Below are 112,558 nucleotides of genomic sequence, written 5' to 3' on the forward strand. Positions count from 1 at the left end.
TATCGACAAAATAATTTGTATCTCGCAGAGCGCGTCTGTAAACCTATATCCTTAATAACCTTTTACTTTATCTTGTAACTGACGTGCAAATGCGATCGCCTCTGTTGGCGTTGACACTTTCCCTTCAGCTTGTGCTACGGCAATTTCTGTTAAAAGATGCCCGATGATTGGCGAAGCTGGAATATCTAATGCTACAATTAACTCCTTTCCGCTCATTAGTGGAGTGGGATGAGCTACCAGATCGTCAGGGTTAAGGTAGCGGTCGATTAAAAGTGCCAAGACTTGGCAGCGACTTGCTTTGCTTTCCAAACTTGTAGCAACTGCTGTGTGTAATAGCTTGTAACTAGACATCACCTCTACCAAATTATCAAGTGCTACAGCTAGCACTGCCATAGTGGGAAACACAATATCTGCGTTACGGAACAAAAAGTATTGTTGTCGTAAGGACATATTGACTACTTGAAGTTGCGGTAACAATTTCAGAGCAGTGGTTACGCCCCGAATTTCGGCACGACTATAAGTTAGTTCCTGTAGCTCTATTTCTGCTAATTCGGGATTTGGGTTGACTAGACTTGCAAGTTTGGCAATACCTAACCACGTGGTTTTGACACTATCGCGGACATATTCTTGCAGTTGTGCGCCTAATTGTTGCCAATTTTCTGTGAGTAAGGTGGCTGCATTATCAACTGCGGCTAGTTTGTTCAAGTTTTCACGAGTAGCATTTTTGAAGAAAGGGGCAAGCAAACCATCTTCCCAAGCACTTGTAATCCAAGGAGTACCCTGAGAATTTGCCAGTAAATAGCCGATTTCTACCCGAAATCGTTCGGCTGCAACTTTGCTCAGATGTGATGCCAAAGAACGAATTGCGGTTCTGGTAGCTGGCTCAATAGTAAAACCTAGTTGGGCGGCTTGGCGATAACCTCGCATTAACCGCAAAGGGTCATCTTCTAAGTTTGGGGCTGATATCATTCGCAAAATGCCCTGTTGTAAGTCTACATAACCTTGCAGAGGATCGATAATTTCTTGGGTATGGGGATTATAAGCGATCGCATTTACTGTAAAATCGCGTCTGTGCAAATCAACCTCTACACTATCTCCTTCTTGTTGGGCAAAGTCAGCAGTGGCGTGGGGAAAAACCACACGGGCAATTTGTCGTTCTGCATCAAGTAAGACAAAACCAGCTTTGTAATGACGAGCGATCGCTCTTGCTACCTTTACCGCCTTAGATGGTATAACAAAATCTAGATCCAGATATTCACGAGTTCTGCCAAGGAGCGCATCTCGCACAGCACCACCTACCATGTAAGCGGGTTGTGGCAAGAATTCCAAACTAAAAGGCCAATTTTCGGGAGCTAGGGTAGAGGGAATTGATTCATGCATTGTAATAAAAATCAACCCAGCAACTCATGAATAACGGTTGGGCTTAAGCTAGATTAACAATAAAGGCCCCTGGAGTTGGTTCTATTATGTGTATTTGTGTGAACTGCCACTATGTAGACAGCTGTGTTACCTATCATGCCGTAGAAGGGCAGCACCAACAGCCTCACTTGACTGAAACACCAAATTTTGATCCGAATGAACCTTCTATCAATGTCAACATTCGGACTAAAGATGATGTGATTGAGATGGAATGGGATGTTGTTGGTTGTCTCAGTTTTAAACGGGAAACAGGTAAATGGTCGAAATTGCGTCCTGGTGAATTAGTACCAACTTGATAGAAAATGATTGGTATATCTTAAGGGTGACTACTACACTAAACACCAGTAGTCGTAGATATTTTTGTAAGTAACTATAAGGACAACTTTACCCGCATTTCTCACCTGGAGAAATGTGGGTAAAAATGTTTGTACTCTCCTTTACCTTCTTATACCCCAATACGGTTCAGTTAACAATAATTGTAGGTTGGATTAAACGAAGTAAAACCCAACAAATGCCCGAAAATGTTGGGTTTCGTTCCTCAACCCAACCTACACATTTTTATTTTTTGGGCTTAACTAAACCGTATTGTCTTATACCCAACCTAAAACTGGCGAGCATTAGCCATTCATGAGTTAATCTTGGCTTAATCTTTACTTAAAAATAGCTTAATTACTAGGTACAAATAATAGTAAAGTAAAAAAAATACAATATCTCTCAATAAATATTTCCCCTAGTAGGAATACTAATATGCTCAAGAGAAATCTCGTTGTGTTCTTGTTAGCGTCATTTTTTGCTGCCCCTGCCGCAAAAGCAGAGGTTAAGCTGATCGCAATTGGGAGCTTAAGTGGTAACATTAAAGACCTCTCCAGCCAAACATCTGCTCCCCTCGAAAACGGTGTTTGGGGAAATCTCCTTGGTGGTATTGGATCGGGACTAGCTTATGCTGGCTGTAACACTTTTATTGCTATCCCAGATCGAGGACCAAATGCCGTGTCATACAACAGCGCTGTCAGTGACACAGCATCCTATATCAACCGCTTCCAAACTATCAAAGTGAAACTTTCACCAAGCAATCTTGGTTCAGCGTTACCTTTCAAACTTACCCCTTACTTAGTTGATACGACTCTGCTATTTAGCAATGAGCCTCTTTACTACGGAAATGGTGCGGGATTAGGGTTAGGTAGTGGTGTCCCAGCCTTGAATACCAAGAATAAAAACTATTTCACTGGACGCTCAGACAACTTCAACCCCACCCAAATCTCGACATATCCCAACAATGCCCGTTTCGATCCTGAAGGGGTACGTGTATCCAATAATGGAAAGGATATATTTATTTCGGATGAATATGGCCCTTATGTATATCAATTTAACCGCAATACAGGTAAGCGGATTAGGGTTTTTAACCTACCTAGCAAGTTTGCAGTCAGCAAATCAAGTCCCGTTGGTGATACAGAGATTAGTGACAACACCTCTGGTAGGGTTGCGAACAAAGGCATGGAAGGACTTGCAATTACTCCCAACGGTAAGACCCTAATTGGTATTTTGCAAAGTCCACTACTCCAAGACGGTGGTACTAATGGTGCTTATACCAGAATCGTCAAAATTGACATAGAAACAGGTTTTATCAAAGAATATGCCTATGAGTTAGATAATATTGGCACCTCGGCTAAACCGAAATATCCCACCGTCAGCGAGATTTTAGCCATCAACGATCGCGAATTCCTAGTAGACGAACGAGATGGCAAGGGTTTGGGCGACGGCTCTCAGGCTGCTTTCAAGAAGATATACCATATCGATCTGACAAATGCTCAAGAAGTAAGCAATATCACTGGGGAAAGCAATCTGGCCGGTAAGGCAGTTAGCAAGACCCTGTTCCTTGATGTAGTAGCTACGCTTACTCAAAATGGGATCAAAGCAGAAGACATCCCTGCCAAGCTTGAAGGTTTGGCTTTCGGATCGGATGTGGTTATCAACCACGTGGTAAAGCATACGCTTTTCATCAGCAACGATAATGACTTTATTGGTACGATAAAGTCGGACACTTACCATCCAACAGGTATCGATAATCCCAACAAGTTATTCGTCTTCGCACTTGACACTACTGACATTCCTGGCTTCGTACCCCAGAATATCAAAGGGGATAATGAATATCCTACCCTAATAGATCGAGGGGTAAGATAAATATCCGGCGTTCTTGAAAATAGAACATAGCTTGATTAGGCTTTCCTCATTCCTATGCTCTGCATGGGAAATCAAGCTTTTTTCGACTTGTATACAGCACCATAGTAACTCTTGTAGGTAAGGGTGTTTGGGTTAAGTATTTTTCTTATAATGTATATAGCACAGTAAAAAGAATTGAGCCTATTCAATTAATAACCGCTATGTTGTTATATGCTTGAATAAATAAATCTCGTAAACTCTATAAAAAGAGATATTTTAAGTAACTTTGACAACAGAACTAGAACACCTTACAACAAATAAATACACATTAGCACTACACACCACCACTCCCGAACTGGGTTTGGCAATTAGTAATTTTGCTGATGAGACTCGCTCTCAAGTTTGGAATTTAGGGCGTGATTTATCTAGCCTAATACATCAATATTTAATTGACTTCATCAAACCGCAAACTTGGGCAGATTTGTCATTTATCGCAGTTGCAAAAGGCCCCGGCGGTTTTACAGGAACTCGGATTGGCGTTGTCACTGCTCGGACTTTAGGGCAACAATTAGATATCCCTATATTTGCGATTTCAACTTTGGCTGCGGTAGCTTGGTCAGAAGTAAGCAAAAGTCAAAATCCAAAAACTATTGCTGTAGAAATGCCAGCCCAACGAGGTCAAATTTTTGCTGCTATTTATCAGTTTGAACCAGAGACTTCTAAACTAAAAGTGTGTTTGCCAGATAGAGTATTCACACCCGAAGCATGGCAGGAAACTTTAACGAATTGGAACACTAATTATCAGTTGGTTCAAGCCCAATCTGGGCTAGCAGCGACGGTGACGAGCATTTTGGAACTAGCTAATCTCGATTGGCAAGAAGGTAAGTATCCTAATTGGTCAGAGGCTTTGCCATATTATGGGCAGCATCCAGTAGAAGTTTAACTGATTGATATGCGTCAAAATAAAAATTCAAACTAAAATTGGTTATCCCATACCCGTACATCCTGTAAAACTTTAACAATTTGTTGAAAAGTTTCTTCACCTAGATTTTTACAAGAAATTGCTGAATTATACCAAATTAAATTGACTGGACGTTCTATATCTGTAGTGAGAATATCCCAAAGGGCATCAAGATTATTTCCATAATATTCTCCAAAGTCAAGTAATTGAGCAATCTGACGATGAAAGTCATATTCAGTAAAAATTGATTCACCAGCAAGTTTAATTTCTATGATTATCCTCCTTAAATCTTATTTCCATCTTCCAATCGGATAAGCAGTTAAGCACAAAAAATAAAAATGTGTAGGTTGGGAAGCCACAGTGCATAAATCCAAAATCAAAACAGCCACAGCCAAACTGGAAGAGTAACCAACAATAATATAGTCCCAGCAGCTAAGGCAGTAACTGCCAGATCGCGATCGAGATTGAATGTCTCAGCAATTACCAGTGTGGCGAAAGCTGGAGGCATGGCCATTTGTAGCACGATTATTTTTGCTATGGGGTCAGTTAATCCAAACAGTGGTATAATACTACCCAATATTAAGGGAACTAGCAGCATTTTGATTCCCAAGCTCATCCCTACTTGTGGTAAGCTACGCCAAGATTTGAGTAGCGCTAGTCGCATTCCAATTAACACCAGAGATAAAGCTACACTACTCCAAGCAAGTTTCTCTAGCCAGAATTCCATTACTGTAGGTATTGTCACTTGTCGAAACAGCAAGCCAAATCCAAAACCCCACAGGGCAGGATTAATTAAGACAGACTTGGCAATCTGCCAATGGTTGCGGACACCGCCACCAAAACGCGCTGCTAGTAATACACCAAAGGCATAAGTTCCAGGGAATGAACCAAGTAAATCGTAAAATAACGCCCAAGCAAAGTATTCTTTGCCTACCATTGCTAAGGTAATGGGAAAGCCAAGATAACCTGTATTACCCAACATTGCTGCTAATATCAAGCTAGTCTGAGTTGGTGGTTGGAGGACAGTATTTTTAAAATAGGCTTGTCCTTTAATGGCTAACCAAGCTAAAGATGCTCCTAGTAAAATGGCGAGATAAGCAATAGCAGGTGCAATCCAAATCTGACCTGACAAGCTAGATTGGCGCAAAAACGATACTATGCTTATGGGTACTCCCACCCAAAAAAGAAACTGTCCTAAATGTGTAGGAACTGTCACAGGTAGTTTACGTCCCAGAATAAAACCTCCTAGGACTAATCCTCCCAGCTTGACGTATAGTTCTAAAAGGTTTGTCAAGATTGCGCCTAAGAACCACAGATGTAAAATGCTACCTGTTACGTCTACTTTTGTCCAGTGCAAAATCTGTTATAGCTATCCCACAAAAACAGGAGTTTACCTTTGAATAAGGCTGGGTTTTCTGGAAAACCGCGAAACTCATCGAATGACCTTGGTGATGATATTCCAGTGGCTGTACGCGATACCCCTGTTGCAGCACCGAAAATGTGGTTGCAACCCCAAATTTTGATGATTGGCGGAGTGGCGGGATTTATCCTGCTGGCTTTAATTAGCGGTTTTTTGTTTTTTCTCACCGCACCCAAAAAAACCGCCGATTCTCAACCTTTACCAGCTACTTCTGCTCCTCCAACTCCAGCACCATCTAATAATTCTAGCGATACTGTATTAGGGCATTTCCCCTACCCAGAAGCGCCTCAGTCAGAACTAGTAACCATCTCCGCAAATAGGGGCATTAGAATGCGAAAATCTGCTGCCCAAAAATTTGAGGAGATGGTAGCAGCAGCGCGGAGTGCGGGTGTAACTATAGTGCCAATTTCTGGCTTCCGCTCAGTTAAAGACCAAGAGCAGTTGTTTTTTGCTGTCGGTGCCCAACGAAATCAAACGCCAGCAGAACGAGCCGCCCTCAGCGCTCCTCCTGGTCATAGTGAACATCACACAGGTTATGCTGTGGATGTTGGAGACGGAAGAGTACCAGCAACTAATCTCCAAACTAACTTTGACAATACCAAGGCTTATCAGTGGCTGCAAGCAAATGCAGCGCGTTTCAGCTTTGAAATGTCATTTCCTAAAGATAATATTCAAGGTGTGAGTTATGAGCCTTGGCACTGGCGTTTTGTCGGCGATCGCGATAGCTTGGAAATGTTCTACAAAGCCAGAAATTTGAAACCCGCTAAGATATCGCCATAGGATTGGTCATTGGTCATTAGTCATTGGTCATTTGTATCAATAACTTACTTTGATTTTCGTGCGGCAATTCAAGAAAACCACCATGTTTTCGTATGGGTGGGATAAGTTACCAAAATCCAAAATTCGCAGAGTTAGGAGACAGGAGTAGTATGGGCGATTTGCACACTTCTGGGAATGCGTAGGCGCAGCCCGCCGTAGGCATCGCCTCTCACCTTATCTTCTCACCTCTAACCCTGTACTTATATCAGCATTATTTTCTAAAAAGTCGTTATGTTCAAGAATTTCATAGAGATTAATATCTTTCTCTAGTAGGCAAGCATGTCCGCAATTGGGCAGCACCACAATCTTCTTATTGGGTAAGATGTTTGCTATCCGCTTGACTTCAGTTACAGAAGGCAAAAGGCGATCGCTTCCACCGGCAATCAGTAAAACAGGTTGAGTTAAGCGACTCAATTGTTTCTCATCAATTTCAAACTCTCGCAGTAAAGACAACCGCCAAAGAACGGTTTCTACTGGTACAGAACGCATAGTTTTTAGCAGTTCATGGCGATCGCTCCGAGAAATGCGGGGCAAAGATGCGAGAAACGGCAACAACCCCAGTGCGCCAATATCATACAATCCTGATGGCACTAAGTAAGTTAGTTGAGATGCCCAACTCAACCAAGTCCGAAGATGAAAAGACGAAGCTGGATTAATTAAGATAATTCGCTTAAATAAATGCGGCGCTTGAATAGCTACTTTCATTGCCAAGCAACCACCAAAAGACTCACCACACAGGTAAACTGGTCTCTGAGAGCTTTTTTCTAATTCAGCGTCAATCAAGTCCAATACACTCTTAGTCAGCACATCCCAAGTGTTCAGGTCTTTACGGGGGAGCGCCAAAGAACGGACATCAAAGCCAGTTTCTAATCCAGCAGTTTGCGATCGCAACAGTTGCCCTGTTCCATCCATTCCTGGCAAATATACCAATAGTGGATACTCTGGTTGTACTCGTTCAGGAGTCAGGAAACAGGGGTTTAGCTCAACTTCAGAGATAATCATTGGTCATTGGTCATTTGTCATTGGTCATTAGTCAATGGTATAAAACTTTTGGGCTGCTGATTGTTCCGACAATCCCAAATCCCAAATTGAATGGCTCTAATAGCAACCCTGACGCAGTAAATTGCTAATTTCACCATGACAGTGTTCTGTCAGTTCAGCCACAACAGTTCTGGCTTGTTTACCGTGATATTTTTTTTGATCTTGGGGTGTAATCCAATAAGGGCGACCGATTAACACCGCAACCCGACGATAAATTACCAGAGGATGCCAGCCAGCTTGATTAAATAAAGGTTCTGAAGGGTCAAATACACTCAAAAGCCTTAAAGGAAAACCATTGGTGTTTACCTCTTCTAAGGATGCGATCGCGATCGGCAAAATTGCTAAATCTTGCACATCAGCTCGCAATGCTAAATGGGCAAATCCCCGTTGAAACTCACCCATCTGGTTTGGTTGAGTGAATTTCACCATTGGTGCAGTCCCTTCTGGAAAGACTCCTACCATCTGCTTAGACTGCAATAGCAACTGCGACTGCGAAAAAAAGCTTTGTTGGCGGTTTTGAGTTTTCTCTAAAGGAAAACACCCCAATTGCTCGGTGACAATCTCCCGCATTACTGGTACTTGTCCCATGTAGTGGTGGCAAGCAAAGCGAATCGGACTCGATAACGCTGCTATTAGAATCGGTGCATCCATGAAGCTGCGGTGATTGCTGACGACCAAAACGCTAGCATCCTGGGGAATACGATCCTCATAATAGCGAAACATTTGGGTTGAGAGTGCCGCCACCAAAGCGCGAGAAATCTCTAGGGGGCTATTTCGACTCATACCTGATCAATATATTTTTCCGGTAAATATGGGAGTTTGTCTTAACTTGATTTTTACATTTCTTTACTACTGCCATGACCGTCTTAAGATAGAAATATCTAATTCCCAAAACCAGCTAGATTTTCTGCATCCTAAATTATGTATTCTCGATCACAATAATATCTAATAGAAACTATTTAAAAAAATTATGATTAGTTAGTTTCCATCTTTTAGTCAGAGATTCGCTTAATTGATTCATCTTACAAAACAATTCTTGACATGAGAAATTTGCTACTATTAGGGTGTTCTTGGAAAAAATGGAAATATTATTGTATAATCACGTGGTTTTGCCGATAAAAGCTAAGATGTAAAACATTTTAATAAGTTGATTTTTATTTTGTATGAATCTAGTGAAAAAAGAATTGACATTTGCACTGACAACACCGCTATATTATGTAAACGATGTCCCCCATATAGGCAGTGCTTATACGACAATTGCGGCCGATGTAATAGCGCGATTTTATCGGCTACTAGGGCATGAAGTATTACTAATTACAGGTACAGATGAACATGGGCAAAAAATTCAGCGATCGGCAGAAAGTTTAGGCAAAGCACCACAAGAGTTTTGCGATGAAATTGTCCCTAGCTTTGTGAGTTTGTGGCAGTTACTAGACATTCAATACGATCGCTTTAGTCGAACAACTGCGCCTCGTCATGAAGCGATCGTCAAAGAGTTTTTTGAGCGAGTCTGGAAATCTGGTGATATCTATCAAGGACAACAAAAAGGTTGGTATTGCGTATCCTGCGAAGAATTCAAAGAAGAACGGGATTTGCTAGAAGGACATCGTTGCGCGATTCATACTAACAAAGAAGTGGAGTGGCGAGACGAGCAAAACTACTTTTTTCGCTTATCCAAATATCAAACTAAGTTGACAGAATTTTATGAATCTAAACCCGATTTTATTCAACCAGAAAGTCGGCGAAATGAAGTCCTCAGTTTTGTCAATCAAGGACTGCAAGACTTTTCGATTTCGCGGGTAAATCTAGATTGGGGTTTTCCTGTACCAGTCGATCCTAGACACACCCTTTATGTTTGGTTTGACGCGCTACTGGGTTATGTCACAGCATTACTCGAACCCGATGCAGAACCAACTTTAGAAAATGCTTTAGAAACGTGGTGGCCAATCAACCTGCACCTAATTGGTAAAGATATTTTGCGCTTCCATGCAGTTTATTGGCCGGCAATGTTGTTGTCGGCTGGCTTACCTTTGCCAGAAAGAGTATTTGGGCATGGCTTTTTGACTAAAGATGGTCAAAAGATGGGCAAAAGTCTGGGTAACACCCTTGATCCTGTTGCGTTAGTTCAGCGCTATGGTAGTGATGCCGTTCGTTATTACTTCCTTAAGGAAATCGAATTTGGCAAGGATGGAGATTTTAATGAAGTTAGGTTCATTAATGTTCTGAATGCAGATTTGGCAAATGATTTAGGTAATTTGCTCAATCGCACCTTGAGCATGGTGAAAAAATACTGCGTTGACAATAATGTTCCATCAATCGGCAATGAAGGAATTCCTGACGAAAATCCTTTGAAAACAATTGGTTTACGTCTAGGGGAACAGGTGAAACAAGCATACAAGGAACTAGCATTCAGTCAAGCCTGCGGGGCTATCCTTTCCCTGGCACAAGCCAGCAATAAGTTTATTGATGAACAAGCTCCTTGGACATTATATAAACAGGGACAACAGGAGTCCGTGGAAAAAGTTCTCTACGCAGTTCTAGAATCAGTTAGACTAGCAGCTTATCTGCTATCCCCAATTATTCCGAACATCAGTAGTGATATTTATCAGCAACTGGGCTTTGAAATAGACTTTAACGAGCAAATACAAAGTTCAGTTACCGCTCCTTTTGCCACCCATGCGACGTGGGGGATACTATCTAGTAAACAACAGTTGGGTACATTCCAACCAGTTTTTAAGCGAATAGAACCCCCAAAAAACGATTAGTCCTTATCAAACTCTGATTTTGTTCAATTTCTTATTCTCTCAAAAAATTTATCGGGGCTTAATTTATATTAACCCCGGAACATTATCATAAGCCTCTGTGACTAGCATCTAAAAGTTCGTAATTTGTATCAAAAATAACAGGGATAAAAATCGAGGTATCACAATGATGTTGAATAATTTTGAAACCGATTCAATATTTACGCCAGAACAAGTTTTGGAGAATCGGGGCAGGGTGGCCATATTTATTGATGGCTCAAATCTATTCTACGCTGCATTGCAACTAGGGATTGAAATCGATTACACGAAGCTGCTGTGTCGATTAACAGGAGGTTCTAGACTCCTGCGGTCTTTTTTCTACACTGGTGTAGACCGGACAAACGAGAAGCAACAGGGATTTTTGCTGTGGATGCGTCGCAATGGCTATCGAGTCATTGCTAAGGATTTAGTCCAGCTACCAGACGGCTCTAAAAAAGCTAACCTGGATGTAGAAATAGCTGTAGACATGATGGCGCTAGTAGATTCTTATGATACCGCAGTTTTAGTTAGCGGCGATGGGGATTTAGCTTATGCGGTCAATTCAGTCAGCTATCGTGGCGTGCGGGTAGAAGTGGTAAGTTTGCGTTCGATGACCAGTGACAGCTTAATTAATGTAAGCGATCGCTACATCGATTTAGAAGCCATCAAAGAAGACATTCAAAAAACCCCTCGCCAAAGCTATCCATACCGACCGTTATCTGGTATCGGTTTTTTGGAAGACCCAAGAACTAGTGATGGACACCTCGAAATTCAAGAATAATGACGTATCAATTTCATAAAAGAGGGAGACAGGGGAAGAGAAAAATTCAAAATTACTTCCCCACTCCCTCCTTCCTTTTTTTACCTTTGATTTTTTTATTGATATTTGGTTTAGTAAGTTGTGGGGGGAAAGCCCCTCCAGCTTCTCAAGAAAATCCTGCGGCTTCATCAAACCAAGATAGTAATTTGACATTCTTTGATGTCACTCTAGAACAGGCAGATGAAGTAGGACGACCAATTTGGAAAGTCAGGGCTAAAACCGCAAAATACACCAAAGAAAAACAAATTGGTCAAGCCGAAAGCCCTTATGGTGAACTATATCAAGATGGTAAAGTAGTTTACCAAATCAAGGCAGATGTTGCAGATATTGAACAAGATGGGAAGCAGTTGTTTCTTAAAGGTAAGATATTTGCCACAGACCCTAAGAATGGTGTTGTATTGCAAGGTAATGAATTAGAATGGCGACCCAAAGAAGATTTGTTGATTGTTCGCAACCAGATTAACGGTACTCACAAACAACTACAAGCTGTAGCGCAAGAAGCGCGAGTTAAAACCCGCGAACAGCGGATGGAATTTTCTGGAAGAGTAGTAGCAAATTCTGCCGATCCCCAATTACAAGTAAGAACCGAGCATTTAATCTGGAATATTAAAGAACAAAAACTGATTGGCGATCGCCCCATCCAAATTGATCGTTACAAAAATAATAAAATTAGCGATCGCGGTAAGGGGAATTCTGCCGAAGTCAACTTAAAAACAAAAATTGCCAATATTCAACAGAATGCTCAATTAGATTTGTTAGACCCACCGGTGCAAATAGCTAGTAACTCTATGACCTGGAACATGAACGCAGAAACTGTTATTACAAATACCCCTGTGCGGATGTTTCATCGGGCCGAAAACCTTACCGTGACCGCCAATAAAGGTGAAATGAAAATACCGCAAAAAACGGTTTATTTAACAGGTAACGTCAATGCCATTGGTCAGCGTCGCCAGTCTTTGCGGTCTAATACATTAACTTGGTATTTAGACAATAAGTTAGTTGAGGCTCAAGGAAATGTGGTTTATCGGCAAGTTGACCCACCGTTAAATTTTACGGGTGAAACAGCCGTTGGGAATCTGCAAACAGAAAATATTGTTGTCAAAGGTGGCAGTTCTAGCGGTAGGGTAGTAACAGAAATTATTCCCCAAGAAAAAGTCAATCGCCAGTAGATTAACTACCCCAACCTATATCACTCCATCAGTTGGCAAGTATGGGCGTAAACTAATTAACGATTAACTATTCCCTCTAGGCTAGGATCTTAACTAATACGAGTCTTTTGATAACCCATGAATGGATCAAACCGATTAGGCAAGGAATCCTTGCCAACATCCCAGCAAGCAGAACATTCCCAGCATAATGACACAGACCACGACCATATAGATCATACTCATGGGACTGGAGAGGTGGCTCATCCTCACGTCCATAGCGAAGAGTCTTTACGGCGAATTGTCAATCGATTATCGCGGATAGAAGGACATGTTCGTGGTATTAAGACAATGGTGCAGCAAAATAGTCCTTGTCCTGATGTTTTACTACAAATTGCCGCAGTGCGAGGCGCATTGGATAAGGTAGCGCGAATTGTTTTGGATGAGCATTTAACTGAATGTATTGCTAGAGCTGCACAAGAGGGTAATATTGATGTTGAAATTAAACAGTTAAAAGCTGCTTTAGATCGATTTTTACCTTAGAAATGAGAAAAATAAAAAATTAACTGGTATGACAATACATTTTGTAGAGATGCAATATTTGGTGTATTGACTCAGGCAAGGGTTCTTTATGCAAAATTTAACACAAGTATTTCATAGTCATAAATGAGAGTCTAGGAGTTCCAAAGCAGTTGTCAGGGGGTATAATGTACCCTCTAAAGTTTATTAGGACGTGGATATTTTGGCATTTGGATTTTATACATATTTCCAAAAATGACTTTCAAAAAGTATAAATTAAACTATTCTTTAAATGTAAATACTAATAAACCTCTAATTATTTTTTTTCATGGCTTCATGGGAAATATTAATGAATTTGATGAGGCTATAAAATTTTTAGCAGAAGATTTTTCTTATCTTATCCTTGACTTACCAGGACATGGTAAAACCGAAGTTTTAAGAAGTGATGAATACTATAAAATGGAACATATTGCTCAAGCAATAGTCAATTTATTAGATGAATTAAAAATAAATAAATGCCACTTAATTGGTTATTCGATGGGCGGTAGGTTAGCTTTATACCTAACTCTAAATTTCCCAGAACGTTTTATTAAAGTTGTATTAGAATCAGCTTCTCCAGGTTTAGCAACGGGAGCAGAACGATTAGAACGAGTTAAGCATGATGCTCAAATAGCTAGAAAAATCAGCAGAAGTATTATTAAAACTGATTTTGCTGCTTTTGTCTCAAATTGGTATAATCAACCAATTTTTGGTTATATAAAAAATCATCCAGAATCCGATCGCATGATAGAAAGTCGCTTGCAGAATAACCCGCAGGAATTAGAGAAATCATTGCGCTTCATGGGGACTGGATGCCAACCTTCTTTATGGGAAAAGCTACAAGATAATAAAATTCATATACTCTTACTAGCTGGGGAATATGATGAAAAATTTATATTTATTAATACAGAAATGGCTAAAATATGTGAATTTGCACAGTTAAGAATAATTAGAAATGCTGGACATAATATTCATTTTGAAAATACCTTGGCATTTGTAGAAAATATCAAAAGCTTTTTGTCCGTAGCAAGTTAAAATTAGTATAACCTCACTGCTTATTTATTGGCTTGCTGGAAGGAGTTGGAGATGGTGTTAATTTCGGGGCTGTTCGTTGATTCGCTGCGGTTAATTCCTCTTTCAACATTTTCTGATAAACTTTAGGCAAAGAGCTACTAACAGAATTAGTTTCTAGACCATATCCTAGACTTGTCCAAGTCGGAGAGAGTCGCCGCAAAACATCATTTAACTTTCCCTGACGCAACAGTTGAGAAAGATCGGTTCCCCAAACTTTAGAATCACTTAACCAACGGTAAACCACTATATCTTGATACTCTGCTTCAAAACTATAAGCAGTCCAAAACATCATCTGCATTGGCTTTGGGTGATAACGCGGGGCTAAACGATACCAAGTAATGTTGATAATTTGATATCTCCCAGCAGCTGTAGAACAATTACCTGTGTTGGGGCCTGTGACAATTGTGACGCATATTTCAGGATGTCGGCTAAGGTCGTTAACTTGCTGTCCACCATACAATAGCGAATAGGGACGGTTCCCACTGGCTTCACTCGCCGAGATGGTTCGCATTAAAGCACGGATATAGGGGTCGCCCTGTTTCATCACCAAAGGCGGCTGTTTATCTGCAAAGATGGGATCGGAAGGCGATCGCAAGTCTCCAATATACCATTGCAATAAATACACAAAGCCAAGAAGCGCAGCTATTGGCCCAATAAGTTTTTCAACACCTTTGAATTCAAAGCCTTTCAGAGTCCGACTCCTTCAAATTCGCTTTCTTTGCTAACAAAAATCATCGACGAACTCATTCCAGTAAAGTTCACACCTGATTGTTAGTTATATGGTATCCGTTATTCCTGAGTGCTGTAAATCAGAACTATATCAACTCATGCCCTATAAGTATGGAGCAGAAGATGCAATTATAATACGGATAGATGAAGAAAAAGTTGAACTGTAAAAATAGATATATCAAATGTTCTTTAGGATTTGACGATTCCATAACGATTACATTACGTGGATTATATGTCTGAACTCACAGATGAACTCGATTATATTTGGGGTTGGTTACAATCAACGAGTCTCGAATTTGTTGATTGCTACAATCATGGCTTAACTCGTCAACAAGTTGATGAAATTGTCAAAGTCTTGCCATTCAAATTATCTTATGAAATTTATGAACTTTATCAATGGCGAAATGGAATAGCTGACCTTGGTTTTAACAATTATTATCCACTGGTTGAATTCTTATTTCCAGATCAATTATTTAGTAATTCGCCCACTTCATTCTGTACTTTACAAGACTCGATTTCAAATTATTATGATTTATGGCAACTTGAACAATCAATTATGATAAATAAGCCGTATGATAGTTATAAAGGATGGGATCAAAAATGGTTTCCTATTGCCTCATTCGAAAACAAAAGAATTCTATATGTAGTTGGCGATCTCGATCCATCTCCAATTTATATTGTCGATTATATTTTTCTTGATAATCCATTAAGAGTTTATAAAAGTCTCATAAGTATGATATCTGTAATTGCAGAATGTTGTGAGTTGGGTTTATATCAAATTATTCAAGATGAATACGGTGAAGAAGATATGATAATACGGATAGATGAAGACAAACTTGAACTTGAAAAAGAGATATATCGAAAATATAACTCATAGTTATAAGTACCCTGAAATAACTGAGATATTTATTCTTTTATTTATAACTTTGACGATTATATAAATATTTTTTCACTTTTGGCAAAAAACTCATCCAATAAAATCATCATCCTCAAAATCATATTAGTTGTTATTGACGATCGGGCTAAAACTTAAGGCGATCGCTTTTTGTTGATGAAGGAGAAAGAGCTACACCTACCTATGTTATAATTAGATAGTTAATTTTCCCAGCCATTAGTTATGACAACAGAAATATTAAAATCTGTTGAACCTACCCTTTACGAGGAAGATTATTATTTATGGGTAGAAACAACACTTAAACAATTAGAAAATAAAGATATTGAAAATATTGATTGGCAACATTTATCAGAAGAAATTGAAGCTTTGGGAAATGAACAAAGACGAAAAGTAGAAAGTTACTTAAAACAATTACTAATTCATCTTTTACTTTATCGTTATTGGGAAATGCAAAAAGAAGATTGTCAACGAGGCTGGCAAATAGAAATAACTAATTTCCGTGATGAGCTAGAATTTTCTTTTCGTTCCAAAACACTTTATAACTATTCTCTTAACTGCTTAGGTGCAGTTTATATTAAAGCCAGAAGACAAGCAATTCAAAAAACAGGTTTAACGCCTGACATTTTCCCAGAACAATGCCCTTTTACTCCCGAAGATATTTTCAATAGTGAGTACTTCCCAGAATAAAAGTGATTTTGTATCGCTTTTTGTGAAAATGAAGGTAATAAAAGAGCGATCGCTCGTCTATCATGAATCAGTGTAGAGGTAAAGCGCATTGCGCTTTACCCTTTTGGATGTAAGATGGAGCGATCGCTCCAGAAAGTGAAATCAAGGGCGTTCAATTTAAATAAAGCAAGCTACTCGACAAAGTGCGCTCGTTTTGAGGAATAAAAGCCTCTAGGATATCAGCACTGTTGAAATAGCTCCTTAAAGCTTTTTGAGGCTGCTTCAGGTTTAGCAACAATTTCGACAATTTTATTACGTGCATCTGCATCTAACAGTGCCTCAACAGCAACCTGGGCGACTTTCTGCCTGGGGATGCTACCGTCAAAGAGTGTATCGGCACTCTGCATCACGATCGCATTGAGGTTATCTTCATTCTTCAACCCACCAGGCCGCACAATCGTATAAGTAAGACCACTTTTCTGGATATACTCTTCAGCTTGCTTTTTCCACACCAAAATCAGCCAAAACAAGTTCAGTGGATGGAATAACTGCGAAGTACACAAAGAAGAAACAAAAATAAGATGCTCAATCCCCTTTGCTTTGGCAGCATCTACTAAATTTTTAGTGCCTTCAAAATCTACTTTATAGGGGCCAGTGGGGTCAAAACTAGGTTTTGCACCAGTTGCAACCAACAAAACTGTGCTGTCTCCCAACGCAGCATTTAAACTTTCTGGTTGTAACACATCGCCTACAACCAATTCGGCTTCAGGAGACAGAATACCCCTAGCTTTGTCTATATCACGCACCAAAGCCCGGACGGGAATATTCCGCGCTATCAACTCTTGCACAATCCGGCGACCTGTTTCACCCGTTGCCCCTGCTACAAATGCTTTCATAAGAAATGCTATCCTAGGAAACTATTGTGTGCTTGTTCAGTTCTTTATTTTAGTAATTCTATGGAGTTAATGGCAGATTAATGAGGTTTTGGTCAAAATGGGATATTGATGCAAAATGACCCAGGCACGTGGGGAACTATTAGTATAGACGAACGCCAAAATATACAGTAATGCATTTATGCTTTCAAGACAAGGCGAATATAAATCCTGGGAAATAACAGAAGCAGTTTTACCTGTAGCGTCCAGCCAAGAAGAGGCTAAGGATACATTAACAGACGTAAATGTAGCGACGCTCACAAAATTTTACGGTCGTTATCAAGATTTTATGGAAATGCCTGCCTCCGCAGAGAAGGTTGCTGAGTATCTTAATGCCCACGCTTCATGGTTTTCTCGTTGCGCTCAACCCATGAAAGTGCAATTACTTGGGGAAAATGGCTATGCTTTAGTAATTGGTCGTTTTGGTGCTTTTGGTTATGAAGTAGAACCGAAAATTGGTTTGGAATTATTGCCCCCAGATGAGGGTATTTACCGAATCCGTACAATCCCCATTCCTGATTACCAAGCGCCTGGTTATGACGTAGACTATCGGGCATCTCTACAGCTAATAGAAAACAATGCTTGCATTAGCGGCGAGGTTACCAGAGTTGAATGGGAATTAGATTTAGTAGTTGATTTGCACTTTCCCCGGTTTATTCAGCGATTACCCAAATCTATAATTCAATCTACAGGCGATCGCTTACTTAACCAAATCGTCCGTCAAGTCTCCCGCCGCTTAACTCGCAAAGTTCAGGAAGATTTTCATAAATCTTTAGAAATCCCCTTTCCTGTTATTTCTAAGCAAAAGCGGTGATTCAAGAGTCAAAAGTCAAAAAAACTCTGGACTTTTGACTCTTGGCTAATACTTATGCTTGAGTCAGAAGTCTTTGAACAATTTGCACACCAGTTACAGCCTGCCAAGCAAAAAGCCCCAAAAGGGTGAAATTTATCAAAATGTGAGTTGCACGCGCCCAATTTGCCCCTTTTTGCATATAAGGCGACAAAGCAGCAGAAAATGCAATTAGACACGTCATACCCAGCCCTGCTAGCAGGTGAGATCCGACAAATAACTTTTGATTATTGATGTAGGTGACAGCCATAGCAGCGATCGCACCTGTCACCATCAAAGCTAGGAGTATAGACCCCATTTGGTAGTGTCTGACGTTATATCTACCTTTAATCAGTTGTTTCTTTTCTTCTCCCTGAGCATTTCTGGTATGCTGTACTTGCAGCCCCAAGTAGCCAGCATAAATTGAAAGCGCTAATAGCGCCCACATCAGCACCGGATGAATAAAGTTCAGCCAATATTTAATTGATGGGGTAAGTTCCAGACTCATCGTGTTCTCGCCTAATTATTAAATCTTCATAAAAATTAGCATAACTCTAGTTTCTGTGCTTAAAGTTGCACAAAGTAAAAGAGATTAAGGGATGAGGAGAGAAGACAAGAGTGAAGCCTCCTTTAGCTTAAATTTGCATCCAGTCAATAGATAGAATGCTTGCCAAGACTACATTTATAAATTTTTAATTTTTAATTTTTAATTTTTAATTGCATAACCCTCTTGCCAAAGTGGATAAACAATCTCAGACTGAGTTTTGAGGGTAGACGAACAAAACCCCTGTGTGGGATATCATTCATGACTGAAAACAACGATACTTTGCTGCTAAAAGCCGCTAAAAGTGGCGATATCAAGGGGCTGTGTGCGCTACTGGCTGATGGTGCGAGGGTAGACGCGTGCGATCGCCAAGGTACGACGGCGTTAATGTTTGCTGCCAATTTAGGCTACACCGAAATTGTGCGATCGCTGCTGGATGCCGGGGCAAATATCAACTTGAAGAGAAAGCTCTATGGTTTGACGGCTTTGATGTTGGCGGCTAGTGGCAAACAACTTGACATTGTGCAGCTTTTACTATATAAAGATGCTGATGTGAATGCCACTAATGAAGATGGCAGCACAGCTTTAATGGCAGCAGTCCTCAAAGGTCATATTAATGTAGTACGAGTCTTATTGGCTGCTGGTGCAAAGGTGAATATCGCAGATAAAGATGATGATACGGCGTTGAAACTTGCCATTAAGCAGGAAAACATCCAAGTTTTACAAGCAATTCTCCAAACTGGTGTTGATGTCAATATCCCAGATCGAGAAGGTGAGACACTCTTAACATTAGCGGTAGACTTGGGGCATTTGGAGGTTGTGGAAGCACTGCTAGCAGCAGGGGCTGATGTGAATATGAAAAACGCTGACGGTGGAACTGCATTATCGGCAGCAGCAGCAAGTGGACATAGTGCGATCGCAACAGCTTTACTCAAGCGAGATGCTGAAATTAATCTCCAAGACCAAGATGGTGAAACTGCCCTACATCTCGCCGTTGTGGAAGGCTACATTGATATCGTGCAAGTATTACTTAATAGGGGTGCAGATGCCCAAATTAATAACCACCTGGGTGATACACCACTGCTGGTAGCAGCATTGCAGGGACATAGCAAAATTGTCGAGGCACTCCTGCGTTCTGGGGGAGATATTAATGGTAAAAATCTTGGCGAAGTACCTTTGACGTTAGCTGCATCACAAGGACATACCCAAACAGTCAAAGTGTTGCTAGATTATGGCGCTGATGTCAACACTGCGGGGGATGATGGCAAAACCGCTTTGATTAAAGCAATCGAACGCAAGCACATAGAGATCGTACATTTGCTGCTGGCAAAGGGGGCAGATGTGAATTTTCAAGATTCAGCGAAGGCAACATCATTGATGTGGTCTGCCTCATCAGGTTATAGCGAAATTGTACAGTTATTACTTCAAGCTGGGGCAGATGTGAATTTGAAAAATCGGGGTGGTTATACTGCTTTGATGATTGCAGAATTTAATGGTTATAAAGATATAGTACAGAGTCTGCAAAAAGCTGGGGCACAAGAATAGCCATTTTAATTCTGAATTTTTCAACTAAAATCTTTTCAGAAATATCTTGACAAATCATAAAATGAAAGTTGTTAAATCAAATACAAAGGAAGTTTAAAACAACTAAGTTTAGACCTGAGAAACAAAGAAAGCAAAACTCCGTCGTAGCTGTTGTGAACTTACTACGCCGGAGAAAAGAAAAATTAAAACGTCAAAAGGGAGCAGGCTAAATGCTTGCGTGACAAGGATATAAAGAAAGCAAAAATGAAGAAGTAAATTTACCTTTTACTTTTTACCCTGTACATTTTACCTTTTACCTGCTCTCCCCCTTGACGTTTCCTACTGTGCTAGATGTGCAAAATATATAGTTTTTGCTTGAACGGAAATGTATTATAAGGATCATTTTTTATGTATTATCCGAAAGGCTAAATACAAATGAATCCTGAAAAAAGGTTAATGTGCGACTATTTGGGCGATCGCTACGGAAATTCCCAGGAAAAATAAATTAAAAATTAAATTTAGTGCGGTGAATCTCCAGTTACCGAACCACTCTTAGGTTTGAATTTAAGCACAATCTATAAAATTTGGAGAACAACTAGTGTCATATCATCAGTGTTTTGCCTATCATCACCAATGAATTGCTGAACTTGGTCAAATAAGTAATCTACAATCTCCTCTGGTCCATTGCAGTACTTGCAAGCCGTATTGAAGCCAGCGACAAAGTTATCTTCATCGAAGCGATCGCCACCAGCTGCCGCCGCATCGGTCAAACCATCTGTATAGTAAATAATTGTATCCCCAGGCTCTAACTGTACCTGAGCATCTTCATATTGGCTGTTAGCATCCAAACCGATTAACATTCCTAGAGTATCTAAACGGCTAACAGTTTTTGTGGCTGCGTGCCACCACAAGGGAGGATTGTGTGCCGCATTGCTATAAGACAAAATTCGACTATAGGGATTATATTCTGAGTAAAATAGCGTTACAAAGCGGTGGGAATTTTCCAAATCCGCATACATAACTCTATTTAAGTTTTGCAGAATTTTTGCTGGGGAATTCCCATGTAGCACTTCTCCCCGTAGCATTCCCCGCATCATCGTCATAATCAGCCCAGCAGGGACACCTTTGCCCATGACATCTCCAATCACCAAACCCCAGCGACTAGTTTCTATATCGCCTTTAGTCTTGAGCCGAATCTTATTCTGATTGGTAGCAATAAAGTCGTAATAGTCTCCGCCGACGCGATTTGCAGGTTTACAACGTGCCGCTAGCACTGCACCAGGGATTGTGGGGCATTGACGTGGTAAAAGTCGCCGTTGAATTTCTGCGCCAATTTCTAGTTCTTGGTCTAGGCGTTCTTTTTTTCTTAGTTCTACAGCTAGTTCATCGTTTTCGATCGCTACTGCTGTTTGGTCTGCAACTAATCTAACTAACTTTTGCCTAGTTTCTGTCCAACTATATTCTGGATCGCGGCTCAATACATAGAGCCATCCTCGTTCTGTATGCTTCACCAGAATCGCCGTACCAAAGATTTGTACATCTGGCCCCAAATAGCGATGCATTTGGTCATCTAAAATTCCTGTCGCATTGGCTAGAGGAGCAGTATTCGGCAAAAGCGTGATTTGACTGCTGGCTATTTCTAGCGCTTTGCGGATATTTTTGCGCTGGCCACTATCTTGCCAATGTAACTGTTCTAACCTGACTTGACCATTAGGTTTGTAGAGAAACAGGGCGCTGCCGTCTGCATCTGTCACTCTTGTTGCCATTAGTGGGATCAGTTCCAAAAACTGATTCAAATTATTGAAACTTCTCAGGGCAAATCCTAAAGAACTGAGCAAATCTTGAATTTTGTTCTGTTCCCGGTGCAACCTTGCCACGAGTTCTTTGAGTGCTACGACTGGTGTGACATCTGTCGCAGCACTATTGTTGTCAGTGGGTTGAGAGGGCAGTTGAGACACAGGCACAGGTATTATTGCACTTTATATTGGCAGATTTTAGATTACTTATAAACCTTTTGGCTTTGGCATTGCTAAACCATATTTAGACAAGACTTGCCACTTTAGCAAGAGTATAAAGACGTAACAGGCAACTTTTATCGGTATTTTATCTGCTTATTGTATTTTTGAGGGAATATTAGTCATTTAAAATCATGTCTTTTTAGTTAAAACTCAACCCGTAAAAATTACTAGTTACAGTAATAGTTCAGAAAAACTTTCATTTTTTCATAACTTAATTCCCAAAGCATATCTCTAAAGTTATAAGAATACTTTATTCAAAGAATAATTTATAACACTTTCAGAGTAACTGTTGGGTGTAAGCAACGAAAAAACTAGAAGTCTCTTCAGTGAAAATCTTTATAAGCGCTCAAATCAAGCTTGGTTTGATAAATAACAGACTTATATTAATTCCCAAAGCTGAGAATATGTAAATAAGTCTTGAAATTGCCATAGCCAATATAAGTTAACTGCGGAGGGAAACCATCCCGTAGTGCTGGACTCACCCGCGCTGGCTCCCCAACGCACTGTTCACCGCTCAGACTGCTGTCCAATCCCCCAATAGTTGTGTTTGTGGGAGCTAGCATCTCGCGTGCCCTTTAAACGGCTACAAAATTTAAGTTTACGGGCTTTTGTATTTAGCAACGAAATGTCTGTGTTGTTATATACAAAAGCCCTTCGGGGGGTGAAAAAAGGCATTAGCTTGAGATTTTAGCAAAAGTCACCCATTTATTGTGACAAACTTGTGATTTTACGACTTGAACTATTTCTAGTTAGTTCAAGTGATAATACCAGATTGGTTATCCCTAAGTTTATGATTTTGTCAAGAAAAATTTTTAACTCCAAATTTTTCAATTAGCCACTCAAGAGAGCTTCGACAAATTCATAGCTTGAGAAGGGGCGCAGGTCTTCAATTCCTTCGCCAGCACCAATAAAGCGAATGGGTAAACCTAGCTGTTGTACAACGGCAAGGGCAACGCCGCCTTTAGCAGTGCCATCTAGCTTGGTTAAGACAACGCCACTCAGTTGGGCAGCTTGGGAGAAAACTTCGGCTTGCCGTAGTCCATTTTGACCTAAAGTTGCATCTAAAACCAATAAGGATTCTACTTTGGCATTTGGGGCTTTTTTGTCGATAATGCGCCGAATTTTACCGAGTTCATCCATTAAATTTTTCTTGTTTTGCAGTCGTCCAGCTGTATCTACCAGAAGTAATTCTGTTTGCCGCGATTGGGCAGCTGCGATCGCATCAAACACAACCGCTGCCGGATCTGTATTTTTCCCAGGATTGGCAATTACTTCTACACCACTTCTACTACCCCAAACCTTCACCTGTTCGACGGCTGCGGCGCGGAAGGTGTCTGCTGCGCCAATCAAGCATTTATAGCCAGATTTTTGTCCCATGTGAGCAATTTTGCCGATGGTAGTGGTTTTACCGGCACCATTCACCCCAGTAATTAACCAAATGTTTAAGGTTTCTTTTTCTGGGGTAAAGCTAGTTTTGTGGGATGCAATGCTTGGTGCATCCAGCATATCCCGGAGAATTTTTTTCAGATAAGCGATCGCTTCTTCCGGTGCAGTAACTTCTTCTCGAAGTTTTGTTTGTAGGGCATTGATAATAAAATCTGTCGCCTCTACACCGACATCAGCTTGCAGGAGTAATGCCTCAATTTCCGTTACAGCAGCTTGGTTAAGGGGCCCTTGACCAACGATCGCTTTCAGTTGGTTGAGAATACTCCGGCGAGTTTTGTCTAACCCTTGCCGGAGCTTTTTCAGCCAGGTAATTTCTTCAATAGAAACGTCTTCTGGATTTCTACCTTGAGCTGCTAAGACTTTTGCCGACCAGACAAATCCATCATCAAATACCAGTCCGGGAATTTCCTCTGTTATTTCTGAGGTTGCAGCGATTGGCTGTACTATCTCCGATTCTGGAACTTCAATGGCGGTGGCTATTAGTTGATCCAGTTTTGCTTGCCGTTCTGCTGCCGCCCGTTCTAAAAAGGATAAATTAGCTGGTGCTGTTGGCTGTGTTGCTTCTGGTACAAGGGTTTGTTCAACTTCATTTGCCGTTATTTCTGGGCTTTCAACATCTGTTTCTTCAGCAATTGTATTTACAGAGGAATCTTCTCTACTTTCTTCTTCAGTAGCTACTTCGATTACTTCTAGCTGTGATGTTTCTAGGATTGTACTGACAGATTCCTCAGTTGCTTCTGATTCAGTGATTTCCGCAATTACCGTTTCTACAGTTTCAGGTTCTGCTGAGGTATTTGCTGTATCAGGTGGGGTTTCGACTACCTCAGCCTGTTGTTTTTGCTGAATATTTTTGTAAGCAGCTTTAGCAAAAGCCAACAAATCTGGTGCAGTTTCAGCAGTTGAGGTTTCAGCTGGCTCTGGTTGGGTTTCTTGTGCAGGAATTTCTTCCTGTTTTTTATCAGAAGGAGTATCAGAGGAATCGTTATGTTGACGACGGAACCAATTAAAAACCATTGCAGCAGTATTAGTTATATGAGTTATAAGTTATAAGTTATGAGTTTAATTTAACTTTGCACTTTTTCTTGGGGTGAAAGCTTCCCGGTTATCCTCACCTTTGATCGCCACTTTAACTTTAAACAGAATCAGCTTCCTTTGGTTCAGCGCACCGTCTCCTCTTCTCCCAAAGAAAAAGGCTAGAGCTAGGAGAGAAGTTCCGCGACAAGAAAGCCGCAGAAGCGACTACAGACTTTTCTCCATGGCAATATAGGAATTACGAATTACGTTAGTGCAGCGGTAGCGAGTCTGCGTTCGCTTTTAGCGTCTCGTAGAGAGCGTCATTACGAATTACGAATTCAGGTATGGTACTATGCTGTTTTTTTCTGCTCAGTGACTCGGCGCAAAACACCGTTAATAAATCGATGACCGTCGTCTCCACTGTAGCGTTTGGCTAGCTCCACAGCTTCGTTAATGGCGATACTATCTGGAACTCCTAAGAACTTCATTTCTGCCACAGCGATTTGCAGGATATCGCGGTCAATTTGGGCGAGGCGAGTTACTTGCCAATCTACTAAAGCAGTAGAAATAAGTTCATCTATAATATGTCGATTTTCGTTGACGGTAATCACAAGCTCTTTAGCATAATTACGGACTCCCTTATCTTGATTAGCCAGTTGAATCAATTCGGGGAAATCAACTGCTGTACCCAATTGATTGATTGCTGTCTGGGTACAGGCGATCGCTTCTTGAAGCATTGCTCTAGCAGAATTGAGATCGGAGGCCCGAGTTTGGCTACTCAAGATGCGATCGTTACTGCGTTGCAGTTCACCTGCGGCATTATCGAGGGTATCTTGCACTTCTGAGGTCAGGGTGCGTACTGCTCCTAGCACCAATTTGGATACTAGTTGATCGTCTGGTAATGCATCTAATTTCTTTGGGTTGACTGGCAATTGGCTAAGGCTTAAAAGTGCCAATTCACGAGCAATTTGCTGGGGTTTACGAGGTTGCATAAAAGTGAGGGGTGATTGTGCGAGAAATGATTAACTAGGCCGGGCAAACTTACAAGTCTATCAATTTTGGCACAGTCAAACAATAACATTACGCATTTGCTTGTGACTTTGCCAGATTGAATTTAAGTTTCTTCAACGGAAATAACCTGCCGCTTGATTTCGTCGTGTTTCACCTCCAGATTAGACTCTTTGGGTAAAACCAAAGGCGTATTGGGGGCGACAATGCCACCTGATACAACTATTTTAAAAGCGTCTTCAATGGATATGGAGAGGTTCACTACCTCATCTTCAGGAACGACTGCGTACCATCCGGTAGTTGGATTTGGGGTGGTGGGGATAAAAACACTGAGGACGGGGCGGGACATCTGGGCTTGGATATCACTGCTGATTGCACCAGTGACAAAGGCGATCGCCCAAATTCCTCGGCGGGGATACTCTACCAAAATTACCCGACGAAATTTGCCATTAGAATCTTTTAGTATTGTTTCTAAAAGCTGTTTAAGAGTTTTGTATACCTGTCCGGCTAAAGGAATTGCCTGTAATAATCGCTCGCCAAAATCTAACAACCACCGTCCAGCAATATTGCGAGCCATCAATCCCATCAATAAAATACATAGTAGTGGCACAGCTAATCCTACTAATAAATTCAGTAAATTTACTAGAATTGGATTTAACCCATCAAAGGGATTCAGTTGTTTGGGAATTTGGGTGAGGAAGTTGATTACCCAACTAGCAATGGTAATTGTCAGCCAGATAGTAGTTGCTAGGGGAATTACTACCAACAAACCAGCAATCAGGTCGTTTTTTAAGTCCTGTTTTAGGCGATCGACTACCAAGCCCCGATTCTCCTGTTTTAAGCTAGAGGAACTTTTGTTATTGGTATCCATACCAGCAAATTTGTCAAATAGCAAAGACCTTACTTGCAGCAGAAGTTGCTTCAAGTAACTATCCAAAATACTAGCAGCCTGACTGCTACGGCAAAAACACGTACTTTTTGCTGGAAATCAGCTATTTTCCTACAAGCATACACATAGATATCAACCAATCCGATGGCAGCTGGTTATTCTCAGAGGATGTTACTTTTCCTTATAAGACTTGTAAATGATTGTTGCAAGTCATGAGGTATTACTAATCTATCGCGCTCAATCAAAAGCTGCTCATGATTGTGAAAGTACCACCAGGTCAACTGAGGGGGTTATTTTATTCGGTCAGTCACTTACTTTTGATTGGGAGTGACTTTTATGAAAATGGTCTGTTAAAAATCTTAATTTATTATGGTGGTTTTTTTAAATGTAAAGCACCTTAGGGTAGTACAACTAGATGTGCTACCCCATTTCGGAAAAAGTCCGATTTTGCGATCGCCTACCCACCCGATCCCTGCTTGTGAATTTTACTGACAAAACTTCCAATTTAAGTTGTTTATACTACGTTAACTACGTATTTTCAGAATCCGCACTCTGTAATTGTTGTGTACTTTCTTGTGCAAGAATTACTGTTGTGCCTAAATTAGGTTGTGGTAAATACTTCATTTCCCAGACTTTGAGCAAAATCAGGTATTCGTAGAATGCCTGCAATGTACACCAAGCAAGTCCAGCGTGTCCATCTAAACAGCCGCCTAAAATAAAATACATATATAAAAAGCGTAGCAACGGTCTAGCAGGTAAACGCAAAGATAAATCTTTTAGAGCGCGGCGTTTTTCGACTTCCGATTTGCCAAAGAATAAATCTTGCCAGTTGACGTTTCCCTGTTCTAGCTGATACAGGGTTTCTTGAGCTTCATCTGTAGAATAACGGTTATGTTTGTCAATCCAACGGCTCAAACCTTTGCTACAAGTGTAGTGGGGGTATGTTTCCTTTAAAAAGCTAGTTGCACCCTCACAAACTTCCCGTTCAGTATGACCGTAGTCTGTAAACCACACTTTACCGTGGCGGAAGAGGCGCATTTGGTAACGGGGATACTGTGTGCTGTACCGAATCCAACGATTCATGAACATGACACGTTCAGCCACGTAGTAACCAATATAGTCTGGATGCTGACTTGCCTTTTCGCATTCCGCGAATAGTTCTGGTGTCATCCGCTCATCAGCTTCGAGAATGTAAACCCATTCGTGCTTCGGGGGGATAGACTCTAACATCCAGGTGCGCTGGCGGCCGTGGCTTTCAAAAGCGTGTTGGACGACGCGGATGGGATAGCGGTCGGCGATTTCCACAGTGCGATCGCTACTGCATGAATCCACAACAATGATGTCATCCGATAGCATAGCCGATTCAATACAAGCAGCAATATCTAATTCTTCGTTATATGTCAGTATGTAAATTGAAAACATTACCCAAGTTTTATAGCGATTTTACTCAGTGATAATTGCATTTTTATTTTTATTAGCTACTAGGAGCATGGCAGTATAAGCCGTCAATAATTTTTGAATCCGTCCTACTGCCATGCTAATAGTGAATTAGCGGGCGGTAGCTCTGGGTTTACCACCTTGTACAGCACCCCTACCTCTTAAGCCTGTCCAGCCGATGATAATGTAACCAATAGATAACAGCAAACTGCTAATCCCAATCCGTAGCCCAGACTTCCAAGCAGTATCTTTAGCTTGTTGCAGTGCTTCGTCTCTGCGCTGGCGAACCTGGCTCAGTTGTTGAGTTCGCAGCGTCTGAATATCTGTTTGTTGTTCAATAGCTTTGTCAAGCGCTTGGGGATCTGTTTTAGCCTTCTTCAGTAACTCTTTGATATTTGCGGGAATTTGAGAGCTTTCCAGTGCTTGCTTATATTTTTGATCGTCCTTAAGGATTTCACTAAACTGAGTTTTGGTTTGGTTTCGCAGTTGCTCTAGTTGAGCTTTTCCTTGATCGGTATTCAGTTGTGCTTGCAATTGCGATAACCGAGTATTGAGTTGGGTTTCTGCCTGATCTGCTTCTTGGGTAATGCGGTTAAGTGTTTGAGTCTTAGCTTGATTGACGTTATTGAGGTGCAGGGGAAAAATCAGCAAGAACATCAACCCTAAAATACTTGAGAGGATTGCGGCGGTAAATCTTAAATCGATCCCTTGGGGGCGATCGCTTCCTGCATCAGCGCTTTCTATCCAGTAAGCAGCATATAGCAGCCCCAGTCCTACCAGAGGAACAATTCCCCGATCGACTAGCGCTGTTGCCAAGTTGATTTGCCATACCCGATCTGTAGGTTGAAAGGGTAACAATAGAATCAAAAAGTCCACAAAAAAGGACAACAGGCAGATTATTCCTACTACCTTAACTGTGAGGGCAGTACTCACGGAAGTAAAACGGTTAACCATAGTTTTTCAAACTGGCGGTGAATATGAGTGATTTGCATATTTCAAGTTACTTGAATATTGTGCCCATGACCGTGACTTTTGTGTAGAAACACAAAGCAGATTCAATACTGGTAAAGGCTATCTGCCTCTTGGTTTTCAACTAGGCCACAGTAACATTTGTGATGTACAGTGTCTTCAGGAAATTCCTGGTGTTTTAAGATACTAACCTAATGTAGAGATGTGGAATACGACTCATTGAATATGTAACATCTTGCAGCAATCGCTTGGAAGTCTCAGCTATACAGACAAAACCTACCTACGCGGGTTTCAAAATCTTAATTTTCCATTAGTCCACGCAAGTCTCTTAGTTTGTAAGAGCGGGGAGTGTCAATATCTCCCTCATCTTTACATTTCTTCCATAAAGACTTGTTCCCAAATCGGCAGATCCTCCGGTCGGTCAATATCAGCTAAAGGTGACAAGCTAGTATGTGATAATTTAAGTCTCTGGGCAATTTCCACGGTTTTCTGGAATACTTGAGCAGTTCCCCACTCGATGTTAGCGAATAACTCCGGGATGGGTTGGCACAAACCAATTAGGTAATATCCACCGTCGATCGCAGGGCCCAGTACAAGATCAAAGTTGTGTAACTTCTCAAAGGCTGTTGTTATAATCTGGGCATTCACTCCAGGACAATCTGTACCGATGATAATCACTTTTTCTGCACCCGATTGAAAAGCATCGAAAAGCGATCGCGCCATCCGCGAACCTAGATCCCCTTCACCTTGAGACTGATAAACCAAATCCAACCCCAGCCAGTCTTGCATAAGTTGCGAATTGCCACCCGCAAACCGTACTTCCACAGATATGACAATTTTCTTTTGTAATTCTTGAACTTGAAATATTGTATGTTCAGTCATTTCCCGTTGAAGATTGGCAGCACCAAGATTTCCCAAAGCAGGTATCAATCGAGTTTTTGTCTTACCTGGTTCTGGATAGCGAGTAAAAATAATCAGGTGCTGTTTCGGTTTTACTGGTAAGTTCAGCACAAAATACCTTGTTTGATTCAACTAAAAATATCTTAATAGCAATAATCGCCCTCGTTGTTGGTTGTAGCGTGTTCTTTTGCTATTCGCATTGCTCCTAAAATAGTCGAAATATAGACGCAGCGTTTAGCCTTACCAGCATACTTGCTAGAAATGGTTATACTTCGAGGTAGCGAAATAATATTACCTCTGTAATCAAATTTAATTTGCCTAACGCCATTTGAAATTTGTAAGGTCGTTTCCGCATCTAAACGCACATTTGAATCTAAGTTATTCCAGTTAGCGCCAGATGGATTTACTGTAGCAGGATGAACTGCCCATTGAACTATGCTGTTTTGCTCACGAAAGCTAGCTTGCCAAGTCAATTTTTCCTTGGTGGCTTGGCTTTGGGCTTGGCGCATAGCAAGGTAAACTTGGTTTTGGGCAGTGTTGAGGCGGCGAGTCTCCACAAAAGCTAGCCAGTTGGGTATTCCTAGCGTAGCTAATATACCAATTAATAAAACAACCACTAAAATTTCTGGTAGAGTAAAACCACTATTTGAGTGCTTATTAAAAACATTTTTTGCATTAACTATAAACGGTAAATGCACCCTTATATTCATTTTTTTCTAGTCTTGTTTCAGTAATCTAACTGTTGATCAATATTTGAGTTTCTTGACTTTTTACTTCGCGTTGCTTAGTAAAGCTGTAAAGTAAGGTGGGCACTATCAGAATTATGATGATTTTCAATAACAGCTTGGAGGTAAAATTTATATTTTTAAGTCTTGAAGGATCGTTAATAAAATAATTCCATAAAAATCTGGCGGATGCTAAACCTCTTTGTCGATTAAATGGCTTCTGTAAAGCTTTGCAGGTCAGGTATTTGTATAAATTAGCTAGGCTTATATTCCAACTATTCTTAAGTGTAGAAGGTTTTTGTTTATAGGCTTTCTTAAGCACTTGCAAGCAGGATTTTTCCTGTCTGATAAAATTTGAAGAAACTGAATTACTACTTATACGATATAAGATTTGTACAGATGGTACACAGATAAAATCAAACTTAGAAGCTAATCGTAGCCACATATCCCAATCCTGAGCTGCACTTAAAGATTCGTCAAAGCCACCTAATGTAATTAAAGACTTTCTACAAATCAAGGGATTGGAACCATTCTCTAGAAAATTATTTAGTAACAAATTTTCATAAGCATTTCCATTAACATTGACGCGTTTGCCTGAAAGGATAAATTCACCATTTTTATCAATATAATCAGTCCAACTGTAAGCTATTTTTGCTGTAAGGTTTTCTTGCAGAGCCTTTAATTGAGACTGAAGTTTGTCGCGTGTCCACAGATCATCTGCATCCAAGAAACTAACAAATTCTCCAACGGCACGGTGTAGACCTCTGTTACGGCTAACGTTTCCGCCAGCGTTGGGATAGGAAAAGACTTGTATTCGTGAGTCTGAGATTTGTGTGATAACTTCTAAAGTTGAATCTTGGGAACCATCATTAATTACAATTAGTTCTAGGTTAGTAAAAGTTTGATGTAGAACAGATTGAATTGTGTAGCTAATAGTTTTTTCACTATTATAAGTAGGTATGATTACAGATACTTTGGGTAATTTTGGAGTAAAATCAATCATTAGTAACAGGCTACTTTAATTTTTTAGTCCTCTGCCTAAATTACATTTTAAGTAGTAAATAGGACTCATCATACTAGCCAAGTAAAACTCAATCTCAAAAAGAGCAATTAGATTAGTTTTAAATTGCCCCCTATATTGAATAAGGTGTTGTAATACTCGACGTAAATTCCCTAAAATAGTTTTCACAAAAACTATTGGTTTTTGCCAATTTTTCGTATTTATCAAACGCAGATGAAAAATACACAATCCACAGCCACGTGCCAGAGTTAGTAGATAATCTCTTTCCAGTCGCCAATGTGGTATTTGATGATAAGTATGCATGGTAGGGTTATACCAAATTTGCCAGCCTGCATAATGTATATAAAGCAATGGTTCATAGTCATCTCCCTGCACCAAAATACCAGGTAACTTTCCGCTTAAAGTCGGGCGTTGTGGTACATTCTCACACCATACTTGTTTCCTGACAATAAGCGCCGCTCCGGGAGGAAGTCTTAAATTCTCCGCATCAAATAAATGTGGATTTGAGCCATGTTCTCTGATAGCTAAAAAAGCTTGAATTCGTTCAAAATTTTCTGGTGGCTTTACTTCAAAATCTCCATGAATCTGTCCACCCCAAGCACCTGCTTGAGGATGCTCTAATCCAAAAGTATATGCTTGAGCTAACCAATCAGGAGCAGGTAAGTTATCATCATCTAAAAACGCCATTAGCTCACCTCTTGCTTCACGGACTGCCCGCAGTCGTGCAAAAGCAGCTCCTTGTTCGGTTTCTAAAAAATATCTTAAATGACAGTTGCCATTATATATTTTTTGGTAATTCTGGATTATTTCAGATGTGTTATCCGAACTATTATTATCCACAATAATAATTTCCCAGTGAAGTTTTTCTACTCCTATCTGGGTTAATAGCTTATCTAAAACTTTAGGTAAACGGGTTGCTCCGTTATATGCAGGGATAGCTACGCTAATATCTAAACTTTCAACCTCTAATTTGCTCATTATACCTATTTTTTGATAATTTATTTTTTAAAGTATCCGTTTTTCCAAAGATAAAAAGGGCTAATCAAACTACTTAGGAAAAGCTCCATTTCACAAGCAAGTACCAAATCATGTTTTAGCTTAGTTCGATATCTGAGTAAATGCAAAGCAATTTTACGCAGGTCATTTATCATGTAAGATAAAAGAGCAATTGGTCTATATATCTGTTTTATACTAACCATTCTAGTTACATAACGGCTAAGTCCAATACCTCTAAAGAAGGGAATTAAATAATCTTTTTGTAACCGAGAAATTGGAATTTTATGAGAAATTTCCATTTCTGGGTTATACCAAATTTCCCATCCTGATTTTTGGATATAAGACAGCATTTCTAAGTCTTCACTAGAAAGCATATTGCCTTTAACTCTCCCAGTTAAAATAGATTTTTCTGGGACACTTTCTAACCATGCTTGTTTACGGACAATAAGACCGGCAGAAGGAGGTAGTAATTTTTTTGACGCTTCATATAATAGTGGTAAATTACCTCGCTCTGTAATTGCCAAAAATGGAGCGATTCGCTGAAAGTTTTCTGGTGGTTCTACTTCCCAGTCAGGGTGAATTTGGCTAGCATAAGCTCCCGCTTTGGGATACTTTTCGCCAAAAGTATAAGCTGCGGATACCCAAGTTGATATTGGGTAATTGTCATCATCTAGAAAACCTATGAATCTACCTTTAGCTTCTGCGACTGCTTTCTTTCGAGCATAAGCTGCGCCTTGTTTTGCTTCAAAGCAATATTTTAAAGGGTAAGGACATTGCCAATTTTTTTGATAGGCTTGAACAAGTTTAGCTGTATTATCAGTGCTGTTATTGTCTACAACTATAATTTCCCAAGATAAATTTTCTGTGTGAAGTTGCTTTTGTAGTCGCTCTAGTAATTCCGGCAGACGACTTTCACCGTTGTAAGTTGGGATAGCTACAGTAAAGTCAAGGCAATTGTTCATTGCTCTAAAATTATATTTCTAAGTGTGATGTGATGCTCTTTATAGTATGCTCAAGTAATCAAAATACGACAAAATATTACAAATTCTTCCTAGTGGTTAATAATCAGTCAAATATGTAAAATCGGGTAGACTGCAACTTATCTATCAATTTTGCTATCAATTTTGCTGTTTTATATACCGTATTTTTAGGTATCTTTTTTATTTTAATGCTACAAGTGAATATTTAATTGCAGTCACCATCTTTTTTCTTAAAAGTTGCACCCAAGAGAGTATCAACAATGAGGCATCGTTTTAAGCTATTAGAGGATGATACAGAACTTCCAGCGGAAGCCAGCACAATTTTTAACCCTGGTGCATCTGTTAAACCTGTAGCGATTGTGCCAAAGTTGGCATTTGGTAGAGTACCGAGATAGTCAAAGGTAATAGTGTGTGGTTGAGTAGTAGAAGCGTATGGTGTAGACTTAGTATCGGATATTGCTGAATTAGTTGTAATTTTGTTTGGAGTAGCAATGTTAGTACTCAACACCACTGAGCCTGCTGGAATTTGTAAATCTCCGCCCAAACTTTGCCAGCTATTGTCACTTAAGGAAATACCAGAGGAACTGCTGGGATAAACTGCAACTTTTAGTACATTAGTGCTATCAGTTGTAAAACTGACACTATAGCTAAGTTTGGTCTTTTTAGCTGTTTGCTGTGCTTGCTGTATGGAGGCTAAAACAGCATCTTGAGCTTTATTCAAGCGTTGTCGGTTCACAAAGGAAAACCAGCTGGGAACTGCGATCGCAGATAAAATTCCAATTATTAGCACCACTACAAGCAATTCTATTAAAGTAAAACCAGCATCATGTTGAGGATCAAATCGCTGCTTGGTGTCTTGATTACACATCCTAGTATGGAATAACTTGAAAGTTAAGTTGCCCATCATAACCTCACCATTAATTGTGCCGTCTATTGTCAAGTTCATCTAGTAAATAAATATCCACGTCCTTGCACGCGGACGCTTGCTGTTGGAAAGTAGGTTTGGTTACTTGAAGAGTAATCGAAATTGGTATTTTGCAACCTAGCCAGGGCATTACCTCGTAAAAACACCTGTGCTGTTGTGTTGGCAACATCAACGCAAGCATAAAAGCCCATAAAACTACCCTTGCTAAGTATTCCAGTGGGGCACTGAGGATATGATGGATCTGTTGTACTTGTTGGAATAGAGGTTTGATCAATAAAATCGACTAGTACTACAACAGGTGTTTTTGTTGCATCATAAACTGAACTGGCTGTTTTCCATGAATTCATTTGCTGATTTATACCTACGGCACCTGGTAGATTCAGGTTAAAACGCTGAAAACCTGGATCGGGGCAGTGGTTGGTGTCAATATATGAATCATTAGGATAGTCAGTAGTATTACAATTAGGACTACCACTAGTAGCAAGAATTCCATCACTAATTTCAAATCTGGCAATACGAGCCGCTTTTGACCAAGTGGTATTAGTACTGCTGGTACTATCTTTGATTAAATAGTAGGCAACTAATGAGTAAACAAAAGTATCATCTTTACTTGTTGTAGTGCTAGAAGGTGTAATAACACTTGAGATAAACTTGCGTTTCCAAAACACTAAAACGGGTTTACAAGTAACAGTAGTACTAGAAGAATCACAAAAACCAGCTTTTTTAACAGGGGGTATTTGGTCTTGAATTCCTGAGCTTGTTGCGGTAGTGTTTGAATTTCTAGTCAGTGCAGTTCCATCATATATATAGACAGCTTGTTGTAAATCACGGCCAATGTAATCAATTGCTGACTGGATTTCTTGTTCAGAATTTGCCTTTGCTTGCTCCTTCTGATCTGTACTGAGAATATTAATCATAAATCCTAGCAGTGGTGTAAGCACTAGGAATGCCAGCAATAAGGCTATCAAAAGTTCTATCAGGGTAAAACCATTAGCTTGCTGAACAAACTTAGAGTGTTTCAGCTGAATGCTGAGAAGAAATCTGAGCAAATTCTTCATAACCACAGTCTACCCCTTAGTCATATAAATGCATCTAGCGAATGATCGTGTGAAATTATGCTATGTGTTGACGATGTTAACCATTGCAGTTGTTGAATTATCATCTTATTAAAAAGTTATATCTTTCAACCTCACTACATAGAAGTTAATTACAAGTGGTGTTACTAGTAGTGCTGCCAGTAATAGCAAGACGTTGGCATAGAGCATTGAAGCTAGTGCTTCTAGAGGCGATCTCAGTTGTCATTTCTACTAGTGGGGATTGACGATCGCCTAAAGTACCCGTGAAAGTTCTTTGTGTTTTTTTGTCACTACCGTTGCTAGCCTTAGCATTAGTAAAGTCAATATCTGACCGATAAACTCGAATTCCCAAACGGTAGCCATCTTTTGGTAGACCAGTTGTTGTATCTGTTGGGGTGCTTCCTGCTACTACGATTTTTACAGCTTGAATGTAAAATAAGTTGGTCATACCTGTTGGGGGAGTAGTACAGTCTGGGTTAGCAATAGCTAGGTTGTTATTTCCATCTTTTCTCACACAATATAACGATGTTGATGATGTAGGAGCTGGCATACTTGTGGAGCCTGTGTTGAGTAAGTTGTCACTTAAATACCTGGGTGTTGCAACGGCTGATTGAGTCAGTGTAATAGTGGTAGCAGGGGTTGTCACTGCTCCAGATTTAACACCATCAATGAAACTTCTGGCAGCTTGGGTGGCTTGTTCTACACGTTTTGATTGGACGCGGGTTGCTGTTGCAATCACGATAGTAGGTGCGATCGCTGCCAGTAAAATAGCAACTATGAGTATTGCTACCAGCGACTCAATAATCGTGAAACCAGCCTCATCAGATAGGTAACTTACTTGCTGTTGTTTGCGCTTAATCATAGTTGCTAACGAGTTTCTGACATTTTTATGATGGGCAAGTAGAACTAGGACGTTGATCCAGATCGACGGCATTAGTATTATCTGAGGCTTTTTTGGCACACAACAACATTTGCACCCATACGTCATCTCGACCAACTTCTCGGAAGTATTCGTTGGGTTTGTCATCTGGCGTTATCGCTAATTTTTGCGAAAATGCGTCTGGTGATTGCGATAGCAAGGCGACATCATAACCCCACTGCCGTTTAGGAGCCAGATAAAAAGGTATCTGACCATTACCATTGGCAATTGGATATACTGCACTAGATGAGCTAGTCAAGAATGCTACAAATGGTGCAGTAGCATAGGCACTACGAGTTCTTTGGATAAAGGAGCCACTGATCCTAGCTGCAATAGCATTGCTAACGTCTCCAGTTGGGTTCCAATTTTCTAAGAAGCGGACAAAGTTGTGTAAACCACCATTATCTTCTGTAGTGCGAGCTGGCGTGTCTCCCCCTGCTGCGGCTACGTTGAAAGTAGTAGCTGATGCTTGTTGCATCCAATTACTACCTTGCGTATTGCCAGGGCCTATTCTACTGGTTGATGTTGGTGATACAGTTTCATCAGTGCCGAAAGCCACTTGAATTTGTAAAACTGGCGATAAAGTTGGTTGATCGGTTGTGCCTGAGCCTACAGTAACTCTTGGCGGCTGATTATCGTCATTAGTACCAGATGTTAGGAACCATAGGGCATTATCTATGGAATCTGGTCTATTGCTAGAACCAAAACTACTCAATGGAACTTGAGTTATTGCATTAGTCCTGATACCTATAATGGTTGCTTTATTACTAGAATCAAGTGCTAGCTCTCCATTTGAATAAGTTGTCGCAGACGATCCTCTTGTTACAGGACGTGCAGATGTACCACGAAGAAAAGCAACACGTCGAGGATAGCCAAGATATTTAGAATCAGTCGGTAATTTTGCTGTTGTGCCTGCCTTATGGGTAGCAAGAGAAAAAGTTCCAGTAGCATCAGAGGCTTTTAGATTACCATCACCTGGTAGTGCTATCCACCAATCAGTACCTGGATCGCAGGCTGAAACAGGTAGTTTCGGACATACTTCCATTAAATACTCTGGAGCATTTTTCCTTCGTTGGATGGGTGTAATAAAGTTATTGAGGTAAGAACTATTTTTACTAGCAAGGGGTAAACCATTATTAGAACCAGTGCTAGTGTCATACCAAGCAGCATTGATGACATTGCTGTTGTTGGTAGTAATTACTGCATTACTGCTGTTCAGAAAAACAAATCCATTGATCTTAGAGTTGGTTATTGAAGTGTTATCCCCCAGGTTATTATTCAGGTCATAGTCTCCATCACTGCGGTAGCCAAACTGAAAGTTATTAGAAAGAAGTGTGACTGCATCTGACAACACGCTGGCAGGTCGCCATGCGTCCCCAGTGGTACAGTTTGGTAATCTAGGGTCATTCTTACGACAAGCAAAGTTAGGATTACGGGTTGATGCAGTGCGAGAGTAAAAATTGCTCCAATCACTAGCTAGAGCTGTTGTAAACTCTTCTTGGGTATGTATATTAAAGTCGCCTCTAATATAGACGGGCAAATTAGAAGCTAGAATTAAACCTTTTTCTCCATCTCTGTAATTACTTGTACGCCAGATTGGGTTGCCATTGATTAACATGATGGCGTTAGGACGGCGAGTTGGATCGAGTTTGAAGTCTACAGGGCTACTTGATTTTTGAGTATCTTTTTTGTTCTGTATTTGTGTAGCTGTATCTGTTGCCGTAATACCAGAAGCAGTACTCAAATCTAAAAGTGCATCATCACGAGTAGCGTAAATAATACCGCTATTGGGAATTAAATATTCCTGTGGTGTTGCTGTGCCATAAGCTGTTACGCGCAACTTACTAATATCTAATACAGTGGTGCGAATTTCTAGAGGTTGGCGGGTTTCTTTGGCAAGTTCATAGTCTGTAGATGGGTTTGGTAAAGTTCCAGTGCCATCTCCATTTACACCATCGCCGTTAGTGAATGTTTCTAAACCAGGATTTGATGCTGATATATCTTTATGAATTGCTTTAATCTGCCTTGCATCTAAAAAGGCAGTTTCATAAATTGCGCCGTGAGGAATAACAGTGTTACTAGGACTGAGAGTACCATCTAATATCTGGATAGCACAAATGGCACTATCGATGGCAGACTGTTCTGAAAGTGTCCGAGAGGAAGCTACTTTTCCCAAAGAATTCTTTAGAACTTCATTCACCATCCGCCCATTCAGATACTTTAAATTAATTTGGTAATTTAGCAAATACTGATAGTCTGATACAGTCTTGGTTGGAGCTGGATAAACGATGCCATTGTTGGATAAACCATTTGCAGCTTTGTCATAGATAAAACCTGTCGCTGAAGGAAGACTATTGAGGTTATGAGCGGTAGTAGTATTAGTTGGGTCGTAGTAACTACTTATACAAGCGATTGGTGTAGGGCTTGTCTGGGTGTAGCCACTAGCTTGGTAGTGATAAACTGCTGTAGCCCGCATCCGTAAATATGGTTGACTTGAGACTTGAATTGTTGAATAGTCAAAGCCGCCTGCTATGTCTCTAGCATCAACGCTTGTGCCAACAGTAGCTGTTTCCGAAGGTACTGGCATCATATCTGACCAGATTTGGGTTGCAGCTGCGCTAAAGTTTGCTTGGGAACTACTAACAGTCAAATTACTAGGCAAATAAATCCCTGCACCAGTCACTACCCTTAAACCACCTACAGAATCTTGGGGAGTACTTGGTATGGTAGCAGCAGATGCTTCCCAGTCTCCATCTCGGTCAACAGTCCCTAAATCAGCTAATTGCTGTACACGACTACGGCGAGTGCGATTTGCAGTTGAAGGGTCGTCCCAGTTAATACCTGTGATACTTTGGCTATCTGTACTATCTGAACCAATAAATGTTGTCCCGTTCCACCACAATGCAGGTAGGTTATTACCTAGCAAAATGCGATCGCCAAGATACTGCTCTTTACCTACTTGTTGCTGTTTAGTTGGCTCTGTAGCACTAGGTAATAGCTTAGAACTATCAGAAGTATTAGCTTTGAGTGTTAAATTGGCATAATTAGTTCTAGTTTTACCATCAGTGGGATCAAAAGGATAAACCCAAGTGTCTGGTGGACGCAGTGAATCACCACTTCCTTGTAGCACTGTAGTATCGATATAAGTCCCTACTGCATTTCCACCGAAGGCAATTTCAGCATAAGGTACACGGCGTGTACGTTTTTTAAAATAAAGTCTTAGCTGGTTATTACGGATACTAGCTTGTAGGTCTGTGGATGCGGTAGACGTTGTTAGATTTAATACTTTTAATTGCTGTGTAATGCCATCTATGACTTCTTGTGGATCGGTAGATGAAGCGTTAAGAGTCTGCCCTCTCACCAAAAGATTAATGCGCTGTACATAAGCTAAACTATTGTACGCAAGCCTATTCGCTGTTCCAGTGACTGATTTGTTATCTTTAACGTTAACGCCAGAAGAAGTCTCAGGATCAGCTCCTAAACCTCGGAATAAATGCACCACAGTAGTATTGTTTGCATCATCAGTGTCACTGGTGAAAAGACCTGCGCCTAAATTTCCACCAACAACAATTTTGGCGTTTTCATCATCGTAAAAACAGGAATTTTTACTACTGACCTGATAAAGTGTAACCGTATTACCATTACTACCAGTGAGGAAGTTACTATTAGTTAATATCCGTCCATTTAGGTTAAATGTAGGGCCTGGGGTAAGTTCTACATCATCGTCATAAACCACCGCATTGTTAACTAGCGGTAGTTGAACGCGGTCTTGTTGATACTCTAAACCTGAAAAACCTTTATTACCGGTGAAAGTTTCGTAGTTTGTATCAGCAGGTTGGCTAGTGATGGGAACGTTAGCAGTGTAAACAAAAAAGCTTTTCTTCAGCTTACCAGCAATATTAAACCAGCCCGTACTCCCCACCAACGTAGCACTGGTTCCTAAAGTATCTTGACAACCGTTGCTAATACTACCAGAGGTCATGGGTGGAGTTCTTGCCTCTAGAGGATTTCTAGCACGACTATATGAGCCACTGGTTATAGGCGGATTTCGGAAATAAATTCCATAAAGAGTATAGGTGTCAAATTTCCCATTGTTATTTGTATCAATGGGGAACATCCATGCAGTTGGCAGTGCAGTTTCACTGCCATAATTTACATTTAGTTGAGTTTCGTCGCCAAAGCTATATTCATTCAAATAAGTTCTTAAAGTAGTCTCTAAAGCTGTATCTGAGGGTGTGGCTCGTGGTAGTCGGCGGTCATCAAATAGCTTATCTAGTTTTGCTCTAGCTCTGTCAAGGGCTGGTGATGCGGCATTTAGCACAGCCTCATTCACCCTGACATTACTAGCATTTTTGGAGCGTTCAAAAGATCGAAACAAAATTGCAGTTGTTAACAAGACAACTACTAAAATTACCATTGCCACTGTCGGCAATAAAAAACCAGCATTCTCCGCTCTGCGCCTTCTTTGATTGCCAAAAAAAGTTCTTAGGAGCCAAATAAGTTGTTTGTTAATCGTAGATAAGAACTGCTTGCTAATTTGTATTAATATTTTTTGAATTGCCTTGACTAGCTGAATTTCTCGATACATAGCTGCTTCCCTGTCAAGTTATTTGTAGCGGGCTTACTTTTTGTTATACGTTTTTAACTATGCCTATAAAGTGTTTTTATAGGCATAAGCTAAGGTCGTATTTATTTAATTAGTGCATCTTTTTAAACTAATTTTCAAATAAAGTAGCTATAATAAAATGCAATTTATTCAAGTTATATCATTTATGAATTGTTCATCTTATCCGGTAAATACTGATTTTTTCAAAATTATTTAATTCAAATCCGATAAACAGTAAGAACATAACTTCATAGTGAATTTGCGGAAATGTATTTTATATGAAGACAATTTATGAAGATGTTGTTAACGGAGTAAGCTTATAATACCCAAACATTAAATGAAAGATAGCAGTTGGGTGCAAAATAATTAGAGATAGGGGTTCTCACTTCGGTGCAATACTGTCGAAGCCTCACCCCGTATTTGCTGACACAAATACTCATCTCTCGTTAATCTATGGTGTACACACAAGTCTTTGGTGACGCAATTTAAGATTTATCGCGTAGCCCCTAAAATAACTTATATCATGTCCGGCAAATTACTTATGATATGTCATTGCGAGTACAACGAAGTGTTCGCATTTGACTTTTGTTTGACCGGACATGATATTACCCTGATTTTACTATGCAAAACCAATCCCTCTCCTTAATCAGGAGAGGGGATATGGGTTAGGCACTAAAGTATTTGGCTAGTGGGTGGTAAGTAATAATTGCAGTGGTAGATTGTTCTGGATAAAGTTGTTCGCTTTCATCCATATACAATTTAATCTTGTCAGTCTGCAATAACTCCAGTTGCTTGTATTGGTCTTGGATATTTGGGCAAGCGGGATAACCAAAACTATACCGTGAGCCACGATAGCGTTGTGCTAATATATCCCGAATATTGTCGGGTTCTTCAGCAGTAAAACCTAACTCACGGCGAATTCTGGCGTGTGTCCATTCAGCCACAGCTTCCGCCACCTGCACCGCCATACCGTGGAAATACAGATAATCAGTGTATTGATTAGCAGCAAACAGCTTTTGAGCGAACTCTGTGGCAATCTCTCCTACAGTGACCGCTTGCATCGGGAAGACATCAATAATTCCCGATTCTTTTGGTGCAAAGAAATCTGCTATGCACAGCCGCCTTAATGACTTTTGTCTGGGAAACTCGAAAGTTGCAATCTGCTGTGATTGACTTTCTGAGTCATATATATGTAGAGAATTACCCTCGGCTTGGCAAGGGAAATAACCATAAATCACCTGGGGATGTAACAGATTCTCCTCAATAATCCGTTGTTTCCAAGTTTCTAAAACTGGGTAAACTTTCTCAGCTAAAAAAGCCTGATATTCTTCCTTAGATTGTTCTTTTGGTTTGCGGAATTGCCACTGTCCAGCAATTAAAGCTTGCAAATCCAAGTGCCAGAATATTTCCTCGATGGGAATATCGCTAGGCTGCAATAACTTCATTCCCCAGAAAGGCGGCGTTGGACGTTCAATATCTATCGCTACTGCTTCGGAACGCCGTCTATCTACTTCTTTTGGTTCAGCAGATATTTTTTCAGCAGTTGTAGCTTTTGGTTCTTTGTGACCATTTGTCGAAACTTCAGCAGTTTCCACTTCGTTCAAAAATCCCTGCAAATCTTGCCAATTATTGGTTGCCTTTGCTGGCATTAATTTATCCATGAAGTGCAAGTCAGAAAAGGCATCTTTGCCATAAACAACTTTACCTTTGTAGGCATTTTGGCAATCTTCATAGACAAACTTGGGAGTCAACGCCGCACCACCTAAAATTACGGGGACACTAATTCCCTTTTCATTGAATACCTCCAAGTTCTCTTTCATGAAGGCGGTGGATTTTACTAGCAAGCCACTCATGGCTATACAATCAGGCTTGTGCTGTTCGTAAGCGTTGATGATATTTTCTACTGGTTGTTTAATTCCCAGGTTAATCACCTTGTAGCCGTTGTTGGACAAGATGATATCCACCAAGTTTTTACCAATGTCGTGGACATCGCCTTTAACTGTGGCAATGATAAAGGTTCCTTTGGCATTGTTACCTGATTCGGATTTTTCCATGAAGGGTTCTAGAAACGCCACCGCTGCTTTCATGGTTTCCGCAGATTGCAAGACGAAAGGTAGCTGCATTTGTCCAGAACCGAACAATTCCCCGACAACTTTCATGCCATCTAGCAAGAAGGTGTTGATAATTTCTAAGGGGGGATGTTCTTCTAAGGCTTTTTTCAGATGTTCTTCTAAGCCAATGCGTTCGCCATCGATGATATGGCGTTTGAGGCGTTCTGGGATGGGGAGACTTTCATCTAAAGAGCGATCGCGCTTAGTTGTTACCCCGGCAAATACTGTGGTAAGCTCTCCCAAAGGATCGTAAACGCAGACATTACCCTCAAATTTCCGCTCATCATAAATCAACTGGCGACAAATTTCTTGATGGCGTTCCTCAATCTTCGAGAGCGGTAAAATTTTGTTAGCGCTGACAATGGCTGCATCCATTCCCGCCGTCGTCGCCTCGTGCAAAAACACTGAGTTCAGCACCATCCGCGAGGCTGGAGTTAAACCAAAGGAAATATTGGAAACACCCAAAATTACATGACACCCAGGTAATCCTTCACGAATGCGCCGGATGGATTCAATGGTGGCTTTACCGTTTTCTCGGTCTTCTTCAATCCCGGTGGAAATGGGTAATGCTAGGGTATCAAAGAATATTTCTGTGGGTGGTATGCCGTATTCTACAGCTTGACGGTATGCACGTTGGGCGATCGCAAACTTTTTATCTGCTGTCCGCGCCATCCCATCTTCATCAATAGTACCAATGACTATCCCAGCACCGTATTTTTTCGCTAACTCCAGCACCTTCAAAAAGCGCGGTTCCCCGTCTTCGTAGTTGGTGGAGTTCAGCAAACACTTACCACCGGCAACCTTTAAACCTGCCTCCATCTTTTCCCATTCGGTGGAGTCAAGCATTAAGGGCAATGTCACATTATTAACAATGCGCGAAACTAATTCGTGCATATCTCGCACGCCGTCGCGTCCCACATAATCGACGTTGACATCGAGGATGTGTGCGCCTTCTTTGACTTGCGCCCTCGCCATTGAAACGAGTCCATCCCAATCTTCGGCATTTAGCAAATCGCGGCACTTTTTGGAACCACTGGCGTTAAGACGTTCGCCAACTATCAAGAAGGAATTATCTTGGTCGTAGGGCTGAGTGGTGTAAATTGATGCTGCTGCTGGTTCTAAACTTGGATGTCTAACTTTTGGCTTCAAACCTTTAGCAAGTTCTGCCAATTGTTGAATGTGTTCTGGACGCGTCCCACAGCAACCCCCAATCACTTGGACACCCAAATCTTCAACAAAATGCATCAGCGACATCCGTAATTCTAACGGTGTCAGGCGGTAGTGCGCTTGACCGCCAACGTTTTCGGGTAAACCCGCGTTGGGAATACAGGAAACGATGAAAGGTGAATGTTCTGCCAGATACTTGATATGTGGTTTCATCAAGTCTGGGCCTGTGGCACAGTTTAGACCGAGAATATCTATTGGGTAATGTTCCAGAATTGTCAGCACAGCACTGATTTCGGAACCAACCAACATTGTGCCCATGCTTTCCATTGTCACAGACACCATCAACGGTCGGCGATCGCCTTTTTTGGCAAACACTTCTTCAATTCCATTCAGCGCCGCCTTAATTTGCAGCACATCTTGGCAAGTTTCCACTAAAAATAAATCGACACCACCATCCCACAGCGCCTCTGCTTGTTCGGCAAAAGTAGCTTTCATGGTGTCAAAGTCAATATGTCCCAAGGTGGGGAGTTTGGTTGTGGGGCCGATGGAACCTGCCACAAACCGGGGTTTTTCTGGCGTGGAAAATTCCGCAGCTATACGCTTGGCTAATTCTGCGGCTGTCTTGCTGAGGTAGTAGGCTTGGTCTGCTAAGTCATATTCTGCCAGCACTAGGGAGGTACTACCAAAGGTATCGGTTTCAATGACATCAGCACCAGCAGCGAGAAAGTCGCGGTGAACCTTAGCGACAGCTTCGGGTTTTGTATGGACTAAGTATTCGTTACAGCCTTCATACTGTGGGCCGCCGAAGTCTTCAGCAGTCAGGTTTTGGGTTTGTAAGTTTGTTCCCATCGCCCCGTCGAAGACGAGAACAGGGCTATCTGGACTACGCAGGCGTTCAAGGAAAGAATGAGTCATATTTTCCTAGAAGAAATGAGGATATCAAGTGAGTCTTGTGATACTCGACTTACTTTATTATTTTCCACAATTGTGATATTTGTGGCAGCCTTTCATAAAGTCTGTTTTGTTGAAACTCATCATTGGCTCATTTTGACCTAATTTATCAAGGTTGGCGACGACAAAATCAAGATTTCAGCGTGCTACCTCAAACTGGCTGACTTGAGGCGACTGTTATGAAAAGCGTAATTCGTCATTAGGATTGCGTAAGGGTTTTAGATTTAAATGGGTGGTTTATTTACGCCGTGCTGTATTAGTGTGTGAATGACGTTCGCCATTGTTCAAATTGACATAGGTAGAGTTTCACTGAGTCTACACATAGTCAGATGAAATATTTTCGCCAAGTTTATTATCTTGGGATTACAACCTAGAGTTGCTATATCATGTCGCCTTGATTACTTATTAAACCCAGAGAACCGTACCCTTTATTACCACCGTATATGAATTACCCCCCTTAATCCCCCCTTTACAAGGGGGGAAACCGGAAAATCTTGTTCCCTCCCCTTTGCAAGGGGAGGCTTAGGGTCGGGTAAAAACCAGATTTGTCGCGGACATGATATTACTCTGTTCAACTCAAAGATGGAAAAAACACCAGGAAGATAACTTGAGTCTTACTATGGATTTAAATTCTTTGTTCAATCTCAATACATTTATTGAATTATTACTGGGGATTAGTTTGAGTGCGGCGGCTGGCTTCAGGGTATTTGTACCACTGCTAGCATTGAGTGTGGCTTCAGTTTTTGGACATTTAGATTTGCCGACAAACTTTGATTGGGTGGAAACACCTCAAGCTGTAATTGTTTTTGCAGTCGCTTGTTCGCTAGAAATTATCGGTTATTACATTCCTTGGTTGGATCATCTGCTGGATATTGTTGCCACACCTGCGGCATTTATCGCCGGGACAATCGTCACAGCATCCGTTGCTCCAGAGATGAATCCACTGGTGCAATGGACGTTAGCTTTAGTTGCTGGTGGTGGAACCGCAGGATTAACTCAGGGATTAACGAATATATTGCGGATAAGTTCTACAGGGGTTTCAGGTGGATTAACCAATCCTGTTGTGTCAACCATTGAGTTGGTCATGGCAATCGGACTGTCTGTGCTGGCGATAGCTTTCCCAGTGGTAGCAGGAATGAGCGTGATTGGTTTTCTAATAATCGCTATTCAAAGAATCTGGAATTTCTTCTTCAATAAACCGTCTTCTCAAACTAACGAAACCGTTTCTCCATCCAGAGAATTGGGATAAGTAGTTATGGATTGCTTTTATAGCTGCGATCGCAATTATAAAGCGATCGCAGTCTTCGGATGTATTAGCGCGAAAGCGTAGCGCACCCTTTGATACTCGTGAATGAGCCTTTGAACTCCGTCGATGAACCTCAAAGCTTTGTGAATAAACCTCAAAGCTTCGTGAATGAACCTCAGAGTTTCGTGAATGAACCTCAGAGTTTCGTGAATGAACCTCAGAGCTTCGTGAATGAACCTCAGAGCTTCGTCGATGAACCTCAGAGCTTCGTGAATGAACCTCAGAGCTTTGTGAATGAACCTCAGAGCTTTGTGAATGAGTCTTTGATACTCGTGAATGAGTGAATGTTATTGCGAGGTTAGCGATGTCTACGACGGGAGTAGCTGCGGCACTCCGCTAATTTAAACATCACAGCCGTTTTTATGGACATAAACACCCTAATCCAGTCTCTAATGTTTAGTTGCGATATACTACCTTAGTAAATATCGCTACAGAGTTGATGAGGTTTGCAGATGACAAACGAAGAACTGTTGCAAATTATTAAAAAAGCTGCCCACGAAAAGGCAACAGAGCTATCCCTCTCTAACAATCAACTCAGCAGCCTGCCGCCAGAAATCAGCCAACTCTCCAGCCTGACTGAGCTATCCCTCTCTAACAATCAACTCAGCAGCCTGCCGCCAGAAATCAGCCAACTCTCCAGCCTGACTGAGCTATCCCTCTCTAACAATCAACTCAGCAGCCTGCCGCCAGAAATCAGCCAACTCTCCAGCCTGACATGGCTATTCCTCTCTAACAATCAATTCAGCAGCCTGCCGCCAGAAATCAGCCAACTCTCCAGCCTGACATGGCTATTCCTCGATAACAATCCATTAACCTCGCCACCACCTGAAATTGTCGAGCAGGGAACACAAGCGGTTTTAACCTATCTTCGAGAAAGGTTAGAAGGTAGTCAACGGCAGTGGGTTTCTAAGCTGCTAGTCGTCGGTGAAGGAGGTGTGGGTAAAACATCCTTATTAAGAGCATTGCGTGGTGAAGAGTTCGACACCCAAGAATCCACCACCCACGGTATTGAAATTAAATCCCTGGAATTAACCCATCCCACGCAAGCTGTCACCATGCAGCTGAACACCTGGGACTTTGGCGGACAGGAAATCTATCACGCTACCCATCAATTCTTTCTCACCAACCGCTCTCTATTTTTACTCGCCTGGAATGCCCGACTGGGATTTGAGCAAGGTAAACTGTATTACTGGCTGGATACTATCAAAGCCTTAGCCCCGGAATCTCCAATTTTACTCGTCGCCACCCACATCGATGAGCGAGATGCAGACCTTCCCCTAACTGAGTTACGCCGCAAATACCCTCAGATTATCGAACACTGTAAAATTAGCTCTAAAAGCAGCAATGGCATTGAAGAACTTCGGCAGGCAGTTGCAGAATCAGCCGCCAAGTTACCCCTAATGGGTGAAATCTGGCCTACTACTTGGCTAAATGCTGCCAATGCCATCCGCACCCAGCCAAAAAAACAAATCACACCGCAACAATTGTGGGACATCATGGCTGAGTCCCAAGTTAGTGAAAGTCAGGAAGTGCTAGCGCGATGGCTGCATGAATTAGGTGAAATTCTCTACTTCCAAGACAACGAAGAACTTAACGATACCGTTATCCTCAAGCCACAGTGGGTAACTGAATATATCAGCAAAGTTTTGGAAAGCAAAGATGTAATCAAGCGTTCTGGCATTTTCACCCGTCAGGAAATGGATCGACTTTGGTGCGACTTAGAGCGATCAATGCGCGACCACTTTTTGCACCTCATGGAGCGTTTTGACCTTTCCTACCGCACTCAAGAAAATCGGGATCTCAGTCTGGTTGTGGAACGTTTGCCCTTCGACCCGCCTAATTATGAACAGAAATGGCAGCAAATAAAACAAACAAGTGAGTGCAATGAAATTTCGATGAAATTTCAACTCAATACTATTCCTGCGGGTATTCCCACTTGGTTTATTGCGCGTCAACACCGCTTCACAACTGGCATCCATTGGCGTAACGGTGTCTTATTTGCTTATGAACAGGAACATTTAGCATTAGTGGAAGCTGTTAAAAGCGATCGCTATATTAAATTAACAGTGCGAGGCCCTAACCCTCTGAATTTCTTTGTTCTGCTTCGAGATGGCATGGAAGTTACTCTCGCCAGGTTTCCCGGATTAGACATTCAACGCACAATTCCATGTCTTGGTCATAATGGTCAACCATGCACTCACGAATTTGACTATAAACAACTATCGCAACGCTGGGAAAAAAAGAAAGGAACAATTGAATGCCCAGAAGCTATGGAAGATGTATCAGTGCCAGAACTCTTATATGGCTTAAACTGGAATACTCAAAATGCAGTCCTAGAACGCATTTACCAGTTAGAAAAAACAGTTGTTGACACAGTTGTGGATGGACAAACAGTAATTCTCAATGAATTCAAAAATCTCCTAGAACTGACGCAACGGGGATTTACCAATACATTCCGCCGCGAACAAGCAAAAATTGATTCTCACTGTCCCAACGTCTTTATCCTGCGTCCACATGGCGGTAAAGCTTGGCAAAAGAATCTAACTGGACAGAAATTAGATTTACAACTCTATTGCCAAGCACCGGGTTGTTGGCATCCCACCCAAGAAGGCGGTTTATATGAAATAAATGAACCTGCCAAATGGTTGAGAGTAACTGCACCTTATATTGGTAACTTATTCAAAGTCTTAAAATATGCCGCACCGATAATTGGCCCTTGGCTGGGTATCGTAGATCCCAAAGAATATGAAACGTTATTCAAAAATGACTTAGAACTATTTAAAGAAGTAGCAGCAAAATTACCCGAACTCAAAGAATCTGAAGATTTAGAATTAGCAGACAAAATTGCTATAGGTGAAGATTTAGATCCAGAACGGGCTGATGGTGCGGCTTTACGTGCATTACGTCAACTGTTAGAAGAAAAAGATCCACAGCAACATTGGGGTGGATTAAAGAACGTCTTAACTCCAGAGGGACATTACCTGTGGCTATGCGAACACCACGCATCAGAGTATAAACGCTAACTATTTTAAAATTAAGATTGCGCTCTTGAATTGTAGAAACACAATTCATCAACTATTCAAGCAGTAGCAATGGTTTTGAGAGCATTTAAATAGCTCCATAGACATAAGAAGCGTCTAAAACAATTACTTAGCATTCCAACATATACTAGTAACGTATATTTGACTAGAATTAAGGTATTATAGCGATTATTATTTGGATACCATAAGCGGTAGGGGTTTACAGAAGTGCGCCTCTACAACTGACACGCCAGTTTAGCTATAAATTAATATCTACCGTTTTACGGGTATTAGAAAAATGAAGTTTACAGACTGGGTGACTAGGGTACTACTAATCTGGCTGATGTTTGCCACTCTAATAGTAGTGCTGCTAATTGGACGAGCAACAAAATTACACAACAATCCGACAATATCCCGTGCATCCAATCCACAGATTACAGCTTTCAGTAAATATCCCCAGGCACAATTTCAATCAGCGAAAGAGCCAGAGAAGAAATTTCAAAATGTTATCAAGTCCCCAGTCAAGGTTAACCAGCCTGTAGCAAGATATATAACCACTCAAGCTTTTGCACGCTACAGACCTAGTTATCAAGTTGCTTCAGTCGATCCAAGTAACTATGGTGAACGTTACACCCAAGATGTTAATGGCATTCTTGTCAGCAACCAACCAATTATCGTCATCCATGAAACTGGTTATTCAGCTTCCAGCGCCATTAATTTCTTTCAAGTATCCCATAGCGATGAAGGTGTGCAAGCAAGTTACCACGCCTTAATCAAGTTAGACGGAACAGTGGTTTATCTAGTACCCCCAGAAAAACGGGCTTTTGGTGCAGCTAACTCTGTGTTTGATGGTTCGCAGGGAGTGGAAACTGTGCAGACTAATCCGACTTTACCCGCGTCTGTGAATAATTTTGCTTATCACGTTTCTTTGGAAACACCGCCAGATAGTTATGACAGTAGCAGTCAACAAACCCATAGCGGCTATAGGGAGGCTCAATATCATTCTCTAGCTTGGTTAATTGCTCAAAGTCAAGTCCCAGACGATCGCATCACTACCCACCATCTCGTAGACCGTTCTGGTAAAAAAGTTGACCCAATAAATTTTGATGGGAATAAATTTCTGAGCTTACTTAATACTTATCGTCAGGTTAGACCTATTTATAGAGTAAATAAATAATTTGTTCGTAAGGTGCGTTACGCTACGCGATAACACACCCGACAAAATTTATGGAACTAAGCTATTTGCTAAAGCTATAGATTTGCTGTTTTTCTAAGCGATCGCTAATCGATGAAGGCAGTGTACCATGCGGGAATGTCTGACGATCTAGTTGCACTTGTAAATTACTCAAGGGATCGCAACCAGAAGAAATTAGAAATTCTAGTTTTTGGATGTATGGCAAGCTTGCGAGGTTATCCAGAATTTGGAAGATAGCGTATATATAAGGATGACCACTTTGTTGATACCAATCAGAGCTAGCAACTTTTGGTTGATCGAAACCCAAGTGTACTGTTAAAGATGGCTCGTCAAATATAGCGATCGCTAACGGACGCGCTTCTTCCTGCAACAATAGATCGTTACTTCTCGCTAAATGTCGCAGTTTCTCTAAGCGTTCATAACGTTCTGTCACCGCTTCCGGGTCATCTTGCCAATGGATTGCTACTGTCACCAGATAAGTCTGTAACAGCATGTGACCCAGCTTTTTCGCCTTTGTCGCTAGGTAATAAGAATTGTAGTCGTTTGCCTCAATTAACAATGGCACGCGATCGATTACTTCCAACCCATAGCCCTTAACTCCAGCAATTTTACGGGGATTATTGGTAATCAAACGAATCTTTTTGATGCCCAAATCCATGAGCATTTGTGCGCCCATCCCGTAGTCTCGCAAGTCAGCAGGAAATCCCAAACGCTCATTTGCTTCCACTGTATCCAGTCCCATATCCTGCAATGAGTAGGCTTTTAGCTTGTTAATCAAGCCGATTCCTCTTCCTTCTTGACGCAGGTATACAACTACACCTTGACCCGCCGCCTCAATCATTTTCAGTGCGGCTTGTAACTGCATTCGACAGTCGCAGCGCAAAGATCCCAAAGCATCACCAGTTAAGCATTCTGAGTGCATCCGTACCATTACTGGCTCATCTTTGAAGTTCGCAGGATCACCCTTGACAATTGCAACGTGTTCTGTGTTGTCTAGGGTATGGCGGTAGGCGTAAATTTCAAACTGCCCGAATTGGCTAGGCAGTTTGGTAATTACCTCACGATACACCAGGCGATCGTGCTGGAGGCGATAGCTGATTAAATCCGCAATACTAATTATTTTTAAATTATGACGTTTGGCATACTCAAATAACTGCTGCAACCGCGCCATTGAACCATCGGGGTTTTGAATTTCACAAATTACTCCGGCTGGATATAGCCCTGCTAGTCGAGATAAGTCTACAGCTGCTTCCGTATGCCCTGCGCGTTTGAGTACGCCTCCAGCTTTCGCCCGAATTGGGAAAATATGACCGGGACGACGTAAATCGGTAGGTTTTGTAGCTGGATTGAGAGTAACCTGGATAGTGCGGGCGCGGTCTTCTGCTGAGATACCAGTCGTGACACCCAATTCTGGGCCAGCATCAATGCTGACAGTGAAGGCAGTTTGGTTAGTATCTGTAATATTGCTTACCATCAAAGGTAAGTCTAGCTCGTCTAAGCGATCGCCTGTCATTGCCAAACAAATCAGCCCTCTAGCTTCCACCGCCATGAAATTAATCGTGTCGGGTGTAGCAAATTGGGCAGCACAAATTAAGTCGCCTTCATTTTCTCTATTTTCATCATCTACCACTACAATTACACGACCAGCTTTTAGGTCTGCTAAAGCGGCATCAATCGAATCAAATTTAAAAGCTTGGGTAGTATTAGGCTGTGACACAGAAAGATTCCAGCTACCAACGTAAATTTTTTTTACAATTTCTTATTTTAGATTGTAGCTCCTTTATAAGGCAGAGAAGTAGACTAGCAATGATTTGATAACGTGGTAAAAATTTCTGCCCTTAAAATCAGGGTTTGATAATAAATTACAGCGACATTCTGGGTTGAGAGCAAGGGAAGGAGAGTAAGATTTAAAGCTTATTTCTTAAAAGGAGAGAGGAATGGAAGCGAGGTCAGAGTATATTTCATCCAAATGAGATGCACTATATTTTATAATTTCTCCGCATCCTCTTCCTTCTCATCCAAAAAAAGTAGAGGGGCAATAGAAGTTTTGTACGCTGTGAGTCTAGTCGCTGATATTGTTGATAGCTGAGAACGAATTAACTATTCATGGGATAAGGATTTCAGATCATGGGCAAATTAAGACGCGTACCCGTTGGGATTGTTGGCGCGTCGGGCTATGGCGGAGTGCAGTTAGTACGGCTACTGATGGATCATCCAGAAGTCGAACTGGTTTATTTAGGCGGTGAGAGTAGTATCGGGAAATCCTTCGGGGATTTGTACCCGCATCTGGCTCATGCAACTAACCTGCTAATAGAAGCGGTAGAACCAGAAATAATTGCTCATCGCTGTGAAGTAGTTTTCCTGTCTTTACCAAATGGTCTGGCTTGCCAAATCGCGCCCAAACTATTAGAAAAAGGATGTATTGTACTAGATTTGAGTGCAGATTATCGGTTTCGTGATTTGACAACTTATACAAATTGGTATGGAATTGAGAGAAGCGATCGCACCATTGCAGCGACAGCAGTTTATGGATTACCAGAACTTTACCGCGATCGCATTTCTGAAGCTCAACTCATTGGCTGTCCTGGTTCTTATCCCACTGCAAGTCTCCTTGCACTTTCGCCACTCTTAAAGCAAGGCTTAATCTTACCAGAAACAGCTATTATTGATGCCAAGGCTGGTACATCTAGCAGTGGACGGCAACCTCAAACCAACTTATTACTAGCTGAAGCAGATAATTCCATTGCAGCTTTCAATATCGGCCGTCACCGTCACACCCCAGAAATTGAGCAAATTTGCAGTGACTTAGCTGGTCACGAACTCATGATTCAATTTACACCGCACCTTGTACCAATGGTACGCGGGATTTTGGCAACGGTATATGCCACACTGAGCGATCCCGGTCTAGTGCGAGAAGACTTAACCACAATTTTCTCAGCCTTCTACCGCAACTCTCCTTGGGTAAAAGTCTGCGGTAGCGGCATTTACCCCCAAACTAAGTGGGCTAATGGCAGCAATATTTGTTATATCGGTGTAGAAGTTGACCCGCGCACAGGTCGTGTGATTGTCATGTCGGCAATTGACAATCTAATTAAAGGGCAGGCGGGCCAAGCGATTCAGTGTATGAACTTAATGATGGACTGGGATGAAACTTTGGGGTTGCCCAAGTTGGGATTTTATCCTTAATTGGGAATTGGGAATTGGGCATGAAGAAGAGACAAGGTAGACAAGGAAGAGGGGGGAGACAAGAGAGAGACTTATTCAATAATTTCCCCCAGTCCCCAATCCCCAATCTCCAGTCCCCAGTCCCTACTTCGGCCCTAAACCTACAGCACCAGCATAAACGGCGCGATCGCCTAGTTCATCTTCAATTCGCAGTAAGCGATTATATTTTGCTACGCGTTCGCTGCGACACAGGGAACCTGTTTTGATTTGACCGGCACGAGTTGCTACAGCTAAATCAGCGATCGTTGTGTCTTCGGTTTCACCAGAACGATGGCTAATTACTGAACGGATGCTGTTGCGAGTTGCCAAATCAATCGTTTCTAAGGTTTCGGTGAGAGAACCAATTTGATTGAGTTTAATCAAAATCGCATTAGCGGCTTTTTCCTGGATGCCTCTTTGCAAGCGCGTAACGTTGGTAACAAATAAATCATCCCCTACCAATTGCACCCGCGAACCTAACTTTTGGGTGATCAATTGCCAACTTTGCCAGTCTTCTTCGTGCAAGCCATCCTCAATTGACACAATTGGATATTGATCAACAAGTTGTCCTAAATAATCAATAAATTCAGCCGGGGCGTGAGGTTTACCATCGTAAACATACTGACCATTCTTGTAAAATTCGCTAGCCGCCACATCTAAAGCTAAAGCTACTTGTTCACCTGGCTTGTAACCAGCTTTTTTAATAGCAGCAACTAGCAATTCCAAAGCTACTTGGTTAGATTCTAGGTTCGGGGCAAAACCGCCTTCATCGCCCACACCAGTGAGCAAACCCTTCTCATCTAATACTTGACTGAGGGTAGCAAACACCTCTGCACCCCAACGCAATGCTTCCCGGAAGGAAGTTGCGCCAATTGGGACAATCATAAACTCTTGAAAATCCACGTTGTTTGAGGCGTGTGCGCCACCGTTAATCACGTTCATCAACGGCACTGGGAGCAAATTCGCTAAAGGGCCACCCAAATAGCGATATAGGGGAATATCTAGAGATTCAGCGCCAGCTTTAGCTGCTGCTAGAGAAACGCCCAAAATCGCATTCGCCCCCAAACTGGATTTGTTGGGAGAACCATCTATGGCGATCATTGTCCGGTCTAGCAGTTCTTGGTTAAGGGCATCCAAGCCTAGTAATTTTGGCGCAAGTGCTTCTTTGACGTTTTGTACTGCCTTGAGTACGCCTTTGCCCCCATAACGGCTTTTATCGCCATCACGCAGTTCGTGGGCTTCAAAAGAGCCAGTGGAAGCACCACTGGGAACCTGTGCTAGTCCGACAACACCGTTGGCTAAATGCACTTCGGCTTCAATTGTCGGTCTACCGCGTGAATCAAGAATTTCACGGGCTGCGATCGCTTCAATTGCAGTATCTAGAAATTTACTCATCTGTTCTTTATCCTTTATTCGAGTCTGTTACGCATCCAGTCAAGTTGCCTAACCCAATCGCTAGCTTATGCTGTTAAGAGACTTTATTGGCTGAGATTAAAGAAGATTTCCATTGTATGGATAGGGATCAAGCCAAAAATGGGTAAGGGAATGTTTATTTAATTCTTTGCCTGATGGCATTTCTACCTGAAGACTTTCAGCTAGGTAAAATATTGGCAGAGAGTGAGACTAAATCAATTACACAGAAAAGGTCAATATGCGATTACTACATACAATGTTGCGAGTGGGCAACCTGGAAGAATCCTTAAAGTTCTACTGTGAACTTCTGGGAATGAAATTACTACGCCAAAAAGATTATCCAGGGGGAGAATTTACCTTAGCTTTTGTGGGCTATGGTGACGAAAGCGACAATGCGGTAATTGAATTAACCTACAACTGGGGGGTGGAAAAGTACGAATTGGGTAATGCTTACGGTCACATTGCCCTTGGGGTTGATGATATTTACGCTACCTGTGAAGAAATCCGCAATCAAGGCGGTAAAATAGTGCGCGAACCAGGGCCGATGAAACATGGTTCGACAGTAATTGCTTTTGTAGAAGATCCAGATGGGTATAAAATTGAACTGATTCAACTGGGATCTCAAGGTTCAGCAGCTAAACAAGAATCACAAGAGCAACTTGTGAGTCAGTAATTCTTATAATTAAGAATATGTAGCGCTTCTCAGTTGAAGGCAATAAAACTGTAGGAAAATACCCACTGATGTCTTGAAAAGTTAAACCAGATGCGGGTAAATTGATTTTCCCGCAGACCGGTGTCTCGTGCGTCTGCTTAACAGAGTGCGAGACTTTTCGCTTTTTGCATACCCTTTTTAAGCGGGTTAGGGGATCTGCTTTGCGTAAATCCTATCAACTAAGAGTATAAGCGTAGCCCGTCATAGACCTCACTCCAATAACACAATCCAGCAAAGTCCGTTCAGAACAGTATTTTAGTTTTAAATTAGAAAATAGGTAATAGGTTAAATTATCACAAAATTACCAATCCTAAATTGCCACTGGAGATACACGCGGATATACGCTAAGAATGTTTGGATAATTAGGGACTGGGGACTGGTGATTAGGGACTAGGGACTGGGGACTGGGGACTAGGGACTAGGGAGAATAATCCATACCCAATCCCCAATACCCAATCCCCAATACCCAATCCCCAATACCCAAGCCCCAATCCCCAATCCCTAAACTAAAAATCAAAAGTCTAAAATTCTAAAGATGCAACCTACAGATCCAAATAAATTTACTGATAAAGCCTGGGAAGCAATTGTTAAATCTCAGGATATTGTTCGCGCTTATCAACAACAGCAACTGGATGTTGAACATTTAATTATTGCCCTGTTAGAAGAACCTACGAGTTTAGCAATACGTATATTGGCTCGATCTGAGGTCGATCCAATCCGCTTTCAACAGCAGCTAGAAGCCTTTACCCAACGTCAGCCGAAAGTTGGTAAAAGCGATCAGCTTTACCTTAGCCGCAGTTTAGATGTTTTACTAGACCGAGCCGAGGAAGCTAGAGTCAGGATGAAAGATTCCTACATTTCCGTGGAACACATACTTTTAGCCTTTGCTGAAGACGATCGCCTTGGACGAAAGATCCTCAAAGGCTTTAGTGCGGATGCAGCCAAACTAGAAGCTACTATCAAAGCCGTTCGCGGTAGCCAAAAGGTAACAGATCAAACGCCAGAATCCCGTTATGAAGCTTTACAAAAATTTGGTAGAGATTTGACAGAACAGGCAAAAGCTGGAAAACTCGATCCAGTAATTGGACGGGATGAGGAAATTCGGCGGGTAATTCAAGTATTGTCTCGTCGTAGCAAAAATAACCCTGTATTGATTGGTGAACCTGGGGTAGGTAAAACTGCGATCGCCGAAGCTTTAGCACAGCGAATGGTAAACGGTGATGTTCCCGAATCTCTGAAAAACCGCCAACTCATCTCTTTAGACATCGGTAGTTTAATCGCTGGGGCAAAATTGCGAGGAGAATTTGAAGAACGTCTGAAAGCTGTCCTCAAAGAAGTTATGGACTCTAACGGCCAAATTGTCCTGTTTATCGACGAACTACATACCGTAGTCGGTACAGGTTCCAGCCAACAAGGGGCAATGGATGCCGGAAATCTGCTCAAACCAATGCTGGCGAGGGGAGAACTGCGTTGTATTGGTGCGACTACCCTCGACGAATTCCGCAAACACATTGAGAAAGATGCTGCTTTAGAACGCCGCTTTCAGCAAGTATTTGTCGATCAGCCAACTGTGGAAAATACTATTTCCATTCTGCGGGGGTTGAAAGAACGCTATGAAGTGCATCATAATGTCAAAATTTCTGATTCGGCTTTGGTAGCAGCAGCAACCCTGTCAGCGCGTTATATTAGCGATCGCTTCTTACCAGATAAAGCCATTGATTTGGTAGATGAAGCAGCAGCACAGTTGAAAATGGAGATTACCTCCAAACCAGCCGAATTGGAAACCATCGATCGCCGCCTCATGCAGTTAGAAATGGAAAAGCTGTCATTAGCTGGCGAAGAAAAGGGTACTCCCCAAACTAAAGAACGTTTGCAGCGAATTGAGCAAGAAATCGCCAATTTGACCGAAAAACAGCAAATATTTAACGAGCAATGGCAAGGTGAAAAGCAGATATTGGAGGCGATAAGCGCCTTAAAGAAAGAAGAAGATGCGCTGCGAGTGCAAATTGAACAGGCGGAACGTGCTTATGACTTAAATAAAGCTGCCCAATTGAAATATGGCAAATTGGAGGGAGTACAGCACGAACGCGAAGCCAAAGAAGCCAGCCTTTTAGAAATTCAAAACCAAGGTTCCACGTTACTGCGAGAACAAGTTACTGAAGCTGATATTGCCGAAATCGTCGCCAAGTGGACAGGAATTCCCGTTAATCGCTTGTTGGAATCGGAACGGCAAAAATTACTGCAACTAGAAAGTCATTTGCATCAACGAGTCATTGGGCAAGAAGAGGCTGTAGAAGCGGTAGCAGCCGCCATTCGCCGCGCCCGTGCGGGGATGAAAGATCCCTCGCGTCCCATTGGTTCATTTTTGTTCATGGGCCCCACAGGAGTGGGTAAAACCGAACTCGCCCGTGCTTTAGCTCAGTTTCTCTTTGATTCTGATGATGCCTTGGTGCGCTTGGATATGTCTGAGTATATGGAAAAACACTCAGTTTCTCGGTTAGTGGGAGCGCCTCCAGGATACGTAGGCTATGAAGAAGGCGGTCAGCTTTCCGAGGCGATTCGCCGCCGTCCTTACTCAGTGGTGCTGCTGGATGAAGTGGAAAAGGCGCACCCCGATGTGTTCAATATTTTGTTGCAGGTTTTAGATGATGGGAGAATTACTGACTCTCAAGGGAGAACAGTTGATTTTCGTAACAGCGTTATTGTCATGACCAGTAACATAGGTAGCGAACACATTTTAGATGTGTCTGGTGATGATTCTCAGTATGAAACGATGCGGAAGCGGGTAATGGAAGGTTTGCGATCGCATTTCCGCCCGGAATTTCTCAACCGCGTTGATGATATTATTCTCTTCCATACCTTAAATCGCACGGAAATGCGGCATATCATCCGTATTCAACTAAAGCGAGTAGAAAATCTCCTACGCGAGCAAAAAATCTTCTTTGAGATTTCCCAATCAGCCTGCGATCACCTTGTCGAATCAGGCTATGACCCAGTTTATGGTGCGCGTCCACTCAAACGCGCAATTCAGCGAGAAGTAGAAAACCCGCTCGCCACCAAGTTATTGGAAAATACTTTTATCTCTGGAGACACGATTATCATTGACAAAAATGAAAATGGTCTGTCTTTTAGTAAAAAAGTGCTGGTGAAGGTGTCAGTACCACAGATTGCTACATAGTCGGAGAAGGCGATTATAATTCGCGGTTACACAGATAAAACCCACCTCCGTGGGTTTATTTTTTTATTCTCACTGTGCGATCGCAGAAGCGGTAAAATGAGAAAGCGATCGCTTTTCAAAAATGGCTTAGAATAATGTTTATTTCAGGGCTAACTTTTAAAGACATTAAATCACCGTCTAATACCAATTATCTTTAACAAACCTATCCAAGCTTGAGTTAATTTCTCCCATCCAAATTTTTGCAGCACACTGGCAATAAATTGGTTGTTCTGAGACTTGGACTGCCCTATCACAAAATCAGGGTTGATTGTAATAGCTTTATTGATGCTGGCAAATCCTTCTTTACGATGACCTAATTTTGCTAATGTAACGCCCCGATAATACCAAGCTTCATGATAATCAGGTTTAAATTTCAGTGCTTGGTCGTAGGATGCGATCGCTTCTTCATTGCGTCCTAAATTAAATAGTGCATTGCCCCGATTGTTCCAAGTTGGGTGATAATCAGGTTTAAATTTCAGTGCTTGGTCGTAGGATGCGATCGCTTCTTCATAGCGTCCTAAATTACATAGCGCATCGCCTCGATTGCTCCAAGCTTCGTGTAAATCAGGTTTAATTTTCAGTACTTGGTTGTAGGATGCGATCGCTTCTTCATTGCGTCCTAATTCTTTTAGCACATTGCCCCGATTGTTCCAAACTCCGTATTCATCAGGTTTAAATTTCAGTGCTTGGTCGTAGGATGCGATCGCGGGTTCAAATTCATCAGCAGAATGTAACAACTTGCCCAGTTCATATAGTAAACTAGCCTTTCGACTTTTTATTTGATGTTTTTCTGCCAACAACTCTTGAATTTCTAACACTTTCTCTATCTTTTTTTCTGGACTAAGTGTCAAATATTCTTCATAGTCTCCTTCTAACAATAGACGATTTGATTCTTGTTCTACAATTTCTGGTGTTGTTGGTAATTCAAACACGCCAGAACGCCAATCAAAAAAATCTGGGGCGCGGTGAATAAAATAGTTTATCGAAAATGAACGCAAAAGAAAAACAAAGCTAAGGGGAAAGTCATCTCTAAAGCGTTCTCGCTGTTGATTTAAGTGATTTAAAATGTGCGGAACACTGGTTAAATTGCTAAATTGCCCTTCTGTAATTTTCCCAAAACTTCTTTTTTCGTACTTGTATAAAGAATATTCCAGACCTTTAATCAATAAAATATCAATTTGCTTGTCTTTAACAAACTCTGCGACTGGTTGATATAAATTATCAATCGAATCAACCAAGCGCAAAACTTCAATTTTCTTCTGCGGAATCTCCTGGGGAAGTTTGACAATAAACTTGTCTGCTTCCCCAGGTGTACATTGGACAAAAAACAAACCAAATCCTGATTTCCGCTTCAGTGCGCGAAGCAAGTCTTGATAAGCTTCTTCTGGTTCTGGGGGTAAATCATCATCCCAATCGCTCAAATTTGGGTTCATGAAAGTTTCGCTACGGCTTCTTTAAATTCTGGAATTCCTTGAATCAATGGATGAATATCATACCAACGCTGCATTTCTCCATCATCATCCAAATAGCGGTATTCTAAAAGACAGCGATTATACATCAAACTCCGATACAAGTCATCATTAATAATGCGCTTAGAACAAGACACTTCCGCTAACAGACACCATTGATGATTTTCCACAGCGCGGCGATAAGTATCTCTGGCTTGAGTAATTGCTCGTCGCACCGCCTTTTCTGAAACAGGTAAATCTTCAGAACGTCCAATGGCATCTTGAGTTAACAATAGCAAATTCCTCACGTGACCTCCACTCATTAAACAAAGTCTGTCTAAGGTTTGGGGACTGTCGAAAATTTCTGTTTCTAGTAATAGTTCGGGTGCAATTTGCCGGATTCGCTTGTTAATTACTTCTTTAACTTTCTTGAGTCCTGGCTGGTAAACGTCTCCTTTGAGAGTGTTTACCATAATCATCGGCAAAATTTGGGGGTCGCCGTAGGTCTGTGTGAGGTCTGTTGCCCTTATAGAATAGAGCATTGAAATGGGGACTGTGTAAATTAAATGGCAATCTAAAGCTTTGAGTTGTCCGCTACGGTCTAAAAAGACTTCTTCATAGTTAGTGCGATCTCCGTCTTTGACTAATACCATCCGGTCTAAATTATCGACAATTACTGCCAGTTGAGTTTTACCCGTAGGTAAGTTCTTTTTTGCATCCGCTAGAAACTCATTTAACACCTCAATTAAAGTGACAGTGTAAGGATCAATTTTTTGGCGAATCTTCTGACGTAATTCAGGAACAGCCCTTAAATTTGCGGTCAAATTGGCGAATTGAGCAACTTGGGCTTCTACTTCCAGACTCTCAAACTCTAGGGGAGTCAGCGCCAAATCTTTTAAATCTTCCCAACGATCTTTTAACCAGTCAAGTATAGGACGAGGACTAGCAATTCCTTTTAAATCTTTGAGCAAACGGCGGGTACAAGCGAGGAGGATATCTGTATATTGGGCATCTTCAGAATCGATATCTTCTTCATCAGCCGCAAAATACACAACATAAAATTCCCGATTTTCTAAATATTTCTTTAATCTGAGTAATTCTGTAGACTTCCCCGCACCCCGATGGCCAGAATACAATTGACAAGTATTTGTATCTGCTAATCGCATCCGATTTCCCAACTCTTGTTCAATATCCGCATCTCCCCGCACATCTTGACAATCTACATATTTCGGATCGCCTGCGGGTAAGGGTTCAAAGGGATTAAAGGCATTATAGAGTTTTGCGAGTAAGTCAGTACTATTAACCATAGGTAAAAAATATTGCAATGTTGCTCATAATAATGGAGATTATAGAGAATTAAGGTGCTGGGTAAAAGAAGAAATTAGGAAAATGCAAAATACAGCACCAGTATTCTTTCGGTCATCGGGTCTAGGTGCTGTTATTTTCACGAGTTTTGCGGGAATCCTGTAGTTGTATACCCACCAAATTTAGTCAGTCCATCAGATTAGGTAGGCAGTATTTATGCAACTTATCACTTCGTTAGATATTAGAAATTCGGAATATTTATCAAAAAATCGGCTCATCAGTTATCACCACCAGTTGCGTCTAATTTTTTCGCTGGGTAATCAGGTAAAAAATGTTCTGGAAATTGGGATTTTTAATTCTCTGTTAACAGACATCTTGAAGAACAATGGATACAACGTCACTACTGCTGATGTCGATCCCAACCTGAAGCCAGAAATAATTTTGGATTTGACCACAGATTTTACATTACCGAAAGATAAATTTGATGCCATTGTCCTGTTTCAAGTGCTGGAACACTTTCCTTACAAACAGTCAGAAGAAGCGCTGAAAAAACTCGCAGAAGCAACAAAGAAATTTTTGGTGATTTCGATTCCTTATTGCACTCAATACTTGTCATTTCAGATCAAAACCTCTTTCTCAGGTAGGCCAAGGCATTTATTATTCAATATGCCCAAATTCTGGAGTACAACGCCAGTATGTGACGAGCATTACTGGGAAATGGGTTTGAAAGGATATCCCAAAGAGCGGATTTTAAATTCTGTTGCTAACGCTGGGTTAACTGTGAAGCAAGAATTTATCGATCCTACTTATCCGTATCACTATTTTTTGGTCCTGGAAAAAACTAACAATACTTAGGCGAATGTCTAAACTAGGCTAATTAACCTGCGGTGAAAATAGGGAGTAGGGAAATCCGAATCAGAAAATGGGGGCAAACAACGCTCAAAAAAGGTGCGATCGCCCAAGCTATGCTTTTAAAATCCTAATTGGTATCATGCTCTCCTGTGTTCTCCGGGTTTATCCTGGAAAGCGGAGGGATAGGCTGTATTAGCCGCTATCATCATTTCAGATACTAACATCGAAATTTACCAACTATGCTAGAACAAGGCACTATCAGTATTCATACTGAGAATATTTTCCCGATCATTAAGAAGTCGCTTTACTCAGATCACCAAATCTTCTTGCGGGAACTAGTATCCAACGCTGTAGACGCTATTCAAAAGCTGAAAATGGTATCCCGCGCCGGAGATTATGCTGGAGAAATCGGCGAACCGGAAATTGAACTTGCCATTGACAAAGATAACAAAACCCTATCCATCTCCGATAATGGTATCGGGATGACCGCAGATGAAGTTAAGAAATATATCAATCAGGTTGCCTTCTCTAGTGCTGAAGAATTTATTCATAAATATGAAGGCAAATCAGATCAACCCATAATTGGCCACTTTGGTCTTGGTTTCTACTCTTCCTTTATGGTGGCGCAAAAGGTAGAAATTGATACCCTTTCCTATCAAGAAGGGGCGCAGGCAGTTCACTGGACTTGCGATGGTTCGCCAGCTTTCACTTTAGAAGATTCGTCGCGAACAACTCGCGGCACTACTATTACTCTCAGCCTCCAAGGAGAAGAGGAAGAATTTCTAGAGTCAGCACGGATTAAGAATCTTGTCAAGACTTATTGCGATTTCTTGCCAGTACCAATTAAACTTGATGGCGAAGTAGTAAATAAGCAAAAAGCACCGTGGCGAGACTCTCCGAGTAATCTCAGTCAAGAAGATTATTTAGAGTTTTACCGCTATCTGTATCCTTTTCAGGAAGAACCTTTGTTGTGGGTGCATCTAAATACAGACTATCCCTTTATCATCAACGGGATTTTGTATTTCCCCAAAATGAGGCCGGATGTAGATGTTACCAAAGGGCAGATCAAGCTATTTTGCAATCAAGTTTTTGTTAGCGACAACTGCGAAGAAATTATCCCGCAATTTTTGATGCCGATGCGGGGTGTGATTGATAGTACGGATATTCCTCTGAACGTATCGCGCAGTGCCTTGCAAGGCGATCGCACCGTGAAGCGAATTGGTGACTACATCGCAAAAAAAGTAGGCGATCGCCTCAAAGAACTTTTCCGCGACAACCGCGAACAATATATCAGTGCTTGGAAGGATCTCGGCACCTTTGTAAAATTCGGCGTTCTCAACGACGATAAATTCAAAAAACAAATCGAAGATATCATCGTTTTCCGTAGCACCGCCAAGCTGACAGAAAAAGTTGCGGCTGAAACTCCAGTCGTGGAAGTCCAGTCTTCAGACGGGGATGCTTGGCAAGATGTGACTCCTTCACCCAGTGCTGAGAACTCAACACCCACCGCTCCTTACACCACACTGAAAGAGTATCTAGAACGCAACAAAGAACGCAACGAAAACCGGGTTTTCTACAGCACCGATGAAACAACCCAATCTACATACATAGAACTGCACAAAAATCAAGGCTTGGAAGTCCTATTTATGGACTCCTTCATCGACACCCACTTTATCAACTTCCTAGAGCGGGAATATCAGGATGTCAAGTTTACGCGGGTAGACTCAGATTTAGATAATACTCTGCTGGAACAAGATAAAGATAAGGAAATTGTCGATCCGAAGACAAACAAAACTCGGAGTGAGACGATTAAAGAGTTATTTGAGAAATCTCTCAACAAACCCAAACTCAACATCCGTACCGAAGCATTGAAATCAGACGATCCTCAAGGTACACCACCTGCGATCGTGCTTTTACCAGAGATTCTCCGCCGTATGCGGGAAATGAACGCCATGATGCAACAGGGGACAGCAGAGTTTCCCGAAGATCACATTTTGCTGGTGAATACTGCTCACCCGCTAATTCAAAATCTGGCAAATCTGAACCAAGGTAGTATTATCCAAGGTGACGGTCAATCGTCTACTGATCAGTTAGTGAACTTGATTTGCCAACACGTCTATGATTTAGCGCTCATGTCTCAGAAAGGATTCGACGCTGAGGGAATGAAATCTTTCGTCGAGCGATCGAATGAGGTACTTACCAAGCTGACGGAACAAGCTGGTAAATAGGGGGAATGGGGAATAGGGCATTGGGCATTGGGCATGGTTTTTTCTTGTCTTTCCCTGCTCCCTGCCTCTTCCCCATCTCCTCTCTCCACTTCTGTTGTCTTAGACATAGAATGGAAAGGCTGTATTAAAATATAAATCTGGAGATAGTTGCTATGTCTCGTCGCTGTGAACTAACTGGTAAGAAGGCAAATAATGCCTTTGCTGTTTCCCACTCCCACCGCCGCACAAAACGCCTTCAGCACGCCAATCTACAAAACAAGCGTGTTTGGTGGGCAGGCGGAAATCGCTGGGTAAAATTAAAGCTTTCTACTAAAGCAATTAAAACCCTAGAAATTAAAGGGTTAGACGCAATGGCAAAAGAAGCTGGCATTAACCTGAATCATTACTAAGTAGTCTGGATTTGATAACCTGAGACTATGTACGGGAGACAGGATAAGCGGCTTTGGCCGCTGTTCATCCTGGTTCCCTACCAAAACATGACTTAAATTATGCAGATCAGTACCCAAAATTAATTACGAATTACGAATTATTCTATTTGCTTTTGTACCCAAAGACGAAAAGCTTTAAGCGTTGAGTTTCTACCTGCTGTTGTACTTTGCTTGAGATATTGGGGAATCGCCTCAACTAGTTTAAATTGAGGAAAATTTAGGCTTTGCTGAGACTCTACATAATGCCCATCTCGCAGAACATGAATTTGGAGGTTTCTTTTATTAAAACGCCAAAGCTCAGGTACTTTTAAAGCTTCATAAATATTAGGATGAGTGCGAGAAGTGATATCAATTTCTAGAGCTAAATCTGGAGGAGGGTCTACTTCTAAATCTAGTCGCTTCTTACCGCGAATCTTAAATTCATTTTTGATATAGAAACACTGATCGGGTTCTATACCTTGAGCCATTGCTTGATTTTTGAAAGTGGTAGAACCAAGACTGATGAACTCAGTATTTAACTCTTCCAGAAGGGCTTTGACTAAATCGCCAATAATTTCTTTGTCATATTCATGTTCTGGTAGTGGGGCCATAATTTCTAGTATTCCCCTGTCATAAGCAATTCGTGCTGCACGATGTTCCCCTAAATCTTCTAGAATTGTTTCCAATTCCTGCCAGGTTACATCTCGCAATAGCACTCTTTGTCCTGGTGGAACATGGATGCGCTTTAATTCCAACAACATCATCTCCACTCCCAGTAGCTTATACCTAAATTTAGCTTACTTTACTTGATGTAATGCGATACGGTTCAGTTAAGGCTAAAACCTTTTGTGAAATCAATTTTTTTAACGTTCGCGGAGCGTGCCGGAGGCATTACCACAGAGGCGCAGAGAACACAGAGAGAAGGAAAAAATGCTTAACTAAACTGTATTGTGATATAATACGCTGCGACAATTTTTGCTACGACATCACTACAGTTAAAAAAAAACCTCTGGGGATTCCAGAGGTTTTGGTTCCTGATTTAGTTTCTACTGGTTACTACAATTTGTCCTGAGTCGTTTCCCGATAAAGAAGCAAATTATTTTATTTGACTAGAGACGCGATAAATCGCGTCTCTAGTTAGGGCTTACGATCGCAATTTGTGATTAATTCTTCGTCTGAGGTGGCGAACCAGGAATCGTTACATCAATTGGTGTCACCTTTGTTGCTAGCTGTGTCAATGGTGGTTGAATGGTGGTTTGATTCCCTACGACTAGAGTCACGATCTTTTCTGGCTTCAGGTATTCTCGCGCTACCCGTTGCACATCAGCAGCTGTAGTGGCGGCGACGGCTTTTTGATAGCGAAAGAGAAAATCAGCCGGATAGCCATAATATTCGTATCGCATCAACCGTGATAAGGTTTGGCTGGGATCTTGAAAGTTGAATACAAAAGAGTTGAGTGTAGATTCTTTCGCAAAAGCCAGTTCTTTTGCTGTCACTCTTTGAGTTTGGGTACGCTTGATTTCAGCTTGTAAGGCTTTGACAAACTGCACAGTAGCATCCGATCGCGTTTGTCCACCAGCAATAAACATCCCAGGATAATCGTAGCGGGGACTCCACTGGCCGTATACAGAGTATGCTATACCTTGGCGCGATCGCACTTCATTAAATAAGCGTCCGCCAAATCCATTTAATACCCCATTTAATACATCCAGCGCAGCATAATCGGGACTGTCGAACCGTCCGCCTAAATGACCGATAAGCACGCTACTTTGGGTTAGTTGTGGCTGATTGACAAAAAAGACTCCACCTGTATTAGCTGGCGAAACGTCTGGTAATTTGGGTTTACCAATACCTGGGTTACGGTTCCAGTCGCCAAACTTAGCTTGAACGAGCGATCGCATTTTCTTGGAGTCAAAATCTCCCACAATCCCCAAAATTATATTATTGGGGTGGAAATATTGCTGATAAAAATTGAGCAAATCCTCACGCTCAACTCGATCCACCGTTGCATACTCTATGGTGCGAGCATAAGGACTATCTTTCCCATAGATCAATTTCTTAAATTCTCGACTAGCAATCCCATATGGATTGTCATTACGACGGGCAATGCCACCTTTGGCTTGTGTCTTAGCCAAGTCTAACTTTTCTTGAGCAAATGCTGGCGATCGCAGCACCTCGGCAAACAGCCCAAACACTGTTTCTAAATCTTCACTCAATGCATCAAAGCTAGCACCACCAGAACCTTCATTAATACTAGCTTCAACAGATGCCGCTCGTTGTTCCAACATCTCATTGAGTTCATCAGCCGAATGCTGCTTAGTTCCCCCAGATCGCATCACCTCGCCTGTAAAACCAGCTAAACCAACTTTCTCCATTGGTTCCAAGCGATTTCCTGTCCGTACAAACGCCGTCCCATTCACCAACGGCAATTCGTGATCCTCCATCAAATAGACAACCAAGCCATTTTGGAGAACAAACCGCTCATATTTAGGTATCTTAATCTCAGGTAGCGCTGGTAGCTGCAACTCAGTATAATGCTTCGCCTCAGTCGTCGCCGCCAAAGAAAAATTACAAGTTAAAAGCAAACACGCAAAAACAGCAACCAAAGCATAAATTAACCCCTTCCCATTCTTGATTTTCAACCCCATCCGCCTTTTCCCCTTCACCTTGTACCTCTGCATATCTCTCTTCCTCTGCGCCCTCAGCGCCTCTGCGGTTCGTTTCTCTTAACCTTCTTTCGACAACAACTTCCCAATCGTGCGATTTTCCGGCGTAAACGTCTCCTTCGCCACTCGTCCAATATCAGCCGTCGTTACCGCCGAAATATCATCCAACTGCTTAAACAAATTCCGCCAAGAGCCAGTTTTCACCTCATATTCCAGCAATTGTTGAGCCATCCCCATATTTGAATCGAGGGTACGCAACAAACCCGCCCGTGCTTGGGTTTTCACCCTTTCCAAATCAACCGCCGCTACAGGCTCAGTTTTTAATTTGTCAATCTCTTGGCGCAAAGCCACCGCCACTTCATCAACTGTATGTCCAGGAGCCGTGAGAGCATAGAAAAATATCAAGTTTGGGTACTTATCTCCAGGAAATCCACTGTAACCTTGAGCATTTAACGCCAAACGCTGTTTTTCTACCAAAGACTTATACAAGCGCGATGTGCGCCCATCACTTAATAAACTGCCAATGATTTCATAGACTGCATTATCTGGATGAGTAATTGCCGGACGATGATAACCTTCTAAATACCAAGGTTGAGAAGGTAGTTGTACAGTAACTTCCCGTGTTTGTTTTTGTGATGGTTCTACCGGGATTTGTTCAACAGCTTTGGTTTTTGCTTTATAGCGGCCAAAATAAGTTTGCGCTAGTTTTTTCACCTCAGCCGGGTTCACATCTCCGACAATTGCGATCGCTAAATTACTTGGTACATAGTGAGTATCAAAAAAATTCTGGACATCATCTGGTGTCAGATTGCGGATATCTTGGTCATAACCAATCACCGGACGCTTGTAAGGATGGACTTTATAAGCAGTATCGATAAACTTTTCCACCATTTGCCCAATGGGAGAATTTTCTACCCGCATCCGTCGTTCTTCTAAAATTACATCTTTCTCTTTATAAAACTCACGACGAATTACCGGATCGAGAAATCGTTCCGACTCCAACGACATCCAAAGTTCCAGCTTATTGGCAGGAAAACTATAAAAATAACGGGTAGCTTCAGTTGAAGTATTGGCATTTAAACCCACACCTCCCGCTTGTTCGACAATTTGCCCCAATTCGTTTTGCTTGACAAGCTTACCTGCTTGTGATTCTACTTGCTTAAATTCAGCTTCTAACCGTGCAACTTCATCTTTTTTGCCGCCGGCTTTCGCTGTTTTAATTTGAGTATCTAACTGCTGCAATTTCTCTAGCAGAGGTTTTTCTGCTTTGTAGTCTTGTGTGCCAATGCGCGTTGTACCTTTGAATGCCAAATGTTCCAGAAAGTGAGCTACACCAGTTTTACCATCTGACTCATCCACACCACCCACATTTGCATAAGTAAGAAAAGAAACTACAGGCGCTTGATGTCGTTCCAAGACAAGGAATTTTAGACCATTATCGAGGCGAAACTCCGTTAACTGTTTAATGACTCGATCCAGATAAGGTTGGATCGAACTTTGAACTGGTGGAGTTTGAGTTTTGGCTTGTTGAGGAGGTGCTGTTTGAGTTTGAGCCAGAGCAATTTCTGGTAGTAATCCCCACCAGAAAACTATCAAAGCCAACAAAGTGACAAACAACCGCCGTAATAAATCCAAAATTGACCGACCGATCTGGTTCATAAGCAAAAATTAGGATAAAGTTACACTACCTGAGAAACAGGATACTTAGCAAAAGGACGTTAATGTTGTATTAAGCTTGTTGAGCTTTTTTACTTGACGTTAGACAATAATGCTACAAATCGTGTTCCGCAAATATTACCAAAACTTTTATGCGAGTTTTTAATTCTTCCCCACCCTCAGAGGCTCAGACGCGCACCCGGATTTTACAGGCTGCACAACGGTTGTTTGCCTCTCAAGGATTTGACGGCACTACAACCCGTGATTTAGCGCAGGCGGCAGGTGTAGCTGAAGGCACGTTATTTCGTCATTTTCCCAATAAAAAAGCAATTTTAGTAGAAGTAGCCACAAGTGGCTGGGTAGAAATTTTAACCGATTTGCTGACAGAATTAAGTGAAATGGGCAGCTATAAAGCCGTAGCTCAGGTGATGCGTCGCCGGATGTGGAACTTTCAAAAAAATGCCGATTTGATGCGCGTTTGTTTTATGGAGGTGCAATTTCACCCCGATTTACGCGATCGCATTCAATTAGAAGTGATTACCAAAATGACTGATGTAGGCGAAGCATTTTTTCAAACAGCGATGCATAAAGGTATTTATCGCCAAGGGGACGCGAAGCTAGTTGCAAAAGTTTTCTTGGGAATGTTTGCGATCGCAGGTTTTTCTAACAACACCCTCATCGAACCTGACGCTTCCCCCCAACAAATGCAAGAAATGGCCGAAGGACTCGCTGATATCTTCCTCAATGGTGTTTTAGCTAAGGATTAGTCATTAGTCATTAGTCATTTGTCATTCGTCATTAGTTATTCTTTCTTCCCCTGCTCCCCCTGCTCCCCCTGCTCCCCCTGCTCCCCCTGCTTCCCCTGCTCCCCCTGCTCCTCTGCCCCCCTGCCCCCCTGCTCCCCTGCCCCCCTGCTCCTACTCCCCACTCAGCACTATTTGCGCTTGCTGACTCCATTGTTGTACTAGCTCAATCGCTGGACACAAATCTCGGCGCTGCATTGTTGCTACTTGCAAGCGCATGATTTGTTGGTGCAATCTGTGAGTGGGTGTCTGTGCCAATTGGGTTACAGAACCAATACCTGCGTGAAGCAATAAACCACAATATTGCACGCCTACGCTGGGAATACGCGCTAAGTCAGCTAAAGCCATCCATTTATTTACATACTGAAGATGAATCTGTAATTTATTTGCTAACGCCAGCCGTGCCTCTAGAGTCTTGCCTTGTTTGACTAGCGCTACTGTGGTATTAATCCCACAATTTTGCAGTTGTGATTGTTCGTCATGGCTCAGTCCAGGTAATTGCTCGATTGGCCAGTCACGAGATGCAAGCAGATTTCGATTATTTGTATTTTTAGCAGACATTTTAAAACTAAATATAGATTTGTTCACTCACATATACAGCAATCCTAAATCATTGGTAAACAACGATATACCTAACTTATCTAAAAAATTGGGTATCTAAGCCTTTCAATTTTGGCATTTTTTTCCTGCTACCCTGCGGGAACGTTTCACATCTAAATGCAACCTACTGCAATGCGATTGTATCGTCTGACAATGCGATTGTATCGACTAACAATGCGATTGTATCGCCTGACAATACGATTGTTTTGACTAACAATGCGATTGTATCGCCTGACAATACGATTGTTTTGACTAACAATGCCATTGTATCGACTAACATTAGGATGGGTGTGATAGTTATAGCAGTAGCCACCGAATTTTTACCGGATGCGATTGATTTGTAATCTAGGTTTATGCGGTAATTAACTCACCTCGCATAACAGTTACCGCTTGTCCAGCGAGAAAGACGCGATCGCCTCCGTTATAGCGGACTTTTACGACTCCACCGCGCCGGGATGCTTGATAAGCCAACAACTCATCTTTGTGTAAGCGATCGCGCCAGAAGGGAGCGAGACAGCAATGAGTTGCCCCAGTTACAGGGTCTTCATCAATCCCTAAACCCGGTGCAAATAAACGAGAGACGAAATCATATTCTGAATCAGAGTCCGTAATGCTGGTGACAATAACTTCAGAAATAGGTAATGTTTTCAATATTTGGAAATTAGGCTGTATTTGCCGTACTAAATCTTCAGATTCCAATTCCACCAAATAACCAAAAGAATTCAAGAAAACAGATTTGTACGGTACACCCAAAGCAGCCTGGAGTTCTCGCGGGGCGACTGTTTTTTGTGAGTGATTGACGGGAAAATCTAACTCAATCCACTCACCTTGTAACTTAGCAATCAGTACTCCGCTTTTAGTATAAAAACGCGCAACTTCATCAGCTGACAAATACCCCTCTGACCAAAGTACATGAGCACTAGCTAAGGTTGCATGACCACAAAGCGGTACTTCTACTGTGGGCGTAAACCAACGCAGATTGAAGCCATCATCCTGTCTAACTAGAAAAGCTGTCTCAGATAAATTCATCTCCTGTGCTACGTTTTGCATCCAGCGTTCATTTTGGCGAGTAGGCAAAACACATACAGCAGCAGGATTTCCCGCAAAAGGTATATTGGTAAAAGCATCAACCTGAGTAATGGTGGTTTGTCCCATTAAAGTCCCCTTGAAAGTTAGACAGCAATATACTTATCAGGAATGGGTTAAAGATTTATGCCTATAATTACCATTATTTTTAAGGCTGTTGTTTTCAAATCATTACCCCTCAAGGGGATGGAAATACATTCGGGATTTAGTTAAAGTTGGAGTGGATTGTGCGATCGCTTCTAGTTAAAGTTGGATTTGTAGAGTGATGCGATCGCACATGATTAAATGAATAGATAATCGCTGTAAACAAAATATTTATGGATTGGCTACCCTCAATTGATTTATCTCACCTGTGGAATTTGGTGATTGCCCAAACTCCAACTCCTACACCCACACCTTCACCAGTATTAAACCCTGCGAAAAATCTCAATGATATTGAACTATTAAAAAGCCAGTTAGAATTTCTCAAAGCTACAAATGGTCAACTAGGTGAAAGCTTTAACAGATTTGTTGCAGCCATGCAATTTACCTTAGTGGTATTTGCCTTTTTAGGTGGATTTTTAGCTTTTGCTGTTGGTAAAAATTTAGATGATGCTAAGAAAGTCGCTAGTCAATTAATTAACCGAGAAGTAGAGAATAAAATTGTAGATTTAGTTCAGTCTGAAGTTGAGAGTGTCAAGCGTTCTTTGCAGCGCGAAAGAGTAATTGGTTCAACAGTTGTCGATTATTACTTACCTAGTGATGATACAACAGAACCAGATGATTGTAAGCTGTTGCGAACTAGAGGTTTTGCCAAAGTTAGATTTTGGCATCAAAAGAGAAAACCCAAGAAGCCAGTTGGAGATATTTTTGTCTTAGATTTGATTAATTCTAAGCTACTTGAAGGACAAGATTTTGCTGGATTATCAAAAGATGATGCTAAAAACAAACGAGAAGAGAAAGTAAAAAATCAGATTGATTTAGCACTAAACTGGTTAGATAAAGCAACTGTTTTAGTTATCTATATCGATGGATTTTCTGAAGAAGTGAAGAATTTAGCAACGCGAGTTGATTACTATTATGTTGCTGCAAATACTTCCGTAACTTTGATAGGGATTGTTGCAGATTCGGCTTATGTAGCAGAGGGTCAACATAATTTGTAGGTTTGGTTTCGTTATTTATTTAGGTCTAATATATTTAATTTTCTTTGGAACTCCATTTTCTATTTCAGTAATTTCAACTATGACTGTCTGCCCAAGTTGTAATGATGTATAATGTTTTGGCTCTTTTACTGTTTTAGAGAAAATATTTAATAACTGATAGGTAACTTTATTGCCACTAATTTTTGTTATGTTGGCTTCTATCTCATCGCCTTCTTGCAAGTTTTGAGATTTAGCAGCCGTTTGGATTTCCATTTGTCGATTTGTTTGGGTAGATTCGCCAAAATTTTCTAACGTAGCTGCTATGAATAGACGAGATGACCACCCCAAGACTTCTAGCATGGCTTCAGGATTTGACTGTATAGCTGCTAAATGTTGAGTGCAAATTTTCTGAATGCTACGATAATACTCAGGAGTTCTATCACTACGTTTTAGGCTTTTACTGTTATCAACAAGTGTTTTTAAATATTTGAAAAAATTCTCACCAAGATTATCTTGATTTTGACTAATCGTAGTACGAAGATAGGCAATAATTTTATTTAACTCAGACCGAATACCATCTTTAGTGGGTTCAATTTGCTGTTGTTCTTGAACAAGTTTATTTGCGATTGCATAAGCCATATCCCACATCTGGTCTTCTGGCAAATATTCTTTAATTTGCACTGGTTATTATCCTCAAGCTATTTACGCGAGTCTCAGAACCCCGACTTATTTAATAAATTGGGTATATTTATATATTTAATATTTCTTTTAATTCTTGTAATTGTTTTAGCTGTACTAATGCTTGATTAGCAGACTTCTTTATTGGTTTCTTAGGTTGATTTGTCGATTGCTTAGATTCGGGTTGAGGTTTAGCAGATTGAATAGCATCTAAAATGAATGTTTGTAATTGATTGCCTTCTAAAACTGAGGAGTTTGAATTATAAGATAAGTAGCGATTAATGTTTAATTGCTCGATTTTAACTACATCTATCTTCATGGTTCCCATTCCCACAGGTTTACCGCTACCTATTTTTAATCCTAGTCGGTTTTCTGGGTCTTGACCTAAAGCAATTAATAATGTTCCTAATTGCGCTTTTGTCAAATTTGCATAACTTAGATAAGTTGTAAACTTTTTCCCTAATTCCGCCTGTTGGATACGAATGGTTGGTTTGACTTCTTCCTCATAAGAATGGGGATAAAATTTACGACCGCGAACATTATTGTTTTTATCATAATAAACCTTTTCACCAGTTTCTAAATCAACAGCTTCAGGTTTAGGAGAAAACAAAGGAGTAATCAGTCCTGTTTGGAAGCCTGGCTTATCGTTATCAGGGTCATATTTGGCATCATGAAAATGTACCAGTCCCAGCCAACTCATTGCACCAAATGTCACGCAAGCTGGACAAAGTTGTGATGTATCTTTACACTCCCTGTACTCATCGGGAACTGTCGCATTAGTTTTACAAAAACAGCTTCTTGTTATGGCTTCATATATTGAACGTACAACCCCTTTGAGAGAACTGCCAGGAATGATCAGTCGCTGATTTTGTTGTACAGAAGATTGAATCAGACTAATTGTTGCAACATATTTGGCTGAGGTAGCATCTAAAGTTTGTTGTGCTAAATCGCTACCCATAACGGTGATACCTGAATTTACAGACACAGGTGAAACAACTATTAAATTTAAAAATAATTTACCGCTAAAACGTTGATTATTGAGTTGATATTTATCGTGTCCAAATTTATCCTTTCCTTCATTTCCTAGAATGTTTAATCTGTCAGGTTTCTGTTGTGGTAGAGAGATAAAGTTATAATTTCTAGGCATATATATCTGAAATATTAGAGTTTTATGTTTTTATAGTTAAAGCAACAAAATGTATAGTCGATGTTTCAGTATCTTGAAAATAGCGTTGACCTAAAGAAAGTTTTTCAGGGTAGATGAATTTTTTAGGGAATTTAGTCTCATCTATATCATACAAATAAGCATTGCGATCGCAGATTGTCCAATCTTTACCAATAGGGGTAAATTCTAATTCTGTCTTTGGCTGATTTTGACTGAGCAATAACACTTGATATCCGCCATTATTCTGCTTCCAGCGAAGCTCTAATTCTGTATTAAACATTTGTCCTTCATAACTAGGAAAGTCTGGTGGCAAATCAGTTAAAATGCCACTAACTTGATGTGTCCAACGCAAAAAATAATAACTAGGTTGCTGATAGTAATCTTTGAGTAAGGTTCGTAATTCTTTTGACGATGAGACTTGCTTATATCCCACAAAACTCATGCACTAACTCCTTTTGGTAATAACTCACGCCATTGACGAACAGCACGAGTAAATAAATCTGGAATGCCCCTCTCATCTTCTCCTTTCCAAGTTAACTGCACCCCAAAACCATAAGACATTTCTTCGGCAGTGATTATGGTATCTTGTTTATCATCAATAGGAAATTTATAAGGGTTTGCTTCTTTCCCTTGCAAAAACACTCCTGCGCCTAGTAAGTAAGTATTTGGCCAATTTAACTCTTTACCAATAGCGTAGATTTTATCACCTCGTAATTCACAGCCAGGATATTGCACTACAGCCGAGTGGTATTGTAATTTGACTGTACCCATACCGCGAGATTTGGCAAAACCAAGACCAAACCAACCGTCATTTAAATCGCGCAATACTAAACCGATTAACCCCAACTGTGCCAAAGAGAAATTCTTCAGGTGGATTTTTGTGCGAAAATCTCCGAATGTACAAACTTCGTAGTTAAATAATGCACCTCGCACAGCAGAACCAAAAACGCGGTCAATTGCGACTCCATTACGCTCTTCAATTTTCAGAGGTTTAGTTGTATCAGGATAAGCATCTTGAATGCGGAGACGACTAGCAATATTAGTATTACCAAATATTTGGTCAGTAAAAGAAGATTGTTTGTAGATTTCAGCAGGTGCTAATTTCTTTAAATATTCGTAATTTTCATTTTTTAAAGGGTCATCAGCCCAAAGTTCAAATTTATCTGATTTGGGGTCTGATATGGGACGTTTATCGCTTCCTACTGTGCGTACAATACGTTCAGCATGAGCGCGAATCGCACCCTTAAGAGAACTTCCAGGAAGGTAAACTGAACGTCCACCCGCGTGGTAAGTTTCTACAAACTCCATATTAGGTTTCGTTGGGTTTGCACCTTCTTTTCCCGATTTAATGAGAATTGGCCCAACAGGAATGATACTGAAATCAATCGTACAGTGGTTAACTAATCGCTTGTGCATGGCTAAATTTACTCAGTCTTAGCTGGGATTGTATAATTATTTGATATGAAGTTTCTCAAGTGAAGAATTAAAGCTTCTGTCCAGTCTTGCTTGAGTCCTTCCATTTTTTCTTCACGATATTGATAGTCATTCATATTCTTCATGACTTGATTTTGTAAATAATTCAAAAGCTTTCCCGAATCACCTCCAGTATCAAACCATTGCAGTTGCTCAACTTTTAAACTCACAACACCTAAGCCACGAGAACGTCCGCCTCCTAGTGGTATCTGTTCGCTTTCAAACTGATGTAGTCCAATCATCAGTAAACCTAGTTCCCAGTTTTCTGCATTTTCGACGACTATTTTCAAATGAAAATTTGTACCAGATGGAACCACTTGAAAATTATAAAGTTTTCCATCTGCTGCTGTTTCTGTATCGCGGTCAATTGCAACCCCATCACGTTCTTGATATTGTCCAAACCATGTATCAGTCTCTACTGTTAAATCTCGCACTTGAAATTTACTAGCAATCCAAGGTGAACCAAAAAGACGCGAAATTAAATCTGTTTGATTAAGTAATTTATCAGTTAAAATAGCATCATCGTGATAATCTTCTTTGAGCTTTTTGATAATTTGATTTCGGCTTGGACTCGTAAAACTAGCAGGGTCTTCAGCTAGACTGATATCAATTCCTCGTAAGAAACTTTCGAGACGCGATCGCAATGCTCCTTTGAAGCTAGCACCAGGTATCAATGGTTGTTCTAATGCATCTTTAATCACAGGTAAATCAGCCCCAATTGGCTCGGTAGAACGGCCAGAACTAATACGCAATGCTGTGATTGTAGAGATTTTTCCTATAATTTCTAAACGATTTTTAAAAGTATCAAACATAATTTTTATTTATCATCTCTAATTACTTCAGGTTTTCGAGGCTCAACAACAGATAAATTTTGCTCTTTTTTTACTTTATTAAGATACAATAAATAACGCGAACCGTAACCAATGTAGCGGCGAATAAGTTGTATCCATATATATTTTAAATCTGCTCCTGGATTATCTGTAACAATTTCATTAGCTCTTATTTTTAAAGAAATATCTATATCTTGAATGATTTTAGCCGCAAGAGATTTTTTACCTCTTCCCCATTTTTCATCCCTACCAACTTGATAACAAATAAAATTTTTAATTACTTCTGGACTATCAGTTGTGTCAGCAACTCTCAGCAAATTATTAAACTGTGATTCCTCTAGTTTTTTATCACCAGATTTACTATATTCACAATTATCTAAAGCGGTTTCAATTGCAATCACCAAATCATCTTCTGCTTGGCGAATCGCTTTTTGTACTTTTAGCGCTACCTTGGGGTCTAATATCTGAGTCATTTTGCATCCTCACGAAAAACTTGATGAAATTCATTGCAAACTTCCACCTGTCCAAAACCTTCGCAGGTGCGATCGCCTATTCCTTTTGCTTCTATAATTTCTAATGCTGCATACCATTTCTCTGGTTCGGTTGTGCTGAACAAGTATACAGAACCTTTATTCGTCACAAGTTCTACATCTTTCATTAATCCCCAAGCAGAATTCCAGCCAGAACGATATTCATAGCTGCTATAAGCAACGTGCATGAACGGCGATGAATCAACTTTGGCAAACTCTTTCAGCATCTCGGCTGAAACTACCGTTGTGCGTTGCCAATTTTCGGTAAGAATGGCATCAGATTGTAAATCGAGGGTGAAATAAGTTTTATCTGCCAACAAATCACCTTGAGGTTGACCGAAAATAGACCAAAGTCCCCACCTAGTTTTTAATGCTTTGTTAAACTCCTCAATTCGAGATTTAATGCTTTTAACTGGTGATTGTCCTTTGCTGACTGTAATTTTGACCTTACCTAAACCTCTGGAAGCCGAACCACCAATTCGGAAGTTGTAGGAATTTCTCTCGATGAATTTTTGCAATTCTTCAGCTAAAGATTCATTGGGAACAACAACAAAACTACGAAATACGACGTTATCCCATTCATCTGTCTTAGTATTTTTCAAAAAAGACTCATTCAAAACTTGCACACTGTAAAGGATTTCTTCTTCTGCGGTAGCGCGACGACGATTAATTCCCACTCGTGTCAAAAAGCGGCTAGTTGCATCGTGGCTGTAATATTTATCTTTTACTTTGCTGTAAAAACTATTATAAGTTTCGACCTGGGGGTTTGTTCCTTCTGCGATCGCTTTGGGGTCGCTGGGGTCGTAAGGTTGATTATAGGCTGTTGCACAAAACGCATCTATGAGAGTATCAAAAACTCCGTGTCCGCGACTGGAAGTAAAGCCAGGATTGGTTTTAGAACTAACAGCAGTTGCAGGTAAAACCTTGATTTGCTGACTTACATCTGTCGATTCATTGTCTATTTTCGTAACTGCGGGGTAAGCATTCCCAAAAATAGCTGGATTTTCCCCTAAAAATATAGTTTGAAAATCACCACCATTCTCTGCTAAATTTGCTGACTGCTGACCAGATAGTTGTAAAATTTGGGAAGCGATCGCACCCCGCAACACCGAACCAGAAATATAGTTTTCCACCTCACTCACAGAACCACCGGGTTTTTGTCGTCCTGGCGCAAGGGGAGATAAAGCTGTGATGGTTAATTCTAGTCGTGTCATGATTCCGCCTTTGGTAATAAACTTAACCAAGCTGCATCATCACTAGAAATTTTCGGTAGTCCCTCCCAATGCAACCATCCTAACCCTGCAGATTTGCTACCACCCAAGGCGTGAATATGATGTAAAGCTGCAACTATCAAAGCTTTGGCATAAATTGGACAATTTGGTAACAGATGAATATCTCCCTTAAAATTTAGTTGAGTATTGACTGGAGAAGTTTCTAATAAATACAATTTCTTCTCCTCTGCGGTACGTCTTTTGCGGTTAATTGTCACACCAGGACGCAAAACTTCTTCTAAATCTACTGCTGGTAAAGAGCAAATTAAATCATCAACAATAATCCGTGAAGGTAAAATTGGATCGCCAAATATTTTAGAAATAAAACAGTGATATCCTTTATAACCGGGAATTTGATAATCGTTTATAAACTGACTCGATACTTGTTTTTCAGTTGGACAAAGTAACTGTGCTGAAGGTGCAGAAAATATTTGCCATCCTAAACTACGTGCAAGCTTTTCGCATTCATGACGCAATCTTCCTTTGAGTTGTGAAGCGGGTATTAAAAGTTGTCCTTGTGCATTGCGGACAATGGGTTTATCTGCTAATGAACCAGAGGAACCACCTGCACCTACACACAATGCAGTGTCAATTACAGCGTTAAGTCGGATAGTATCAGTTTCAACAGAAGAAAGACAATCTAAATAAATCATTATCTTACCTCTGGTGCAGTTGATTGTTCGGCAAGAGTTTCTACTTCTTCAGTAATAAACGGATACAAATCAACTAATTCTCGCCAAATAGTTTCATAAGTCATTCTCGATTTTTCTGCATCCTGTGAATCGCTTTCTTGTAAAGACATCCAAGGTGCTAAATTACCGTTATTAGATGAATCTTTAGGTTGACACCAAGCTAATTCAAATTTATCTTTTAATTCTTGTTTAGCTTTTTCATTTGTCAGCCGAATCCGAAAATAGCGATAGTTAAGGATAGCTGTACGCTTACCTCGTTCTAGTAAACTGCGAATTTGGTAAAGTTGCGATCGCGGAAATTCGGCTTTTTTAAAAGCCTTAGCAGTTTCTAACAGTCCACCTAATTCATATAATGTATAAGGAGAAGCATAAAGCTTTAACTTGGATTCTCCATCTTTATTTTTGATTAATCCCTGTTCTCGAAACTCGTTAATATTTGAGGAAATCATCGTTACAGCTTTCATAACTAGAAAATCTACTGTTCCACCATAATATTTGTGGTCTTTCTTTAATTCCTTCGCATATTTTTTAGCCGATTTGAGTAGTTGACTTACCAGCTTGTCTGCATAATAAATCGGCGTATCCTGGGCTGTAATCAATACCCCCGTTGACATACTCAACAGACATTTTGAAACTGGCGGCACATTATCTGTGGTGTAGCGATGTGCTAATAAATTAGGTGTTGTTGGCTCTAATGAATAACGGCCAGTCCTCCAAAAATGTTCTTCAAACTCATCACCAATAGCTTGAGAAATTTCTAAAGCCTTATCTGCTGGAACAACTAGTAATACATCATCACCACCAATCGTGATAATTTCAAAAGGATGAATCCAAACAGTTTCTTTGTTAGTTCTGCTAGATTTAGCATCAGGTATATATTTATAAGGATGTAAATATTGAGCTAAAGCTTTGTAAACAGATTTTTCTGTAGCATCAAAAATATCTTCACTAAAAAGTCGAGAATCTTGTGGTGTCTTAATTTTCTGACGAATATAGCCACCCATATTGTTACCATCAGCGTAGATATAAGCTACAAATCCTGATGGAGTGCTGGCTGACGCAATTTCTCTCAGAGAACGCGCTTCTTCTACTTCTTTGTTAACATCACTATAATATCGATTAGCTAATTGTTGATTATCTTCTTCATTGATAAATTCCTCAAACTTCTTTACCCAGCTAGGAATCCAAATATCGAAAGGTCTCCATTCCAAGTTGGCGTTGTCATACCAAGCGTGAGAACTTTCGCGTTTAGCAATCTCTCCTATCAAGCGTTTTCGTGCTAAAGGTTCCGACAAAGAACGACTATTTGGTAACTCTACTCTCATAATTGCAGAACGGCGATCGCTTTCATCCCGTTGCAGATATGGATGAGTTTCAAACATTGGTGGATAGCAGCGACTTGGACGTTTTTTAGCTTGTTCTTCTATAGCTAAATTATTACCATTGCGTCTTTGTGTAAACTGGGTTGCCAATTTTCCTACCAGCTCGTTAAAATTCTTGCGATTTTGGAATCTTTCAAAAGGATCGCTAACTTCCGATTGGCCAAAATAAGCTTTGATTATGGGATTTTCTTGATTAATCTCATATTTATCAAACCAGAAAGTATCTTCTATTTTGTCTTGCAACAAACCAAATCGAAATTCTAATAACTTAAAAGTATCGCCAACCGCACAGGAATTAGCTGTTAAAGTTTCATCAGTATAGCGTTTTTCAATAGCATTTGCTAAATCATCAACAAATGCAGCCGGACAAAATGCGAGAATACTGCCACCTGTAGAGTAAATAATTAGTTCAGGAATTAATGCTTTTCTTAAATCTGGAAAATTCCGATATAGCCACTGCTCAATTGATAACGATCGTCTACCGTCACCAAAAAACGCAGGTAAATCAACTAAATTTATCCGGTCAAGAAGTGCTGAAGCACCACGAATATCCGGTAATTTTGATGCTTCAAAAACATATTGTTTGATTTTAGTTGCACCGCCATAAACTAAACCAATAGGCGTTTGCTGTTCCCAGAGGTCACGATAATCGTTGTGTAACTCTTTAATGGTTTTGGGGAAGTACTCCTTTGGATTGGGAATATCGTAGAGATACTGTGCCTGTTGAACAACAGATACCGTACTTTCTGGCACATCCTGCCCTTTTTGCAATGCCTGTCGCATTTGATGCAACGTACTGAGTTCATCCTGATTGAGATTGTGCTTTTCGCCCCAAGCAAGACACCAGGCTAATGCAGTAATTGTGCGTATGCGATAATCGTTTGTCATCGTCTTAAATCAAAGCAATGAGTGATAGTCTCAACCTACCAGTAGTCTTATTTTCTACTGATATGGTTTAGTAGGAAGTAACTTTTTTATCTTTTAAATATCTACACTCTTTTATACTCCCTTTTCAGTAAAAATGAAAAAATTTCGTATTTTTCTCCTGAAGGCATTGGTGACAAGTTAAGGAAAAGAGGAAATTGTCAAGGGTGGTATTTGGATAGGTCAAAAATCATGAGAAACTCAGTGTAGACACGTAGTTGAGCGATTGACACCAGCCATGACCACCAGCCGAAAAATATTCTCGTGACCACGCGAAAAAGAAACACAGACCACTGGTGGAAGACGAAGTAATAGCCGAGCAATTGGAAAGATTACTGACACTAGCCATTACAAATCAAGAAAATAACTACCGAAAATTAGGACTCAGAGAAGGGATACTCAATTTACCATTGATAATGGCGGCTGTGTTAACCCTACTGTGGAGGGATGTAGCTGACTTTTTACGGTAAGTCCTCAAGCCCCCAAAAAGTGTGGTTTTTTCCACAGGCTAATTATCAATAACTTTGAGTTAATGATAATAGCTAACAGAGAAATCAGGGCTTGGGAAACCATCTCTCTGATTTTCCATATATCGTGAAAAGTCAGAGAGATGTAGCCGGAGTTAGATAACTAACAAGTGGTTAGAAAGCACATTCACACGAGGCTTTATTGAGAACCGCTATATACAGTACCTTATAAATTAGGAATACAATCTCCAAAAACTAAGGTCAATAACGGAAACATGAGGATAAAAATCTTTAGAAGCATCTTTGCTACTGTCAACTTAGCGCTAATTTCTGGAGGATTAGTTAGTTGTGTTGTTGAGGTACCGCAACCATCGGCTCCAACTGAGCAACAAAAACCAGTCCTACAACCTAACCAACAGCCTAACGAGGTAAAACAGAAGGACAAAGATGATGATGACAAACATAGCGATCGCAAAGATGATAAAAAAGATGACGATAACGACTAAATAAAGGCAAAACTATACCCTTGAGTTTCTATTTATGTTTATTCCACAAACTTCTGCTTCCCTCATTGATAATTTACGCCTCCGACGGCAACAACTAGCTAACCTCATTGATTTTCCCGTCATTCTCTGGTCGGGTAGCAACAGTCCGCGCAACTTTCCCGCAAATACCTTTCCGTTTCGCGCTAACAGTCATTTCCTTTATTTTGCCGGACTGCCATTATCAAATGCGGCAATTCGTTTAGAAGCCGGTAGGCTAGAACTATTCATCGACGATCCATCACCCAGCAGCGCCCTTTGGCATGGAGAAACGCCAACGCGCGAGGAAATAGCGCAGAAGATTGGGGCAGATGTGGTAAGGCCAATGGCAGAATTAGAATCTTGGCTAGAAGATGCCGTCACACTTGCCGTCCAAGATGCAGCAACATGGACGCAACAATCGCAGCTATTAAATAGATGGGTTTTACCTCAAAGTCCTCCCCAAGGAATTGACTTAGATTTAGCTAAAGCGATCGCTTCTATCCGCCTCACCCACGATGAAGCTGCATTAACCGAGTTGCGAAAAGCTGCTGCTGTCACTGTTCAAGCACACAAAGCTGGTATGGCAGCAACACCTCAAGCCAAGCTAGAAGCAGAAGTTCGCGCAGCGATAGAAGGGGTAATTATTGCCCATAACATGACTACTTCCTACAACAGTATTGTCACAGTTCACGGTGAAGTTTTGCATAACGAACACTATCACCACTCTCTACAACGAGGTGACTTATTACTTGCCGATGTTGGTGCTGAAACTGAGTTGGGTTGGGCAGGTGATGTAACTCGCACGTGGCCAGTTTCGGGTAAGTTTTCATCTACCCAGAGAGATATTTATAATGTAGTGTTGGCGGCTCATGATGCTTGCATCGCCAAAATACAGCCTGGTGTGGAGTATGAAGATATTCATTTACTAGCTGCCACAGTTATAGCTGAAGGTTTAGTAGAGTTAGGCATTTTCCAAGAAAATCCCCAAGATTTAGTAGAGATGGATGCCCACGCGCTGTTTTTCCCTCATGGTATCGGTCATCTACTGGGTTTAGATGTCCATGATATGGAAGATTTGGGGGATATAGCTGGGTATGAAGAGGGACGGCAAAGAAGCGATCGCTTTGGCTTAGGCTACCTGCGTTTAAATCGTCCCCTGCGTCCAGGAATGTTAGTCACAATTGAGCCTGGTTTTTATCAAGTACCAGCAATTTTAAATGATGCGAATGTCCGCTCAAAATATCAAAATGTAGTTAATTGGCAGCGTTTATCTGAATTTGCCGATGTGCGCGGAATCCGCATTGAAGATGATGTTTTAGTTACAACCGAAGGTAGCGAAGTTTTAACAGCTGCATTACCAAATGATGCTGATACTATAGAAAATTTAGTCACTGGCTGAGAGGATGAACTAGCCCTTTCAAGATGACTCATAAAATCTATTGTTTTTCTCAGCGTTCTCTGTGCCTCTGCGGTTCACAAGTAATTTATTTCACCACAGAGGCAATAGAGTTGCCAGTGCGCCCTTGCGGTTCCCCGACTTGAAGCAACTGGCGCGACACAGAGTAAAGAGTTTAAGGAGGAGTTTATTGACCAAAATTTTTATCCACCTTGAAAAGGCTAGAGTATAGATTCAGACATTCCTTGTGATGCTGGGTGCTACTATGAATTCTTCTGATTGACCTTTAATGTAGCGCAGCACTGGATTTCGCACATCACGTTTAGCTCGTGAATCCAGCAATATCCGTAACATAGAGGCATCGCGCTCGTCGTCCATGCTAGAGTATTGTGCTGGATCTCGATTTACCTGCACTTCAGCAATCTTTACGCTTTCTCCAACTACCTCAAAACGCACTTTGAAAATACAAAAACCAGTCCAACTACGATGCAAATATACCCAAGGAGCCTCATAGAAAATGAACCACTTATCTTCCATCTGCTCTGGAATTACTCCAGCAGTAATTCGGTCAAATTCTTCCTGTGAGTAAAGTTTTTCTACAGTTATATTTGTGGATGCAGAAGGCATCGCTTCTGTTTTCCAATCATCACGTTTAGCTATTCGCATAGTAAAAATATAATAAGATACCTCATGATATCTAAAATAATTCCAAATTCATGATAAAAAACCCCATAGGATTACTACTCAACGGAGTTATTGTCAGCTTCGGACTATTCCCCTTATTAGCTCAAGCACAGCAGCCTGTGCGGGTTTCTGATGCCCAAGTTGCGGCGATGGTAGAGGCATTGCGACAAGCTGCACCGCAGACAAAAAATCCCAACGATGGATATTACAGCGAATGGCAAGTTAAACCGGAAACCCTCAAAGGCTGGTCAAGAACTTGTCTCAAACGAGAACTAACACCGGCACAGTTTGAAAACAGTCCTGCGATCGCTCGTCAAGTTGTCTCTTGCATTACTCGCCGGGAGTTAACCAATCAATTCCGCGCCACTAACAATAATGAAATTGCATCTGTGCGTGGCGCAGCTTGTTGGTGGATGACTGGTAGCTATACAGGGTGTGACAAAGGTTTTACAGCTGACTATGTGAAAAAAGTTGTGTACTTTTATCAACAACAGCGTTCAAAACCAGTAGCAACTCAATCAGAAAAGGTAACTACTAAATCTTGAAACAGACATGATATAACCCCATAATATCAGCAATCTAGTTTAAGAGGTTATTTACTTCATAAATAACCTCTTAAACTACGATCTGAAAAATAAAGAAGGGAATACTGAAAGTAGGTATTTCAATTTCTCTATACTTTATGACAATAAATATTTCTGAAACGTCGAACTTATTAGACTTGCAAGAGTGTCACAAACAGTTACAGCTAACGGTTCAATATCAAAAAATATTGGCGAGGATTCTGGCTAAGATTCGCGCATCTGTAAACATCGAATCCCTCTGTTCGACTTCTTGCCAAGATATTTGTCGGCAATTAAAAATTGAGCGAGTTGCAATCTACCGCTTCAACACTGACTGGAGCGGTAGTTTTCTCAATCGTTTTGGCTTTGCAGAGCATCCTTGGGATGCCTTGACTGCCTTTGGACAAGACTTAGTGTGGCAAGATTCGCATTTGCAAGAAACTCAGGGAGGGCGATATCGCAAAAATGAGCCGTTTGCTGTAGCTGACATTTACGATGCGGGGCACGCTCGTTGTCATATTGAAGTATTAGAACAGTTTCAGATTCGGGCCTATGCGATCGCACCGATTTTTATTGGTGCAAAATTGTGGGGAATGCTTGCAGCCTATCAACACTCCGCTCCTCGGCAATGGTATCCTCACGAAGTCGAATTCTTTGCCCAAGCTGCCAGCCATCTTGGTGTAGCAATGCAGCAAGCAGAAAATTTAGAACAAACCAAACAACGTACAGCAGAATTGCAAGATGCGATCGCAAGGCAACGTGCCTTAACCGAAGTAGTAGGGAATATTCGCTCGTCTGTGAATACCGAAATTATTCTAGACACAGCCTGTCAGGAACTCTGCAAACTCCTGAAGCTAGAGCGGGCGGCAATTTATCGCTTCAATGAAGACTGGAGCGGTGAATTTGTCAGCGAATTCGGGATGGTAGAGGCGCAATGGCATAGAATTCATCCCTTTGGCAAAAATCTCGTTTGGGAAGATACCCACCTCCAAGACACCAAAGGGGGGCGCTACCGCAATAATGAAAGTTTTGTGGTTAACGACATCTACGAGGCCGGACACTCGCGTTGCCATATCGATATTCTGGAGCAATTCAAGATTAGGGCATACACCTTAGCGCCCATCTTTATCGGCCCAAAACTGTGGGGACTGATAGCAGCATATCAACATTCTGGGCCGCGCCAATGGGCAAATTATGAAGTGGAATTTCTCGGACAAGTAGGGGCACAATTAGGAGTTGCGATTCAGCAAGCCGAAAATTTGGCTCAGTCGAAACAACAGGCAGTTGCCCTCAAAGAGGCGATCGCTCGGCAACGGGCACTAACTGAAGTAGTTGGGAAAATTCGCTCCTCCCTCAATATTGATTTGATTCTAAACACCACGTGCCAAGAAGTATGTAAACTGCTGCGAGTTGAGCGGATTGGAGTTTATCGCTTTAATCCAGACTGGAGTGGCGAATTCGTGAGTAATTTCGGCATGGTTGAGGCACAGTGGGACAGCATTAATCCCTTTGGCAAAAATCTCGTTTGGGAAGATACCCACTTCCAAGAAACTAAAGGCGGACGCTACCGGAACAATGAAAATTTTGCTGTAGAGGATATTTACCAAGCTGGGCACTCGCGCTGTCACCTAGATATTTTGGAGCAGTTCAAGATTCGCGCTTATGCGTTGACTCCAATTTTTGTGGGACGGAATCTGTGGGGATTGCTGGCTGCCTATCAACATTCTGCGCCGCGCCAATGGGATAGTGTGGAAGTGGAATTTTTGGGACAGGTTGCTAGCCAATTGGGAGTGGCGCTGCAAAGTTCTCAAATGGTGACTCAAATTCAAACTCGCGCGGATGAATTGCAACAATCGGCTGAACAGCGCCGGATTTTATTTGATTTGGTCGTTAAAATTCGGGAATCGTTGGATTTAGAGACGATCCTTAAGACCACAGTACAAGAAGTGCGGCGATCGCTGAGTACAGATCGAGTTGGCATTTTCCGCTTCGATCCGAATGTCGGTTTTTGCAGTGGTGAATTTATCGCTGAAGATGTCTTACCCAAGTTCAATTCTGCCCTGACTGTAAAGGTGCAAGACTATTGCTTCGGCGATCAATATGCACCGCAATATCGCCAAGGGCAAGTGCAAGTTATATCTGATGTCAACAGCGTTGGTTCCAAAGTACCTCATCTTGATGTGATTGAGCGATTCCAAGTCAAAGCACAGATTATTGTGCCATTGATGGAAGGTGATGAACTATGGGGATTGGTGTGCATTCACCAATGCACCCATACACGTCATTGGGAAGAAGCTGAATTAGAATTTGTCACCCAAGTGGCGGCTCAACTCAGCGTAGCGCTGCGTCAAGCTAACTTGTTTCAACAATCTAGTTTGTTGGGTCAAACTCGTGAAGAAGCCAATCAACTCGCCCAGGCTCTAAATGAACTGCGTACTGCCCAAATGCAAATTATCCAGGCTGAAAAAATGGCCAGCTTGGGGCAATTGGTAGCGGGAGTTGCCCATGAAATTAATAACCCGATTAATTTCATCCACGGTAACTTAGAACACGCCCACCAATACACGCAAGAATTGCTTCGCTATGTAAAGCTTTATTGGCATCATTATCCTAATGCTGCAACAGAAATCCAAGAGTTTTTCAAAAAAGCCGAAATAGGATATTTGGTCGAGGATTTACCTCAATTATTCCAGTCTATGCAGGTTGGCACTGAACGCATTCGGGAAATTGTCACCTCTTTGCGAAACTTCTCACGCCTAGATGAAGCTGATTTCAAGCCAGCAAATATTCACGAAGGCATCAATAGTACATTGATGATTTTGCAAAACCGTTTGAAGCCCTCAGCCGATAGCCTGACCATTCATGTGAGCAGAGACTATGCTACGTTACCTCTGATAGAGTGCTATCCCGGTCAGTTAAATCAGGTATTTATGAATTTGCTGTCGAATGCCATTGATGCCCTTGAAGAACGAACCACACAGCAATCTTCCGGAGTGCTTGCAAAAAACCCCAACAAAATCCGAATTTCTACTTCCTTGCTCAATAAAGACTGGATTGTGATTCGCATAGCCGATAACGGACTCGGCATCGATGAAAGAATACTTTCTCGACTATTCGATCCATTTTTTACTACCAAGGTTGTCGGTAAAGGCACGGGACTGGGACTGTCCATCAGCTATCAGATAGTAACAGAAAAACATAACGGCAAAATCTACTGCCAATCTGAACTTGGCAAAGGTACAGAGTTTGTAGTTGAGTTACCGATTCGTCAGGTAACAACCTGAAAATCAGTAGCTAGGGAATAAGTAAAGAAGCAAAGTGATAATTTTTGCCGACTCATCAGAAAAATTATCACTCGGCACTCAGTACTGTTGCGATCGCAGCAGTATTAGATAATTGTTTTACCTTTTCTGCTACCCAATCAACGCGATCCTTTCCCCAAAATCTCTCGCCTTCGACTACCCAAGTCGGAACTCCAGGACAGCCAAACTGTTCGTATTCTGCCAAAGCTGCCACTGCTGCAAGTTTTGCTGCTTCACCGTGGATTAACTCAAGAATGCGATCGCCATTCAACCCAACATCATCTGCAACTTTCTTAATCACAGACTCATCGTTAACATCAAGAAGATCGATATACGTCGCTCGAAAAAACGCTGCATCGAGCAGATGCTCCTTCCCAGTTCCACAAGCAGCATAATACGCTCTCGCCGGAAGTTCTTCCCGACCAAATTTCATTTTCTCCCAACGCTTAACCCACCTACCAAATTCTTCAAATTCCTTGAGCCGAATTTCAATTCCGTACTTTTTCGCCCACCGCAGACAATCTTCTTTGTGATACGACGATAACAAAGCGCTTTCACTTCGTCCTTGTAAATCAGCTACCTTTATACCTCGCTCTTTCGGTATATAGATTGGTCGTCGTTCAATATCAACAGGTAAACCTTGCAATGCTTTTTCCGCGAGAGTAATACCAATATATGAATTCGACGAGTGATATATCGAGTATGAATATACTTTGATTCGCTGCAACATCTAAATTAACTTGCTATTTTGATATTAGATTTTGCTTTTAACCCATTGGCGAAATTCTTTAACTAATTCCAAATAATCTTTTTCTCCCACCTGTTCTAAAAAGTTAGAAATCTCTGTTAATGGCAAATTGGGAAATGCTAAACTCCGTTCAACAGATATATATTTTTGATTTTCTAAAATGTTAATACTAAAATCATTACCATCATATCGCCAGATTTCAGGCACACCCATATCAGAATAGACTTCAAAGCGATTTTTAGAACTGCTAGTAATATCAACTTCCACTACCAAATCTGGTGGAGGATCTTGTTGCAAATTAATTCTTTTTTTGCCTTTGATTAACTGGATATTTTTAATATAAAAGCATTCGTCTGGTTCTGCACCACTCAGTTCTGAACGTTTGAAAGTAGTAGAACCAAGGGGTTGGATATTGACTTCTAATTCTTCCGCTAGAGTTTCAACAAACCGACCCAAAACTTTTTTATAACTCTCATGTTCAGGTGAAGGAACCATGATTTCTAAAGTACCTCGATTGTAAGTAAGCCGAAGGCGGCGACTAGCACTAAGTTCAGTTAGCAAGTTTTCATAAGTTTGCCAACTGATACCCGATAGGTGGATGATTTCTGTGGGTTGAAGCAGTGTGTTGCTAGTCATAGCGATATGTGATGTGGGTTCTCGCTGTACAATAGCCTTTCTTGCCCTCATTGTACTTTAAGCTCAATCTTCTATAAAGCTAGGTATCTGGTTGCTACAGTCGCGGTGAAAACTACTAAGCTGGTAAATAGCACGTTTAAAATTTAGCGGAAATTCGGAATCGCATTCATCGGCGGTTCAAGATTCCCCATTGGCGAACTACCTGTAATTACATTATGTTTGATGCTCTATCTGACCGTTTAGAATCCGCCTGGAAAAAACTGCGGGGACAGGACAAAATTTCCCAATCCAACATTCAAGATGCATTGCGCGAAGTGCGCCGCGCCTTGTTGGAGGCAGATGTTAACCTCCAGGTAGTCAAAGATTTTATTAGCGAAGTCGAAGCCAAAGCCCAGGGAGCTGAGGTGGTTACTGGCGTGCGACCTGACCAACAGTTCATTAAAATTGTTCACGATGAACTGGTGGAGGTGATGGGAGAAGAAAATGTTCCCATTGCAGAAGCTAAGGAACAGCCGACTATTGTGTTGATGGCTGGGTTGCAAGGTACTGGTAAAACTACAGCTACCGCTAAGTTAGCCTTACATCTAAGAAAATTAGATCGTAGCTGTTTGTTGGTGGCAACAGACGTATATCGCCCAGCCGCGATCGACCAGTTGCTGACATTAGGTAAGCAAATTGACGTACCAGTATTTGAACTAGGAAGCGACGCAGATCCCGTAGAAATCGCTCGACAGGGTGTAGAACGCGCTAGGGCGGAAGGTGTAAACACAGTAATTATTGATACTGCTGGTCGTCTGCAAATTGACGAAGATATGATGGCGGAATTAGCCCGCATTAAAGCAACCGTCCAACCCCATGAAACTCTGTTGGTGGTGGACGCAATGACCGGTCAAGAGGCGGCAAATCTTACCCGCACCTTCCACGATAAAATCGGAATTACCGGGGCGATTCTCACGAAAATGGATGGTGATAGCCGTGGTGGTGCAGCGCTGTCAGTGCGAAAGATTTCGGGAGCGCCGATTAAGTTTGTGGGCGTGGGTGAGAAAGTCGAGGCACTGCAACCCTTTTATCCCGATCGCATGGCATCGCGAATTTTGGGAATGGGCGATGTGCTAACCCTGGTAGAAAAAGCCCAGGAAGAGTTTGATTTAGCCGATGCCGAGAAAATGCAGGAGAAAATTCTGTCAGCAAAGTTTGACTTTACTGACTTTCTCAAGCAGTTACGGATGCTGAAGAATATGGGTTCTCTGGGTGGTTTCATCAAGATGATCCCAGGGATGAACAAGCTCTCAGACGATCAACTGAAACAGGGAGAAACCCAGCTAAAGCGCTGCGAGGCGATGATTAACTCCATGACTCGCCAAGAACGCCACGACCCCGATTTATTAGCCAGTTCTCCCAGTCGGCGGCGGCGGATTGCTTCTGGCTCCGGTTATAGAGAGTCAGATGTGACTAAACTGGTGGGTGATTTCCAAAAAATGCGATCGCTCATGCAGCAAATGGGTCAAGGTGGCTTCCCTGGAATGCCGGGAATGTTCGGCGGTGGCGGCGGTATGGGCAACGCCTTCGCTGGTGCTGGAAATCGTCCCGCAGCCCCCGGATGGCGGGGCTATGGTGGCGATGCAGGCGCGAAAAAGAAAAAACCCAAAGAGAAAAAGAAAAAAGGCTTCGGCAATCTTTAATTACTGGGCATCGGGCATTGGTAATTTACTAATGACAAATGACCAATGACCAATGACTAATAGCAGCAAATGCTAGGCAGTGCTAAAATTAGCATTTCGACCTCAGAATTTATCAGCAGAGGAAACTAAGCCTCAATTTCTCGGCAACAGCCAGATTTAGGTTACTTCTTCGCCCACTAGTTGCTAATTAATATCTAAACAGGAGAATGATTCTTCAACCATGATCAAACTGCGCTTGAAACGATTCGGTAAAAAACGGGAAGCAAGTTACCGGATTGTCGCCATTAACAACCTCGCTCGCCGTGATGGCCGTCCCCTAGAAGAATTGGGATTTTATAACCCCAGAACCGATGAAGTGCGATTAGACGTTCCCGGTATCGTCAAGCGACTACAACAAGGCGCTCAACCCACTGACACCGTACGTCGCATTCTAGTAAAAGCTAATGTTTTTGAACAGGTCAGTGCAACAACAGCCGCATCATAATTTCGGAACAAAATTGCCAACAGCCAGTCCCAACTATGTTGATCTGGTTCGGTTTTTGGTGCAGCCATTTTTGGAATCTCCAGAGACTTTAAGTGTCGATTGTGAAATTTCTCAAGCCCTAAACCGGGTTTGGGTTCGCATCGCCTTTGAAAGCACAGATAAAGGGAAAGTGTTTGGTCGAGGGGGACGCAATATTCAGGCGATTCGTACAGTAATTGCCGCAGCCGCAGCCGCAGCTGGGCAATCAGCATACCTGGATATCTACGGCAGTACCACTCCGGGCCGTGAAGGTATGTCTTTTGATGAAGAGACAGAAGAGCGATCGCCACCGCCGGCTAGAAGAGAAGTGCGTGGAAATGATGGGTCAAAACCCATTGTTAAACCCCGCCTCCGCTAGGTTAAAACTAGAGAGCAAATCTGAGCGGTTGTAGTCACCTCCGCTCAGAATTTTTGTAAACATGGAAAGTAGCAAAAAGATTTTTAGATATTTTTTTGAACTCTTCACCAGTAGGGGCGTAATAATTACGCGCCCTACAACAGATTAATTTGTTGCAAAGATTTTTCTAAAATGTAAGTAAAAAAGCGTAATTTCGCCTTTAGCGAGAAAATATTAACCTTTGTCAAAAATAGATCCTTACGAATTAAAAAATACTATGGCAGGTGCTTTAACAATTCAGCTGCCGAATGTTCCTAGTGCGATCGCTCTTGGGGGAGATGGAGAAGAAAATCTCAAAACCCTATCACGCCAAACAGGAGCGACTTTAGTCTTACGCGGGCAAGAATTATTGATTTCTGGTACTGAGGGGCAAATCGATCTGGCTTCTCGATTAGTGCGATCGCTTGAAGACCTCTGGATTAAGGGCAATACTATCACCAGTGCCGATATTTTAACAGCCCGTCAAGCCATAGATAGCGATCGGCAAGGGGAACTGCAAGATTTACAGCGAGATGTCCTTGCCAAAAATCGCCGAGGCGAAGAAATCCGTGCTAAAACCTTCCGCCAGCGTCAATATATCGACGCACTCCGTAGACGCGATCTTACCTTTGGGATTGGGCCTGCTGGTACCGGCAAGACTTATCTCGCCGTTGTTGTCGCCGTCCAAGCACTCCTTGCCAACCAAGTTGAAAAGCTAATTTTAACTCGTCCTGCCGTCGAAGCCGGTGAAAAACTCGGTTTTTTGCCTGGAGACTTGCAGCAAAAAGTTAATCCCTATCTTCGCCCACTTTACGATGCGATTTATGAATTCATCGATCCAGAAAAAGTACCCAGTTTAATGGAACGCGGTGTGATTGAAGTCGCACCCCTTGCCTATATGCGGGGACGCACCCTGAATAACGCTTTTATCATTGTCGATGAAGCTCAAAATACTACACCCGCTCAGATGAAAATGGTTTTGACTCGTTTGGGCTTCCGTTCGCGGATGGTGATTACAGGCGACATGACACAAACTGATTTACCACTTCACCAACAATCGGGTTTAGGAGTGGCTTTACAAATTTTAAAACACGTTGAAGGCATTGCTTTTTGCGAATTTTCCCAAAAAGATGTTGTGCGTAATCCTCTAGTTCAGCGTATTGTTGCAGCTTATGAACAATATGAAAAATAGTCAATTAGTCATTAGTCATTGGTCATTAGTATAAAAACTAAAGAAATAGCAAATAACGAAAGACAAAGGATAATAATTTATGAGTACTACGTTGAAAGAATTTTTAGCCGCTTGTGAGACTCTGGGGACATTGCGTCTAATTGTTACTAGTAGCGCGGCTGTATTAGAAGCACGCGGCAAGATTGAAAAGCTATTTTATGCAGAATTACCAAAGGGTAAATATGCGAATATGCACACTGAAGGCTTTGAGTTTCACTTGAATATGGACAAAATTATTCAGGTGAAATTTGAAACGGGTGAAGCTAAGAGAGGCAATTTTACAACCTATGCTATTCGGTTTTTAGATGATAAACATGAGTCTGCTTTAAGCCTATTTTTGCAATGGGGTAAACCTGGAGAATATGAACCAGGACAAGTGGAAGCTTGGGAAACTCTAAAAGAGAAGTATGGGGAAGTTTGGGAACCTTTACCAGCAGAAATTTAATAGAGCTAAACTGACAGGGGTGGAGGAAATCGGATATCTGCACTGAACTGCTGCACATTCATGCTGCGATGAATCGGTAAAACATATTCTAAATTTTCGTGGGGGCGAGGAATAATATGAGAAGAAAGTACCTCGCCACCGTTAACCCGCAGTACTGCCTTTAGTCCTACTGTCACCGCCACATTCACCTCGCCAATAACCCCCCGAATTAATACAGTAATTCGTCCTAAATCAGTGTTTTCATAACCAACAAGGGTGATACGGGCAGCTTTACACATGGCATCCCCAACTTCCACTGCTGTGGGAACGCCATAAACTTCAATCATGCCTAGTGCCAATGTCATGCTGTCACCATAATTTAGGATTGTAGAGTTAAGTATTTTTAACTATGTTGGTTCATTGTGATGGTAAGTTAGTTACTAAACGATATTTTGTAAGTTAATAACTAGTAGTATAATACGCAATGTGTTTAGTGGATCATTATACCATAGATTAAGTAAATTGGCGCAAATCAAGTAAGTTATACAAAGAAAAACAAAACTCTGTGATTATTTTTTAATAAGTGCTTTAGTGCTAAGGTACTTACTACAAATGTTTAACTTTTTACACAAACTTACTTTATTTTTAATCAATAAATAATAAACGTTAAATATAAAATTGCGAATGCTTACAATCAAGGGGATTTGGAGTTTTTGCTTGCTGCTTTCATTCCTACTATGGAGTGGCGACGCTTTTGCAGGAGAATTGTCTGAACGGTTAGCAAATTTTCCCCAGTGGGAAAAATTAACTTCAGTACAACCAGCTTCGGGTGATTTGGTTTACCCAGAATGGATGGCTGGTTCTTGGCAAGTTACGAGTACTTTAGTAGATTTAGCAGCACCTTTAGCACCAGATATCGTAACTCCAGGCTTTGAAGGTAATCGCCGCCAATTAAATCAACCCGTGAATTTTGTAGTAAGATTTGTGAAAGAGCAACCACATCTAGCCGGGTTAAAAATATTCCGTAAGACAGATTACAAGTCCCCAAATTTAGTAGCAGATAGAGCATTTAATAGTTTAAATTTGGCACGGGCTTATTTAGGGAATGAAGCAGTGTTATCGGTCAAAGTAGATCCAGATTCACCTAATCGTCAGATTACATTCTTGCGTAGCAGTCACCAACTAGTTTCCATTGTGACTGCACGAGCTACAGAAACTATCCTTGATGGCAAATTTATCACTACAGAAGTGTTTCAACAATTATTTAAAGGTGGTTCGCGCCCCTATTTAAACTCTGTAGAATCTACCACCGCTTATCATAAACTCCTAACAGATAATCCCGCGATTGCAGCAGATCAAGTTACTGCTGTCTATCTTTCACCCCAAGATCCAGATTACTTTAAAGCTGGTTCTCGACCAGTTGCTCTTTATCGCTATCGTCTAGAGTTTGTTGCAGTAAAAATACCTAATATTCAGAAAGAATGATTTAAACTCAATAGACCTTGACTAATCTGTATTACATCTGTAGTATATAAATTCCAAGCTCACGATCGCGCTCTTGGACGGTGTGCATCATGGCCAAATTTCAAGATATTGTCAATTACTTTCGCTCTGACTGGAAGTTGAGTGTTTTCAGTATTGCAACATCTAGCATTTACGAAATTATTGATTTGGTTGTTCCTTATGCGATCGGGCAGATTTTAAATGTTTTGTCTAATCAACCTTTGGATAAACCACTTCAAAGTGCGATCGCAACTTTTTCGGGCATCACAAATTATCCAGATACTAAAACTCTATCTTTGGGTGTATTACTGGCTTTAATTTTTGTTGTGACTGTAGTGAGAGCGCCAACACAATCCTGGTTAACCAATTGGTTTCATTGGGATATAGCTTTCAGATCGCGTCGAAAGAAAACCGAAACAGCGATCGCTAAAGTTCTGACTCTCCCACTAGAATTTTATGATGAAAACAACCCTGGACGTATTGCCGGAAGAGTAGCTAGAGGTATTTCTAACCACACTTTTAGTTACCCTGAAGTTGCCGGACAGTTGATTCCTAAACTGGCTCGTGTACTGGGAATTTTTGCGTTTATCTTGTTCATTGAGTGGCGGATTGCAATTTTATATCTAATTTCCTTTGTAGTTATTCTCAGCTTCAGCTTGAAAAATTTACAGCAGATAATTGGGTACGAAAGTCGTCTGGATAAATATGGAGAGAACACCGAAAGCCGCACTTCTGAATTAATCACCAATATCAAAACGGTGAAAGCATTTGCTACAGAAGCTAATGAACTGAAACGCCAAAAGCAACGTTTAAATCGTGAACTAATGGTGCTTAATTATCGCATCCATAAAGGTTATACGAAACTGGGTACTTGGCAAAGAAGCGTAATTCAGTTTTGTGTGTTTGCAATACTGGGTTTGACTTTAGCAGCAACAGTAAATGGGAAAATTTCTCTCGGTCACTTTATCATGACCTTAACTCTTTCTAGTATGGCTTATGCCGAATTAGAACCTATTAGTAACTTGGCAGAAGTTTTTGCCCGTCGTTATTCTTCTATGCTGCGGTTTCACGAATTTCTGCAAGAGCCAACTCCATCTGATTCAGCAACTCTTTTAGAAGAGAGTAACCAGACAGAATCACCTTATAAATTTACTGGAAAAGTTGAGTTGTTGCACCTCAGTTTTGGATATGAGGCTAACCGTCAAGTTTTGCAAGATATCAACTTGTTGATTGAGCCATACCAAACAGTAGCATTAGTGGGACGTTCTGGTTCTGGTAAGTCTACCTTAGTGAAACTGCTGTTGCGATATTTTGAACCTCAATCAGGTCAAATTCTGATTGATGGTCAAGATATTCGGACTTTGGATGTGGGTAAGTATAGACGAAGATTAGCGATCGTTCACCAAGAAGTAGACGTTTTCAACGGTACTATATTGGATAACCTTACTTATGGTAGGCGGGATGCAAGTCTCGATCGAGTTAAAGAAGCCTGTAGAATTGCCAGAGTCGATGAAGTAGTGCAGCACTTACCCCAAGGTTATTACACTGTCGTGGGGGAACGAGGTGTGAGGTTATCTGGAGGACAAAGACAACGGTTAGGAATTGCTAGAGCGTTGCTAGTGGAACCAGACGTGCTGATTTTTGACGAAGCTACCTCTAGCTTAGATTATGAATCTGAGCGTTCAATTCAGCTAGCGATGCGATCGATTCAGGGAACTTGCACCACTATTGTGATTGCCCACCGTTTAAGCACAGTGCGAGAAGCAGATAAAATTGTAGTTCTAGAGCAAGGAAAGATTGTAGAAGTGGGTAGCCACGATGAACTCTTGCATCAAGAAGGCATTTATCGCCGCTTACACTCCTTGCAAGAAACAGGAGAACTTCTAAGTTAGGGGATATACACATTTTGGATTTTACATTTTGGATTTACCCCATGAATCAATCTACTTGATTCAATCGACTTTATTGACAATACAATAAGGTCGATTTTTCTAATTGTCCCCCACAAGATTACGTTCTATATTAAATAAAATTACTTTTTCAGCAACATTAAGAAGCTACCAATAAGTCAATACGGTTCGGTTAAGATCCCCCCGCCTACGGCGACCCCCTTAAAAAGGGGGTAAAAGATGGTTATAAGCCCCCCTTTTGAAGGGGGGTTGGGGGGATCTTCGAGGAATAAACACCTTAACCGAACCGTATCGACCAATAAGTAAGTGGGCCAGAAAATTCCCAATTATGTAACAAAATGTAAATTTAGCACACACCTGATAAATTAGTTATTTCACCGTTTTTACAAAACTAAATATATATTGGTTTTATTATTTAATTTTTTGGAAGTCTCAATTAGAAGTAGCTATTCTCACCTTGGTACAAGGAATTGGCTATTTCTTAAAGCTTTTATTGATAAATTACAAAACTAAATACAGATTTTAACTAATTCGTAGCGAATTAAATTTGGCAAGACTCTGTGTCCCTACCCTACGGAAAGGCAAAGCGCATCTGCACTTACCTTTGCTAATTAGTGCGTTTAAAAACGCTACGATTTCACGCAAAACTGTACTAAGATTTACTCTTCTCAGCTTCTTTCTGCGCCGCCTCACTATATTTCTTATATAGTTGAGTCCGAATTTTAGCTTCCTGATAACGGCTGTGATTTTGTGGTACCTTACTCATTAAATCTGAAGCCCGTTGCCACTTAGCAGCGATTTCTAGCCACTGAGTTGAGGTTGTGGCTGTTTTCCCAGATGTAGAAGCAAGATTTGCAATTCGCACAGATATTGCAAATGGATCGTCAGATGGCTCATCAAAGCTATTGTTAGGAACGCGAGATGGTGTTTGGATTTTCCTCTGATTAGTATTTTCTGTAGTTAAAGATTTAGAAGTTCCTAATTGCATTAGGTTTTTTAGTTTATCGCCTAACTGGGCATAAACAATCCAACTAAGCAACAACAGTGAGCATAAACCAACTGCTGCTAATACCTTAGTTTTAGATTTATTATTGTGTTTCTCTTTGTTAATAAGTACCAAAGGGCGAGAGACTGGGGTTTTAGGAAAATTTGGTTTTCCTAGTTCAGCTTGAGCGTCTGTGAAATCTTTAATTAGTTGCTTTACAATATTGGGCTGAATTAAGGCAATTTCGTGTGACCAAAGCAATTGGTTGTCGCGATCGCTATCTATTTCTTTTAACCACAGTAATTGTTGTTCCCGAACAATCCGACTATTGATATTGACCCGGCGAATGTGACGTGGGGCGATAGACTCAAGAATTTGCTGGATTTGTTCTACGAGAGGGGATTGCTCAAGTTGCTCTATCCTAGCCGCTTCGCACAGAAGTTGTAAGACACCATCAGAAAAAATGGCTCTAGTTCTGACACCAGACTTAGCTAGCTTTTCATTCAATAGCTGAATAATCGCAGCAACGCTACCTTGGTGAGCTTGCCAACCGATATCGTTTATCCGGTCTACCATCTGAGGTTTGGTGATAACTCTTCCACCCTGACTGATTAACGTATTCATTAATTTAGGGACTCTTTTCTACTGACCTTGATCTTGTCTTCGATTTTACGAGTAAAAAGATGAGTTGCCAAATAAAATCACAAAAGTCGAGCCTCCCTTCTCGGTTCGGTAAGGATGCTCGATCGCACTCAGTTAATTAGACACTCCCACGGTTTGAAAGCGGAGGATTCTTGAACTGAAACCGTACTTTCAGGGTAACGCCCATGCTGACGGCCGAGCTACCTGTTTGACATAGTACATGATGATGTCTTTTTGCGATCGCATAAGCTTAAGTTGAAGTAGCTAAATATTATCAGGCTCAACACAAGCGATGTCTAACGACAAGCCGTTTCACGTCTACGCAAATGTTCCTTCAACCTTTCCACCTGCGATTCTGCTTGTCTTGCTTGCCCCCGCCCCCTCTTAATCTTTCTTGTTTGAGTGCTTCTACCAACTCCTCTGGAATCAGCAACTTTTCTCCAGTATCTTCTCGATAAAAACCAATCAGTATTATCTCAGAGACTTTCGCTGAGATTTCTAAAATTGTCATCCTGTCAGATATTGTTCACAATCGAAATAAAATAGCTGTATCAGGATAAATTTATGATTAATTCTCGCTTTTTTTGCCTTTTTGTTCAGAATGGCAAGATTATTTAGTGCAGCGATCGCTACATTAGAAGATATATAAATAAAAATCATTATTGATTTTTATTAGTTAGCGGTTCACACAAAACTATGAGTGCAAGTACCATTATTTCCGAAAATCCCTTACTTCAAGGCATTGGCTTACCTCCCTTTGCAGAGATTAAACCAGAACTAGTAGTACCAGCCTTCAATCAGTTATTAGCAGAACTTGACGAGCAACTTGCCACCCTAGAGGCTAATGTACAACCTACTTGGAGTGGTTTAATAGAACCCTTAGAAAAGCTTACAGAACGGCTTACCTGGAGTTGGGGGGTGGTAAATCATTTAATGGGTGTTAAAAATAGCCCGGAACTGCGCGAAGCTCATGAAATAGTACAGCCACTAGTTGTACAATTTATCAATAAGCTCGGTCAAAGCCAACCCATCTACAATGCTTTTAAAGCACTCCGTACCAGCGATAATTGGGCAACTTTAGAATTAGCTCAACAGCGCATTGTAGAAGCTGCCATCCGGGATGCAGAACTTTCTGGTGTTGGCTTGGAAGGAGAGGCAAGAGAGCGTTTCAACGCCATACAAATGGAGTTAGCGGAACTTTCTACCAAATTTTCTAACCATGTACTTGATGCCACTAAAGCTTTCAGCTTAACCCTAACAACACAAGCAGAAATTGACGGTTTACCACCAAGCTTAGTGAGTCTAGCAGCTCAAGTTGCTCGTGCAGCTGGCGAAAGCAACGCCACGCCAGAAAATGGCCCCTGGCGGATTACTTTAGACTTTCCCAGCTATGGCCCATTCATGCAGCACAGCACCCGTCGAGATTTGCGTGAAAAACTCTACAAAGCTCATATTACCCGCGCTTCATCTGGCGATTTGGATAACAACCCCTTAATTGAGCGTATTTTAAAGTTGCGTCAAGAACTTGCAGATATACTAGGCTTTAAAAGTTTTGCCCAATTGAGCCTCGCTAGTAAAATGGCTCCCAATGTTGAGGCAGTCAACGCCTTATTAGAAGAACTACGCGGTGCTAGTTATGATGCTGCTGTCAAAGACTTGGTAGAACTCAAAGCTTTTGCAGCAGCACAGGGAGCAGCAGAAGCTGAAGACTTAAAACACTGGGATATCACCTTTTGGGCAGAACGCCAACGAGAAGCAAAATTTGCCTTTACCGCAGAAGAGTTACGTCCCTACTTTCCTCTTCCCCAAGTATTAGACGGTTTATTTGGACTAGTCAAGCGGCTGTTTGGTGTTACTGTGACTCCTGCCGATGGTCAAGCCCCAGTATGGCATGAGGATGTCCGTTATTTTCAAATTGCTGACGAAACTGGTTCTCCCATAGCCTATTTCTACTTAGATCCCTACAGCCGTCCAGCAGAAAAACGCGGTGGTGCTTGGATGGATGTGTGCATCAATCGGGGTAAAATCACTGAAAATGGTACCACTACCATCCGCTTACCTGTAGCTTATTTGGTGTGTAATCAAAGTCCTCCCGTAGATGGTAAACCTAGTTTAATGACCTTCTATGAAGTAGAGACTTTGTTCCACGAATTTGGTCATGGACTGCACCATCTGCTTACTAAGGTTGACTATCCCGGAGCCGCAGGCATCAATAATGTGGAGTGGGATGCAGTAGAGCTACCTAGTCAATTTATGGAAAACTGGTGCTATGAGCGACCCACTTTGTTTGGTATGGCGAAGCATTACAAAACTGGTGAAGCCCTACCGGAGCATTATTATCAAAAGCTGCTAGCGGCGCGTAATTATATGAGCGGTACTGCCATGTTGCGACAGATTCACCTGAGCAGTCTTGATTTAGAACTCCACTATCGCTATCACCCTGGTAGTAATGAAACTCCATCAGATGTGCGCCATCGCATAGCCAAGACTACTACAGTTTTACAGCCACTTCCAGAAGATGCTATTTTATGTGCTTTTGGACATATTTTTGAGGGTGGTTATGCGGCGGGTTACTACAGTTACAAGTGGGCTGAGGTACTGAGCGCTGATGCTTTTGCCGCTTTTGAAGAAGCTGGGCTAGAAGATGAAGAGGCTATAAAAGCTACAGGTCGGCGTTATCGGGATACGGTGCTGGCGCTTGGTGGTGGTCAGCATCCAATGGAGGTGTTTAAAACTTTCCGAGGTCGTGAACCAAGTACGATCGCTTTACTCAGGCACAATGGTTTAGTCAGTGCTGCTGTAAATTAAACAACACCTCTGTGGAGACGTTGCAATGCAACGTCCCTAATCACCAACTGAACCAGATTGACTTATCGCTCTTCTATGACTCTGGAGAAAGAATAATCCAAGAGATTGATTAGAAATCGCGGCTACACAAACTCTCGTCCGCCTGCGCGGACTAACGCCAAAATAGAGTTTTAAATTTAATCTGACGAGAGTAATAAAAGAGCGTTATGTCACTATTTGGGATTTTTTCGTCTGCATACCGACTCAATCCCAATAAGAAACCCCCTCTGCTTGCTTCATAGTAAAGTGATTACAAAACAGAGGGGGTTTATTTTTTATTTTTTTATAGGCAGACTCTAAAGACAATACTGGCAAACAACCAGTTTCTCTGATGTTGTGTTTATTTTAACCTGCCTACTTAGTTCAGTCTATTTCCAATCGGGAATCTCGGCATCTTCTCCACCAATCCCGATTCCAGTGTTAAATATTTCGGCATCAGTTAGATTGAGATCGTTCATTGATGCTTTATACACATTAGAATCGTGAATCGTCGCGCGAGTAAAATTTACTCCGTTGAGATTAGTTTGCTTCAAATTCACATTGGTTACATAAGCTGATGTTAGGTTAGCACCTGCCAAGTTAGCACCTGTTAAGTCAGCACCTTCCAGGTTGGCCCCTACGAGGTTTGCTCCTTGGAGTTTCGAGCCTCTCAAGTCAGCACCAATTAAATGAGCGCCACTGAGGTTAGCTCCCGATAAATTACACTGGATGCATTCCCCAGTTGAAAGCAGCTTTTGTAAATCCTGCGGATTTTCGGCTCTAACCGAGCTAGCGAAAAATAGGGGAGTTGCTAAGGCCATGGCCGCTAATAGCTGGAGTTTCATATATTTTCCCCCTTAATAATCAAGTTGCGTCCGTTCTGTCCCTCACAACTCTATTATCTCACTAAACTTCGTAAGGTCAATCTATCTATGTACTAACAAGTTGGTCGCGATCTGAAACAGCTACGATCGTGAGATAAAAAATGCCATATATCCTGTTTATGGTCTCTTTTTACCCGATAAATCCTAAAAAGCTGATAGTGTTAAATCTCTATTAAATCTTTTTCAGGGCTTGCACTACTCGCCACAATTTGGCTATTTTGATAAGTATTTATACTTTATGAAATGATTCAATCGCAAATTAGCAAATTTAGCTTAAGTCTTTATAAATTCTCGTATATACTGATTAACCAGTTCAGGCTGTTCTTGCTGTACCCAATGGCCAGAATTAGGAATGTACTTGATTTGAAAATCCCGGACATAAGCTGCGGTATCATAGGTTAGTTCCTTGCCAAGTGCGGTGTCATTTTCCCCCCAAATCATCAGTGTTGGCACTTCCAGAATGCCCCAACTTGGATTTAGCATTCTCTGGTGAAAAATATTGCGATAGTAGTTCAACATTCCTGTGAGGGCACCACGTTTTGCAGCAGCATCTTTATAAGCGTCAATATCCGCTTTGGTGAAAGCACTCTTGTTAACTGCTGTACCTTTAAAAATTGTTTCAATTGCTTGGTAGTCTGAAGATTGTAAGAATAATTCTGGCATCCAGGGGAGTTGAAAGAGGAAGATATAGTAACTACGCTGCAACTGTTGGGGAGTTCGTAAACCTTGAGCAAATTTGGCAGGATGAGGCAGGTTAAGGATAATTAATTGTTCTAACATTTCAGGGTGAGCATAAGCAAAACTCCAAGCGATCGCACCACCCCAATCATGCCCGACTAATACACATTTTTGGTATCCTAATCTTTTAATTACTCCTTCTAAATCTTTGATAAATTCATCCATTACATAAGCTGATTGTTCATTCGGTTTATCACTATCGTTGTAGCCCCGCAAATCAATAGCGACAACTTTAAAATTTTGGGCAAATTCTGGGATTTGATGCCGCCAAGAATACCAAAACTCAGGAAACCCATGTAACATCAACATTAAGGGGCCTTCACCTTGGGTAACGTAGTGTAGTTTCACCCCATTGGTAGTTATATACTCGTGTTTCCAAGAAGTTTCTATTATAGACATAATTAATCACAATTCAGTCATTATAAAATACTAAAGAATAATGCTTTACTTAATAAGTGTAATATGATTTTTAGCAACCTCACATCTATTAAAAGGCAGTATTACAATAGTGATTTATTACAAAATAATTAGACAATTTGCCCTGGGATAGATGTGAATCGTGGGTAAATTTTGGTAAAAGGTAAATATAATTATCATCCAACTACCATGACACAACAGTTGACAAACCATGCTTCATTGTGGGTTGAGCGACTGGGACGATTTGGCTATGTTTCCAAGGGAGTAGTTTACGGTATAGTTGGACTACTGGCAGCACAGGCGGCTTTTGGCAGGGGTGGTAAAACAACTGATACCCAAGGCGCTCTCCAAACAATTGTCAACCAGCCATTTGGGAAATTTTTGCTGGCTTTAGTTGCAATTGGCTTGATTGGATACGTAATCTGGCGTTTTGTACAAGCAATTAAAGACCCAGAAAATAAAGGTAATGATGCCAAAGGTTTGGCAGTACGAATTGGTTACGCAGTTAATGGACTAATTTATGCAAGTTTAGCCTTAAGTGCTGTGAAAATCGTTACGGGTACAGGCAGCGGTAAAAATAGTAGTGATTCTACTGAAGATTCGACAGCACGTTTGCTTTCTCAACCCTTTGGTGAATGGTTAGTTGGAACCGTGGGAGTGTTTGTAATTGCTCTAGGCTTCTATCAGTTTTATCAAGCTTTTAGTGGCAAATTTCGTAAAGAACTCGATTTAACAGAGTTAAGCAACACACAAGCCCAATGGGTAATGAGAATTTCCAGATTTGGTTTAGCAGCACGGGGTATAGTATTTTGTATTATCGGTTGGTTTTTAATTGAAGCAGCAAGACAGTCAAACGCCGCCACCGCAGAAGGTTTGGATGAAGTATTACAGACGCTAGCGCAACAGCCTAACGGAGCATGGCTTTTGGGTATTGTGGCACTAGGTTTAGTTGCCTATGGAATTTACACAATAATACAAGCGCGGTATCGTCGGCTAGTCAATGTTTAGATGATGCACTGCCGAGAATTTTAATTTACTAGAAATGGCAATAATAGAAACCCGTGGTATCTGGCTGACCACAACTGATAGTAAAGTTCTCAAATCAAAGGAACGTATTGCTGAGGCGATGGATTTCCTGGCTGAGACAGGATTTAATGTGGTGTTTCCTGTTGTTTGGAACAAGGGAGTAACTATGTATCCTAGTCAAACAATGCGGCAAACTTTTGGTGTCGAAATTGACCATCTGTCTGTAGGTCGCGACCCTTTAGAAGAGGTGATAGTTGAGGCGCGGCGAGTCGGGTTGAAAGTTATTCCTTGGTTTGAATACGGTTTTGCCAGTTCCTACAATTTGAATGGCGGTATTCTTTTACAGAAAAAACCGGAATGGGCCGCGCGTGATTTTAATGGTAACTTACTGAAGAAAAACGGCTTCGAGTGGTTGAATGCACTCGATTCACAGGTACAGGAATTCTTGCTGAATTTGGTGCTGGAAGTTGCGAATAATTACGATGTAGATGGTATTCAAGGTGACGATCGCTTCCCAGCATTCCCCTGTGAAGGCGGCTATGATGAGGGAACTGTCAGCCGCTATCGCCAGGAATTCGATCGCAATCCACCACAGAACCCCAAGGATAGGCAATGGTTACAGTGGCGTGCAGATATTCTCACTGAATTTTTAGCGCGTCTGTACCGGGAGGTGAAAGCGGTGAATCCTAATTTATTAGTAGCGATCGCACCTAATATCCATGATTGGGCATTCCAGGAATATTTGCAAGACTCACCCGCATGGCTGAACCGGGGAATAGTCGATATAATTCAGCCGCAGATTTATCGCCGTGACTTTGGGAGTTACCGTGCGATCGCTGATAAACTAGTAAGCCAACAGTTCACAGATGTGACGTTGCCCAGGTTAGCACCGGGAATACTGATGAAGCTTGGCAGTTATTGTATTAGTCCAGAATATCTGGTGCAGGCAATTGAATACAATCGCCAACTTGGTATTCAAGGAGAGGTATTCTTTTTTTACGAAGGTTTGCGCGAAAATAACAATACCCTAGCTAAAGTTTTACGAAATGGGCCTTATGCTAAGTCTGCATCATTTCCCACTCTGTCAGATTTGAGTGCGGGTGGTGTGATTAACAAGAGTACATTTTCTATTTGGCAAAGATTGTTAAAAAAGATTTTTTAAGGAAAAATGCGCGTGGAATCTCAATTATCGGTGGAACGGGTAATTAAAACTTTAAAAGAGGATTTACCAACACTTTTTGAAAAAGATATTTCTTATGATATTTATACAGACGATATCTACTTTAAAGACCCGGTAAATACATTCAAATACAAATTTAACTATCGCATTATATTTTGGACTTTGCGATTTCACGCTCGGCTATTTTTTACCAAAATTTGCTTTGATGTGCATGAGGTTTATCAGTCAGCCGAAGATACTATTTTAGCAAAGTGGACAGTGCGAGGAGTGTTACGCGTTCCTTGGAAAGCAGGTTTGGTTTTTAATGGCTATTCAACGTATAAATTAAACCAAGATAATTTGATATATGAGCATATTGATACTTGGGATCGTAAACCTGGGGAGATTTTAGGGCAGTTTTGGCAAAGAGGAGGAGAGAGCTAATTAGCTGTTAGATATTCATTTTTGAGACGAAGAATAATTCAGATTTAAATAGGTTGTTAAATTTAGTTAAAATTACCTATTCCTGTTGATTAAGATAATAAGCTGTAGATAAAAGTTAAGGTTAGAAAAATGGAGAAAGCAGTAAAGTTAGAAGAAGCTCTTGAATTAGTAAAGCAGCTTTCACTAGTAGATAAGGTACGCTTGATTGAGCAAGTCGCACCTCAAATTGAAAAAGAGTTGACAATGATTCAGCCGAAACGGCGAAAGTCTTTGAGAGGGTTGTGGCGAGGTAGCAATATTAGTGAGTCAGATATTTCAGAAATTAGAGAGCAAATGTGGGGCAACTTCCCTTGAAAGGATGTTTGATGTCTAATTTGGTAACGGATACCCATGCTCTGATTTGGTATTTAGAAGATAGTTCGCGTCTTAGTCCTGCTGCTAACCAGGCTTTTGAGGAGTGTGAAAGTGGTGCAATTGTTATTTACATACCAACGATTTGCCTTGTAGAAATTGTTTATTTACAAGAAAAAGGACGTATATCAGCGGATATGAAGTCTCAGTTAGATGCTGCATTAATAGCTGGGACTAGTGGGATGATTATAGCAAATCTTACAGATGAGATAGTTACAGCATTGGCAACAATACCACGAGATAGTGTTCCTGATATGCCTGACAGAATTATTGCAGCCACTGCTAAGTATTTGGGTTTACCCCTAATTAGTAGAGACAGTAGAATGCCTTTATCTGGGGTAGCTATAATCTGGTAAAATAAGAATTTTTGTAATTTGGCATTACAAAGATTACTAAAAAAATGACCTTTATTTTTAACTCAGATATTTACAGTGAATTGCTGTCTCAACATCAATCTCGGATTATCAAGACAAAAGAGGAAAACGAGAAGTTTTTAGAAACTGTTGAAGAACTGCTTTCTCGTTCCAATCTAACTCCTGAAGAAGATGCTTTGTTGGAATTATTGGTAAAACTGATTGAGGATTTTGAAGATAAGCACTATCAGCTTAATTCCTCAACACCTTATTCAAGGCTCTTGCATTTGATGGAAGCTAGGAGTTTGGAACAAGCTGATTTGGTAGAAATTCTTGGTTCGAGCGAGATTGTTACTAAAATCATGAATAGCGAACCAGAAATTACAAATGTAGGCTGGTAATAGCCAGGAAATAAATTACGCGTATTCATTTTTTGATAATTCCCTAATATATGCTTAAAGTATAGTGCGTATCCATAAAGGATAACATCCAATAAGAAAAAGGGGCTTCTTAATAAAAGTCCTTCTTTTCGTATTCTTTGCTTTGCACCTTTGCGTGAGACAAAAAACTCTACTTCTTCACCGCCGGATACTGTTTCAACACCTGCTTTAAATATTGCCCAGTATAAGACCTGGCATTTTTTGCAACTTCCTCCGGTGTACCCACAGCAATCAATTCTCCACCTTTGTCGCCACCTTCTGGCCCCAAATCTATCACCCAGTCAGAACAGCGAATTACATCTAAGTTATGTTCAATTACTAAAATTGAATTGCCTTTATCTACCAATCTTTGCAACACATCTAATAATTTGTGGACATCATAAAAAGATAACCCTGTTGTCGGTTCATCTATTAAATAAAGTGTCTTCCCTGTGGCGCGTCGAGATAGTTCGGTTGCTAATTTTACCCGTTGCGCTTCACCACCAGATAAAGTAGTTGCAGGTTGTCCTAGTTGGACATAACCCAACCCGACATCAAATAAAGTTTGCAAACGCGCGATCGCTTTGGGTATATTCTGAAAGAAGTCTAAACTCTCCTCAACTGTCATTCTCAGGACATCAGAGATAGACTTATCTTTGTACTTCACCTGCAAAGTTTCGCGATTATACCTTGCACCTTTACAGATTTCGCATTGCACGTAAACATCTGGGAGGAAGTTCATCTCAATAACATTCACACCCTGTCCGCTACAGGCTTCGCAACGTCCACCTTTAACGTTGAAGGAAAATTGTCCGGGTTTGTAGCCCCTAGCTTTGGCTTCGACTGTTTGGGAAAATACATCCCGAATGGCATCAAAAATTCCTGTGTAAGTTGCAGGGTTAGAACGTGGTGTGCGTCCAATGGGAGATTGATCGATAACGATCGCTTTATCAATCGCGTTTAATCCCTGAATTTTATCCAAATGTCTGGGTAAGGGAACTTTCTTAGTTAAATGGTGTTGCAGAGATGGGTACAGTAATTCATTAATTAGGGTAGATTTACCAGAACCAGACACACCAGTAATAGAGACGAGTTTACCTAGTGGTATGTCTACATCTATATTTTGTAAATTGTTGCGATGGGCATTTTTAATTCCCAAACTGCGCCCATTTCCTTCTCGGCGTTCTGCTGGTGTAGTAATTACTCGCCTTCCTGATAAATATGCCCCCGTCAAGGAATCTTCTGCTGCTAATAATGTCTCAAAATCACCTTGGGCGATAATATTTCCGCCGTGAATTCCTGCACCAGGGCCAATATCAACTATATAGTTGGCTGCACGAATTGTTTCTTCGTCATGTTCAACGACAATTAATGTATTACCCAAATCGCGTAATTTCGTTAAGGTTTTGAGCAATCTGCCATTATCTCGTTGATGCAAACCAATACTCGGTTCATCTAAAACGTAGAGAACTCCTGTTAAACCAGAACCAATTTGCGTTGCTAGACGAATTCGTTGGGCTTCACCACCAGAAAGGGTCATGGCAGGACGATCAAGGGTGAGGTAATCTAAGCCTACATCTAATAAAAATTGCAATCTAGCTTTGATTTCTCTCAGGACTAAATCAGCAATTTGTAACTGGCGATCGCTCAACTTAAATTGCTCAATTCTCTCCCGACAATCCCGAATTGATACGGTAGTCAATTCTAAAATTCCATATTGTCCCAACTTCACCGCCAAGGCTTCCGGTTTTAACCGTTTTCCTTTACAAACTTCACACGGCTGATCGATTAGATACTGCTCTAATTTTTGCTTAACTAATTCCGAGCCACCCTCATACTGCCGTTGCAAAATTGGAATAGCACCTTTAAAACTCTGCTTTCTCTGTGCCTCTGCGGCTCGTCCATCTTTCTCTCCAAACAAAATAATTTGCTGCTGTTCTTCTGTCAGCTTGCTCCAATTTGTCTGTAACTCAAACCCATAAATCTGTCCGACGCTATAGAGTAATTCCAGATAATAAGAATTATCTTTTTCTGACCAAGGCGCGATCGCAGCATAAACTGGTGCTTCCCAGTCAGGTACGATCAAGTCTGGCGCAAATCTTCTTAAAGTCCCGATTCCATGACAGTGCGGACAAGCACCATAAGGCGAGTTAAAGGAGAATAATCGCGGCGATAATTCCTCCATTACCGCGCCATGTTCTGGACAGGCAAAGTTTTCCGAAAATACTAATTCTTCTTCTTTTTCTTGTCCGTCGTCACCAAGTAGACTCACCAGAATGGCTGCAATCCCACCCGATTGCTTGAGACACGTAGACAGGGAATCAACCAAACGCTCCTGGATATCAGCCTTTTTCACCAAGCGGTCAATTACCACTTCAATGGTGTGGGTAAAATTTTTATCCAATTCAATGGAATCTGACAGTTCGCGGATTTCGCCATTGATCCGCACGCGGACAAAACCTTGAGAAGCCAGACTTGACAAAAGCTTCCGGTGTGTGCCTTTTTTCCCCCTGACAACGGGTGCAAGGATTTGGAAGCGAGTGCGATCTGGTAATTCCATGATGCGATCGCACATCTCATCGATTGTCTGGGGTGCAATACAGCGATCGCATATCGGACAATGGGGTTCGCCAGCCCGACCAAACAACAGCCGCAAATAGTCATAAATCTCTGTCACCGTACCCACAGTGGAACGGGGGTTATGAGAGGTTGATTTTTGATCAATGGAAATTGCTGGACTTAAGCCTTCAATGGCTTCCACATCCGGCTTATCCAGTTGTCCGAGAAATTGCCGTGCGTAGGCGCTGAGGGATTCCACATAGCGACGTTGCCCTTCAGCGAAAATGGTATCAAAGGCTAGAGAAGACTTACCAGAACCAGAAACGCCAGTGAATACGATTAGGCGATCGCGTGGCAATTCTAAGTCAATATTTTTCAGATTATGCTGCCTAGCACCCCGAATCCGAATGGTATTCTGGCTGTTGTGGCTGGGGTTGGGAAGATGTCCATTCAAGGATGCTGCTAGCTGTTTGTCTGACATATTGGGCGGCGAAGAAGGAGTTTCTGATGAAACAGTCCTTAATAATACTATCTTTAATCAGTTTATAGTAGAACAATCGTACTGTTTTAAATTGAAGTTGTACTTGAGATATTCTGAATCATGCTAGCCAATGCAGCCACCCATGATGTCACCTGGGAAAAGTTACCTGATGATTTTGTTTTAGACAACGAGCCAGTGGATAACATTAATCAGCCACTCTTGGCTGCTGCTTTAACAGAAAGCTTAGAACTTGCCAGCAGATTACCCGCCGATGCTTTAACCATCACTAACTACGGTATCTGCGCTACCTTGAATAATCGATTTGTGGTCAAAGCAGCAGATTGGGGTTATGTATCATCTATTCGAGTCTCACGAGAAGAAGTGAAGCGCAATTATACGCCACGACTCCAAGGCGATATTCCCCTAATTGTGATGGAATTTCTCTCAGATACAGAAGGTGGAGAGTATTCTAGTAAACCGACCTATCCCCCTGGTAAGGGACTTCCAACTAAAAAAATATCCCATCGCTTTGGCGAGCAGGGGAGGCAGGGGGCGCAGGGGAAGCAGGGGAGGAAGAATCTAATTGA

The 112,558-nt window shown here is 41.3% G+C and carries 94 protein-coding genes and 2 pseudogenes; 44 read left to right on the forward strand and 52 right to left on the reverse strand.

Going from position 1 to position 112,558, the window contains the following annotated elements; all coding sequences use genetic code 11:
• Positions 1 to 51: 51 nt before the first annotated feature.
• Complete coding sequence (locus V7K42_RS16010) at positions 52 to 1,380, reverse strand: CCA tRNA nucleotidyltransferase (protein ID WP_334917702.1); 1,329 nt, start codon at positions 1,378 to 1,380, stop codon at positions 52 to 54.
• Positions 1,381 to 1,466: 86 nt separating this feature from the next.
• On the opposite strand from V7K42_RS16010, the gene V7K42_RS16015 reads away from it, so the two are divergent.
• The 3 genes from V7K42_RS16015 (at position 1,467) to tsaB (ending at position 4,522) form a co-directional block, all read left to right on the forward strand.
• Positions 1,467 to 1,715 carry a Ycf34 family protein gene (locus V7K42_RS16015; RefSeq protein ID WP_118167283.1) on the forward strand — a complete coding sequence of 83 codons (249 nt, stop codon included), beginning with the start codon at positions 1,467 to 1,469 and terminating at the stop codon, positions 1,713 to 1,715.
• A gap of 451 nt (positions 1,716 to 2,166) precedes the next feature.
• Positions 2,167 to 3,600 (forward strand): esterase-like activity of phytase family protein, encoded by a 1,434-nt coding sequence (locus V7K42_RS16020; RefSeq protein WP_334917705.1) that lies wholly within the window; start codon positions 2,167 to 2,169, stop codon positions 3,598 to 3,600.
• Positions 3,601 to 3,865: 265 nt separating this feature from the next.
• Complete coding sequence (tsaB, locus tag V7K42_RS16025; RefSeq protein WP_334917707.1) at positions 3,866 to 4,522, forward strand: tRNA (adenosine(37)-N6)-threonylcarbamoyltransferase complex dimerization subunit type 1 TsaB; 657 nt, start codon at positions 3,866 to 3,868, stop codon at positions 4,520 to 4,522.
• Positions 4,523 to 4,554: 32 nt separating this feature from the next.
• Here the strand turns inward: tsaB and V7K42_RS16030 are convergent, their stop codons facing one another.
• Together V7K42_RS16030 and V7K42_RS16035 are read right to left on the reverse strand one after the other, a co-directional pair.
• A complete protein-coding gene (locus V7K42_RS16030; protein WP_334917865.1) occupies positions 4,555 to 4,818 on the reverse strand; it encodes a barstar family protein in 264 nt (87 codons plus the stop codon).
• Between the two features lie 98 nt (positions 4,819 to 4,916).
• On the reverse strand, positions 4,917 to 5,834 hold the full coding sequence (locus tag V7K42_RS16035; RefSeq protein WP_334917867.1) for an AEC family transporter: 918 nt from the start codon (positions 5,832 to 5,834) through the stop codon (positions 4,917 to 4,919).
• 102 nt (positions 5,835 to 5,936) lie between these two features.
• Between V7K42_RS16035 and V7K42_RS16040 the strand changes: the two genes are divergently transcribed.
• A complete protein-coding gene (locus tag V7K42_RS16040; RefSeq protein WP_334917709.1) occupies positions 5,937 to 6,740 on the forward strand; it encodes a M15 family metallopeptidase in 804 nt (267 codons plus the stop codon).
• Positions 6,741 to 6,953: 213 nt separating this feature from the next.
• On the opposite strand, the gene V7K42_RS16045 is transcribed toward V7K42_RS16040, so the two are convergent.
• On the reverse strand, positions 6,954 to 7,781 hold the full coding sequence (locus tag V7K42_RS16045) for an alpha/beta fold hydrolase (RefSeq protein WP_334917711.1): 828 nt from the start codon (positions 7,779 to 7,781) through the stop codon (positions 6,954 to 6,956).
• Between the two features lie 96 nt (positions 7,782 to 7,877).
• Positions 7,878 to 8,603: a lysophospholipid acyltransferase family protein gene (locus tag V7K42_RS16050; RefSeq protein ID WP_334917713.1), complete on the reverse strand. Its 726-nt coding sequence runs from the start codon at positions 8,601 to 8,603 to the stop codon at positions 7,878 to 7,880.
• A gap of 380 nt (positions 8,604 to 8,983) precedes the next feature.
• Here V7K42_RS16050 and metG point away from each other — a divergent pair, with 380 nt between their 5' ends.
• From metG to menH, 5 genes are all read left to right on the forward strand, one after another.
• Positions 8,984 to 10,585 carry a methionine--tRNA ligase gene (metG, locus tag V7K42_RS16055; protein ID WP_334917715.1) on the forward strand — a complete coding sequence of 534 codons (1,602 nt, stop codon included), beginning with the start codon at positions 8,984 to 8,986 and terminating at the stop codon, positions 10,583 to 10,585.
• 166 nt (positions 10,586 to 10,751) lie between these two features.
• Positions 10,752 to 11,381 (forward strand): LabA-like NYN domain-containing protein, encoded by a 630-nt coding sequence (locus V7K42_RS16060; RefSeq protein ID WP_041565095.1) that lies wholly within the window; start codon positions 10,752 to 10,754, stop codon positions 11,379 to 11,381.
• Positions 11,381 to 12,589, forward strand: coding sequence for an LPS export ABC transporter periplasmic protein LptC (lptC, locus tag V7K42_RS16065; protein WP_334917717.1), 1,209 nt, complete (start codon positions 11,381 to 11,383; stop codon positions 12,587 to 12,589). The genes V7K42_RS16060 and lptC overlap by 1 nt, the downstream gene beginning before the upstream one ends.
• Before the next feature lie 117 nt (positions 12,590 to 12,706).
• A complete protein-coding gene (locus V7K42_RS16070; protein ID WP_334917719.1) occupies positions 12,707 to 13,108 on the forward strand; it encodes a metal-sensitive transcriptional regulator in 402 nt (133 codons plus the stop codon).
• Between the two features lie 231 nt (positions 13,109 to 13,339).
• Positions 13,340 to 14,158, forward strand: a complete 819-nt coding sequence (gene menH / locus V7K42_RS16075; RefSeq protein WP_334917721.1) for a 2-succinyl-6-hydroxy-2,4-cyclohexadiene-1-carboxylate synthase — start codon at positions 13,340 to 13,342, stop codon at positions 14,156 to 14,158.
• 13 nt (positions 14,159 to 14,171) lie between these two features.
• On the opposite strand, the gene V7K42_RS16080 is transcribed toward menH, so the two are convergent.
• A complete protein-coding gene (locus V7K42_RS16080) occupies positions 14,172 to 14,822 on the reverse strand; it encodes a glycoside hydrolase family 24 protein (protein WP_334840864.1) in 651 nt (216 codons plus the stop codon).
• 336 nt (positions 14,823 to 15,158) lie between these two features.
• Between V7K42_RS16080 and V7K42_RS16085 the strand changes: the two genes are divergently transcribed.
• Complete coding sequence (locus V7K42_RS16085) at positions 15,159 to 15,803, forward strand: hypothetical protein (RefSeq protein ID WP_334917723.1); 645 nt, start codon at positions 15,159 to 15,161, stop codon at positions 15,801 to 15,803.
• 240 nt (positions 15,804 to 16,043) lie between these two features.
• The gene (locus V7K42_RS16090; protein WP_334917725.1) at positions 16,044 to 16,508 is read left to right on the forward strand and encodes a DUF29 domain-containing protein; all 465 of its coding nucleotides are present in this window, start codon (positions 16,044 to 16,046) and stop codon (positions 16,506 to 16,508) included.
• A 218-nt stretch (positions 16,509 to 16,726) separates the two neighbouring features.
• On the opposite strand, the gene V7K42_RS16095 is transcribed toward V7K42_RS16090, so the two are convergent.
• Positions 16,727 to 17,383 carry an NAD(P)H-binding protein gene (locus V7K42_RS16095; protein ID WP_334917727.1) on the reverse strand — a complete coding sequence of 219 codons (657 nt, stop codon included), beginning with the start codon at positions 17,381 to 17,383 and terminating at the stop codon, positions 16,727 to 16,729.
• A 178-nt stretch (positions 17,384 to 17,561) separates the two neighbouring features.
• Between V7K42_RS16095 and V7K42_RS16100 the strand changes: the two genes are divergently transcribed.
• On the forward strand, positions 17,562 to 18,233 hold the full coding sequence (locus V7K42_RS16100; RefSeq protein ID WP_334917729.1) for a DUF1997 domain-containing protein: 672 nt from the start codon (positions 17,562 to 17,564) through the stop codon (positions 18,231 to 18,233).
• Positions 18,234 to 18,285: 52 nt separating this feature from the next.
• On the opposite strand, the gene V7K42_RS16105 is transcribed toward V7K42_RS16100, so the two are convergent.
• Positions 18,286 to 18,756 carry a DUF4079 domain-containing protein gene (locus V7K42_RS16105; protein WP_334917731.1) on the reverse strand — a complete coding sequence of 157 codons (471 nt, stop codon included), beginning with the start codon at positions 18,754 to 18,756 and terminating at the stop codon, positions 18,286 to 18,288.
• Between the two features lie 297 nt (positions 18,757 to 19,053).
• On the opposite strand from V7K42_RS16105, the gene V7K42_RS16110 reads away from it, so the two are divergent.
• Positions 19,054 to 20,337 carry an ankyrin repeat domain-containing protein gene (locus V7K42_RS16110; protein WP_334917733.1) on the forward strand — a complete coding sequence of 428 codons (1,284 nt, stop codon included), beginning with the start codon at positions 19,054 to 19,056 and terminating at the stop codon, positions 20,335 to 20,337.
• Positions 20,338 to 20,891: 554 nt separating this feature from the next.
• On the opposite strand, the gene V7K42_RS16115 is transcribed toward V7K42_RS16110, so the two are convergent.
• From V7K42_RS16115 to metH, 17 genes are all read right to left on the reverse strand, one after another.
• On the reverse strand, positions 20,892 to 22,280 hold the full coding sequence (locus V7K42_RS16115) for a PP2C family protein-serine/threonine phosphatase (RefSeq protein ID WP_334917735.1): 1,389 nt from the start codon (positions 22,278 to 22,280) through the stop codon (positions 20,892 to 20,894).
• Positions 22,281 to 22,717: 437 nt separating this feature from the next.
• Positions 22,718 to 22,897, reverse strand: coding sequence for a hypothetical protein (locus V7K42_RS16120; protein WP_334917737.1), 180 nt, complete (start codon positions 22,895 to 22,897; stop codon positions 22,718 to 22,720).
• A gap of 268 nt (positions 22,898 to 23,165) precedes the next feature.
• A complete protein-coding gene (ftsY, locus tag V7K42_RS16125; protein WP_334917739.1) occupies positions 23,166 to 24,794 on the reverse strand; it encodes a signal recognition particle-docking protein FtsY in 1,629 nt (542 codons plus the stop codon).
• Between the two features lie 350 nt (positions 24,795 to 25,144).
• Positions 25,145 to 25,786: a transcription antitermination factor NusB gene (gene nusB / locus V7K42_RS16130; RefSeq protein WP_334917740.1), complete on the reverse strand. Its 642-nt coding sequence runs from the start codon at positions 25,784 to 25,786 to the stop codon at positions 25,145 to 25,147.
• Between the two features lie 122 nt (positions 25,787 to 25,908).
• Positions 25,909 to 26,673, reverse strand: coding sequence for a DUF502 domain-containing protein (locus V7K42_RS16135; RefSeq protein WP_334917742.1), 765 nt, complete (start codon positions 26,671 to 26,673; stop codon positions 25,909 to 25,911).
• A gap of 546 nt (positions 26,674 to 27,219) precedes the next feature.
• A complete protein-coding gene (locus tag V7K42_RS16140; protein ID WP_334917744.1) occupies positions 27,220 to 28,113 on the reverse strand; it encodes a glycosyltransferase family 2 protein in 894 nt (297 codons plus the stop codon).
• Between the two features lie 126 nt (positions 28,114 to 28,239).
• The gene (hpsJ-B, locus tag V7K42_RS16145) at positions 28,240 to 29,082 is read right to left on the reverse strand and encodes a hormogonium polysaccharide biosynthesis protein HpsJ (protein WP_334917746.1); all 843 of its coding nucleotides are present in this window, start codon (positions 29,080 to 29,082) and stop codon (positions 28,240 to 28,242) included.
• 384 nt (positions 29,083 to 29,466) lie between these two features.
• The gene (locus tag V7K42_RS16150; protein WP_334917748.1) at positions 29,467 to 30,108 is read right to left on the reverse strand and encodes a TIGR04282 family arsenosugar biosynthesis glycosyltransferase; all 642 of its coding nucleotides are present in this window, start codon (positions 30,106 to 30,108) and stop codon (positions 29,467 to 29,469) included.
• A gap of 32 nt (positions 30,109 to 30,140) precedes the next feature.
• Complete coding sequence (locus tag V7K42_RS16155; RefSeq protein ID WP_334917750.1) at positions 30,141 to 30,707, reverse strand: type II secretion system protein; 567 nt, start codon at positions 30,705 to 30,707, stop codon at positions 30,141 to 30,143.
• A gap of 25 nt (positions 30,708 to 30,732) precedes the next feature.
• Entirely contained in the window at positions 30,733 to 31,725 is a 993-nt protein-coding gene (locus V7K42_RS16160) for a glycosyltransferase (RefSeq protein ID WP_334917752.1), read from the reverse strand.
• 15 nt (positions 31,726 to 31,740) lie between these two features.
• Complete coding sequence (gene hpsE, locus V7K42_RS16165; protein ID WP_334917754.1) at positions 31,741 to 32,721, reverse strand: hormogonium polysaccharide biosynthesis glycosyltransferase HpsE; 981 nt, start codon at positions 32,719 to 32,721, stop codon at positions 31,741 to 31,743.
• A gap of 20 nt (positions 32,722 to 32,741) precedes the next feature.
• Complete coding sequence (gene hpsE / locus V7K42_RS16170; protein ID WP_334917756.1) at positions 32,742 to 33,701, reverse strand: hormogonium polysaccharide biosynthesis glycosyltransferase HpsE; 960 nt, start codon at positions 33,699 to 33,701, stop codon at positions 32,742 to 32,744.
• Positions 33,702 to 33,924: 223 nt separating this feature from the next.
• Entirely contained in the window at positions 33,925 to 34,665 is a 741-nt protein-coding gene (locus V7K42_RS16175) for a pilus assembly FimT family protein (RefSeq protein WP_334917758.1), read from the reverse strand.
• Positions 34,662 to 35,702 carry a hormogonium polysaccharide secretion pseudopilin HpsC gene (gene hpsC / locus V7K42_RS16180; RefSeq protein WP_334917759.1) on the reverse strand — a complete coding sequence of 347 codons (1,041 nt, stop codon included), beginning with the start codon at positions 35,700 to 35,702 and terminating at the stop codon, positions 34,662 to 34,664. Before hpsC ends, V7K42_RS16175 begins: the two co-directional genes overlap by 4 nt.
• A gap of 145 nt (positions 35,703 to 35,847) precedes the next feature.
• Positions 35,848 to 36,582 carry a hormogonium polysaccharide secretion pseudopilin HpsB gene (gene hpsB, locus V7K42_RS16185; protein ID WP_334917760.1) on the reverse strand — a complete coding sequence of 245 codons (735 nt, stop codon included), beginning with the start codon at positions 36,580 to 36,582 and terminating at the stop codon, positions 35,848 to 35,850.
• A 25-nt stretch (positions 36,583 to 36,607) separates the two neighbouring features.
• A complete protein-coding gene (gene hpsA / locus V7K42_RS16190) occupies positions 36,608 to 41,227 on the reverse strand; it encodes a hormogonium polysaccharide biosynthesis protein HpsA (protein WP_334917762.1) in 4,620 nt (1,539 codons plus the stop codon).
• Positions 41,228 to 41,910: 683 nt separating this feature from the next.
• Entirely contained in the window at positions 41,911 to 45,438 is a 3,528-nt protein-coding gene (gene metH / locus V7K42_RS16195; RefSeq protein ID WP_334917764.1) for a methionine synthase, read from the reverse strand.
• A 655-nt stretch (positions 45,439 to 46,093) separates the two neighbouring features.
• Here metH and V7K42_RS16200 point away from each other — a divergent pair.
• From V7K42_RS16200 to V7K42_RS16210, 3 genes are all read left to right on the forward strand, one after another.
• Positions 46,094 to 46,723: a DUF4126 domain-containing protein gene (locus V7K42_RS16200; RefSeq protein ID WP_334917766.1), complete on the forward strand. Its 630-nt coding sequence runs from the start codon at positions 46,094 to 46,096 to the stop codon at positions 46,721 to 46,723.
• Positions 46,724 to 47,232: 509 nt separating this feature from the next.
• Positions 47,233 to 49,803, forward strand: a complete 2,571-nt coding sequence (locus V7K42_RS16205; RefSeq protein ID WP_334917768.1) for a COR domain-containing protein — start codon at positions 47,233 to 47,235, stop codon at positions 49,801 to 49,803.
• A 295-nt stretch (positions 49,804 to 50,098) separates the two neighbouring features.
• Positions 50,099 to 50,977, forward strand: coding sequence for a peptidoglycan recognition family protein (locus V7K42_RS16210; RefSeq protein WP_334917770.1), 879 nt, complete (start codon positions 50,099 to 50,101; stop codon positions 50,975 to 50,977).
• A 61-nt stretch (positions 50,978 to 51,038) separates the two neighbouring features.
• Here the strand turns inward: V7K42_RS16210 and ribBA are convergent, their stop codons facing one another.
• Positions 51,039 to 52,712 (reverse strand): bifunctional 3,4-dihydroxy-2-butanone-4-phosphate synthase/GTP cyclohydrolase II, encoded by a 1,674-nt coding sequence (gene ribBA / locus V7K42_RS16215; RefSeq protein WP_334917772.1) that lies wholly within the window; start codon positions 52,710 to 52,712, stop codon positions 51,039 to 51,041.
• Positions 52,713 to 53,122: 410 nt separating this feature from the next.
• Between ribBA and argC the strand changes: the two genes are divergently transcribed.
• On the forward strand, positions 53,123 to 54,181 hold the full coding sequence (argC, locus tag V7K42_RS16220) for an N-acetyl-gamma-glutamyl-phosphate reductase (RefSeq protein WP_334917774.1): 1,059 nt from the start codon (positions 53,123 to 53,125) through the stop codon (positions 54,179 to 54,181).
• 123 nt (positions 54,182 to 54,304) lie between these two features.
• Here argC and eno read toward each other — a convergent pair whose 3' ends face one another.
• Positions 54,305 to 55,594: a phosphopyruvate hydratase gene (gene eno / locus V7K42_RS16225; protein WP_334917776.1), complete on the reverse strand. Its 1,290-nt coding sequence runs from the start codon at positions 55,592 to 55,594 to the stop codon at positions 54,305 to 54,307.
• 256 nt (positions 55,595 to 55,850) lie between these two features.
• Here eno and gloA point away from each other — a divergent pair, with 256 nt between their 5' ends.
• Positions 55,851 to 56,285 carry a lactoylglutathione lyase gene (gene gloA, locus V7K42_RS16230; RefSeq protein WP_334917777.1) on the forward strand — a complete coding sequence of 145 codons (435 nt, stop codon included), beginning with the start codon at positions 55,851 to 55,853 and terminating at the stop codon, positions 56,283 to 56,285.
• A gap of 574 nt (positions 56,286 to 56,859) precedes the next feature.
• Complete coding sequence (clpB, locus tag V7K42_RS16235; RefSeq protein WP_334917779.1) at positions 56,860 to 59,502, forward strand: ATP-dependent chaperone ClpB; 2,643 nt, start codon at positions 56,860 to 56,862, stop codon at positions 59,500 to 59,502.
• 170 nt (positions 59,503 to 59,672) lie between these two features.
• Here clpB and V7K42_RS16240 read toward each other — a convergent pair whose 3' ends face one another.
• Entirely contained in the window at positions 59,673 to 60,974 is a 1,302-nt protein-coding gene (locus V7K42_RS16240; RefSeq protein ID WP_334917781.1) for a tetratricopeptide repeat protein, read from the reverse strand.
• Positions 60,971 to 62,296, reverse strand: coding sequence for an ATP-binding protein (locus V7K42_RS16245; RefSeq protein WP_334917783.1), 1,326 nt, complete (start codon positions 62,294 to 62,296; stop codon positions 60,971 to 60,973). The genes V7K42_RS16240 and V7K42_RS16245 overlap by 4 nt, the downstream gene beginning before the upstream one ends.
• A gap of 214 nt (positions 62,297 to 62,510) precedes the next feature.
• Here V7K42_RS16245 and V7K42_RS16250 point away from each other — a divergent pair, with 214 nt between their 5' ends.
• The 3 genes from V7K42_RS16250 to rpmB all read left to right on the forward strand — a co-directional run bounded on the left by V7K42_RS16250 (position 62,511) and on the right by rpmB (position 65,763).
• Complete coding sequence (locus tag V7K42_RS16250) at positions 62,511 to 63,149, forward strand: class I SAM-dependent methyltransferase (RefSeq protein ID WP_334917785.1); 639 nt, start codon at positions 62,511 to 62,513, stop codon at positions 63,147 to 63,149.
• Between the two features lie 236 nt (positions 63,150 to 63,385).
• Entirely contained in the window at positions 63,386 to 65,374 is a 1,989-nt protein-coding gene (htpG, locus tag V7K42_RS16255) for a molecular chaperone HtpG (RefSeq protein WP_334917787.1), read from the forward strand.
• Between the two features lie 152 nt (positions 65,375 to 65,526).
• Positions 65,527 to 65,763, forward strand: a complete 237-nt coding sequence (gene rpmB, locus V7K42_RS16260; protein ID WP_334917789.1) for a 50S ribosomal protein L28 — start codon at positions 65,527 to 65,529, stop codon at positions 65,761 to 65,763.
• Positions 65,764 to 65,900: 137 nt separating this feature from the next.
• Here rpmB and V7K42_RS16265 read toward each other — a convergent pair whose 3' ends face one another.
• From V7K42_RS16265 to V7K42_RS16275, 3 genes are all read right to left on the reverse strand, one after another.
• Entirely contained in the window at positions 65,901 to 66,542 is a 642-nt protein-coding gene (locus tag V7K42_RS16265; protein WP_334917869.1) for a Uma2 family endonuclease, read from the reverse strand.
• Between the two features lie 402 nt (positions 66,543 to 66,944).
• Positions 66,945 to 68,429: a M16 family metallopeptidase gene (locus V7K42_RS16270; RefSeq protein ID WP_334917791.1), complete on the reverse strand. Its 1,485-nt coding sequence runs from the start codon at positions 68,427 to 68,429 to the stop codon at positions 66,945 to 66,947.
• Between the two features lie 78 nt (positions 68,430 to 68,507).
• Complete coding sequence (locus V7K42_RS16275; protein ID WP_334917793.1) at positions 68,508 to 70,106, reverse strand: M16 family metallopeptidase; 1,599 nt, start codon at positions 70,104 to 70,106, stop codon at positions 68,508 to 68,510.
• Positions 70,107 to 70,255: 149 nt separating this feature from the next.
• Here V7K42_RS16275 and V7K42_RS16280 point away from each other — a divergent pair, with 149 nt between their 5' ends.
• A complete protein-coding gene (locus V7K42_RS16280) occupies positions 70,256 to 70,870 on the forward strand; it encodes a TetR/AcrR family transcriptional regulator (protein WP_334917795.1) in 615 nt (204 codons plus the stop codon).
• A gap of 150 nt (positions 70,871 to 71,020) precedes the next feature.
• Here V7K42_RS16280 and V7K42_RS16285 read toward each other — a convergent pair whose 3' ends face one another.
• Both V7K42_RS16285 and V7K42_RS16290 read right to left on the reverse strand, forming a co-directional pair.
• Positions 71,021 to 71,467 (reverse strand): DUF4332 domain-containing protein, encoded by a 447-nt coding sequence (locus tag V7K42_RS16285; protein WP_334917797.1) that lies wholly within the window; start codon positions 71,465 to 71,467, stop codon positions 71,021 to 71,023.
• A gap of 390 nt (positions 71,468 to 71,857) precedes the next feature.
• Entirely contained in the window at positions 71,858 to 72,661 is an 804-nt protein-coding gene (locus V7K42_RS16290) for a PhzF family phenazine biosynthesis protein (protein WP_334917799.1), read from the reverse strand.
• A 248-nt stretch (positions 72,662 to 72,909) separates the two neighbouring features.
• Here V7K42_RS16290 and V7K42_RS16295 point away from each other — a divergent pair, with 248 nt between their 5' ends.
• A complete protein-coding gene (locus V7K42_RS16295) occupies positions 72,910 to 73,734 on the forward strand; it encodes a hypothetical protein (RefSeq protein ID WP_334917801.1) in 825 nt (274 codons plus the stop codon).
• A 15-nt stretch (positions 73,735 to 73,749) separates the two neighbouring features.
• Here V7K42_RS16295 and V7K42_RS16300 read toward each other — a convergent pair whose 3' ends face one another.
• The 9 genes from V7K42_RS16300 to cas10 all read right to left on the reverse strand — a co-directional run bounded on the left by V7K42_RS16300 (position 73,750) and on the right by cas10 (position 82,622).
• The gene (locus tag V7K42_RS16300) at positions 73,750 to 74,394 is read right to left on the reverse strand and encodes a hypothetical protein (RefSeq protein ID WP_334917804.1); all 645 of its coding nucleotides are present in this window, start codon (positions 74,392 to 74,394) and stop codon (positions 73,750 to 73,752) included.
• Between the two features lie 67 nt (positions 74,395 to 74,461).
• Positions 74,462 to 75,538 carry an RAMP superfamily CRISPR-associated protein gene (locus V7K42_RS16305; RefSeq protein ID WP_334917806.1) on the reverse strand — a complete coding sequence of 359 codons (1,077 nt, stop codon included), beginning with the start codon at positions 75,536 to 75,538 and terminating at the stop codon, positions 74,462 to 74,464.
• Between the two features lie 22 nt (positions 75,539 to 75,560).
• Positions 75,561 to 75,998, reverse strand: a complete 438-nt coding sequence (locus V7K42_RS16310) for a hypothetical protein (RefSeq protein WP_334917808.1) — start codon at positions 75,996 to 75,998, stop codon at positions 75,561 to 75,563.
• Complete coding sequence (locus tag V7K42_RS16315) at positions 75,995 to 76,972, reverse strand: RAMP superfamily CRISPR-associated protein (protein WP_334917810.1); 978 nt, start codon at positions 76,970 to 76,972, stop codon at positions 75,995 to 75,997. Before V7K42_RS16315 ends, V7K42_RS16310 begins: the two co-directional genes overlap by 4 nt.
• A gap of 8 nt (positions 76,973 to 76,980) precedes the next feature.
• Positions 76,981 to 77,841, reverse strand: a complete 861-nt coding sequence (csx7, locus tag V7K42_RS16320; RefSeq protein WP_334917812.1) for a type III CRISPR-associated RAMP protein Csx7 — start codon at positions 77,839 to 77,841, stop codon at positions 76,981 to 76,983.
• A gap of 5 nt (positions 77,842 to 77,846) precedes the next feature.
• Positions 77,847 to 78,332, reverse strand: coding sequence for a hypothetical protein (locus tag V7K42_RS16325; RefSeq protein WP_334917814.1), 486 nt, complete (start codon positions 78,330 to 78,332; stop codon positions 77,847 to 77,849).
• Positions 78,329 to 79,603, reverse strand: a complete 1,275-nt coding sequence (gene csx10, locus V7K42_RS16330; RefSeq protein ID WP_334917816.1) for a type III-D CRISPR-associated RAMP protein Csx10 — start codon at positions 79,601 to 79,603, stop codon at positions 78,329 to 78,331. Before csx10 ends, V7K42_RS16325 begins: the two co-directional genes overlap by 4 nt.
• Positions 79,600 to 80,313: an RAMP superfamily CRISPR-associated protein gene (locus V7K42_RS16335; protein WP_334917818.1), complete on the reverse strand. Its 714-nt coding sequence runs from the start codon at positions 80,311 to 80,313 to the stop codon at positions 79,600 to 79,602. The genes csx10 and V7K42_RS16335 overlap by 4 nt, the downstream gene beginning before the upstream one ends.
• Positions 80,313 to 82,622, reverse strand: coding sequence for a type III-B CRISPR-associated protein Cas10/Cmr2 (gene cas10 / locus V7K42_RS16340; protein WP_334917820.1), 2,310 nt, complete (start codon positions 82,620 to 82,622; stop codon positions 80,313 to 80,315). The genes V7K42_RS16335 and cas10 overlap by 1 nt, the downstream gene beginning before the upstream one ends.
• A 329-nt stretch (positions 82,623 to 82,951) precedes the next feature.
• On the opposite strand from cas10, the pseudogene V7K42_RS16345 reads away from it, so the two are divergent.
• The 3 genes and pseudogenes from V7K42_RS16345 to V7K42_RS16355 all read left to right on the forward strand — a co-directional run.
• Positions 82,952 to 83,113, forward strand: a pseudogene (locus tag V7K42_RS16345) (IS4 family transposase); the annotation flags it as partial.
• 287 nt (positions 83,114 to 83,400) lie between these two features.
• A complete protein-coding gene (locus V7K42_RS16350; RefSeq protein ID WP_334917822.1) occupies positions 83,401 to 83,631 on the forward strand; it encodes a hypothetical protein in 231 nt (76 codons plus the stop codon).
• Between the two features lie 34 nt (positions 83,632 to 83,665).
• The gene (locus tag V7K42_RS16355) at positions 83,666 to 85,048 is read left to right on the forward strand and encodes an aminopeptidase P family protein (protein ID WP_334917824.1); all 1,383 of its coding nucleotides are present in this window, start codon (positions 83,666 to 83,668) and stop codon (positions 85,046 to 85,048) included.
• 231 nt (positions 85,049 to 85,279) lie between these two features.
• Here V7K42_RS16355 and V7K42_RS16360 read toward each other — a convergent pair whose 3' ends face one another.
• Positions 85,280 to 85,711: a hypothetical protein gene (locus V7K42_RS16360; RefSeq protein WP_334917826.1), complete on the reverse strand. Its 432-nt coding sequence runs from the start codon at positions 85,709 to 85,711 to the stop codon at positions 85,280 to 85,282.
• Between the two features lie 50 nt (positions 85,712 to 85,761).
• Here V7K42_RS16360 and V7K42_RS16365 point away from each other — a divergent pair, with 50 nt between their 5' ends.
• Together V7K42_RS16365 and V7K42_RS16370 are read left to right on the forward strand one after the other, a co-directional pair.
• Entirely contained in the window at positions 85,762 to 86,274 is a 513-nt protein-coding gene (locus tag V7K42_RS16365; RefSeq protein WP_334917827.1) for a hypothetical protein, read from the forward strand.
• A 137-nt stretch (positions 86,275 to 86,411) separates the two neighbouring features.
• Positions 86,412 to 89,576: a GAF domain-containing sensor histidine kinase gene (locus tag V7K42_RS16370; protein WP_334917829.1), complete on the forward strand. Its 3,165-nt coding sequence runs from the start codon at positions 86,412 to 86,414 to the stop codon at positions 89,574 to 89,576.
• A 67-nt stretch (positions 89,577 to 89,643) separates the two neighbouring features.
• Here the strand turns inward: V7K42_RS16370 and V7K42_RS16375 are convergent, their stop codons facing one another.
• Together V7K42_RS16375 and V7K42_RS16380 are read right to left on the reverse strand one after the other, a co-directional pair.
• Positions 89,644 to 90,324: a DsbA family protein gene (locus V7K42_RS16375; RefSeq protein ID WP_334917831.1), complete on the reverse strand. Its 681-nt coding sequence runs from the start codon at positions 90,322 to 90,324 to the stop codon at positions 89,644 to 89,646.
• A 24-nt stretch (positions 90,325 to 90,348) separates the two neighbouring features.
• On the reverse strand, positions 90,349 to 90,978 hold the full coding sequence (locus V7K42_RS16380; protein ID WP_334917833.1) for a Uma2 family endonuclease: 630 nt from the start codon (positions 90,976 to 90,978) through the stop codon (positions 90,349 to 90,351).
• A 215-nt stretch (positions 90,979 to 91,193) separates the two neighbouring features.
• Here V7K42_RS16380 and ffh point away from each other — a divergent pair, with 215 nt between their 5' ends.
• From ffh to V7K42_RS16405, 5 genes are all read left to right on the forward strand, one after another.
• Positions 91,194 to 92,660 carry a signal recognition particle protein gene (gene ffh, locus V7K42_RS16385; protein ID WP_334917835.1) on the forward strand — a complete coding sequence of 489 codons (1,467 nt, stop codon included), beginning with the start codon at positions 91,194 to 91,196 and terminating at the stop codon, positions 92,658 to 92,660.
• Positions 92,661 to 92,880: 220 nt separating this feature from the next.
• Positions 92,881 to 93,144: a 30S ribosomal protein S16 gene (rpsP, locus tag V7K42_RS16390; protein WP_094328165.1), complete on the forward strand. Its 264-nt coding sequence runs from the start codon at positions 92,881 to 92,883 to the stop codon at positions 93,142 to 93,144.
• Complete coding sequence (locus V7K42_RS16395; RefSeq protein WP_334917837.1) at positions 93,104 to 93,541, forward strand: KH domain-containing protein; 438 nt, start codon at positions 93,104 to 93,106, stop codon at positions 93,539 to 93,541. Before rpsP ends, V7K42_RS16395 begins: the two co-directional genes overlap by 41 nt.
• A 256-nt stretch (positions 93,542 to 93,797) precedes the next feature.
• A complete protein-coding gene (locus tag V7K42_RS16400) occupies positions 93,798 to 94,751 on the forward strand; it encodes a PhoH family protein (protein ID WP_334917871.1) in 954 nt (317 codons plus the stop codon).
• Between the two features lie 79 nt (positions 94,752 to 94,830).
• Positions 94,831 to 95,235 (forward strand): ChuX/HutX family heme-like substrate-binding protein, encoded by a 405-nt coding sequence (locus V7K42_RS16405; protein ID WP_334917839.1) that lies wholly within the window; start codon positions 94,831 to 94,833, stop codon positions 95,233 to 95,235.
• Between the two features lie 5 nt (positions 95,236 to 95,240).
• On the opposite strand, the gene V7K42_RS16410 is transcribed toward V7K42_RS16405, so the two are convergent.
• The gene (locus tag V7K42_RS16410; RefSeq protein ID WP_334917841.1) at positions 95,241 to 95,579 is read right to left on the reverse strand and encodes a carbon dioxide-concentrating mechanism protein CcmK; all 339 of its coding nucleotides are present in this window, start codon (positions 95,577 to 95,579) and stop codon (positions 95,241 to 95,243) included.
• Positions 95,580 to 95,898: 319 nt separating this feature from the next.
• Between V7K42_RS16410 and V7K42_RS16415 the strand changes: the two genes are divergently transcribed.
• Both V7K42_RS16415 and V7K42_RS16420 read left to right on the forward strand, forming a co-directional pair.
• On the forward strand, positions 95,899 to 96,699 hold the full coding sequence (locus V7K42_RS16415) for a DUF6816 family protein (protein ID WP_334917843.1): 801 nt from the start codon (positions 95,899 to 95,901) through the stop codon (positions 96,697 to 96,699).
• An 89-nt stretch (positions 96,700 to 96,788) separates the two neighbouring features.
• On the forward strand, positions 96,789 to 98,609 hold the full coding sequence (locus V7K42_RS16420; protein ID WP_334917844.1) for an ABC transporter ATP-binding protein: 1,821 nt from the start codon (positions 96,789 to 96,791) through the stop codon (positions 98,607 to 98,609).
• Positions 98,610 to 99,279: 670 nt separating this feature from the next.
• Here V7K42_RS16420 and V7K42_RS16425 read toward each other — a convergent pair.
• Positions 99,280 to 100,236, reverse strand: a complete 957-nt coding sequence (locus tag V7K42_RS16425; RefSeq protein ID WP_334917846.1) for a hypothetical protein — start codon at positions 100,234 to 100,236, stop codon at positions 99,280 to 99,282.
• A 352-nt stretch (positions 100,237 to 100,588) separates the two neighbouring features.
• Complete coding sequence (locus V7K42_RS16430) at positions 100,589 to 100,765, reverse strand: hypothetical protein (RefSeq protein ID WP_334917848.1); 177 nt, start codon at positions 100,763 to 100,765, stop codon at positions 100,589 to 100,591.
• Positions 100,766 to 100,950: 185 nt separating this feature from the next.
• On the opposite strand from V7K42_RS16430, the gene V7K42_RS16435 reads away from it, so the two are divergent.
• The gene (locus V7K42_RS16435; protein ID WP_334917850.1) at positions 100,951 to 103,062 is read left to right on the forward strand and encodes a M3 family metallopeptidase; all 2,112 of its coding nucleotides are present in this window, start codon (positions 100,951 to 100,953) and stop codon (positions 103,060 to 103,062) included.
• A gap of 407 nt (positions 103,063 to 103,469) precedes the next feature.
• Here the strand turns inward: V7K42_RS16435 and V7K42_RS16440 are convergent, their stop codons facing one another.
• Together V7K42_RS16440 and V7K42_RS16445 are read right to left on the reverse strand one after the other, a co-directional pair.
• Complete coding sequence (locus V7K42_RS16440; protein ID WP_094342007.1) at positions 103,470 to 103,925, reverse strand: pentapeptide repeat-containing protein; 456 nt, start codon at positions 103,923 to 103,925, stop codon at positions 103,470 to 103,472.
• A gap of 312 nt (positions 103,926 to 104,237) precedes the next feature.
• A complete protein-coding gene (locus V7K42_RS16445; RefSeq protein WP_334917852.1) occupies positions 104,238 to 105,101 on the reverse strand; it encodes an alpha/beta fold hydrolase in 864 nt (287 codons plus the stop codon).
• Positions 105,102 to 105,308: 207 nt separating this feature from the next.
• Between V7K42_RS16445 and V7K42_RS16450 the strand changes: the two genes are divergently transcribed.
• The 6 genes from V7K42_RS16450 to V7K42_RS16475 all read left to right on the forward strand — a co-directional run bounded on the left by V7K42_RS16450 (position 105,309) and on the right by V7K42_RS16475 (position 108,913).
• A complete protein-coding gene (locus tag V7K42_RS16450; protein ID WP_334917873.1) occupies positions 105,309 to 106,127 on the forward strand; it encodes a DUF1206 domain-containing protein in 819 nt (272 codons plus the stop codon).
• A gap of 34 nt (positions 106,128 to 106,161) precedes the next feature.
• Positions 106,162 to 107,307, forward strand: coding sequence for a glycoside hydrolase family 10 protein (locus tag V7K42_RS16455; protein ID WP_334917854.1), 1,146 nt, complete (start codon positions 106,162 to 106,164; stop codon positions 107,305 to 107,307).
• Positions 107,308 to 107,319: 12 nt separating this feature from the next.
• Positions 107,320 to 107,748 carry a DUF2358 domain-containing protein gene (locus tag V7K42_RS16460; protein ID WP_334917856.1) on the forward strand — a complete coding sequence of 143 codons (429 nt, stop codon included), beginning with the start codon at positions 107,320 to 107,322 and terminating at the stop codon, positions 107,746 to 107,748.
• 129 nt (positions 107,749 to 107,877) lie between these two features.
• Positions 107,878 to 108,102 (forward strand): hypothetical protein, encoded by a 225-nt coding sequence (locus V7K42_RS16465; protein WP_334917858.1) that lies wholly within the window; start codon positions 107,878 to 107,880, stop codon positions 108,100 to 108,102.
• A gap of 11 nt (positions 108,103 to 108,113) precedes the next feature.
• A complete protein-coding gene (locus V7K42_RS16470) occupies positions 108,114 to 108,515 on the forward strand; it encodes a type II toxin-antitoxin system VapC family toxin (protein WP_334917859.1) in 402 nt (133 codons plus the stop codon).
• Between the two features lie 44 nt (positions 108,516 to 108,559).
• Positions 108,560 to 108,913 carry a helix-turn-helix domain-containing protein gene (locus V7K42_RS16475; protein WP_334917861.1) on the forward strand — a complete coding sequence of 118 codons (354 nt, stop codon included), beginning with the start codon at positions 108,560 to 108,562 and terminating at the stop codon, positions 108,911 to 108,913.
• Positions 108,914 to 109,082: 169 nt separating this feature from the next.
• Here the strand turns inward: V7K42_RS16475 and uvrA are convergent, their stop codons facing one another.
• Entirely contained in the window at positions 109,083 to 111,971 is a 2,889-nt protein-coding gene (gene uvrA, locus V7K42_RS16480) for an excinuclease ABC subunit UvrA (protein ID WP_334917863.1), read from the reverse strand.
• A 120-nt stretch (positions 111,972 to 112,091) separates the two neighbouring features.
• On the opposite strand from uvrA, the pseudogene V7K42_RS16485 reads away from it, so the two are divergent.
• Positions 112,092 to 112,558: pseudogene (locus V7K42_RS16485) on the forward strand (hypothetical protein); the annotation flags it as partial.

Origin of the sequence: Nostoc sp. (assembly GCF_036917455.1) — a bacterium.
In the GTDB taxonomy this organism is placed as follows: Bacteria; Cyanobacteriota; Cyanobacteriia; order Cyanobacteriales; family Nostocaceae; genus Nostoc.

Excerpts from the sequence above, each read along its gene's own strand:
- V7K42_RS16010 (WP_334917702.1), bottom strand. The coding sequence starts at position 1,380 with ATGCATGAATCAATTCCCTCTACCCTAGCTCCCGAAAATTGGCCTTTT.
- V7K42_RS16015 (WP_118167283.1), top strand. The coding sequence starts at position 1,467 with ATGTGTATTTGTGTGAACTGCCACTATGTAGACAGCTGTGTTACCTAT.
- V7K42_RS16020 (WP_334917705.1), top strand. The coding sequence starts at position 2,167 with ATGCTCAAGAGAAATCTCGTTGTGTTCTTGTTAGCGTCATTTTTTGCT.
- V7K42_RS16045 (WP_334917711.1), bottom strand. The coding sequence starts at position 7,781 with ATGATTATCTCTGAAGTTGAGCTAAACCCCTGTTTCCTGACTCCTGAA.
- V7K42_RS16050 (WP_334917713.1), bottom strand. The coding sequence starts at position 8,603 with ATGAGTCGAAATAGCCCCCTAGAGATTTCTCGCGCTTTGGTGGCGGCA.
- metG (WP_334917715.1), top strand. The coding sequence starts at position 8,984 with ATGAATCTAGTGAAAAAAGAATTGACATTTGCACTGACAACACCGCTA.
- V7K42_RS16060 (WP_041565095.1), top strand. The coding sequence starts at position 10,752 with ATGTTGAATAATTTTGAAACCGATTCAATATTTACGCCAGAACAAGTT.
- lptC (WP_334917717.1), top strand. The coding sequence starts at position 11,381 with ATGACGTATCAATTTCATAAAAGAGGGAGACAGGGGAAGAGAAAAATT.
- V7K42_RS16070 (WP_334917719.1), top strand. The coding sequence starts at position 12,707 with ATGAATGGATCAAACCGATTAGGCAAGGAATCCTTGCCAACATCCCAG.
- menH (WP_334917721.1), top strand. The coding sequence starts at position 13,340 with ATGACTTTCAAAAAGTATAAATTAAACTATTCTTTAAATGTAAATACT.
- V7K42_RS16085 (WP_334917723.1), top strand. The coding sequence starts at position 15,159 with ATGTCTGAACTCACAGATGAACTCGATTATATTTGGGGTTGGTTACAA.
- V7K42_RS16090 (WP_334917725.1), top strand. The coding sequence starts at position 16,044 with ATGACAACAGAAATATTAAAATCTGTTGAACCTACCCTTTACGAGGAA.
- V7K42_RS16095 (WP_334917727.1), bottom strand. The coding sequence starts at position 17,383 with ATGAAAGCATTTGTAGCAGGGGCAACGGGTGAAACAGGTCGCCGGATT.
- V7K42_RS16100 (WP_334917729.1), top strand. The coding sequence starts at position 17,562 with ATGCTTTCAAGACAAGGCGAATATAAATCCTGGGAAATAACAGAAGCA.
- V7K42_RS16105 (WP_334917731.1), bottom strand. The coding sequence starts at position 18,756 with ATGAGTCTGGAACTTACCCCATCAATTAAATATTGGCTGAACTTTATT.
- V7K42_RS16110 (WP_334917733.1), top strand. The coding sequence starts at position 19,054 with ATGACTGAAAACAACGATACTTTGCTGCTAAAAGCCGCTAAAAGTGGC.
- V7K42_RS16120 (WP_334917737.1), bottom strand. The coding sequence starts at position 22,897 with ATGCTAGCTCCCACAAACACAACTATTGGGGGATTGGACAGCAGTCTG.
- ftsY (WP_334917739.1), bottom strand. The coding sequence starts at position 24,794 with ATGGTTTTTAATTGGTTCCGTCGTCAACATAACGATTCCTCTGATACT.
- nusB (WP_334917740.1), bottom strand. The coding sequence starts at position 25,786 with ATGCAACCTCGTAAACCCCAGCAAATTGCTCGTGAATTGGCACTTTTA.
- V7K42_RS16135 (WP_334917742.1), bottom strand. The coding sequence starts at position 26,673 with ATGGATACCAATAACAAAAGTTCCTCTAGCTTAAAACAGGAGAATCGG.
- V7K42_RS16140 (WP_334917744.1), bottom strand. The coding sequence starts at position 28,113 with ATGTTTTCAATTTACATACTGACATATAACGAAGAATTAGATATTGCT.
- hpsJ-B (WP_334917746.1), bottom strand. The coding sequence starts at position 29,082 with ATGGTTAACCGTTTTACTTCCGTGAGTACTGCCCTCACAGTTAAGGTA.
- V7K42_RS16155 (WP_334917750.1), bottom strand. The coding sequence starts at position 30,707 with ATGAATATAAGGGTGCATTTACCGTTTATAGTTAATGCAAAAAATGTT.
- V7K42_RS16160 (WP_334917752.1), bottom strand. The coding sequence starts at position 31,725 with ATGATTGATTTTACTCCAAAATTACCCAAAGTATCTGTAATCATACCT.
- hpsE (WP_334917754.1), bottom strand. The coding sequence starts at position 32,721 with ATGAGCAAATTAGAGGTTGAAAGTTTAGATATTAGCGTAGCTATCCCT.
- hpsE (WP_334917756.1), bottom strand. The coding sequence starts at position 33,701 with ATGAACAATTGCCTTGACTTTACTGTAGCTATCCCAACTTACAACGGT.
- V7K42_RS16175 (WP_334917758.1), bottom strand. The coding sequence starts at position 34,665 with ATGAACTTGACAATAGACGGCACAATTAATGGTGAGGTTATGATGGGC.
- hpsC (WP_334917759.1), bottom strand. The coding sequence starts at position 35,702 with ATGAAGAATTTGCTCAGATTTCTTCTCAGCATTCAGCTGAAACACTCT.
- hpsB (WP_334917760.1), bottom strand. The coding sequence starts at position 36,582 with ATGATTAAGCGCAAACAACAGCAAGTAAGTTACCTATCTGATGAGGCT.
- hpsA (WP_334917762.1), bottom strand. The coding sequence starts at position 41,227 with ATGTATCGAGAAATTCAGCTAGTCAAGGCAATTCAAAAAATATTAATA.
- metH (WP_334917764.1), bottom strand. The coding sequence starts at position 45,438 with ATGACTCATTCTTTCCTTGAACGCCTGCGTAGTCCAGATAGCCCTGTT.
- V7K42_RS16200 (WP_334917766.1), top strand. The coding sequence starts at position 46,094 with ATGGATTTAAATTCTTTGTTCAATCTCAATACATTTATTGAATTATTA.
- V7K42_RS16205 (WP_334917768.1), top strand. The coding sequence starts at position 47,233 with ATGACAAACGAAGAACTGTTGCAAATTATTAAAAAAGCTGCCCACGAA.
- V7K42_RS16210 (WP_334917770.1), top strand. The coding sequence starts at position 50,099 with ATGAAGTTTACAGACTGGGTGACTAGGGTACTACTAATCTGGCTGATG.
- argC (WP_334917774.1), top strand. The coding sequence starts at position 53,123 with ATGGGCAAATTAAGACGCGTACCCGTTGGGATTGTTGGCGCGTCGGGC.
- eno (WP_334917776.1), bottom strand. The coding sequence starts at position 55,594 with ATGAGTAAATTTCTAGATACTGCAATTGAAGCGATCGCAGCCCGTGAA.
- gloA (WP_334917777.1), top strand. The coding sequence starts at position 55,851 with ATGCGATTACTACATACAATGTTGCGAGTGGGCAACCTGGAAGAATCC.
- clpB (WP_334917779.1), top strand. The coding sequence starts at position 56,860 with ATGCAACCTACAGATCCAAATAAATTTACTGATAAAGCCTGGGAAGCA.
- V7K42_RS16240 (WP_334917781.1), bottom strand. The coding sequence starts at position 60,974 with ATGAACCCAAATTTGAGCGATTGGGATGATGATTTACCCCCAGAACCA.
- V7K42_RS16245 (WP_334917783.1), bottom strand. The coding sequence starts at position 62,296 with ATGGTTAATAGTACTGACTTACTCGCAAAACTCTATAATGCCTTTAAT.
- V7K42_RS16250 (WP_334917785.1), top strand. The coding sequence starts at position 62,511 with ATGCAACTTATCACTTCGTTAGATATTAGAAATTCGGAATATTTATCA.
- htpG (WP_334917787.1), top strand. The coding sequence starts at position 63,386 with ATGCTAGAACAAGGCACTATCAGTATTCATACTGAGAATATTTTCCCG.
- rpmB (WP_334917789.1), top strand. The coding sequence starts at position 65,527 with ATGTCTCGTCGCTGTGAACTAACTGGTAAGAAGGCAAATAATGCCTTT.
- V7K42_RS16265 (WP_334917869.1), bottom strand. The coding sequence starts at position 66,542 with ATGTTGTTGGAATTAAAGCGCATCCATGTTCCACCAGGACAAAGAGTG.
- V7K42_RS16270 (WP_334917791.1), bottom strand. The coding sequence starts at position 68,429 with ATGGGGTTGAAAATCAAGAATGGGAAGGGGTTAATTTATGCTTTGGTT.
- V7K42_RS16275 (WP_334917793.1), bottom strand. The coding sequence starts at position 70,106 with ATGAACCAGATCGGTCGGTCAATTTTGGATTTATTACGGCGGTTGTTT.
- V7K42_RS16280 (WP_334917795.1), top strand. The coding sequence starts at position 70,256 with ATGCGAGTTTTTAATTCTTCCCCACCCTCAGAGGCTCAGACGCGCACC.
- V7K42_RS16285 (WP_334917797.1), bottom strand. The coding sequence starts at position 71,467 with ATGTCTGCTAAAAATACAAATAATCGAAATCTGCTTGCATCTCGTGAC.
- V7K42_RS16290 (WP_334917799.1), bottom strand. The coding sequence starts at position 72,661 with ATGGGACAAACCACCATTACTCAGGTTGATGCTTTTACCAATATACCT.
- V7K42_RS16295 (WP_334917801.1), top strand. The coding sequence starts at position 72,910 with ATGGATTGGCTACCCTCAATTGATTTATCTCACCTGTGGAATTTGGTG.
- V7K42_RS16305 (WP_334917806.1), bottom strand. The coding sequence starts at position 75,538 with ATGCCTAGAAATTATAACTTTATCTCTCTACCACAACAGAAACCTGAC.
- V7K42_RS16310 (WP_334917808.1), bottom strand. The coding sequence starts at position 75,998 with ATGAGTTTTGTGGGATATAAGCAAGTCTCATCGTCAAAAGAATTACGA.
- V7K42_RS16315 (WP_334917810.1), bottom strand. The coding sequence starts at position 76,972 with ATGCACAAGCGATTAGTTAACCACTGTACGATTGATTTCAGTATCATT.
- csx7 (WP_334917812.1), bottom strand. The coding sequence starts at position 77,841 with ATGTTTGATACTTTTAAAAATCGTTTAGAAATTATAGGAAAAATCTCT.
- V7K42_RS16325 (WP_334917814.1), bottom strand. The coding sequence starts at position 78,332 with ATGACTCAGATATTAGACCCCAAGGTAGCGCTAAAAGTACAAAAAGCG.
- csx10 (WP_334917816.1), bottom strand. The coding sequence starts at position 79,603 with ATGACACGACTAGAATTAACCATCACAGCTTTATCTCCCCTTGCGCCA.
- V7K42_RS16335 (WP_334917818.1), bottom strand. The coding sequence starts at position 80,313 with ATGATTTATTTAGATTGTCTTTCTTCTGTTGAAACTGATACTATCCGA.
- cas10 (WP_334917820.1), bottom strand. The coding sequence starts at position 82,622 with ATGACAAACGATTATCGCATACGCACAATTACTGCATTAGCCTGGTGT.
- V7K42_RS16350 (WP_334917822.1), top strand. The coding sequence starts at position 83,401 with ATGAGGATAAAAATCTTTAGAAGCATCTTTGCTACTGTCAACTTAGCG.
- V7K42_RS16355 (WP_334917824.1), top strand. The coding sequence starts at position 83,666 with ATGTTTATTCCACAAACTTCTGCTTCCCTCATTGATAATTTACGCCTC.
- V7K42_RS16360 (WP_334917826.1), bottom strand. The coding sequence starts at position 85,711 with ATGCGAATAGCTAAACGTGATGATTGGAAAACAGAAGCGATGCCTTCT.
- V7K42_RS16365 (WP_334917827.1), top strand. The coding sequence starts at position 85,762 with ATGATAAAAAACCCCATAGGATTACTACTCAACGGAGTTATTGTCAGC.
- V7K42_RS16370 (WP_334917829.1), top strand. The coding sequence starts at position 86,412 with ATGACAATAAATATTTCTGAAACGTCGAACTTATTAGACTTGCAAGAG.
- V7K42_RS16375 (WP_334917831.1), bottom strand. The coding sequence starts at position 90,324 with ATGTTGCAGCGAATCAAAGTATATTCATACTCGATATATCACTCGTCG.
- V7K42_RS16380 (WP_334917833.1), bottom strand. The coding sequence starts at position 90,978 with ATGACTAGCAACACACTGCTTCAACCCACAGAAATCATCCACCTATCG.
- ffh (WP_334917835.1), top strand. The coding sequence starts at position 91,194 with ATGTTTGATGCTCTATCTGACCGTTTAGAATCCGCCTGGAAAAAACTG.
- rpsP (WP_094328165.1), top strand. The coding sequence starts at position 92,881 with ATGATCAAACTGCGCTTGAAACGATTCGGTAAAAAACGGGAAGCAAGT.
- V7K42_RS16395 (WP_334917837.1), top strand. The coding sequence starts at position 93,104 with ATGTTTTTGAACAGGTCAGTGCAACAACAGCCGCATCATAATTTCGGA.
- V7K42_RS16400 (WP_334917871.1), top strand. The coding sequence starts at position 93,798 with ATGGCAGGTGCTTTAACAATTCAGCTGCCGAATGTTCCTAGTGCGATC.
- V7K42_RS16405 (WP_334917839.1), top strand. The coding sequence starts at position 94,831 with ATGAGTACTACGTTGAAAGAATTTTTAGCCGCTTGTGAGACTCTGGGG.
- V7K42_RS16410 (WP_334917841.1), bottom strand. The coding sequence starts at position 95,579 with ATGACATTGGCACTAGGCATGATTGAAGTTTATGGCGTTCCCACAGCA.
- V7K42_RS16415 (WP_334917843.1), top strand. The coding sequence starts at position 95,899 with ATGCTTACAATCAAGGGGATTTGGAGTTTTTGCTTGCTGCTTTCATTC.
- V7K42_RS16420 (WP_334917844.1), top strand. The coding sequence starts at position 96,789 with ATGGCCAAATTTCAAGATATTGTCAATTACTTTCGCTCTGACTGGAAG.
- V7K42_RS16425 (WP_334917846.1), bottom strand. The coding sequence starts at position 100,236 with ATGAATACGTTAATCAGTCAGGGTGGAAGAGTTATCACCAAACCTCAG.
- V7K42_RS16430 (WP_334917848.1), bottom strand. The coding sequence starts at position 100,765 with ATGACAATTTTAGAAATCTCAGCGAAAGTCTCTGAGATAATACTGATT.
- V7K42_RS16435 (WP_334917850.1), top strand. The coding sequence starts at position 100,951 with ATGAGTGCAAGTACCATTATTTCCGAAAATCCCTTACTTCAAGGCATT.
- V7K42_RS16440 (WP_094342007.1), bottom strand. The coding sequence starts at position 103,925 with ATGAAACTCCAGCTATTAGCGGCCATGGCCTTAGCAACTCCCCTATTT.
- V7K42_RS16445 (WP_334917852.1), bottom strand. The coding sequence starts at position 105,101 with ATGTCTATAATAGAAACTTCTTGGAAACACGAGTATATAACTACCAAT.
- V7K42_RS16450 (WP_334917873.1), top strand. The coding sequence starts at position 105,309 with ATGACACAACAGTTGACAAACCATGCTTCATTGTGGGTTGAGCGACTG.
- V7K42_RS16455 (WP_334917854.1), top strand. The coding sequence starts at position 106,162 with ATGGCAATAATAGAAACCCGTGGTATCTGGCTGACCACAACTGATAGT.
- V7K42_RS16465 (WP_334917858.1), top strand. The coding sequence starts at position 107,878 with ATGGAGAAAGCAGTAAAGTTAGAAGAAGCTCTTGAATTAGTAAAGCAG.
- V7K42_RS16470 (WP_334917859.1), top strand. The coding sequence starts at position 108,114 with ATGTCTAATTTGGTAACGGATACCCATGCTCTGATTTGGTATTTAGAA.
- V7K42_RS16475 (WP_334917861.1), top strand. The coding sequence starts at position 108,560 with ATGACCTTTATTTTTAACTCAGATATTTACAGTGAATTGCTGTCTCAA.
- uvrA (WP_334917863.1), bottom strand. The coding sequence starts at position 111,971 with ATGTCAGACAAACAGCTAGCAGCATCCTTGAATGGACATCTTCCCAAC.